110 protein-coding genes and 7 tRNA genes (1 of these 117 only partly in view) are annotated in these 115,343 nt (G+C 38.6%); 78 read left to right on the top strand and 39 right to left on the bottom strand.

Annotated elements, in window-relative coordinates; all coding sequences use genetic code 11:
* Nucleotides 1-38 precede the first annotated feature (38 nt).
* Nucleotides 39-800, bottom strand: coding sequence for an imidazole glycerol phosphate synthase subunit HisF (gene hisF / locus HUV91_RS14860; protein ID WP_320109291.1), 762 nt, complete (start codon nt 798-800; stop codon nt 39-41).
* Between the two features lie 110 nt (nt 801-910).
* Here hisF and HUV91_RS14855 point away from each other — a divergent pair, with 110 nt between their 5' ends.
* The 4 genes from HUV91_RS14855 (at nt 911) to HUV91_RS14840 (ending at nt 3,553) form a co-directional block, all read left to right on the top strand.
* Nucleotides 911-1,861, top strand: a complete 951-nt coding sequence (locus HUV91_RS14855) for a homoserine kinase (protein ID WP_174493904.1) — start codon at nt 911-913, stop codon at nt 1,859-1,861.
* A 254-nt stretch (nt 1,862-2,115) separates the two neighbouring features.
* Entirely contained in the window at nt 2,116-2,742 is a 627-nt protein-coding gene (locus tag HUV91_RS14850; RefSeq protein ID WP_174493903.1) for a DUF1294 domain-containing protein, read from the top strand.
* Nucleotides 2,743-2,775: 33 nt separating this feature from the next.
* The gene (locus HUV91_RS14845; protein WP_174493902.1) at nt 2,776-3,168 is read left to right on the top strand and encodes a DUF4870 family protein; all 393 of its coding nucleotides are present in this window, start codon (nt 2,776-2,778) and stop codon (nt 3,166-3,168) included.
* A gap of 67 nt (nt 3,169-3,235) precedes the next feature.
* Entirely contained in the window at nt 3,236-3,553 is a 318-nt protein-coding gene (locus HUV91_RS14840; protein WP_130072309.1) for an antibiotic biosynthesis monooxygenase family protein, read from the top strand.
* Here HUV91_RS14840 and HUV91_RS14835 read toward each other — a convergent pair whose 3' ends face one another.
* From HUV91_RS14835 to HUV91_RS14825, 3 genes are all read right to left on the bottom strand, one after another.
* Nucleotides 3,554-4,459, bottom strand: a complete 906-nt coding sequence (locus tag HUV91_RS14835; protein ID WP_130072308.1) for a DMT family transporter — start codon at nt 4,457-4,459, stop codon at nt 3,554-3,556. It lies immediately after the preceding gene.
* A gap of 311 nt (nt 4,460-4,770) precedes the next feature.
* A complete protein-coding gene (gene hisA, locus HUV91_RS14830) occupies nt 4,771-5,502 on the bottom strand; it encodes a 1-(5-phosphoribosyl)-5-[(5-phosphoribosylamino)methylideneamino]imidazole-4-carboxamide isomerase (protein ID WP_130072307.1) in 732 nt (243 codons plus the stop codon).
* Between the two features lie 68 nt (nt 5,503-5,570).
* Nucleotides 5,571-6,245, bottom strand: coding sequence for a 3'-5' exonuclease (locus HUV91_RS14825; protein WP_174493901.1), 675 nt, complete (start codon nt 6,243-6,245; stop codon nt 5,571-5,573).
* Nucleotides 6,246-6,333: 88 nt separating this feature from the next.
* Between HUV91_RS14825 and HUV91_RS14820 the strand changes: the two genes are divergently transcribed.
* Entirely contained in the window at nt 6,334-6,756 is a 423-nt protein-coding gene (locus HUV91_RS14820) for a transcriptional regulator (RefSeq protein ID WP_174493900.1), read from the top strand.
* Between the two features lie 202 nt (nt 6,757-6,958).
* Here the strand turns inward: HUV91_RS14820 and HUV91_RS14815 are convergent, their stop codons facing one another.
* The 3 genes from HUV91_RS14815 to hisB form a co-directional block, all read right to left on the bottom strand.
* Nucleotides 6,959-7,519, bottom strand: a complete 561-nt coding sequence (locus HUV91_RS14815) for a DUF805 domain-containing protein (RefSeq protein ID WP_174493899.1) — start codon at nt 7,517-7,519, stop codon at nt 6,959-6,961.
* Between the two features lie 182 nt (nt 7,520-7,701).
* Nucleotides 7,702-8,319 carry an imidazole glycerol phosphate synthase subunit HisH gene (gene hisH, locus HUV91_RS14810; protein WP_174493898.1) on the bottom strand — a complete coding sequence of 206 codons (618 nt, stop codon included), beginning with the start codon at nt 8,317-8,319 and terminating at the stop codon, nt 7,702-7,704.
* Nucleotides 8,319-8,912, bottom strand: coding sequence for an imidazoleglycerol-phosphate dehydratase HisB (hisB, locus tag HUV91_RS14805; RefSeq protein ID WP_130072302.1), 594 nt, complete (start codon nt 8,910-8,912; stop codon nt 8,319-8,321). The genes hisH and hisB overlap by 1 nt, the downstream gene beginning before the upstream one ends.
* Nucleotides 8,913-9,015: 103 nt before the next feature.
* Between hisB and HUV91_RS14800 the strand changes: the two genes are divergently transcribed.
* The 5 genes from HUV91_RS14800 (at nt 9,016) to HUV91_RS14780 (ending at nt 12,157) form a co-directional block, all read left to right on the top strand.
* Nucleotides 9,016-9,393: a GNAT family N-acetyltransferase gene (locus HUV91_RS14800; RefSeq protein ID WP_130072301.1), complete on the top strand. Its 378-nt coding sequence runs from the start codon at nt 9,016-9,018 to the stop codon at nt 9,391-9,393.
* 151 nt (nt 9,394-9,544) lie between these two features.
* A tRNA-Phe gene (locus HUV91_RS14795) sits at nt 9,545-9,620 on the top strand.
* A 136-nt stretch (nt 9,621-9,756) separates the two neighbouring features.
* A tRNA-Phe gene (locus tag HUV91_RS14790) sits at nt 9,757-9,832 on the top strand.
* Nucleotides 9,833-10,038: 206 nt separating this feature from the next.
* On the top strand, nt 10,039-10,800 hold the full coding sequence (locus HUV91_RS14785; protein WP_174493897.1) for a class I SAM-dependent methyltransferase: 762 nt from the start codon (nt 10,039-10,041) through the stop codon (nt 10,798-10,800).
* Between the two features lie 85 nt (nt 10,801-10,885).
* Entirely contained in the window at nt 10,886-12,157 is a 1,272-nt protein-coding gene (locus HUV91_RS14780) for an OmpP1/FadL family transporter (protein WP_174493896.1), read from the top strand.
* A 124-nt stretch (nt 12,158-12,281) separates the two neighbouring features.
* On the opposite strand, the gene HUV91_RS14775 is transcribed toward HUV91_RS14780, so the two are convergent.
* Complete coding sequence (locus HUV91_RS14775) at nt 12,282-12,701, bottom strand: GNAT family acetyltransferase (protein WP_174493895.1); 420 nt, start codon at nt 12,699-12,701, stop codon at nt 12,282-12,284.
* A 211-nt stretch (nt 12,702-12,912) separates the two neighbouring features.
* Here HUV91_RS14775 and HUV91_RS14770 point away from each other — a divergent pair, with 211 nt between their 5' ends.
* Nucleotides 12,913-14,559 carry a GMC family oxidoreductase gene (locus tag HUV91_RS14770; protein ID WP_174493894.1) on the top strand — a complete coding sequence of 549 codons (1,647 nt, stop codon included), beginning with the start codon at nt 12,913-12,915 and terminating at the stop codon, nt 14,557-14,559.
* Between the two features lie 137 nt (nt 14,560-14,696).
* On the opposite strand, the gene HUV91_RS14765 is transcribed toward HUV91_RS14770, so the two are convergent.
* The 3 genes from HUV91_RS14765 to ompR form a co-directional block, all read right to left on the bottom strand.
* Nucleotides 14,697-16,217, bottom strand: coding sequence for an acetyl-CoA hydrolase/transferase family protein (locus HUV91_RS14765; RefSeq protein WP_174493893.1), 1,521 nt, complete (start codon nt 16,215-16,217; stop codon nt 14,697-14,699).
* 205 nt (nt 16,218-16,422) lie between these two features.
* Nucleotides 16,423-17,883: an ATP-binding protein gene (locus tag HUV91_RS14760; RefSeq protein ID WP_130072296.1), complete on the bottom strand. Its 1,461-nt coding sequence runs from the start codon at nt 17,881-17,883 to the stop codon at nt 16,423-16,425.
* Nucleotides 17,884-18,260: 377 nt separating this feature from the next.
* Nucleotides 18,261-19,025 carry a two-component system response regulator OmpR gene (ompR, locus tag HUV91_RS14755; RefSeq protein ID WP_111858908.1) on the bottom strand — a complete coding sequence of 255 codons (765 nt, stop codon included), beginning with the start codon at nt 19,023-19,025 and terminating at the stop codon, nt 18,261-18,263.
* A 618-nt stretch (nt 19,026-19,643) separates the two neighbouring features.
* On the opposite strand from ompR, the gene HUV91_RS14750 reads away from it, so the two are divergent.
* Complete coding sequence (locus tag HUV91_RS14750) at nt 19,644-22,025, top strand: Tex family protein (RefSeq protein ID WP_174493892.1); 2,382 nt, start codon at nt 19,644-19,646, stop codon at nt 22,023-22,025.
* Between the two features lie 64 nt (nt 22,026-22,089).
* Here the strand turns inward: HUV91_RS14750 and HUV91_RS14745 are convergent, their stop codons facing one another.
* Entirely contained in the window at nt 22,090-22,977 is an 888-nt protein-coding gene (locus HUV91_RS14745; protein WP_174493891.1) for an SDR family NAD(P)-dependent oxidoreductase, read from the bottom strand.
* 249 nt (nt 22,978-23,226) lie between these two features.
* Nucleotides 23,227-24,504: an O-acetylhomoserine aminocarboxypropyltransferase/cysteine synthase family protein gene (locus HUV91_RS14740; protein ID WP_130072293.1), complete on the bottom strand. Its 1,278-nt coding sequence runs from the start codon at nt 24,502-24,504 to the stop codon at nt 23,227-23,229.
* Nucleotides 24,505-24,846: 342 nt separating this feature from the next.
* Between HUV91_RS14740 and ettA the strand changes: the two genes are divergently transcribed.
* Nucleotides 24,847-26,508: an energy-dependent translational throttle protein EttA gene (ettA, locus tag HUV91_RS14735; protein ID WP_130072292.1), complete on the top strand. Its 1,662-nt coding sequence runs from the start codon at nt 24,847-24,849 to the stop codon at nt 26,506-26,508.
* A gap of 90 nt (nt 26,509-26,598) precedes the next feature.
* Here the strand turns inward: ettA and HUV91_RS14730 are convergent, their stop codons facing one another.
* On the bottom strand, nt 26,599-27,009 hold the full coding sequence (locus tag HUV91_RS14730) for a tetratricopeptide repeat protein (RefSeq protein WP_165353027.1): 411 nt from the start codon (nt 27,007-27,009) through the stop codon (nt 26,599-26,601).
* Nucleotides 27,010-27,195: 186 nt separating this feature from the next.
* A complete protein-coding gene (locus tag HUV91_RS14725; protein ID WP_174493890.1) occupies nt 27,196-27,537 on the bottom strand; it encodes a tetratricopeptide repeat protein in 342 nt (113 codons plus the stop codon).
* 499 nt (nt 27,538-28,036) lie between these two features.
* Between HUV91_RS14725 and HUV91_RS14720 the strand changes: the two genes are divergently transcribed.
* The gene (locus HUV91_RS14720; protein WP_174493889.1) at nt 28,037-28,993 is read left to right on the top strand and encodes a cation diffusion facilitator family transporter; all 957 of its coding nucleotides are present in this window, start codon (nt 28,037-28,039) and stop codon (nt 28,991-28,993) included.
* Between the two features lie 32 nt (nt 28,994-29,025).
* On the opposite strand, the gene HUV91_RS14715 is transcribed toward HUV91_RS14720, so the two are convergent.
* The 4 genes from HUV91_RS14715 to HUV91_RS14700 all read right to left on the bottom strand — a co-directional run bounded on the left by HUV91_RS14715 (nt 29,026) and on the right by HUV91_RS14700 (nt 31,600).
* Entirely contained in the window at nt 29,026-29,370 is a 345-nt protein-coding gene (locus HUV91_RS14715; protein WP_174493888.1) for a hypothetical protein, read from the bottom strand.
* 108 nt (nt 29,371-29,478) lie between these two features.
* Nucleotides 29,479-29,554 (bottom strand) — tRNA-Glu (locus HUV91_RS14710).
* 91 nt (nt 29,555-29,645) lie between these two features.
* Nucleotides 29,646-31,154: a glutamate--tRNA ligase gene (gene gltX / locus HUV91_RS14705; RefSeq protein ID WP_174493887.1), complete on the bottom strand. Its 1,509-nt coding sequence runs from the start codon at nt 31,152-31,154 to the stop codon at nt 29,646-29,648.
* A 140-nt stretch (nt 31,155-31,294) separates the two neighbouring features.
* The gene (locus HUV91_RS14700) at nt 31,295-31,600 is read right to left on the bottom strand and encodes a DUF4179 domain-containing protein (protein ID WP_130072287.1); all 306 of its coding nucleotides are present in this window, start codon (nt 31,598-31,600) and stop codon (nt 31,295-31,297) included.
* Between the two features lie 372 nt (nt 31,601-31,972).
* Between HUV91_RS14700 and HUV91_RS14695 the strand changes: the two genes are divergently transcribed.
* From HUV91_RS14695 to HUV91_RS14630, 14 genes are all read left to right on the top strand, one after another.
* Nucleotides 31,973-32,968, top strand: coding sequence for a sulfate ABC transporter substrate-binding protein (locus HUV91_RS14695; RefSeq protein WP_174493886.1), 996 nt, complete (start codon nt 31,973-31,975; stop codon nt 32,966-32,968).
* Nucleotides 32,969-33,211: 243 nt separating this feature from the next.
* The gene (locus HUV91_RS14690) at nt 33,212-34,228 is read left to right on the top strand and encodes a sulfate ABC transporter substrate-binding protein (protein ID WP_130072286.1); all 1,017 of its coding nucleotides are present in this window, start codon (nt 33,212-33,214) and stop codon (nt 34,226-34,228) included.
* A gap of 325 nt (nt 34,229-34,553) precedes the next feature.
* Nucleotides 34,554-35,480 (top strand): 16S rRNA (cytosine(1402)-N(4))-methyltransferase RsmH, encoded by a 927-nt coding sequence (gene rsmH / locus HUV91_RS14685; RefSeq protein WP_130072285.1) that lies wholly within the window; start codon nt 34,554-34,556, stop codon nt 35,478-35,480.
* Complete coding sequence (gene ftsL, locus HUV91_RS14680) at nt 35,477-35,809, top strand: cell division protein FtsL (protein WP_130072284.1); 333 nt, start codon at nt 35,477-35,479, stop codon at nt 35,807-35,809. Before rsmH ends, ftsL begins: the two co-directional genes overlap by 4 nt.
* A 9-nt stretch (nt 35,810-35,818) precedes the next feature.
* Entirely contained in the window at nt 35,819-37,654 is a 1,836-nt protein-coding gene (ftsI, locus tag HUV91_RS14675; protein WP_130072283.1) for a penicillin-binding protein PBP3, read from the top strand.
* Between the two features lie 7 nt (nt 37,655-37,661).
* A complete protein-coding gene (locus HUV91_RS14670; protein WP_174493885.1) occupies nt 37,662-39,152 on the top strand; it encodes a UDP-N-acetylmuramoyl-L-alanyl-D-glutamate--2,6-diaminopimelate ligase in 1,491 nt (496 codons plus the stop codon).
* A gap of 8 nt (nt 39,153-39,160) precedes the next feature.
* Nucleotides 39,161-40,570, top strand: coding sequence for a UDP-N-acetylmuramoyl-tripeptide--D-alanyl-D-alanine ligase (locus HUV91_RS14665; protein WP_174493884.1), 1,410 nt, complete (start codon nt 39,161-39,163; stop codon nt 40,568-40,570).
* The gene (gene mraY, locus HUV91_RS14660) at nt 40,570-41,688 is read left to right on the top strand and encodes a phospho-N-acetylmuramoyl-pentapeptide-transferase (RefSeq protein WP_174493883.1); all 1,119 of its coding nucleotides are present in this window, start codon (nt 40,570-40,572) and stop codon (nt 41,686-41,688) included. The genes HUV91_RS14665 and mraY overlap by 1 nt, the downstream gene beginning before the upstream one ends.
* 95 nt (nt 41,689-41,783) lie before the next feature.
* The gene (locus tag HUV91_RS14655; protein WP_174494011.1) at nt 41,784-42,575 is read left to right on the top strand and encodes a putative RNA methyltransferase; all 792 of its coding nucleotides are present in this window, start codon (nt 41,784-41,786) and stop codon (nt 42,573-42,575) included.
* Nucleotides 42,576-42,839: 264 nt separating this feature from the next.
* Nucleotides 42,840-43,319: a YchJ family protein gene (locus tag HUV91_RS14650; protein WP_130072278.1), complete on the top strand. Its 480-nt coding sequence runs from the start codon at nt 42,840-42,842 to the stop codon at nt 43,317-43,319.
* Nucleotides 43,320-43,379: 60 nt separating this feature from the next.
* Nucleotides 43,380-44,024 (top strand): trimeric intracellular cation channel family protein, encoded by a 645-nt coding sequence (locus HUV91_RS14645; RefSeq protein ID WP_130072277.1) that lies wholly within the window; start codon nt 43,380-43,382, stop codon nt 44,022-44,024.
* 164 nt (nt 44,025-44,188) lie between these two features.
* Nucleotides 44,189-45,508, top strand: a complete 1,320-nt coding sequence (locus tag HUV91_RS14640) for an MFS transporter (protein WP_130072276.1) — start codon at nt 44,189-44,191, stop codon at nt 45,506-45,508.
* Between the two features lie 324 nt (nt 45,509-45,832).
* Nucleotides 45,833-48,052: a DNA topoisomerase IV subunit A gene (gene parC / locus HUV91_RS14635; RefSeq protein WP_130072274.1), complete on the top strand. Its 2,220-nt coding sequence runs from the start codon at nt 45,833-45,835 to the stop codon at nt 48,050-48,052.
* Between the two features lie 149 nt (nt 48,053-48,201).
* Nucleotides 48,202-49,875: an AMP-binding protein gene (locus HUV91_RS14630; RefSeq protein ID WP_130072273.1), complete on the top strand. Its 1,674-nt coding sequence runs from the start codon at nt 48,202-48,204 to the stop codon at nt 49,873-49,875.
* 47 nt (nt 49,876-49,922) lie between these two features.
* Here HUV91_RS14630 and HUV91_RS14625 read toward each other — a convergent pair whose 3' ends face one another.
* Complete coding sequence (locus tag HUV91_RS14625; protein WP_174493882.1) at nt 49,923-50,321, bottom strand: hypothetical protein; 399 nt, start codon at nt 50,319-50,321, stop codon at nt 49,923-49,925.
* 105 nt (nt 50,322-50,426) lie between these two features.
* Here HUV91_RS14625 and HUV91_RS14620 point away from each other — a divergent pair, with 105 nt between their 5' ends.
* Together HUV91_RS14620 and ppa are read left to right on the top strand one after the other, a co-directional pair.
* Nucleotides 50,427-50,825 (top strand): MAPEG family protein, encoded by a 399-nt coding sequence (locus HUV91_RS14620; RefSeq protein ID WP_130072271.1) that lies wholly within the window; start codon nt 50,427-50,429, stop codon nt 50,823-50,825.
* A gap of 123 nt (nt 50,826-50,948) precedes the next feature.
* Entirely contained in the window at nt 50,949-51,476 is a 528-nt protein-coding gene (gene ppa / locus HUV91_RS14615; protein ID WP_065993797.1) for an inorganic diphosphatase, read from the top strand.
* A 90-nt stretch (nt 51,477-51,566) separates the two neighbouring features.
* On the opposite strand, the gene ruvX is transcribed toward ppa, so the two are convergent.
* Nucleotides 51,567-52,010, bottom strand: coding sequence for a Holliday junction resolvase RuvX (gene ruvX, locus HUV91_RS14610; RefSeq protein WP_174493881.1), 444 nt, complete (start codon nt 52,008-52,010; stop codon nt 51,567-51,569).
* Nucleotides 52,003-52,557, bottom strand: coding sequence for a YqgE/AlgH family protein (locus tag HUV91_RS14605; protein ID WP_130072269.1), 555 nt, complete (start codon nt 52,555-52,557; stop codon nt 52,003-52,005). The genes ruvX and HUV91_RS14605 overlap by 8 nt, the downstream gene beginning before the upstream one ends.
* 388 nt (nt 52,558-52,945) lie before the next feature.
* Between HUV91_RS14605 and HUV91_RS14600 the strand changes: the two genes are divergently transcribed.
* The 4 genes from HUV91_RS14600 to HUV91_RS14585 are packed head-to-tail and all read left to right on the top strand — an operon-like array spanning nt 52,946 to nt 56,372.
* The gene (locus HUV91_RS14600) at nt 52,946-54,298 is read left to right on the top strand and encodes a COG3014 family protein (RefSeq protein WP_130072268.1); all 1,353 of its coding nucleotides are present in this window, start codon (nt 52,946-52,948) and stop codon (nt 54,296-54,298) included.
* A gap of 19 nt (nt 54,299-54,317) precedes the next feature.
* A complete protein-coding gene (locus tag HUV91_RS14595) occupies nt 54,318-54,722 on the top strand; it encodes a YcfL family protein (protein ID WP_174493880.1) in 405 nt (134 codons plus the stop codon).
* Nucleotides 54,723-54,736: 14 nt separating this feature from the next.
* Nucleotides 54,737-55,333, top strand: a complete 597-nt coding sequence (gene lpoB, locus HUV91_RS14590; RefSeq protein WP_130072266.1) for a penicillin-binding protein activator LpoB — start codon at nt 54,737-54,739, stop codon at nt 55,331-55,333.
* 52 nt (nt 55,334-55,385) lie between these two features.
* Nucleotides 55,386-56,372 (top strand): CsgG/HfaB family protein, encoded by a 987-nt coding sequence (locus HUV91_RS14585; RefSeq protein ID WP_174494010.1) that lies wholly within the window; start codon nt 55,386-55,388, stop codon nt 56,370-56,372.
* Between the two features lie 66 nt (nt 56,373-56,438).
* Here HUV91_RS14585 and recN read toward each other — a convergent pair whose 3' ends face one another.
* On the bottom strand, nt 56,439-58,100 hold the full coding sequence (gene recN, locus HUV91_RS14580; protein ID WP_174493879.1) for a DNA repair protein RecN: 1,662 nt from the start codon (nt 58,098-58,100) through the stop codon (nt 56,439-56,441).
* Nucleotides 58,101-58,372: 272 nt separating this feature from the next.
* Between recN and HUV91_RS14575 the strand changes: the two genes are divergently transcribed.
* The 3 genes from HUV91_RS14575 to HUV91_RS14565 all read left to right on the top strand — a co-directional run bounded on the left by HUV91_RS14575 (nt 58,373) and on the right by HUV91_RS14565 (nt 60,549).
* On the top strand, nt 58,373-58,696 hold the full coding sequence (locus HUV91_RS14575; protein ID WP_065993789.1) for a pyrimidine/purine nucleoside phosphorylase: 324 nt from the start codon (nt 58,373-58,375) through the stop codon (nt 58,694-58,696).
* 139 nt (nt 58,697-58,835) lie between these two features.
* Nucleotides 58,836-59,588 carry a 23S rRNA (guanosine(2251)-2'-O)-methyltransferase RlmB gene (gene rlmB, locus HUV91_RS14570; protein WP_174493878.1) on the top strand — a complete coding sequence of 251 codons (753 nt, stop codon included), beginning with the start codon at nt 58,836-58,838 and terminating at the stop codon, nt 59,586-59,588.
* A gap of 43 nt (nt 59,589-59,631) precedes the next feature.
* Nucleotides 59,632-60,549, top strand: coding sequence for a DMT family transporter (locus HUV91_RS14565; RefSeq protein WP_174493877.1), 918 nt, complete (start codon nt 59,632-59,634; stop codon nt 60,547-60,549).
* 67 nt (nt 60,550-60,616) lie between these two features.
* On the opposite strand, the gene coaE is transcribed toward HUV91_RS14565, so the two are convergent.
* The 4 genes from coaE to pilB are packed head-to-tail and all read right to left on the bottom strand — an operon-like array spanning nt 60,617 to nt 65,056.
* Nucleotides 60,617-61,213 (bottom strand): dephospho-CoA kinase, encoded by a 597-nt coding sequence (gene coaE, locus HUV91_RS14560; RefSeq protein WP_174493876.1) that lies wholly within the window; start codon nt 61,211-61,213, stop codon nt 60,617-60,619.
* Between the two features lie 11 nt (nt 61,214-61,224).
* The gene (locus tag HUV91_RS14555; protein ID WP_174493875.1) at nt 61,225-62,088 is read right to left on the bottom strand and encodes a prepilin peptidase; all 864 of its coding nucleotides are present in this window, start codon (nt 62,086-62,088) and stop codon (nt 61,225-61,227) included.
* Nucleotides 62,088-63,314, bottom strand: a complete 1,227-nt coding sequence (locus HUV91_RS14550; RefSeq protein WP_130072260.1) for a type II secretion system F family protein — start codon at nt 63,312-63,314, stop codon at nt 62,088-62,090. The genes HUV91_RS14555 and HUV91_RS14550 overlap by 1 nt, the downstream gene beginning before the upstream one ends.
* A gap of 26 nt (nt 63,315-63,340) precedes the next feature.
* Nucleotides 63,341-65,056, bottom strand: a complete 1,716-nt coding sequence (gene pilB, locus HUV91_RS14545; protein WP_174493874.1) for a type IV-A pilus assembly ATPase PilB — start codon at nt 65,054-65,056, stop codon at nt 63,341-63,343.
* Nucleotides 65,057-65,500: 444 nt separating this feature from the next.
* Between pilB and tpiA the strand changes: the two genes are divergently transcribed.
* The 18 genes from tpiA to HUV91_RS14455 all read left to right on the top strand — a co-directional run bounded on the left by tpiA (nt 65,501) and on the right by HUV91_RS14455 (nt 80,653).
* Nucleotides 65,501-66,295: a triose-phosphate isomerase gene (gene tpiA, locus HUV91_RS14540; protein WP_174493873.1), complete on the top strand. Its 795-nt coding sequence runs from the start codon at nt 65,501-65,503 to the stop codon at nt 66,293-66,295.
* 9 nt (nt 66,296-66,304) lie between these two features.
* Nucleotides 66,305-66,637, top strand: coding sequence for a preprotein translocase subunit SecG (secG, locus tag HUV91_RS14535; protein WP_130072257.1), 333 nt, complete (start codon nt 66,305-66,307; stop codon nt 66,635-66,637).
* A 62-nt stretch (nt 66,638-66,699) separates the two neighbouring features.
* A tRNA-Leu gene (locus tag HUV91_RS14530) sits at nt 66,700-66,784 on the top strand.
* 48 nt (nt 66,785-66,832) lie between these two features.
* Nucleotides 66,833-66,909: transfer RNA gene (locus tag HUV91_RS14525), tRNA-Met, on the top strand.
* A 72-nt stretch (nt 66,910-66,981) separates the two neighbouring features.
* A tRNA-Met gene (locus HUV91_RS14520) sits at nt 66,982-67,058 on the top strand.
* An 89-nt stretch (nt 67,059-67,147) separates the two neighbouring features.
* A tRNA-Met gene (locus HUV91_RS14515) sits at nt 67,148-67,224 on the top strand.
* Nucleotides 67,225-67,447: 223 nt separating this feature from the next.
* Nucleotides 67,448-67,972, top strand: a complete 525-nt coding sequence (gene rimP / locus HUV91_RS14510) for a ribosome maturation factor RimP (RefSeq protein ID WP_130072256.1) — start codon at nt 67,448-67,450, stop codon at nt 67,970-67,972.
* A 40-nt stretch (nt 67,973-68,012) separates the two neighbouring features.
* Nucleotides 68,013-69,497, top strand: a complete 1,485-nt coding sequence (gene nusA / locus HUV91_RS14505) for a transcription termination factor NusA (protein WP_130072255.1) — start codon at nt 68,013-68,015, stop codon at nt 69,495-69,497.
* A 10-nt stretch (nt 69,498-69,507) separates the two neighbouring features.
* On the top strand, nt 69,508-72,216 hold the full coding sequence (infB, locus tag HUV91_RS14500) for a translation initiation factor IF-2 (RefSeq protein WP_130072254.1): 2,709 nt from the start codon (nt 69,508-69,510) through the stop codon (nt 72,214-72,216).
* Nucleotides 72,216-72,620 (top strand): ribosome-binding factor A, encoded by a 405-nt coding sequence (locus HUV91_RS14495; protein WP_174493872.1) that lies wholly within the window; start codon nt 72,216-72,218, stop codon nt 72,618-72,620. Before infB ends, HUV91_RS14495 begins: the two co-directional genes overlap by 1 nt.
* 178 nt (nt 72,621-72,798) lie before the next feature.
* Complete coding sequence (locus HUV91_RS14490; protein WP_130072490.1) at nt 72,799-73,386, top strand: LemA family protein; 588 nt, start codon at nt 72,799-72,801, stop codon at nt 73,384-73,386.
* A gap of 66 nt (nt 73,387-73,452) precedes the next feature.
* Entirely contained in the window at nt 73,453-74,502 is a 1,050-nt protein-coding gene (locus HUV91_RS14485; protein ID WP_228721886.1) for a TPM domain-containing protein, read from the top strand.
* Complete coding sequence (locus tag HUV91_RS14480; RefSeq protein WP_174493870.1) at nt 74,496-75,056, top strand: TPM domain-containing protein; 561 nt, start codon at nt 74,496-74,498, stop codon at nt 75,054-75,056. The genes HUV91_RS14485 and HUV91_RS14480 overlap by 7 nt, the downstream gene beginning before the upstream one ends.
* 202 nt (nt 75,057-75,258) lie before the next feature.
* Nucleotides 75,259-75,696, top strand: a complete 438-nt coding sequence (locus HUV91_RS14475; RefSeq protein ID WP_174493869.1) for a pilin — start codon at nt 75,259-75,261, stop codon at nt 75,694-75,696.
* A gap of 67 nt (nt 75,697-75,763) precedes the next feature.
* A complete protein-coding gene (locus HUV91_RS14470) occupies nt 75,764-77,683 on the top strand; it encodes a tetratricopeptide repeat protein (RefSeq protein ID WP_174493868.1) in 1,920 nt (639 codons plus the stop codon).
* The gene (locus HUV91_RS14465; protein ID WP_174493867.1) at nt 77,673-78,524 is read left to right on the top strand and encodes a glycosyltransferase family 2 protein; all 852 of its coding nucleotides are present in this window, start codon (nt 77,673-77,675) and stop codon (nt 78,522-78,524) included. The genes HUV91_RS14470 and HUV91_RS14465 overlap by 11 nt, the downstream gene beginning before the upstream one ends.
* 46 nt (nt 78,525-78,570) lie before the next feature.
* Nucleotides 78,571-79,800: a lipopolysaccharide biosynthesis protein gene (locus HUV91_RS14460; protein ID WP_174493866.1), complete on the top strand. Its 1,230-nt coding sequence runs from the start codon at nt 78,571-78,573 to the stop codon at nt 79,798-79,800.
* Between the two features lie 7 nt (nt 79,801-79,807).
* Nucleotides 79,808-80,653, top strand: a complete 846-nt coding sequence (locus HUV91_RS14455; protein ID WP_174493865.1) for a hypothetical protein — start codon at nt 79,808-79,810, stop codon at nt 80,651-80,653.
* Here HUV91_RS14455 and HUV91_RS14450 read toward each other — a convergent pair.
* Genes HUV91_RS14450 through HUV91_RS14435 form a run of 4 tightly spaced genes read right to left on the bottom strand, consistent with a single transcriptional unit; the run spans nt 80,643 to nt 84,930 of the window.
* On the bottom strand, nt 80,643-81,680 hold the full coding sequence (locus HUV91_RS14450; protein ID WP_174493864.1) for a class I SAM-dependent methyltransferase: 1,038 nt from the start codon (nt 81,678-81,680) through the stop codon (nt 80,643-80,645). The two genes, HUV91_RS14455 and HUV91_RS14450, sit on opposite strands and share 11 nt — an antisense overlap.
* Nucleotides 81,677-82,783 (bottom strand): glycosyltransferase, encoded by a 1,107-nt coding sequence (locus HUV91_RS14445; protein WP_174493863.1) that lies wholly within the window; start codon nt 82,781-82,783, stop codon nt 81,677-81,679. Before HUV91_RS14445 ends, HUV91_RS14450 begins: the two co-directional genes overlap by 4 nt.
* A gap of 12 nt (nt 82,784-82,795) precedes the next feature.
* Nucleotides 82,796-83,806 (bottom strand): glycosyltransferase family 4 protein, encoded by a 1,011-nt coding sequence (locus HUV91_RS14440; RefSeq protein ID WP_174493862.1) that lies wholly within the window; start codon nt 83,804-83,806, stop codon nt 82,796-82,798.
* Nucleotides 83,803-84,930: a glycosyltransferase family 4 protein gene (locus tag HUV91_RS14435; protein ID WP_174493861.1), complete on the bottom strand. Its 1,128-nt coding sequence runs from the start codon at nt 84,928-84,930 to the stop codon at nt 83,803-83,805. Before HUV91_RS14435 ends, HUV91_RS14440 begins: the two co-directional genes overlap by 4 nt.
* 198 nt (nt 84,931-85,128) lie before the next feature.
* Between HUV91_RS14435 and HUV91_RS14430 the strand changes: the two genes are divergently transcribed.
* Nucleotides 85,129-85,584 carry a pilin gene (locus tag HUV91_RS14430; protein WP_174493860.1) on the top strand — a complete coding sequence of 152 codons (456 nt, stop codon included), beginning with the start codon at nt 85,129-85,131 and terminating at the stop codon, nt 85,582-85,584.
* A gap of 68 nt (nt 85,585-85,652) precedes the next feature.
* Nucleotides 85,653-87,293 (top strand): PglL family O-oligosaccharyltransferase, encoded by a 1,641-nt coding sequence (locus HUV91_RS14425; RefSeq protein ID WP_174493859.1) that lies wholly within the window; start codon nt 85,653-85,655, stop codon nt 87,291-87,293.
* Between the two features lie 51 nt (nt 87,294-87,344).
* On the opposite strand, the gene bfr is transcribed toward HUV91_RS14425, so the two are convergent.
* The 6 genes from bfr to gmk all read right to left on the bottom strand — a co-directional run bounded on the left by bfr (nt 87,345) and on the right by gmk (nt 92,220).
* Nucleotides 87,345-87,809 (bottom strand): heteropolymeric bacterioferritin subunit Bfr, encoded by a 465-nt coding sequence (gene bfr, locus HUV91_RS14420; protein WP_174493858.1) that lies wholly within the window; start codon nt 87,807-87,809, stop codon nt 87,345-87,347.
* Nucleotides 87,810-88,100: 291 nt separating this feature from the next.
* A complete protein-coding gene (locus tag HUV91_RS14415) occupies nt 88,101-88,295 on the bottom strand; it encodes a bacterioferritin-associated ferredoxin (RefSeq protein WP_130072231.1) in 195 nt (64 codons plus the stop codon).
* 172 nt (nt 88,296-88,467) lie between these two features.
* Nucleotides 88,468-88,851, bottom strand: coding sequence for a RidA family protein (locus tag HUV91_RS14410; protein WP_111859199.1), 384 nt, complete (start codon nt 88,849-88,851; stop codon nt 88,468-88,470).
* Between the two features lie 76 nt (nt 88,852-88,927).
* On the bottom strand, nt 88,928-91,030 hold the full coding sequence (locus HUV91_RS14405; protein WP_174493857.1) for a RelA/SpoT family protein: 2,103 nt from the start codon (nt 91,028-91,030) through the stop codon (nt 88,928-88,930).
* A gap of 200 nt (nt 91,031-91,230) precedes the next feature.
* Entirely contained in the window at nt 91,231-91,512 is a 282-nt protein-coding gene (gene rpoZ / locus HUV91_RS14400) for a DNA-directed RNA polymerase subunit omega (RefSeq protein ID WP_065993767.1), read from the bottom strand.
* Between the two features lie 84 nt (nt 91,513-91,596).
* Nucleotides 91,597-92,220 (bottom strand): guanylate kinase, encoded by a 624-nt coding sequence (gene gmk / locus HUV91_RS14395; protein WP_130072229.1) that lies wholly within the window; start codon nt 92,218-92,220, stop codon nt 91,597-91,599.
* Nucleotides 92,221-92,354: 134 nt separating this feature from the next.
* Here gmk and ispH point away from each other — a divergent pair, with 134 nt between their 5' ends.
* From ispH to rplS, 19 genes are all read left to right on the top strand, one after another.
* The gene (gene ispH, locus HUV91_RS14390) at nt 92,355-93,305 is read left to right on the top strand and encodes a 4-hydroxy-3-methylbut-2-enyl diphosphate reductase (protein WP_174493856.1); all 951 of its coding nucleotides are present in this window, start codon (nt 92,355-92,357) and stop codon (nt 93,303-93,305) included.
* A 136-nt stretch (nt 93,306-93,441) separates the two neighbouring features.
* A complete protein-coding gene (locus tag HUV91_RS14385; protein ID WP_174493855.1) occupies nt 93,442-93,879 on the top strand; it encodes a pilus assembly FimT family protein in 438 nt (145 codons plus the stop codon).
* Nucleotides 93,879-94,418, top strand: a complete 540-nt coding sequence (gene pilV / locus HUV91_RS14380; protein WP_174493854.1) for a type IV pilus modification protein PilV — start codon at nt 93,879-93,881, stop codon at nt 94,416-94,418. Before HUV91_RS14385 ends, pilV (HUV91_RS14380) begins: the two co-directional genes overlap by 1 nt.
* A 2-nt stretch (nt 94,419-94,420) precedes the next feature.
* Complete coding sequence (locus HUV91_RS14375; protein WP_174493853.1) at nt 94,421-95,383, top strand: PilW family protein; 963 nt, start codon at nt 94,421-94,423, stop codon at nt 95,381-95,383.
* Complete coding sequence (locus HUV91_RS14370) at nt 95,380-96,189, top strand: pilus assembly protein (RefSeq protein ID WP_174493852.1); 810 nt, start codon at nt 95,380-95,382, stop codon at nt 96,187-96,189. Before HUV91_RS14375 ends, HUV91_RS14370 begins: the two co-directional genes overlap by 4 nt.
* 53 nt (nt 96,190-96,242) lie before the next feature.
* Entirely contained in the window at nt 96,243-100,139 is a 3,897-nt protein-coding gene (locus HUV91_RS14365) for a pilus assembly protein (protein ID WP_174493851.1), read from the top strand.
* Between the two features lie 7 nt (nt 100,140-100,146).
* On the top strand, nt 100,147-100,581 hold the full coding sequence (locus HUV91_RS14360; protein WP_174493850.1) for a type IV pilin protein: 435 nt from the start codon (nt 100,147-100,149) through the stop codon (nt 100,579-100,581).
* Nucleotides 100,562-101,071, top strand: a complete 510-nt coding sequence (locus HUV91_RS14355; protein WP_286433491.1) for a type IV pilin protein — start codon at nt 100,562-100,564, stop codon at nt 101,069-101,071. The genes HUV91_RS14360 and HUV91_RS14355 overlap by 20 nt, the downstream gene beginning before the upstream one ends.
* Nucleotides 101,072-101,366: 295 nt before the next feature.
* Nucleotides 101,367-101,915, top strand: a complete 549-nt coding sequence (locus HUV91_RS14350; RefSeq protein ID WP_174493849.1) for a pilus assembly FimT family protein — start codon at nt 101,367-101,369, stop codon at nt 101,913-101,915.
* Entirely contained in the window at nt 101,915-102,436 is a 522-nt protein-coding gene (gene pilV / locus HUV91_RS14345; protein ID WP_174493848.1) for a type IV pilus modification protein PilV, read from the top strand. The genes HUV91_RS14350 and pilV (HUV91_RS14345) overlap by 1 nt, the downstream gene beginning before the upstream one ends.
* A gap of 1 nt (nt 102,437) precedes the next feature.
* Nucleotides 102,438-103,436: a PilW family protein gene (locus HUV91_RS14340; RefSeq protein WP_174493847.1), complete on the top strand. Its 999-nt coding sequence runs from the start codon at nt 102,438-102,440 to the stop codon at nt 103,434-103,436.
* 9 nt (nt 103,437-103,445) lie between these two features.
* Complete coding sequence (locus HUV91_RS14335; protein WP_174493846.1) at nt 103,446-104,198, top strand: PilX N-terminal domain-containing pilus assembly protein; 753 nt, start codon at nt 103,446-103,448, stop codon at nt 104,196-104,198.
* 14 nt (nt 104,199-104,212) lie between these two features.
* Nucleotides 104,213-108,295, top strand: a complete 4,083-nt coding sequence (locus HUV91_RS14330; protein WP_174493845.1) for a hypothetical protein — start codon at nt 104,213-104,215, stop codon at nt 108,293-108,295.
* A 1-nt stretch (nt 108,296) separates the two neighbouring features.
* Nucleotides 108,297-108,809: a type IV pilin protein gene (locus HUV91_RS14325; RefSeq protein ID WP_174493844.1), complete on the top strand. Its 513-nt coding sequence runs from the start codon at nt 108,297-108,299 to the stop codon at nt 108,807-108,809.
* Nucleotides 108,810-108,844: 35 nt separating this feature from the next.
* Entirely contained in the window at nt 108,845-109,234 is a 390-nt protein-coding gene (locus HUV91_RS14320) for a type IV pilin protein (protein ID WP_218946327.1), read from the top strand.
* 146 nt (nt 109,235-109,380) lie between these two features.
* Nucleotides 109,381-109,638 carry a 30S ribosomal protein S16 gene (gene rpsP, locus HUV91_RS14315; RefSeq protein WP_004826436.1) on the top strand — a complete coding sequence of 86 codons (258 nt, stop codon included), beginning with the start codon at nt 109,381-109,383 and terminating at the stop codon, nt 109,636-109,638.
* 28 nt (nt 109,639-109,666) lie between these two features.
* Entirely contained in the window at nt 109,667-110,215 is a 549-nt protein-coding gene (gene rimM, locus HUV91_RS14310; RefSeq protein WP_174493842.1) for a ribosome maturation factor RimM, read from the top strand.
* A gap of 41 nt (nt 110,216-110,256) precedes the next feature.
* Nucleotides 110,257-111,006: a tRNA (guanosine(37)-N1)-methyltransferase TrmD gene (trmD, locus tag HUV91_RS14305; protein ID WP_174493841.1), complete on the top strand. Its 750-nt coding sequence runs from the start codon at nt 110,257-110,259 to the stop codon at nt 111,004-111,006.
* Nucleotides 111,007-111,178: 172 nt separating this feature from the next.
* Nucleotides 111,179-111,550: a 50S ribosomal protein L19 gene (gene rplS, locus HUV91_RS14300; protein WP_174493840.1), complete on the top strand. Its 372-nt coding sequence runs from the start codon at nt 111,179-111,181 to the stop codon at nt 111,548-111,550.
* A gap of 70 nt (nt 111,551-111,620) precedes the next feature.
* Here rplS and HUV91_RS14295 read toward each other — a convergent pair whose 3' ends face one another.
* Together HUV91_RS14295 and HUV91_RS14290 are read right to left on the bottom strand one after the other, a co-directional pair.
* Nucleotides 111,621-112,580 carry a lipase family alpha/beta hydrolase gene (locus HUV91_RS14295; protein WP_174493839.1) on the bottom strand — a complete coding sequence of 320 codons (960 nt, stop codon included), beginning with the start codon at nt 112,578-112,580 and terminating at the stop codon, nt 111,621-111,623.
* Between the two features lie 53 nt (nt 112,581-112,633).
* Nucleotides 112,634-113,659: a lipase secretion chaperone gene (locus tag HUV91_RS14290; RefSeq protein ID WP_174493838.1), complete on the bottom strand. Its 1,026-nt coding sequence runs from the start codon at nt 113,657-113,659 to the stop codon at nt 112,634-112,636.
* A 138-nt stretch (nt 113,660-113,797) separates the two neighbouring features.
* Here HUV91_RS14290 and truB point away from each other — a divergent pair, with 138 nt between their 5' ends.
* A complete protein-coding gene (truB, locus tag HUV91_RS14285; RefSeq protein ID WP_174493837.1) occupies nt 113,798-114,703 on the top strand; it encodes a tRNA pseudouridine(55) synthase TruB in 906 nt (301 codons plus the stop codon).
* 25 nt (nt 114,704-114,728) lie between these two features.
* A protein-coding gene (locus HUV91_RS14280) for a sulfite exporter TauE/SafE family protein (RefSeq protein WP_174493836.1) crosses the window boundary here: on the top strand, nt 114,729-115,343 show its 5' portion. Its footprint extends 153 nt past the window's final position; only the first 615 of its 768 coding nucleotides appear in the window; it begins with the start codon at nt 114,729-114,731; its stop codon lies off the right edge, out of view.

Genomic DNA, 115,343 nt, shown 5'->3' with positions numbered 1-115,343 from the left:
TGAACACTCTTTTGTTTGATTCTGCGACAGGCTATAAATTAAAGGCGCATTTCAATACCTTGTTCTGCAAGATATTTTTTCGCTTCAGGAATGGTGTATTGACCAAAATGGAAAATAGATGCTGCTAAAACAGCATCTGCACCACCTTTTAAAATACCATCTGCTAAATGCTGTAAATTACCGACCCCACCTGATGCAATGGTTGGAATCGTGACACGGTCATTGATATTGCGCATGAGTTCGATGTCATAACCTGCTTTGGTACCATCGGCATCCATAGAGGTGACAAGTAATTCACCTGCACCAAAGTCAGCCATTTTTACAGCCCATTCAATGGCATCAATACCAGTTGGTTTACGACCACCATGCGTGAAAATTTCCCATTTATTTTCACCTGTTTTTTTCGCATCAATGGCAACGACAATGCATTGTGCACCAAAGCGTTGAGAGGCTTCTTGGACAAACTCAGGATTAAACACCGCTGCTGAGTTGATACTGACTTTGTCTGCGCCTGCATTTAACAATAAGCGAATATCTTCAACTTTACGTACACCGCCACCTACAGTTAAAGGTACAAATACGCTTTCTGCCATACGTTCAACAGTACGATAAGTCGTATCACGTCCATTAGACGTGGCAGTGATGTCAAGGAAGGTGATTTCATCTGCACCTTGTTCATTATAACGGCGGGCTACTTCAACAGGATCGCCTGCATCACGAATATCAAGGAATTGGACACCTTTTACCACACGCCCATTATCTACATCGAGGCAAGGAATAATACGTTTAGCAAGCATAATTTTTTCCAAAAATAACAGCCGATTATGAAACTGAAGGGTGTAGGTGCTACACCTAAAACCTGAGAGAGGGTATTCTATCAAAATTATGTAAGTTTTTTCGCAGGTTTTGTATGTCGGTTTATACCACTTTGAGTTTACAGGAAGTTCAAGCTTTCGCAGCACCTTATGGATTGGAGGTGATTGAGCTGAATCCGATTCAAGGCGGCATTCAAAATACCAACTATTTTATTGTCTGCGCAAATGGTTCACAGTTTGTTTTGACCTTGTTTGAAAATATGGATGCACAAGCCGCAGGTGAGTTAGTGCCTGTGCTTGAACATTTAGGGCAGCATGATTTACCTGTTCCTGTGCCGTTGAAACATTCAGGTCAGTCGATCCATCATTTAAAAGATAAACCCGCACAGATAGCCCCACGCATGCTGGGCAAACACCCGATGCCTGCCAGTTTGGCACAAGCTGAAGCCATCGCAATTGCCCAAGCAAAAATGCATGTGGCATTACAAAATTTTGCATTAACACGTAGCAGTGTACGTGACCATGATTATTGGTATCAGGTGGCACGCCAGATTCGCCCAAGCTTAGATATAGCAGACCAAACATTGCTGAATAATTTGTTGGGACTGTATGAAGCCTTAACAGCAATGTATCCAAATCGTCCGAAAGGTTTTATTCATTCAGATTTATTTCGTGACAATACCTTGTTTGATGGCGATCAACTCAACGGTATTTTAGATTTTTATGAATTAAATCATGATGAATTACTGTTTGATATTGCGATTACTTTAAATGATTTCTGTACTGAATATCCTGATGTTGCATTGAATGAAGACAAAGCCATTGCCTTTTTAAATGCATACGAAACAGTACGTCCTTTAACGGCAGATGAAAAAGCTTGTTTAGAATTGTATTTGGCAATGGCAGCAGGACGTTTTTGGATGATGCGTTTACAGGTGGCGCAGATGAATGAAGCTGAAGGACGTACAGGCGAGGATATTTTGCAGAAAAATCCTTTAGAAATGCGTAATATGCTGGTAGAAAGATTGAAGTTTGTAACTGCTTAATTGTCATGATTTTGAATTGTATTCTTTTGATGGATTAGATTTCTTGCGTAAGTCGATTTGTGATTAAGATTGAATGCACAGTCTTGAGGAATATCTTCCTCACCTCTCCTTTTTAAGGAGAGGGTTTATATGAAAAATCCCCCCATCTTCTTGTGCTACGCTCATCTCACAGGGAGAAGGGACTTTTCAATTCATGGTTATTTTTGACTTTTGCAAGAGAACTATTATTTTTTCTTAATATTTGGAAAATAGAAATGCGCGATCAAGGACGTTTAGTCGAATGGTTTGATGACAAAGGCTATGGTTTTATTCAACCCAATGATGAAGCCAAGGGGCGAGTCTTTCTACATATCAAAGACTTTGCACAAAAAGGACCACGACCAATTTTGGGCTGTGCTCTGGAATATAACGTTCAGGTCGATGCCAATGGACGCTATAAAGCAACACAAGTGGGCTATTTAAAAGCGTCACAAACCCAAAAGAGTGCTAAACCTAAAAATCAAAACTCAGCCAAATCAGTACAGAAAATACAACCGATGCAGGTTTTGTGTATTACCTATATTGTTATTTTGGCTGGATTGACGGTGATTGGTTGGTTCAGTGGCATGATTTTATTATTGATCAGTATCATCAATGCTATGACCTATTGGTTCTATGCGCAAGACAAAGAGGCAGCGCAACAGGGCAATCGCCGTGTACCTGAAAATACTTTGCATATTTTGTCATTTTTGGGTGGGTGGCCTGCGGCATGGTGGGCACAGCAACGTTTACGACATAAAACACAAAAACAACCGTTTAGAAAAATTTATTTCTGTACTATATTTTTGAATATTTTATTGATTTTATGGCTCATTTCACCTTTGAACGTATTTAAAATTTAAAGATGAGCAGTTGCCTTTATTGAGGATATAACAATGAATAGTTATACAGACACAAATAACAGCAAATCACTGACTTTGATCTTATATATTCTTTATATTATTGGAATTTTTTCAGCAGGCATTTTGGTGCTGATTGCTTTGATCATTAACTATGTCAAATTGGATTCTGTACGTGGCACGATATATGAAAGTCATTTTAAATGGCAAATTCGTACCTTTTGGGGGTATCTAATTTGGACAGTTTTGGCATTTGTACCTTTTATTTTTCTATTTTTTACCACCGATAATGTCAACGCTTTTGCGGGTGTGGCTTTAGGTGCATCTATTTTTTGTGGTGCGGTATTATTTTTCTCTTGGATTTGGATTGTATATCGGGCGATTCGTGGGATTGTCGCTTTGAATGATGATCGTGCTTTGCCTATTTAATGTATTTTAAAAATAAAAACAAGCCTGTCGCTTAGAAGTGACATGTTGAACAATAGTAGCACTCAACATGATTATAGAACACGTTCATTTACAGATTAAGCCTGAACAAAGTCAGGCTTTTGAAGCCGCATTTCAGCAAGCAAAGGCATTTATTTATCCGATGTCGGGCTTAAATGCGGTGCAATTGATTAAAAATATTCAGGATTCACACCGTTATATTTTATTGGTATTTTGGGACAAGCTTGAAGACCATACTGAGGGTTTTCGTCAATCTGCTGAATATCAACAATGGAAAGCATTATTGCACCCATTTTATGATCCGATGCCTCAAGTTGAGTATTATCAGCCGTGTATGTTGTTGGAGAAGAAAGAGCCATCACGATGATCAACGTGATTGATTGTTTTGTAATTTTGATTTCTCCAAAAACTTTGGTCGCCATTCACTGATGATCACACCCATCACGACCAATAACCCTCCCAATAAAGCCAAGGCAGATAAACGCTCACCTGCCATACGTCCAAACACGGCTGCCCATACAGGTTCACCTGCATAAATAATGGCAGCTTGTGAGGGGTCAACTCTGCGCTGTGCCCAATTCATGACCAATTGAATCCCTGCACTTGCACAGCCTAAAGCACAGAGTACTACCCATAATTGCCAATGAAATTGTGGCATGTGGTGTTCACCTAGTAAGGGGGCAATCATAAAACAGAGGAGCGAAGCAAAAATCAGTTGAAGTACAGTGACTCGATGTACATTTACCTGACCTGCAAAGTGGCTGATCAAAATAATTTCGAAAGCAATAGCAATCGAACCCAGCAGGGTAATGATTTGTCCAAAATGTAGATGAATCGCCCCAAAACCATTGCCTGTTAAAAATACTAAACCCAAAAATGCCAAAAGTACGCCAAGCCAAGTCATGACATGTGGCACATTCTTAAAAATGAACCACATTAAAATCGGGACTAAAGGGACATAGAGGGCAGTCAAAAAAGCGGATTCACTACTACTCATGGTTTTTAAACCAAGCGTTTGTAGTCCATAGCCTAAGGCAATCACTAAGCCGATACAAAAGCCTGCAAAGATTTCCTTACGGTTAAAACCTTTTAAATGTTTCCATGATAAAGCAATGACGGCAATGGCTGCGGCTGCAAAACGTAAGGCGACAAATAAAATCGGACTACTGAAATTTAAGCCGTATTGCACAGTGATAAAACTACCACCCCAAATGATGGTAATAAAGATTAAAGCCAGTTGGGGTGCTTTAGGGAAGCGGGTTGGGTTAAACATAGCATGGGGAAGAACTTAACAAGGCTGTAGTTTAACATGCTCTATTTCTTTGTCAGATCAGACCTATAGTAAGAAAATAAATAAAATTATTAAAAATCAGAGTGATATTTTACACATCATATCGTGTGTTAAAAAAATAAATTTGAAGTATAAATGGAAGCATTGGCTTGGATTTTTTCATTTGTTGATGTGTGCCCCATCTACGCATGATTGTATGGCTGAACTCAGTCAATGGGTGGATAGATAGTTTAATTGATAATAAAAAAGAGGTCATATTGACCTCTTTTCTACATGTATTTTATTTGGAATAATTACAGTGCTTGTTCATCTAATAACAATTGTGCTTCACGAAGGTTTAAAGTCCCTTCATAAATTGCACGACCTGTAATCGCACCTAAAATGCCCGGTTGACCTTTCAAGTTACGTACGTCATCAAGATTGGTCACGCCACCTGAAGCAATCACAGGAAGACCAGAATAGGTTGCAAGATGAACAGTTTGTTCAACGTTTACACCTTGCATCATGCCATCACGCGCAATGTCAGTGTAGACAATGCTAGAAACGCCTGCATCAGCAAAACGTTTAGCTAAATCAGTCGCTTTTACATCAGTAACATTTGCCCAACCATCTGTTGCAACCATGCCATTCATGGCATCGATCCCGACAATGATATGACCTGCAAATTTCTTGCATGCTTCTTCAACAAATTCAGGTTCTTTCACAGCTTTTGTACCAATGATGACAAAAGATACGCCTGCATCTAAATAATGCTCAATGGTTTCAAGTGAACGAATACCACCACCGATTTGAATTGGTAAATCAGGTTGTGCTTTAGCAATCGCTTCAACCACAGGTTTGTGAATAGGTGTACCTGCGAAAGCACCATTTAAATCAACCAAATGCAAACGGCGTGCGCCTTCATTTACCCAATGTTGTGCAGTTGCTACAGGATCGTCAGAAAATACAGTATCGTCTTCCATACGCCCTTGTTTTAAACGGACACATTTACCATCTTTCAGGTCAATTGCAGGGATGATCAGCATGCTTTCGCTCCTTGCCCAATCTCATCAAAATTTATTGAGGCTCATCTTAGCAAAAACTTGATCATTTTCTAAGTGATAGTTTTCGCTTTATTCGGGCGAATTCTTAATTTTAGTGAAGTATTGGGAATGCTTGTTGGTAATAAGCCTAAACGCAGCAATTCCTCAAAAATCAACACAGCTGCATAAGCATCGGCTGCAGCATATTCAATTTGTGGCGTGGTTAAGGTTTTTCGAGCCCAATTTGAGGTGCTGACCGATTTGCTTTTAGGAAAATTGACTTTAAATAACAATGCCATGGCATTTTTAATGCCCACAGGATTATTGAAACCAAAACTTTTAAAACATTTAGAGAGTTCAATGATGCTGTATAGCTCAATCCCTTTTTTTCGAAACAAATGTGCATCATTTTTGAGACCAAACCCCACTTTGATTTGATCTTTATTTTCAAAAACAGGTTTTAAAAAATTTAGAATTTCATCTGAAACTTGAAATAAATAGGCTTTTTCAAAGGTTGCTAACTGAATTAAATGTGGTCCTGTTTGTACATCATCTTTATGAAAGGTGGGCTTAGACTCACTGTCAAAACCCAAAATCGCTGCGATTTTAAGCTCCGCTTCGATGTTTTGGCATTGTTGAACTGTGTTGATCACCACAATATTTTCCAATGCAATATTTTGAAAACGAGGCAAACTTTGGATGTATTCTTTGCTTGGCAAAGCAGAAATAGGCAGTTCCACAGACATTCAGCACATTAAAAATTCATCGTATTGTTATAACAAACTTAGATAAAAGGTGGTAGCTTTGTGAGGTGAGTAATTGGGAGGATAGGTCATGGCTGAAAAAGAGGATGATCTTTTAATTGAAGGCGCAAAACGTTTAAAGCAGTTGATTCAGGACAAAAATATTAAAGCCACTGACATTGTGAATATTTTAGAAAGCTCTAAAGGCACGATGAGCAAATGGTTGCAACACTCAACACCTTCTAGTGCGCAAAGTTTAATTGAATTGGCGCGTTTGGTGGGTATGACTGAGCGTTGGAACAGTGAAATAAAACAACAAAACCAACAAGATCAGGCTGATTTGGTCAATAAAGCTTATGTTGCATCTGAAGTAGATTTAAGCCAAGCCACCATGGAGCAGCTGATGGGAGAAATCAAAGACCGTTATGCAGCTTTAAACTTAAAAGCGGAAATTAAAATTAGTGTAGAGCCTTTAGAAGGCGGCTTTGTGACGAAAAATGAGTCAAATCATTAAGCGCTGAAGGCTTTAAGTGATCATTGATTAAAGAAAAATAGAATCGGTATCACGTAGTATCTTTGAATGATGATAAAAAATTGGCAGACCTGTGTGATGTGCAATTTTTGAAATTCAGACCCAATGTTATAAGTATATCAATCAAGTCAAATGCATTGGCTTGATTGATATTCAAATGAAAAATATTGATGCTGACGCAGTATTATTCTGAATATTCAGATGTTTGTTCTAGTTGCATTTGTTCCATCTGCATACGCATCGCTTCTGCATTTTTGACATAACTCTGATAAGCAGGAATCGCAACAGCAACCGTTAAAATAAGGCTGAGTGGAATCATAATGATATAAATCCAGCCTAAAACTTTTTCCCAGCCACGCGTTAGGCGAGGCGCACCATAATTATTATTGCCTTCATCGCCTTTGGCACAGGAAATATAAATCCAAAAAAATATCCCGATCAAGGGTATTAATAACACCAATGACAGCCAACCTGTTTTATTGAGATCATGCAAACGACGTATCGCAAAAATATAAGTAAAATAAAGCAGAATGATATAAATCAAAATGATGGGTACAAAAAAGCCAAGTGATGGACTTGCGCCATAGGACATATTTGCCATCATATTCGGTACGATGAATGCAGCGAGAACACCGCAAAACATCAAAAAGAAGCCGAGTAGCATATTCCAAGCAAGATAGGATAAACGCCCAAAGCGTCCATTTGCGCTCAGACCCGAGTCGCTAGATTGAATATTATTGTTCATTTTTTACTCAATTGAGATGGTTAGAAAATGTATTTATTAAAATTTAAACGTATGTTTTGTTTTAAATTTGATTAAATGTTAAACAAAAAAGAAAATAAATCAAATTAAGATTTTAATTTTTAGATTAAATCATGACTCAAGCTGAGCCAAATGATATTGGCTCAGCTCAAATGGGCTCAACTTTAAATATCCCATTCCACAAAGTTTTTGAGCAATTGCAAACCTGCTGTATGACTTTTTTCAGGATGGAACTGGGTTGCGAACAAGTTTTCTTTATGGATAGCTGTACAGAACTCTAAGCCATAATCACAAGTCGCAGCCACTAAGTTTTGATCTTTGGGTTCTACATAATAACTGTGCACGAAATAGAAACGCGCATCCTGATCAATATCTTTCCACATTGGATGAGAAGGATCAGCTTGATGCACTTGGTTCCAACCCATATGTGGAACTTTTAAATTTTCAATTTCAGGAAAATGCTTTACAGAACCTGCAAAGATACCTAAAGCCTCAGTACCACCATTTTCTTCTGAAGATTGCATCAAAGCTTGCATACCGACACAAATCGCAAGCACAGGTTTGTTAAATACAGCATGACGTACGACTTCATCAATCCCTGCTTCACGCATGCCTTGCATACAGTCGCGCATTGCACCTACGCCTGGGAATACAATTTTATCTGCTTGAGCAATCAGCTTGGGATCATTGGTCACATCCACCGTTGCACCGACATGTTCAAGTGCTTTTGCTGCTGAGTGAAGATTTCCCATGCCATAGTCAAGGAGGGCAATACGGGTCATTACAATGTTCCTTTCGTAGAAGCGACTTTATCTTCAGCACGTGGGTCAATTTCACATGCCATACGCAGTGCACGCGCAAATGCTTTAAATACACTTTCAATTTGGTGATGGCTATTTTTGCCTTTTAAATTGTCAATATGTAGCGTCATCAGTGCGTGATTCACAAAGCCTTGGAAAAACTCAGAGAATAAATCGACATCGAATGTACCAATGCGCGCACGTGTAAATGGAATATCCATCCATAAACCCGGACGACCAGACAAGTCCACGACAACACGGCTTAAAGATTCATCTAGCGGTGCATAAAAATGACCATAACGTTTTAAGCCTTTTTTATCGCCGAGTGCTTGGGCAAACGCCTGTCCTAAAGTGATTCCGCAATCTTCCACAGTGTGGTGATCGTCGATTTCTAAGTCACCATCACAGTGAATATCAATGTCAAATAAACCATGACGCTTGATTTGATCAATCATATGGTCTAAAAATGGAACACCTGTATTGAGCGTGCCTTGACCTGTACCATCAAGATTCACTCGAACTCGAATTTTGGTTTCGTTGGTGTTTCTTACCACTTCACTGATACGTTGTGCCATAGACACGTTCCTCAAAAAACGTCAAAAATTAAAAGTTTGATGTAAAAGATGTTTCGCTGTGACGAAAGTGACAGCATATTAGATTGCTCAGGAGGGTTAATCAATGCCTATAACCGTACATGCTAAAACTTCACTTGAAAATGACGAAGTTCGTAATCAACTTGAGCGCCTCTACGACACTAGTCCAGAATTTGCCGATGGTAAAGATGCCATTGAACAACTTGAGCAAAACTTAGCTCAGTATACCCTACTTTACGTTGCAGAATTTAATACCAAAATTATTGGTGCAATTTGGTGTACGGGTCAAGGTGAAAGCAAAACCTTAGAAAATATTGTGGTACATCCAGCAAATCGTGGGCGTGGTGTTGCAGAACGCTTAGTGGAAGAAGCGTGCCGCCTTGAAGAAGAGAAGGGTGTGAAGAAATTTGAACCAGGCTGTGGTGCAATCCATCGGTGTTTGGCACACATCGATAAACTCTAATTTGTGTATTTTATGAAAAGCAGCTCTATTGGCTGCTTTTTTATTGTTTCTAAATACACATGGTCATATTGCTGTAAAAATAGACTATTGAATCAATTTTTTCATTCAAGACTTGACGGCAAAAGCATTAAACTGTTTAATACGCTCCATCGGCGTGATAGCTCAGTAGGTAGAGCAACGGATTGAAAATCCGTGTGTCCCCAGTTCGATCCTGGGTCTCGCCACCATATTTAAAAACCGTATTTACGATTTCAATCTCTGATCCCATCAGAGATTTTTTTTGAGCAAAATTTACTCGAATGAATAAAAAAGTAATGATTTATATTGACTAATTTATTCAGATACGGCTTAATACACCCCATCGGCGTGATAGCTCAGTCGGTAGAGCAACGGATTGAAAATCCGTGTGTCCCCAGTTCGATCCTGGGTCTCGCCACCATATTTAAAAAAGCTCTAAATATAAATTTAGAGCTTTTTTTTGTTTAAAATTTTTAGAAAAGTTTTGAACTGGTTTCATCATCACGATATCTTTTTATTTGAAGATGAACGCGACAATAAAGCTTTATCTTGTTAGACAATATAATTTGTATCTCACCAAATTATGCGTATATTAATAAAATGAGAAATATATCACATATTAAAAAAATGAAAGATCTATTTTCAAAAGACAGTCAACTTTATCAACAAGCTCGACCAAGTTACCCGCAAGAGGTATTGCAGGAAATATTACAATATGTACCTGTGAAAAATTTTGCTTGGGATGCAGGTGCGGGATCAGGACAATTTACCCAATTGCTTGCCCCTTATTTTGATCATATTGTGGCAACAGATATAAGTGCCAATCAATTACAATTCGCCCCTTATTTTGAAAATGTTAGTTATCAGGTACAAGCGTCAGAACAAACTTCTTTTGTAGATAAGAGCTTTGATTTAATTACTGTTGCACAGGCGATCCATTGGTTTGATTTTGAAAAATTTTATAAAGAAGTTTATCGCACGCTGAAGCCTACAGGGGTACTTGCGGTCATTGGTTATGGTATGATTTGTGTGCAGCAGGATAAGGTTCAGCAGCAGATTCAAACACTTTATTTCGAAAAATTAAAAGGTTATTGGGATACTGAGCGTCATTATATTGATGAGGAGTACAAAACGATTCCTTTTCCATTTGAAGAAATAGCGATCTGTGCATTTAACATTCAATATCAATGGTCGGCTGCACAATTGTTGAAATATTTATCGACATGGTCAGCAGTAAAACATTATTGTGAAAAAAATCAAGATCATCCATTGGTTGATTTGGCTGAAGTACTCAATGTTGAAAATGAAGATTTGGTTGTAGAGTTTCCTGTTTACTTGAGAATAGGGAAATTAAAAACATTAAAGAAAAAACGCTTTATGAAAAAATAGAATAAACATGTTAATTTATTTTTGATTACAAGATATACCTTCAACAATATACTAAGAAATATATTATTGTTAGATAAGATGAATCATGAAAGCTACATATCAACTATTACCGTTAGCTTTATTTGTATCTTTATTAAGTTCTACGGCGTATGCAACAACAGGTTATTTTATGCATGGCTATGGCGTAAAAGCACAAGGCAATGCTGGAACTTCAATTGCACAATTTCAGGATGCTTTGACCATTGCCAATAACCCTGCGGGTTTAAGTTGGATGGGTGATCGTGTCGATGTCGGGGCAACCATTTTTTCTCCTGACCGTTCTGCTCAAATCAGCGGCAATCAAATGCCTCAAGGTTATCCCAATGCCAATGGTAATTACGATGGCAATGGGCGCCAGTATTTTGTTTTACCTGAATTGGCTGTGAATCATCAAGTGAATGATCAGGTGGCTTTGGGTCTTGCGATTTATGGAAATGGCGGCATGAATACGGGCTATAAGCAAAATCCGTATGCGGCATTTGGCAATCAGGGCACTGCTGGTGTCGATTTGACCCAAGTCTTTATTTCACCTGCAGTTTCATGGAAATATGCAAAAAATCAATCGATTGGTGTAGCGACCAATATTCTATATCAGCGTTTTGAAGCTAGAGGTATAGGGGCTTTTGCCGGTTATTCTCAAGATGGTCAAAATTTAAGTAATCGTGGTAAAGATGATGCAACTGGCATTGGTGCACGCATTGGTTGGACGGGACAGTTTTTTGATGATCGTTTAACTTTAGGGGCAAGTTATTCATCTAAAATCAATGCAGATCGCTTTAAAAAATATCAGGGTTTATTTGCAGAACAAGGTGATTTTGATGTGCCTGAAAGTTATGGTATTGGTGCAGCCGTCAAAGTCACACCGAAGTTAACTGTAGCAGCGGATGTACAGCGAATTAATTATTCAGATGTCGACTCTGTTGGTCATTCATTTGATGTTGCACAGTTACAACAAGGTCATGTCTTTGGTTCGGACAACGGTCCTGGTTTTGGTTGGGATGATATCAATGTCTATAAAGTTGGTGTGAGCTATCAGGCACATCCTAAGCTGACTTTACGTGCAGGCTATAGCCATAATGATCAACCGATTCGGGACAGTGAAGTGTTTTTAAATGTGCTAGCTCCGGGTGTGGTGCGTGATCATCTGAGCGTAGGTGCGACGTATAATATTGATCCGCATCAGGAAATTAGTGTGGCATATACACATGCTTTGGAGGATGAAGTAAAAGGTCCGATTTCACCGGCATTTGGTGGGGGTGAAGCGAAGCTGCAAATGAGTCAGGATATACTTGGTGTGTCTTATGGATATAAGTTTTAGGGGTTGTGTTTAAGCTATTCATTATATTGAGCTTGAATCTCATCTAATTTGTAATGAAAGTTCCCTCTCCTTTTAAAAGGAGCGGGTTAGAGTGAGGATTTTTTTGAAATACCCTCTTTATTTTTCAATCCTGAATCAAACGTTTGCCTAAACAGACCACCTCAATTTCCTCATAGCCCAATTGTTCATAAAAACTTTGTACATCAATATTTTCTTTACGAATCAAAAGCTGAAGTTTTGGGCATCCGAGTGCGATTAAACGTTTTTCCAATTGTTGAATCAGTGCGGTTGCGACACCATTGCGCTGTGCCTGTGGGTGAACCGCTAAATAATTTACCCAACCACGATGCCCATCATAGCCACCCATGACGGTTGCAATGAGTTGCTCATCTTTGACAGCCAATAAAAACAAACCATCTTGCTGCGCTGTTTTACGAAAAATATCAATTTCAGGATTATTCCACGGACGGGTTAAATCGCAGAGCTCCCAAAGGGCGATGACATTTTCCAGATCATTTTCCTGAAACTGACGAATCATAAACATAAGGTGTACTGACCTCTTGTTTTTAAATGTTATTTGCTACAGATTAATCGAAAATTCAGGCAATGATAAGTGTGATTTTTATACAATTGAATCGAAAAATTATTGTTGCACATCATCATAATTGTTGAATTGTTCGGCTGAAATGATTCTTTAAACAGCAAATATGTGCATAATGAAAAAAAGCGTAAATTTAAAACAACAAGGATATCACGTGAATAAAATGGAATTTGATTACATCATCATTGGTGGGGGGAGCTCAGGCTGTGTCTTGGCTGGGCGTTTATCGGAAGACCCAAATGTCTCGGTCTGTTTACTTGAAGTTGGTGGCGGCGGTGATGGCTGGAAAATTGAAGTGCCCTGTGCAGCGGTGATCAGCATTCCCACAAAAATCAATAATTGGGCATTTGAAACAGTACCCCAAAAAGGACTGAATGGACGCAAGGGCTATCAGCCCCGTGGTAAGTGTTTAGGGGGTTCATCTGCGATTAATGCCATGGTGTATATCCGTGGCAATGCACAGGATTATGATCATTGGGCAGCCTTGGGTAATGAGGGATGGTCGTATCAGGATGTCTTGCCCTATTTTATAAAATCTGAGAATAATCAGCGTATTCACAATGCCTATCATGGCAATGATGGTCCATTATCTGTTACCGATTTACAAAGTGAAAATCCTTTACAAGCACGCTATTTGGCTGCGGCAAAAGAGCAAGGCTATAAAATTTTAGATGATTTTAATGGTGCAGAACAAGAGGGCTTAGGCGTTTATCAGGTCACGCATATTCATGGTGAGCGTTGTAGTTCGGCACGGGCGTATTTATTTCCGCATCGTGAACGTAAAAATTTAACAGTTGAAACTCATGCCCAGACCCAACGGATTTTGATTGAAAATGGTGTCGCTGTCGGTGTGGAATATAAACAAGCGGGACAAGTGAAGCAAATCTATGCACGCCGTGAAGTGTTACTGAGTGCAGGTGCGATGCAATCCCCACAGATTTTGATGTTGTCAGGGGTGGGTGATCAGCATGAGTTGATGGAACATGGCATTGAAGTGAAAAAGCATTTGCCGGGTGTGGGTAAAAATTTTCACGATCATCCTGACTTTATTTTTGGTTATAAAGTCGATGCAATCCCGGGTACTTTTGGTTTGTCCTTGAAAGGTTCTATAGATTTATGGGGGCAAATTCAGCGTTATCGTAAGGAACGCAAGGGGCTTATTAGTACTAATTTTGCTGAGTGTGGCGGTTTTTTAAAAAGTTCGCCTGAACAAACTTTACCGAATTTGCAGCTACATTTTGTCGTGGCACTTGTCGATAATCATGCGCGGACTATGCATATGGGACATGGGATTTCCTGCCATGTGTGTTTGTTAAATCCAAAAAGCCGCGGCACGATTAAAATCAGTGGGGCGAGTATTGATGATCCATTATTGATTGATCCTAATTTTTATGATGATGAGTCTGACTTAGAGGAAATGGTCAAAGGATTCAAGCTGACTCAAAAATTGATGCAGTCGAATGCTTTTAAAGACATCATTAAAAAAGATTTATTCACTGCGGATGTGCAAACGGATGAAGAGATTCGCCATATTCTCAGAGAGCGTTCAGATACGGTATATCATCCTGTCGGAAGTTGTAAGATGGGGGTAGGTGATATGGCGGTTGTCGATGCACGTCTGCGTGTTTATGGCATTCAAAACTTGCGAGTGGTCGATGCCTCGATTATGCCAACGGTGGTCAATGGCAATACCAATGCGCCTGCAATCATGATTGCTGAAAAAGCCGTCGCGATGATTCGTCAGGATCAGGCGAGTGTCGCGTTTATTGACAAGAAAGTACGGGTCGGTGAAGTTGCATGATTGAGATTGATCAATATTGAAAAGTCCTCTCTCCCTTTGGGAGAGAGTTAGAGAGAGGGGCATATCAATTATCTCCCATTTGTGCAATAAAAAACGCCCTCACGGGCGTTTCTTATTTCAACTCAAAATTCAACATCTTAAGCAGATTTTTTCTCTTGAGTTTGTGCAGTCAACATATGACCTGTTTCTTCAAAGTTAGAGTGCCAAGAAAGTGCTTCACGGAGAATGTGAGGAGTTTGACCACCTTTTTCACATGCACGATCAAAGTAATCATTCAATGCATCACGGTACATTGGGTGCGCACAGTTATCGATGATGGCACGAGCACGTTCACGAGGCGCTAAACCACGTAAGTCTGCAAGACCTTGTTCAGTCACAAGGATGTCAACGTCATGTTCTGCATGGTCAACGTGAGAAGCAAATGGGACAACAGAAGAAATGTCGCCACCTTTTGCAATCGATTTGGTTACGAAAATTGCAAGGTGCGCATTACGTGCGAAGTCACCTGAACCCCCGATCCCGTTCATCATTTTTGTACCACATACATGCGTCGAGTTTACGTTGCCGTAAATATCAAACTCAAGAGCAGTGTTGATCCCGATGATGCCTAAACGACGAACCAATTCAGGATGGTTTGAAATTTCCTGTGGACGTAATACCAGTTTGTCTTTGTATTGTTCAAGGTTATTAAATACTTTTTCGCCATATTTAGCAGAAAGCGTAATCGACGAACCTGAAGCAAATTTCATTTTGCCTGCATCGATTAATTCAAAAGTACAGTCTTGTAGTACTTCTGAATACATCACTAAGTCTTCGAAGTTAGATTCTTTAAGACCTGTTAATACTGCATTGGCAATCGAACCGATCCCTGCTTGTAATGGACCTAAGTCTTTTGGTAGACGACCTTCAGCCACTTCTTTTTCAAAGAAAGCAATCAAGTGGTTTGCAATGCCTTGAGTCTCGTCATCTGGTTGAGTCACAGTAGATGGAGAGTCATGCAAATCATTATTAAATACAATACCTACAATTTTTGAAGGGTCGATATTGATTGCAGGTGTACCAATGCGTTCATCTACGTGAGTCAATGGAATTGGCTGACGTGTTGGGCGATAGGTTGGAATATAAATATCGTGTAAGCCTTCGAAAGCAGGGCTTAAATTGGTGTTGATTTCAACAATCACTTTTTCAGCAAAAATAGCAAAGCTAGCAGAGTTACCCACAGATGTTGTTGGGATGATGCCGCCATCTTCAGTGATTGCAACAGCTTCAATCACAGCCACATCAGGTTTTTTCAACTGAAGATTACGCATTTGCTCAACAGTTTCAGACAAGTGTTGATCGATGAACATCACTTCGCCTTTGTTGATGGCTTTACGTAGTGTGTTATCGACTTGGAAAGGTAAACGACGTGCTAAAACGCCAGCTTCCGTCAATTTTTTGTCAAGATCGTTACCCAGACTTGCGCCTGTGATTAAGGTGATTTTTAACGGATTTTTTTCCGCTTGTGCTACGAGTGCTAAAGGTACAGCTTTCGCTTCACCTGCACGGGTAAAACCACTCATCCCAACAGTCATGCCATCTTGGATAAAGGTGGCTGCTTGTTCTGCGCTCATCACTTTATTGTGCAGTGATGCTAAACGAATACGATCTAAAGACATGGTTTACGCTCAATTCTTGTTCAAAACTAGACGGATTGTACCGCCCTAAAAGTAAATTGTGCATGCCTCTAATGCTAAGGTCTAATTTTTTCACTAAATGTGGGTATAAAATTTAATGATGGTTTTTAAGTTGTTATTTCGCAAGGAAATAATAGTCGCTGTTCGGAAAACAAACAAAGCTAAGTGTTTGTTTATTGAGCAATAGTTAAAAACGATCACTCAATGTTTGCTTAATCTTTTGAATTGGATTATTTACGATATTTTCTTCTGGCTCTGGTGATGAAATAGGTAAGGAAATAATTGCTTGTAGACCACCTTCAGAACGATTGTGAATCTGTAATTCACCTTGGTGAATGTCAACAATTCGTTTCACGATTGCTAAACCTAAGCCACTGCCTTGAACAGTTCTTGCGGCATTGCCACGTACAAAAGGTTGCATGAGATCTGCAATTTGGTCTTCAGGAATCCCTTCACCATGATCAGACACACTGATTTTAATTTTCTCATCTTCTACATATGCTGCAAGTTCAATCGGTTCAGCACCGTAGCGTTTTGAGTTATTAATCAAGTTACCAATCAGACGTTTTAAAGATAAGGATCGAGCTGAAATTTTCGGAATTTCTTGAGGGGTGAAGCGAATATCGAGAGGTTTAAACTGAATACTTAGCTCTTGCAACAGGCTATTAATATCAGTTTCTTGTAATTCTTCATCAGAACCATCTCGCATATAGGAAATAAATTGGTTCAAAATCGCATCCATATCCTCAACATCATAAATTAAGCCCTCTTTTAAAAAGTCTTCATCAGGCATCATTTCAGCACTGAGACGGATACGGGTCAGTGGAGTGCGTAAGTCATGAGAAATCCCTGCGAGCATGATTTGGCGATCACGTTCAGTTTGCTCTAAAGTGTAAATCATATGGTTAAATGCTTGATTTACCTCACGAATTTCTTGTGGTCCATGATTGGTTTCGAGATAGGGCGCTTTTCCTGTTTTACTATAATTATTTGCCGCATTTTGCAACCGGCGTAATGGGCGATTGAGCTGTCTCACCAAGGTTAAAATAATGGCTGCAGCAATCAATGGAACGCCCAATAACCAACCCAAAATCAGCTCAGGACTATAGTTGGCATACGTTTTTAGGGGTTCACGAACCCAGTTGCCATTCATTTCAGGGGTTTGCACCCAAATCCGTGGGCTAGGCTTAAATTGGAAGTAAACGGTTACATCTTTGAGGCCAAGTTCTTGAGCGAGTTGATGCTCAATGCGATTGGTAAAGAAATCTGCAATGATTTTATCTTTTACATTCGGATATTCATTTGGGTCTGTAATGTATTCGACACCTACACGTTGTTTGAGCCATTCATCAATATCAAGTTGAACCTCATCATGATAAATTTGCAAGCGTGGATTATTTACCATTTCTAATTCAACGGCTAAAAAGCGTGCATGTTGTTGAATTTCAGGTAAATATAAGGTTTTCCAAAAGAACCATAAAGACATAAATAAACTGAAAAATACCACAAATAAAACCAAAACCGTGGTACGCATGGCTGCAGAACGCGGCTTGATTTTGTCAAGAAAGCGTTCCCAAGGCGTACGTTTCTTTTCTTGATAAGCAGAAAATTCAGAAAAAGCTTGTGGATCGATTGGGTCTAATTTCACAGAGGCATTCCCATGCTGTGCAATATTTTGATTGATTTCAGTGTAATGTACGTGGCGTTTAGGTCAAGCTCAAAAATGTTCGCTTATGCGCGTTTAAGCCGTTGCTGATCGCCAATAGCAAGATTGAAATGATCTAAACCTCAACTTAAAATAATAGCAATCAGATTGGTCAAAATTAACTTATTAAATAAAATCAAAGTGCTTAAGCTAAATAAAAGTCATGGGCTAATGGGAAAAAGTTGATCAAATGCAAAACTATCATGATTGTTATAGGTGGAAATGGATCAATCTAAAAGCAAAAAATGCTGATGATATTCAAGCTAGAGAAGATGATCAGCACTTTTTTAAACAGATTCATAGCAATGAATTAGAGTGACTTATTCAGCACCATCTGGAACGAAGACATAACCCACACCCCAAACCGTCTGAATATAACGTGCACGAGCAGGATTTTCTTCAATCAAGCGGCGTAAACGTGAGACTTGCACATCAATAGAACGCTCCATTGCCCCCCATTCACGACCACGGGCAAGATTCATCAATTTATCGCGAGTCAAAGGTTCACGTGGATGTTGGACCAATGCCTTAAGCACGGCAAATTCACCCGTAGTTAATGTCACCACTTGACCTTCACGGGTTAGGGTACGTGTAGATAAATCTAATGACCATGGACCAAATGACACAACTTCTACGTTTTGACTTGGTGCACCAGGTACTTCACGCACTTGACGGCGCAGTACTGCACGGATACGTGCCAATAATTCATTTGGATTAAATGGTTTTGGTAAATAGTCATCCGCGCCCGCTTCTAAGCCAGCAATACGGTCAGAATCGCTGCCACGTGCTGTGAGCATAATGATCGGGGTGTCGATATTAGACTGACGTAAACGACGACAAATGCTTAAACCGTCTTCTACAGGCAGCATAAAATCGAGCACAATCAGTGAAAATAATTCACGTTGTAATAAACGATCCATTTGGGTGGCATCGTGGGCAGTTTTAACCACAAAGCCTTTATCTTCCAAAAAGCGCTGCAAAAGGGTACGCAAACGTACATCATCATCGACCACTAAAATGCGTTCGACTCGGTCAGTTTCGTTTTGTACGACATCAGTATTTTCAGCAGGTACAACCAAACTCATGATGCACTCCCTTAATGTTATCAATTATAAATATTGGTATATCTCAGTATAATGCCTAAGTTCTTGTTAAGACTATGTATCAATTTGCTCAAAATTACAATTTTAAGCCCGATTTGAAACCAAATAACAACATCTATCAATCATTGTGAGCTTCATTTGTTTATACGTAAAAAAGTGCTTGATATGCAAATAAAATTTTCGTGAATGTAAATGGTTTGGCTAAATTTTATAAAATGTTGGCAAGACTCAAGAAAACCTCATTTTTTACATTTGCTTGAACATTTTTGAGTATTTATCAAAAAACAACGTTTTGTAAAAAGGCGTTATGGAGATACGGCATGATTTGTCATTTTAAAAATCAAAAATCATCTAGGAATATACGTTGAGACTTGATAAACAAAGCTTTAACACAGCTTAGAACTTGGCTTCTTTTAAAGTAGATGGGGATAAAACATCATTTTTTCAAGCCTTATTTTGCTTAAATAGGGCGTGAAAACTGACTAAATCTATACTTTTATCATTTTTTTCATTGGAAAATTGCAAAACAATTGTGGATTTTATGGTCTTGGTCTTTATAATCACTAACTTTTAGTCCTTATCCTTGTGGAATTAAATACGATGACTGACGTAGTTCAGCAGTTGGCAAGTGAGCTTGCCGTACGTCCAAACCAAGTAGAAGCTGCCATTCAACTGATTGATGAAGGTGCCAGTGTTCCATTTATCGCACGTTACCGTAAAGAAGTGACGCAAGGCTTAGACGACGCGCAGTTACGCCAACTCGATACACGCTTAACATATTTACGTGATTTGTATGAGCGCCGTGAAAAAGTGATCGAATCACTGAAAGAACAAGACAAACTTTCTGATGACTTACTTGCACGTGTGAACGCTGCGGAAACAAAAAATGCATTAGAAGAAATTTATGCGCCTTATCGTCCAAAACGTACCAGTAAGTCGTTTAAAGCGAAAGAAGCAGGTTTAGGTCCGATTGCTGAGAAAATTCTCAGTGAAAATGTTGACCCTACAGAAGCATTAGCAGGCTTTAGCCATGAAGACTATGCAGATCTTGACAGCCAGCTGGATGCAATTCAACACATCATTATTGACGATTGGGCACAAAATATTGCGTTAACGACTGAGTTAAAAGCAACATTTGCCAAAACAGCAGTCCTTAAAAGTCTAGTCGCAAGTGATGAGAAAAAAGAAGTCGGTAAAAAATTCCGTGATTACTTCGATTTCTCTGAAAATTTAAATAAAGTCCCTTCACATCGTTTATTGGCAATGTTACGTGGTCGTCAAGAAAATGTCTTGGGCTTAAAAGTTGATGGGCAAGATGATGCACCATTGGCACGTATTGAAACTGAATATGATCTTGAAACGGTACAACCACAGACTCGACAGGATTTCTTAAAACAAACTGCAAAATTATTCTGGCTCGGTAAAGTACGTCCGACGATTGAACATTCATTATTGACAGAAAAACGTCTTGCTGCTGAAGCAGAAGCGATGAATGTATTTGCTGAAAACTTACGTCATTTGTTACTTTCTGCACCTGCGGGTTCGCGTTGTACTTTGGGTGTAGACCCTGGCATTCGCACAGGTGTAAAACTTGCAGTTGTGAATGAGTCTGGTGACGTCGTTGCACACAGTGTCATTTATCCATTTGCACCAAAAGAAGATAAAGAAGGTTCAATCACTGAACTTGCACGTCTATGCCGTGAATTCAATGTTGACCTGATTGCCATTGGTAATGGTACTGCAAGCCGTGAAACAGAAGCGGTGATCGCAGAGATGATGACTGCAAATTCTGACTTGAAATTGACTCGTGTAACTGTATCTGAAGCAGGTGCATCGGTGTATTCAGCTTCTGAATTGGCATCGAATGAGTTGCCTGATTTAGATGTGTCGATTCGTGGTGCAGTTTCAATTGCACGTCGTTTGCAAGACCCGTTAGCAGAGCTTGTGAAAATTGATCCAAAATCAATTGGTGTGGGTCAGTACCAACACGATGTTAACCAAACAGGTTTGGCAAAAACCCTTGAAGCGGTTGTTGAAGACTGTGTGAACTCTGTGGGTGTTGATGTCAATACGGCATCTGCTGCGATCTTGGGTTATATCGCGGGTTTAAACAAAGCGATTGCACAGCAAATTGTCGATTTCCGTAAAGAAAATGGTCGTTTTGACAACCGTCAAGCCTTGAAAAATGTACCTCGTTTGGGTGAGCGTACCTTTGAACAAGCTGCAGGTTTCTTGCGGATTCAGGACGGCTCAGAGCCGCTAGACGCTTCGGCTGTACACCCTGAATCATATGGTTTGGTGAACAGAATTGTGGAAGCGAAAGCAACCACAGTGAAAGATATTATTGGTAATACCGAAATCATTCGCCAAGTTAAAGCAGAAGATTTTGCAGATGACAAATTTGGTTTACCAACCATTCAAGACGTCTTGAGCGAACTTGAAAAACCAGGTCGTGATCCACGTCCTGAATTCCGTACAGCAAAATTCCGTGATGATATTACTGAAGTGGGTCAGCTTGCAGAAGGTATGCAACTTGAAGGTGTCATTACCAATGTCACTAACTTTGGTGCATTCGTGGATGTGGGTGTGCATCAAGATGGCTTAGTGCATATCTCTGAATTGGCAAATGAATTTGTATCTGATCCACATAAAGTGGTTCGTCCAGGTCAAATCGTACAAGTGCGTGTATTGACTGTAGATGCTGAGCGTAATCGTGTGAATTTGTCAATGCGTCCTGAGGGTTCAGAAGCACCTGCAAAAGCACCACGTCAAAAACGTGAGTTCAATAATGCCCATGGCGAACAACGTGGTGAGCGCAAACCTCAAGGCAAACGCCCACAAGGTGATCGTCCGCATCATCGTCATGACCATAAAGACAAACCACGTCAAGACAAGAAACCGCAAGCTGCGAAACCACAAGAAAATAAAATCGGTGGTTTAGGTGCGTTGTTATTACAAGCAGGGATTAAAGGTTCAAAATAAGTTTGAATCTTGTGAAATAAAAAAACCGCCAAAAGGCGGTTTTTTTATGGCTTAGTAATCAAGATTACCAATGCTCACCAGGGAATAAACGTGCATACGCTTTTTGGATGAGATTTAATTTTTCCTTCTTCCCAACAGAAGCACTTGAGCTTGGGAATAAATTAAAACCAATCGACATCAGTTTGTTATTAATCTCAGGTGCAATCGAGTAAGTAATTGATGCCAGACGTCCAAGATGAGTTGCCACTTTTTTCGGACGCTTCACGATTGCATAAGCAATCAAATCTGCGGCTTGTTCAGGCGAAAGGGTCGGCACATATTTATAAATTTTGGTCGGTGCAATCATTGGTGTACGCACAAGTGGCATGTAGACCGAGGTAATCGCAATCTTATGTGAATGCACTTCGGCAGATAGACAGCGGCTAAACGCATCCAATGCTGCTTTTGATGCAACATATGCTGAGAAGCGAGTGGCATTTGCCAATACGCCAATCGAACTGATATTGATAATCTGACCATTTTTACGATGCATCATTTGCGGTAAAATATTGAGCACTAAACGTACTGCACCAAAATAATTTAACTGCATAGTGCGTTCAAAGTCGTGAAAACGATCAATGGACTCATGTACTGCACGGCGAATCGAACGCCCTGCATTGTTGATCAAAATATCAATATGATCGACAGATGAGATAATCTGTTTGGATACGACATCAATGGCATCCATATCATTCAAATCACATGGGAAAATATCTGCTTTTCCGCCCTTGGCTTGAATGTCTGCTTGCACTTTTTTTAGTGTTTCTTCGGTGCGTGAGACCAAAAGAACATGTGCACCTGCATCTGCAAGTTTATGTGCAACGGTTAAACCAATACCACTCGATGCGCCTGTGATTAAAACGACTTTATCCTGTACTTTTTGTTGGAAAAGTTGTTCTAGTTTTTTGTTCATATTTATTTTCCCTGTAAATAAAATATGCCATGAAACAGAGGTGTGTGAATCATCATGAAAAACGAGACTCTATAAGCGGCAAGTTTAACGGAAAATAATGAAAACGCTATAAATAAATATATGAATATAAAGTAATTTTTAGAGTAAAAGCTCTATTTTTTGAATTTTCATAATAGAATGATCAACATACATGGATTGCGTCTAAAAAGCAAAAAAGACCTGAGTTCAGGTCTTTTAAGTGTTTAAAAATTATACTTTGTCGAGTGCTTGTGCTAAATCGGCAATTAAATCATCAATATGCTCAATACCCACAGATAAGCGGACCATATCAATGCTGACGCCCGCAGCTTTGAGTTCATCTTCATTGAGCTGGCGATGGGTTGTTGTTGCAGGGTGGCACGCCAAACTTTTCGCATCACCGATATTCACCAAGCGAGTGAAAAGTTGTAATGCATCAATGAAGCGAGTTCCACCTTCACGGCCATCTTGCACACCAAAAGATAAAATAGCAGAGGGTTTACCTTTGACATATTTTTGTGCCAAAGCATGTTGTGGATGGTCTTTTAAACCTGCGTAATTGACCCATTTCACTTTTGAATGTGCTTGTAAATATTCAGCCACTTTTTGTGCATTTTCAGTATGACGTTCCATACGCAAGTTTAATGTTTCTAAACCTTGAAGAATCAGGAAAACGCTTAGAGGACTGATCGCAGCACCGGTATTGCGTAATGGTACAACACGGGCACGTGCAATATACGCCGCCTCACCTAAAGCTTCTACGTAGTTCACACCGTGATAACTTGGATCAGGCGTATTGAGCACTTTAAAGCGTTCAGGATATTTACCCCACGGGAATTTACCGCTGTCCACAATCGCGCCACCGATAGAGTTACCATGACCACCAATATATTTGGTTAATGAGTGTACAACGATGTCTGCACCATGTTCAAAGGGTTTGAGTAGGGCAGGTGTCGCAACTGTGTTATCTACAATCACGGGTACGCCATATTCATGGGCAATTTTTGAAATCGCTTCAAGATCAATGATATTCCCAAGCGGGTTACCAATCGACTCTACAAAAACCAATTTAGTTTTGTCATCAATCAGATCATGCAAACTTTCAGGTTTTTGATAATCGAAGAAACGAACTTCGATGCCTTGCTTTGGAAGGGTGTGTGCAAATAGGTTATACGTTCCACCATAAAGCGTTGAAACAGAAACAATATTGTCACCCGCTTCAGCGATGGTTTGAATAGAATAAGTAATGGCGGACATACCCGAAGCCAATGCCAAAGCCCCAATTCCCCCTTCAAGTGCAGCAAGACGTTGCTCTAAAACGGCAGTGGTTGGGTTCATGATCCGTGTGTAGATATTGCCCTGAACTTTAAGGTCAAATAAATCTGCGCCATGTTGGGTGTCATCAAAAGCATAAGAAGTGGTTTGATAAATAGGTACAGCCACAGCTTTAGTGGTCGCTTCAGGTGTATAACCTGCATGAATCGCGAGCGTTTCATCCTTATACGTCATAGTTACGTCATCTTCGTGAGTTAAATATGAAATCAGTTTAGCATTTATTGATATGAAATAAAGCGCAAATATAATGAATATTTATCTAAAAATTTCATATAGATGATTGTTTTTCATTGAATACTGAAAAGCATTCATGCTGTTAGGCTTTGATTTAAAATTAAACAGAAAAATTGTTGTAACATTCTATACAAGATGGGTGACATACCTTATGTTTTAGGGACTTTCATCGTATAATGCAGCGATTATTTTTTTGCTCATTGAGCATGGAGTTAGCAATCATCCTGATTTTTTAGGAAAAATGCGAACTCCACCATTTGGTTTTCTATTGAGGAGTCCTACGTGGCCCAATACATTTACACGATGAACCGTGTGTCGAAGATGGTTCCGCCGAAACGCGAAATCTTAAAAGACATCTCTTTATCATTCTTTCCAGGCGCAAAAATTGGTGTGCTTGGTTTAAACGGTGCAGGTAAATCTACCTTGCTTCGTATTATGGCGGGCGTAGATAAAGATTTCTCAGGTGAAGCACGTGCACAGCCAGGTATTAAAATTGGTTATTTAGAGCAAGAACCACCATTAGACGAAACTAAAGACGTGCGTGGTAACGTTGAAGATGGTTTACGTGAACCATTGGATGCTTTGGCGCGTCTTGACGAAGTATTTGCTGAATATGCGGCTGAAGATGCTGACTTCGATGCGCTTGCAAAAGAGCAAGAGAAGTTGGAAGCGATTATCCATGCTTGGGATGCTCATAATATTGTCAACCAAATGGACCAAGCTGCTGCTGCGTTAAACCTTCCAGCTTGGGATGCAGACGTATCTAAGTTATCTGGTGGTGAGCGCCGTCGTGTTGCACTGTGCCGTTTGCTGTTGTCTAAACCAGACATGTTGCTTCTTGATGAACCGACGAACCATTTGGATGCATCATCTGTTGCATGGTTAGAACGTTTCTTGAAAGACTTCCCAGGTACGATCGTGGCGATTACGCATGACCGTTACTTCTTGGACAACGTGGCTGAGTGGATTCTTGAACTTGACCGTGGTATGGGTATTCCATACCAAGGGAACTATTCTTCTTGGTTAGAGCAGAAAAATGCACGTTTAGAGCAAGAGAATAAGCAAGAAGAATCTTTTGCTAAAGCATTGAAAAAAGAACTTGAATGGGTTCGTTCAAATGCCAAAGGTCAGCAAAAGAAAAACAAAGCGCGTATGGAGCGTTTTGAAGAGCTTAACTCACGTGAGTTCCAACAGCGTAATGAAACTTCTGAAATCTACATTCCACCTGGTCCACGCCTAGGTAACAAGGTTGTAGAAGTGGAAGGCATTAGCAAATCGTTTGGTGATCGTACTCTTTATAAAGATTTATCCTTTGTTGTTCCACCTGCTGCGATTGTGGGTATTGTGGGTGAAAACGGTGCGGGTAAAACTACACTATTCCGCATGATGACAGGTGAGCAACAACCTGACACAGGTACTGTAGTGCTAGGTGAGTCAGTTAAAGTGGCTTACGTGGGTCAGATTCGTGACACGCTTGATGACAACAAAACGGTTTGGGAAGAAGTTTCTGGCGGTTTAGACATCTTACGGATCGGTGAATATGAAATTGCATCACGTGCGTATATCGGTCGCTTTAACTTTAAAGGGCAAGATCAGCAAAAACGTGTAGGTCAATTGTCAGGTGGTGAGCGTAACCGTTTACAACTTGCAAAAATCCTGCAAATGGGTGCAAACGTGATTTTACTCGATGAACCGTCAAACGACTTGGACATCGAAACTTTACGTGCGCTTGAGGATGCAATTTTGGTATTCCCAGGTACAGTGATGGTGATCTCGCATGACCGTTGGTTCTTAGACCGTATTGCAACACACATCTTGTCATTCGAAGGTGAAACACCAGAATTCTTCACAGGTAACTATGCTGAATTTGAAGAATACCGTCGTAAACGTGATGGCGATGACCTTGTAACTAAGCGTCAAAAATATCGTAAAATTGGTGTATAAATCACCATGTTGAACATAAAAAACCAGCTTTAATGCTGGTTTTTTATTATGCTGTATTATTTAAAGTCCAAAGTATTGAATTGATCAATCTTAAGCATTTATTTTGATTAAGTAATAAAGCTTGCTAAGCTCATTTGATGCTTCAATATGTCCTTGATTTGCAGCTAAATTTAACCACATTTCTGCTTTTTCTAGATTGGGTTCTAACCCCAATTGACCATTGAGATACAGCATACCCAATTTGAACTGGGCGGTACTATAACCTTGTAATGCAGCATTTAAAAAATACCAAATCGCATTGCGTTGATGGCTATTCGGATTTTCCTCTGTCAGTGTATAGGGTAGCGATGAAAAGCTATTTACAGATAAATGTTCAAAATGTTGGGCACGTTGATAACTGCGCAGGGATTCAGAAAACAAATGGCGATGTAGCACAAGACTTGTTGAAAAGTAAGAGATAATAGATTTTTTTATATAACGCTGTAATTGATTAAAATCCATTTTATTGTGCTCGCAAGACAATAAGTTACTGATAAAGAAAAAGCAAAAAAACACCCTTTTGCTTTTTCTAGTAGGTTCTCACAAGTTTTCAAGAAACTTATGAGGTTACATGATTATCATTGTGTCGCTCTAAACTTAAAAAATTCTTAGTAAATGTTCAAAATAAATTGGTTTAGGTCAAGATAATTATGAAAATGCCAATTGATTATATGCTTTTTTCAGTTCTTCCTTTGCAAAAGGATGTCCTTGATGAGCAGCTTGTTCTAGCCACTTCTCTGCATGAATATAGCTACGATCTAAACCTAAATGTCCATTGAGATAGTTTAAGCCCATTTGATATTGTGCTTCTTGATCACCGCGTAAAGCAGCACGTAGATAGCCCCACATGATGTTGCGAGTGTCATGATTTTCTATTGAACAGATAGATGATGGTCGTCCATTGAGTAGAGCTTCATCGTTTATGTTGATCTCAGTCATTGAGTGCGATGAAGTGCTTCCTAAAAAGCGTTTAAAAATATGTACTAACATATAAACCTCCTTGCTAATCCATTAACAAAGTTTTGTCATTACTACCTTTGAATCTAAAGTAGATATCAATAATGTAGCGTTTTTTTTAATTTTTTCAAATAATAAATTGTAATTTGTCAATATATGAATGTATGAGTTTATATATAAAAGAACGAACGATCTGTAAATTCTTTGAAGAATCATTTATTTTTAAAATAAATTAAATTTTTATCTGTTGGTGTTGAGTGAATGTACAAAAATATGAGGGATGTTTTATTTAATTTATTTGTTTATATATTTTTAATTTATAAATACTTATGATTTATTTTGTGTGTTATTGAAATTTATTATAGAGTAAATTTTTGTAAAATTAATGATTTAGATATTTATGAGCGCGTTTTGAAAAATGTGAATAGAAACGTGAATAAGTGAATATGCTTTAAGCGTTTAAAGTACTGTTTTTTTCATATTGAGACGTTACAATCAAAAAATCGTTGCTTTTATAGGCTGAGGTAGTGGAATGAGTGATCATCATGGGCATGACCACAGTCATGCGGTTGTGACAGAGCAAAATGCAAAAAAACTCACGATTGCGCTTATTCTTACGACGCTATTTTTGGTTGTCGAAGTCATTGCAGGCTTTTTAACACAGAGTTTGGCATTGTTGTCAGATGCGGCCCATATGTTTACAGATGCTGCTGCCTTAGCGATCGCATTGGTTGCGATTCGAGTTGGAAAACTGCCTGCAGATGATAAGCGCACTTTTGGTTATCAGCGTTTTGAAATTTTAGCTGCATTGTTCAATGCTTCTATGTTGTTCATGGTAGCGATTTATATTCTCTATGAGGCATATCAACGTTTTAGTCAGCCGCCAGAAATTCAAAGTTTAGGAATGTTGATTGTTGCTGTGATTGGCTTGGTGATTAATCTCATTTCAATGAAGATTTTAATGTCGAGTGCCAAAGATAGCCTTAATGTAAAAGGGGCCTATTTGGAGGTATTGAGTGATGCGCTTGGTTCTATTGGTGTAATTATTGGGGCAGCGCTGATCTATTTTACTGGATGGGTATGGGTGGATACCTTGATCGCGGTATTGATCGGGTTTTGGGTTTTACCACGTGCTTGGACTTTACTCAAACAAAGTATCAATATTTTATTGGAAGGTGTGCCTGAAGAAATTGATATTGAGAAATTACGCCAAGACTTATTATCTCTGCAGGGGGTGGAGAGTATCCATCAATTGAAAGTATGGGCGATTAGCTCCAAAAATGTACATTTAACTGTGCATTTATTGGCTCCAACAGCGGATCGTAATGCATTATATCAACAAGCTTTAGAGCTGCTGAGTCATGAATACGGGATCACTGAAATGACGTTGCAAATTGAAGATAACGAATGTGTGGCGCTTACTCATGAGCATGCAAAACCAGATACACATCGTGATGATGAGGGATCTAAACACTCACATTCACATTAAATGAATATGAGTGTGGCTTGATCTCTTTTTAATTATTGAATATGCCATTCATGGTTGCATTCACGGCATTTCCAATGTTTATTGGCATTCATAAAAGATTGCATTGAAATTTTAAAGTCAGGTAGATCACGCCAAAAAAATACACCTGTAATGACACAGATCAGGAAAGCCACTACAGTTGCAATTTGTAAAGTTTGTCCAGCACCATCACCAAAGATCCACATTGCAATACTAATGATCACTAAAAGTAATAGCACAAATACGGCAGGAATGAGGATAACCAAGCTTTTGGGTACCACAGGGCGAACTGCTGCAGTATCACCGTTAGCAACAGGAAGAATTTTAGAACTTTGGCATTTTGGGCAACGGTATTGCATTGCGACTCCACATAATATTTTCTGATTTGATTTTAGCGGATTGTGATCAAAATAAAAAATTTTTGGCAATAAAAAAGCCACTGAATATGTCAGTGGCTTTTTCGAATTTGGCGTTCCTACGGGGATTCGAACCCCGGTTACCGCCGTGAAAGGGCGATGTCCTAGGCCTCTAGACGATAGGAACTTATGAGGTAACAGGATTAAGTTTTTCAACCATCTCGCTGTATGGGCGCTATATTAGGGGTATAACGCCCATGCGTCAACTAAAAAATTCATTAAGCTTCATCAACTGCATCATTTTTCGGCAATTTTAAGCTTTCATTGAGTTTTTCCCACGCTTTTGTTTCTTTTTTGCTCGGACCGCCGACAATTTCAAGCGCATGACGTAAACGGGCAAAGGTTAAATCTGGACCAATGGTGACCATAGACTGCATGACAGGGGTTGAAGAGGTTGAACCTGCAATGGCAATAAAGAAGGTTGGCATAAAGTCACGTAGTTTGATTTCCATCTGATTTGCCAAATCCATGAGGGTTTGGCTAACCGTGTCATTGTTCCATGTAAACATGTTCTCTAAACGCCAAATGGCAAATTGTAAGCTTTGACGAACTTGTTCTTCCGTCAATTTTTTGCTTTCAAATTGTTCTTTGGTAATGTTTGGGAATTGGTTGAAATAAAAACCTGCCCAATTAACTGCTTCAGACAATAAATTGATGCGTGGTTGAATAGCAGCAGCAATATCTTCTAAAGTTTGACGGTCAGATTTCCATGCCAATAATGTATCTAGCAGTTCAGAAGGGCTGAGACCTTTGATCCATTGACCATTTAACCAATTGAGTTTTTCCACATCAAAGATTGGTCCACCCAAAGATACACGTTGAATGTCAAAGTGTTCGATCATTTCAGCCAAAGTGAATTTTTCACGCTCATCAGGCATTGACCAACCCATACGACCTAAATAGTTCAATAGGGCTTCAGGTAGCACACCAATATTTTTATAGTAATTAATTGATGTTGGGTTTTTACGTTTAGATAATTTTGATTTATCAGGATTACGTAACAACGGCATATGGCAGAGTACAGGCATCTCCCAGCCAAAATATTGATACAATAATTGATGCTTAGGTGCAGAAGGAATCCATTCTTCACCACGAATGACATGCGTGATTTCCATCAAGTGGTCATCCACGACATTGGCTAAGTGGTAAGTTGGTAAACCATCTGTTTTTAGTAAAATTTGCATGTCGACTTGCGCCCATGGAATTTCAACTTCACCACGTAGCATATCGTTAAATTTACAAATGCCTTCGGTTGGCACTTTCATACGAATGACATGTGCTTCACCTGCTGCTAAACGGCGTTGTACTTCTTCTTCTGAAAGTAATAAACCACGTCCGTCATAACGCGGACTTTCACCACGTGCTTGCTGTTCTGCACGCATTTGATCAAGTTCTTCTGGGGTTGCAAAACAGTAGAAAGCATGACCCTTTTCAACTAAATCAAGTGCATATTGTTTATAGATGCCCATACGCTCAGATTGGCGATAGGGTGCATGTGGACCACCCACATCTGGACCTTCCGACCAATTTAAACCTAACCAACGCAATGAGTCTAAAATCATTTGTTCAGATTCAGGGGTAGAACGTAATTGGTCAGTGTCTTCGATGCGTAGAATAAATTCACCACCATGTTGTTTAGCAAAACACAGGTTAAATAACGCAATATAAGCTGTACCTACATGAGGAAAGCCTGTTGGAGACGGAGCAATACGGGTACGAACGGTCATAATCAACTATTATTCAGAATGTAAATTGGCACTATTATAACGAAAAAGCCCTATTGCTTAAGGGTTAATTCACCAATAAACGATAGGGCGTGTTCATTCTTGGGGGAATGAGGATTTAGAACAGTCTAAAGGAGTTAAAATTAAGAGTTATGCGGTTGAAAAATTGCTTGTACAAAACGAGAAAAACGTTGGTGCTGTTCTGCTAGAAAGTTTTGTGATGCAGGTGTTTTTAAAGACGTAAAAACTTTAATATCATCTTGATTTAAAAGTAGTTTACCTTCACGTTTTTGCTGACTTAAGGCTTTTTCAATCGGTGATTTTTTGTCTGTGATCACTTGAAATGCTGTTGTATTTTGGTTGTTTGCAATCGCAGCAGCTTGCGCTGCTTCTAGACCTAAACCTAAGGTTAAGCCAAGCACAAATAATTGAACAGTACGTGATTTCATTGTATTCCCCCACCAAGGATATTATTTTTGTCTAAGAAACTCATCTTATGACGGTATTTTAACCAAAAATAGTCACAATATGTACAATAGTGTCACATATTTTTACAAAATTGACTTTTTTTGACAGTGTGTGCCAAAAAATGCGTCTAATTGTAAGAGCGGCATATTATTAGCAAAGAAATGTGTAGTTATTGTGAAGAAGTATACATTTTCATTAAAATAATCAAAATACATATTTTGAGATAAGTATCTATATTTAAATGATATCTAAAATGTAGATATAAGCTTGATTAAAAATTATAAGCATTTGATTGTAAAATAAAAAAATAACAAATAATGTGTTTTTAATATAAGAAATAAGTGTGAATTGCAATGAAAAAAATGATATGGGTTAGTCTTTTGGGTTTATTAGGACTCAATAGCGCAACATATGCGGCAAGAGAGTTTTTAAATGTGTCTTATGATCCTACACGAGAGTTTTACCAAGAATACAATAAAAATTTTGGACAGTATTGGAAGTCGAAAACAGGGCAGGATATTGATTTTAAACAGTCGCATGGGGGATCCGGTAAACAAGCACGTTCTGTGATTGATGGCTTGCAAGCTGATGTAGTGACGCTGGCTTTGGCAAATGACATTGATGAAATTGTGAAAGCGGGTCTGATACAAAAAGATTGGCAAAAAGAATTTCCAAATAATTCGGCACCTTATACTTCAACAGTAGTTTTTTTGGTACGTAAAGGTAATCCTAAGAACATTAAAGATTGGAACGATTTAATCAAACCAGGTGTTGAAATCGTCACACCAAATCCGAAAACAGGGGGAGCACCACGTTGGATTTATCTCTCTGCGTGGGGGTATGCACTCAAACAACCTGGTGGGAATGATGCTAAGGCACGTGAGTTGGTTAAAAAGCTGTATAAAAACGTCAAAGTATTAGATTCAGGGGCGCGAGGTTCATTAACTACTTTTGCTGAACGTGGCATAGGGGATGTGCTGTTGTCTTGGGAAAATGAAGCAATCTTGGCAACTTCAGGTCCTGATAAAGACAAGTATCAAATTATTTATCCATCTATCTCAATTTTAGCTGAGCCTTCGGTGGCAATTGTTGATAAAAATGTGGATAAAGATGGTAATCGCAATTTAGCGAAAGGTTATTTAAATTATTTGTATTCTCCTCAAGGGCAGGAGTTGGCAGCTAAATATCATTTCCGCCCTCGTGATGCTAAAGCTGCTGCTAAATATGCTGCTAAATTTCCAAAAATTAAATTATTTACCATTAATGATGTATTTGGTGGTTGGGCAAAAGCACAGCAAACTCATTTTGTGAATGGGGCGATCTATGACCAAATTTCCGCTGAAAAATAAAACAGAATGATTTGCATCTCTGTAGCAAAAAGAGAATTTCATATTCTCTTTTTTGTATAAGCAATGCTAAAAAATCTATAAAATATAAATAAGTAGATTGTTTTCCTGTTTTTATAAGGAGAAACAAATAATTAACGATTTATTTTGATATGGTTTTGAGACCCACAAGAAAATTATTAAATTGCGGTTTATCTGCTTATTTCATATATTTAGCACAATTCAAGATTTTAGTGCTGAAATGTCATGAAAATTCAAGTGAAAACATGGCTACATGTTGCATTGCTTGCAGCAGGTGTAGCGGTGACTTCAAATGTAGCGCAAGCTGCTGATCGTCAATTTTTAAATGTTTCTTATGATGCAACGCGTGAGTTCTACGATGAATTTAATCAATCGTTTGGCACATATTGGAAGAATCGTACAGGGCATACCGTAAATTTTAAACAATCGCATGGTGGTTCGGGCAAGCAAGCACGTTCAGTTGTGGACGGTTTAAAAGGTGATGTGGTCACACTTGCTTTGGCGAATGATATTGAAGAAATTGTAAAATCAGGTCAGATTGATAAAGGTTGGCAGAAAGAATTTCCGTATAACTCTGCGCCTTATACTTCAACGATTGTTTTTATGGTGCGTAAAGGCAATCCAAAACATATTAAAGATTGGACAGACTTGACTAAACCAGGTGTACAGATCATTACCCCTAATCCAAAAACAGGTGGTTTACCCCGTTGGATCTATTTATCTGCATGGGGTTATGCACTGAAACAGCCAGGTGGTAATGATGCTAAGGCACGTGATTTTGTTTCAAAAATGTACCATAATGTCAAGGTAATGGACCCTGCGGCACGTGCATCTATGACGACTTTTGCTGAGCGTGGCATTGGGGATGTTTTACTGACTTGGGAAAATGAAGCCATGATCAGTAAAAAAACGTTGGGTAATAAGTTTGATATTGTTTATCCATCAATGTCGATTTTGACTGAGCCTTCTGTTGCGATTGTAGATAAGACCGTGGCGAAAAACGGGAATAAATGGTTAGCAACAGGCTATATTAACTATTTGTATTCTCCATTAGGTCAAGACATGGCAGCACGTCATTTCTATCGTCCACGGAATGAGAAAATTTTAGCGAAGTATGCAAAACAATTCCCTGCTTTAAAAACGTTCACGATTGATGAAGTCTTTGGTGGTTGGCCTAAAGCGCAACAAACCCACTTTGTAAATGGCGGTGTGTTTGATCAAATTTATAATGACAAACGTTAATTTTTTGTGTCCTAGTATCCGAAAGCCAATCAAATAAGATTGGCTTTTTTTATTGTGTAGCATGATGAGCAATAGAGCCTAAATGCTCTTTAAGGTTTAGACCTTATTATTTGTACCCGTAGATTGAAGATATGGCATGTGCATGACTGAGGTACTCATTTACATATAGTCATTTCTCAAAAGTCTGAAAACAACTCTACTTTTACTTAAATAAACGGTTTTCCCCATCGAAAGTAATATTTTCCTACAAAAAGACGTTTGGAGCTTTGCAAAAACAAGGTAATAATGTGCAGTTACATTTTCTGACTGAATTGAACCTAAACTTATGTCCCATATTTCTGTATTGCTACATGAAACTGTTGATGCGCTCCTTGCTGACCGAGATACAGGAATTTATATTGATGGGACTTTTGGACGTGGCGGTCATACCCGATTATTACTGTCTAAATTAGATGAAAAATCACAAGTTTTTGCCTTTGATAAAGATCCTCAAGCTTTGGCGGTGGGAGCTGAACTTGAGCAAGAAGATTCACGTTTTAAAATTATTCACGCCAGTTTTGCGGACTTACAACAAGAATTGAATCAGCGTGGTATTGAACAAGTTGATGGTGTGATGGCAGATTTAGGCGTGTCTTCACCTCAGCTAGATCAAGCAGAGCGTGGTTTTAGCTTTATGAAAGATGGCCCTTTAGATATGCGAATGGACAATTCGCAAGGTCAAACTGCGGCTGAATGGTTGGTTGAGGTGGATGAGGAACATTTGGCAAATGTGATTTTTCAGTATGGCGAAGAGCGTTATAGTCGCCGCATTGCCAAAGCTATTAAACAAGCAGGTTATATTGAAACCACAGCACAATTGGCGGAAATTGTAAAAGTTGCACATCCGAAATGGGAAAAAAATAAACATGCTGCAACCCGTACTTTTCAGGCGATTCGTATTGAAATTAATAAAGAATTAGATGATGTGCATACATTTTTGCCTCAAGCGGTAGAGGTCCTAAAAGCACATGGGCGTTTAGCTGTTATTAGTTTTCATTCTTTAGAAGATCGAATTATTAAACAATTCATACAAAAAGAATCGACCTTAGCAGAAGATAATGGTTGGGGATTACCACAAAAAGTCAGCGATACACGTCGTTTGAAAAAAATTGATCGTGTACGTGCAAGTGAAGCAGAAGTGAAAGAAAATCCACGTTCACGGAGTGCTTGGCTTCGTGTCGCAGAACGCTTAGAACCTAAAGGCGCAGAATGAAAGAAGAAATTATAGAAGAGCGGACAAATCGACAAGCAATAAAAAAAGTAGTGTATTACGCTTTTTTGTTAGTATTGGTACTAGGTAGTGCCTTTATGGTGGTGCTGCAAGTTTTTGCTTATCGTCATGATTTCCGCGAATTGAATAGCTATATGCGGGAAAGAGAAACCATTAATGCAGAGTGGGGACGTTTGTTGATTGAACAACAAACTTTTGGTGCAACTGCACAGATTGGTACACGTGCAGTGACGCAACTTCGTATGTATTCTCCACCCGCAGCGCAAACCGTTGTGATTTCATTACCGTCTGAAACTGAGCAAAAAAAATAGGCACGTTGTATGGCAGATCAGCAAAACAAAGCAACACGTCAACCACGAAAAAAACAGCAGCCTATTTCCGCTAAGTCTTCTGTTGCTGTGGATATGTGGCGTTATTATTTGATGTGGGGCGTAGTGCTCCTGTGTTTTATCATGTTGGTTGGGCGCGCTTTTTACGTGCAGGTGATTAATAAAGATTTTTTACAAAATAAAGCCAACGCTAATATTTTAAGAACAGAAAAACTCAAAGCGATGCGTGGTGTGATTAGTGATCGTCATGGTGTCCCTTTGGCCATCAGTACGCCAATCATGAAAGTGGTCATTGATCCACGTGAGTATTTTGAAACCAAAGCACAGTTTGACAAAGTTACTGAAGAGCTGAAAAAAACACCAGACAGTCGTAAATTAAAACGTCAATTACCTGATGAAAATTTAAATTTAGATGAACTTGCTGATGCAGTCGGTATTGATCGTGCGGATTTAAAGAGAAAATTAGCTGAGCGTCCACGTTCACGTTATTTAGTACTGAAAAAAGAAGTGCCACCGCCGCAAGCGGATTTGATTACACAGCGTAAATTTGCGGGTGTGTATTCGGAAAAAACCTATAAACGTTATTATCCACAACCGCAGCCCAATGCGCAGATTATTGGTTTGACCAACAGTGAGGGTACAGGCATTGAGGGCTTGGAAATGCAGCTCAACACGCGTTTGGCAGGTGAAGATGGCGAGCAAAGAATTTCCCGTGATAAACATGGTAATCGCATCACAATTCCTGAAGTAGTTAAAGAAGTCACGCCTGGTGAAAATATTACGCTCAGTATTGACTCACGTTTGCAATATATTATGTACCGTGAGTTGACGGCGGTAGGTGTGGCGAATAGTGCTCGCTCTGCATCTGCGATTGCAGTGGATGTAAAAACCGGTGAAATTTTAGCCATGGGGAGTTGGCCATCTTATAATCCAAATGATAAAAATGGTTTAAAAAACAAAGATGCCATGCGTAACCGTGGGGCGATTGACATGTTTGAACCTGGTTCAACCATGAAACCATTTACCGTTGCAGCAGGTTTGGAAAGTGGTAAATACACGCCAAATTCTATTGTAAATACCAGCCCTGGTTCAATGCGTTTGGGTTCACATACGATTCGTGATACGCATAACTATGGTGCATTGACAGTCACAGGTGTGATTATCAAATCTTCCAACGTGGGTTCTGCTAAAATTGCTTTATCTTTACCAAAAGAGGCTTTGCCAAGTTTCTTCCGTAAAGTCGGTTTTGGTGAGCGTTCTGCGGTGAAGTTCCCAGGCGAAAGTAGTGGTCTGGTTTTACCGCCAAATAAACTGAATTCTTCGCAAATCGGTACGATGGCCTATGGTTATGGTTTGAACGCGACGATTTTACAGTTAGCACAAGGCTATGCCATGTTAGCCAATCATGGAGTGGAATATCCACTTAGCCTATATAAACTGCAAGATCAGCCAAAAGGCAAACAGGTTTTAGAACCTAAAATTGCCGATGATGTGCTGTTGATGCTTGAGCAAGTGACCATGCCAGGTGGTACCGCTCGGCAAGCCAATATTCCCGGTTATCGTGTTGGGGGTAAAACAGGGACAGCACATAAACTGCGTCCTGACCATAAAGGGTATTCGAATACCGAGTATCGTGCGCTATTTGCGGGTGTTGCCCCGATTAGCGACCCACGCTTAGCGATTATTGTGGTCGTGGAAAATCCACGTGGGCAATATTATGGTGGTTTGGTTGCTGCCCCTGTTTTTGCAAAAATCATGCAAGAATCTTTACGTTTAATGAACGTACCCCTTGATAAACCTCTCGATTCTGTAAATCCATCCAAATAGGTGAATGATGACGATCCATTTTCAAGACATTTATCCCGTCGACAATCCCCCAACTTGGATGGTTACACCATTTCAAGGCTTTTGTTTAGATAGTCGAGCTGTAAGCGCAGGGCAAATTTTTATTGCCCTGAATAGCTTTTCACAACCTGAAAAAACCTTACAATTTGCTCAGTCTGCACTAGATAAAGGTGCTTTGGCAGTGATCAGTGAGAATGATCTTACACTTGAAAATAGTTGGACGTTTCCTGATGTGCGCCAGCATATGGGGCAATGGCAAAAACAATATTTAGTAGCGACTCAACCCGTAGGTGCTGCACGTGTATTGGCTGTAACAGGGACCAATGGTAAAACCACGATTTCTCGTTTGGTTGCTGAGCTGTTGATGCTCAAAGGCAAAAAATGCGCTGTGATGGGCACCACAGGGAACGGGATTTTACCGAATCTTGAAGCCTCTTCGCATACCACTTTAGATGCGTTGCAAATGCAAAATTCACTGCATCAATTTGCTGCAAACGGTGCGGAATTTGTGTCTTTAGAAGCGAGTTCCCATGGTTTAGAGCAAGGGCGTTTGAATGGTGTTGATATTGAAATCGCTGCTTATAGTAACTTAAGTCGTGATCATTTAGATTATCACGGTACGCTTGAAGCATATGCTGAAGCCAAGTCCCGTTTGTTTAAATTTCCAAGTTTAAAAGTGGCGATCATCAATGTGGATGATGCACATGCAGACGTGATGTTGGATGCAGCGAGTAGCAATCAATCACATCCGAAAGTGTTGACTTATTCCACCTCGAAAGCCGCAGATTATCAAGTCTTTGGGATTCAATACAGTTTGGAAGGCGCAAGTTTTCATTTAAAAACTGAAAAAGGTGAATTTACCGTTAATAGTCCTTTGCTTGGGCATTTTAATATTGAAAATTTGCTTGCGAGTCTGATTATGGCTGAACAGGCAGGTTATGACTTGGCAGATCTCATTGCATTGGTCCCTCAGTTAAAAGGTGCACCAGGACGTATGCAGGTGATTCGTGATGAAGATCGTTTGTTTGTCGTGGATTATGCACATACGCCTGATGCATTGACACAGGTGTTAAAGACACTGAAACGCCATGTTGAAAATCAGTTATGGGCTGTGTTTGGTTGTGGTGGTGATCGTGATCGTGGCAAACGTCCATTGATGACCAAGGCAGCTTTGGAACAAGCCAATCCGATTATCATTACATCAGACAATCCGCGTACTGAAGATCCTGAACAAATTTTTGCAGATATGAAACGTGATGTTGACTTCAGTCAGCATGATGTTTATGAAATCCATGATCGTCGTGAAGCGATTAAATATGCGGTAAAACATGCCCAATCAGGCGATATTGTTGTGATTGCAGGAAAAGGGCATGAAGACTATCAGGAAATTGATGGCGTCCGTCATTGGTTTGATGATGTCGTTGAGGTGCAGTCTGCAGTAGATATGCACCGTCATAAAACAAATTCTCCAGCTCAGTAGGAATAGAGATGCACACCTCGACCACCAGTACTGTGCCTTTAGAGCCATGGTCAGCAGCTGAGCTTGCTGAAGCGACTCAAGGTTATTGGTATTTAGACAAAGCACCACAAGGTGAAATAAAACGTATTTTGACAGATTCACGTCATGCTGAATCGGGTGATGCATTTCTTGCGCTTAAAGGTGAGCGTTTTGATGCACACAACTTTGTGGCACAAGTGGCAAAAAATGGTTGTCAGGTTGCCATTGTCAGTCAACCTGTTGATGCCGATATTTGTCAGCTTGTGGTTGCAGATACACGCTTAGCTTTGGGGCATTTAGGTGCATTCCGCCGTGCTCAATATCCACAGTTAAAAGTGATTGCGTTAACAGGTAGTAGTGGTAAAACCACTACCAAAGAAATGTTGGGCAGCATTCTTTCACGTCTAGCACCGACTCTGATTACCCGTGGTAATTTAAATAATGATCTAGGCGTACCGATGATGCTTTTAGAGCTTCGTGCTGAGCATCAGTATGCTGTGATGGAACTCGGTGCTAGCCATCAGGGTGAAATTGATTATACCTCGAAGCTTGTGCAACCGCATGTGGCAGGGATTTTAAATATCGGTACTGCACATTTGGGTGAGTTTGGTGGGCGTGATGGTATTTGCCGTGCCAAGTCTGAAATTTATGCGTATATCGATTCAGTAGGCACTTCGATTGTCCCTGCTCAGGATGATTTTAGCGATGCCATTCGCCAAGCTGTAAAAACTGAACAGGTGCTTAGCTTTGGTCAGGGCGGTGAAGTTTTTGCAACAGATGTGCAATTACAACCACAATCGGCAATCTTTACGCTCAATACGCCTCAGGGCACACGAACAGTGAATTTGCCTTTTGCGGGTGAGCATAATGTACACAATGCTGAAGCAGCAACTGCTTTTGCTTTAGCGATTGGCATCGCTTTAGATGATATTGTTATGGGTCTTGAGCAAGCGCAAGGGGCTAAAGGTCGTCTAAATTTTATTCAAAAAGACAATTACTTGTTTATTGATGACACCTATAATGCCAACCCAACTTCGATGCGTGCTGCGGCTGAGGTCTTAGCACAGCAAGAAGGCATCAAAGTGATGGTGATTGGGGATATTGGCGAGCTGGGTAATACTGCTGCACAACAGCATTATATGTTGGGGCGTGATCTTGTTTCGGTTAAAGGAATTAACTTTGTGGTTGCAGTGGGTGAGTTTTCACCTGCAATCCAAGAGGGGGCAAGAAGCACGCAATATGGTAAAAAATTGCAGGCGTTTTTAACACAAGCGCAAGCATTACCCCTTTTAATGAGTTTAATTGAAACGCATCAACCACAGTCCATGAGTTTCCTGTTTAAAGGTTCTCGTTATACCCATATGGAAACGTTGATGGCTGATTTGATGGAGAAAGTTTAATGCTGTTTTGGTTGTTTCAGCATCTAGCGGGTTATGAAAACTCATTTCAAGTAGTACGCTACTTGTCGCTACGTGCTTTGCTCAGTGTCTTAACGGCACTCGCAATCGGTTGGGCTTTAGGTCCTGTCATGATTCGTAAATTGCAAGCCTTAAAATATGGTCAAGCAGTCAGTTCTTTTGCACCAGAAAATCATGCGAAGAAAATGGGTACACCGACCATGGGCGGGATTTTAATCCTTCTGTCTATTGGGATTAGTACTTTACTTTGGGCAGATTTATCCAATCCTTATGTTTGGATTGTGTTGGCAGTCATGGTGATTTTTGGTGCCGTGGGTTGGGCCGATGACTGGATTAAAGTACGTTATAAAGACAATGCTGGTCTACCTGCAAAGAAAAAGTTTTTCTGGACTTCTGTAGGTTCATTAGGTGCAGGTATTGCGTTGTATATCATTTCAACGCAACAGGAAAATCCTGTACATGCAGCGAATATGTTGGATCTACTGATTCCATTTTTTAAAAACCTCAGTATTCCTTTGTCTGCAATTCCTTTTGGTATTGGCTTCATTATTTTCACTTATTTAGTGATTAATGGTGGATCAAATGCAGTCAACCTAACCGATGGTTTAGATGGTTTAGCGATCATGCCGATTGTACTGGTTGCGGCAGGTTTGGGTGTGTTTGCTTACTTGGCAGGTGATATTCGTTTTGCCAATTATTTACATATTCCTTATGTAAAATATACCTCAGAACTTGTGATTATCTGTGCGGCAATGATTGGTGCAGGTTTGGCTTTCCTTTGGTATAACGCGCATCCTGCACAGGTGTTTATGGGTGATGTTGGCGCATTATCACTCGGTGCGATGCTGGGTACAATTGCAGTTATGGTTCGCCAAGAAATCGTATTTGCCATCATGGGCGGTGTATTTGTCGTAGAAGCAATTTCGGTATTCCTACAAATCGGCTCATTGCGTATGCGGAATAAACGTGTGTTTTTAATGGCACCTTTGCATCACCATTATGAGAAAAAAGGCTGGCGTGAAACCCAAGTCGTGATCCGTTTCTGGATTATTACAATTATGCTGGTAGTTTTAGGTCTAATGACTTTAAAATTGCGTTAAGCAAAAGTTGTTGAAGAGAGTCGGCATCTGCCGACTTTTTTTATGGCTTTAAAATGAGTTTGGAGAAGGTTTTGAAACAAATCAGGAATGTGTTGATGTGCCCCGTGTGCCGTGAAGCACTCAGCTTAACTGAACGCACATGGCGCTGTATAAATAATCATAGCTATGATGTTGCTAAGCAAGGTTATGTCAATTTGCATGTGGTTCAGCATAAACACAGCAAAAATCCGGGCGATACACCTGAGTCTGTTCAAGCCCGTCGTGCATTTTTAAGTGCTGGCTTTTATGCACCGCTACAACAAGCTGTAGTGAATAAGATTCGTGCTTTACGTATTGAAAACTTACTTGATATTGGTTGTGGTGAAGGCTATTACACGGATGCGATGCAGCAAGAAGTCATGCAATGTGTAGGGGTGGATATTGCCAAAAATGCAGTTCAAGTTGCAGCTAAACTCAATAAAGAAGTGGATTGGGTTGTGGGTACTGGCGCAACTTTGCCTGTAATGGATCATTCAATCGACCTATGTACTAGTTTATTTAGCCCGATTCCACAAGAAGAAATTTTGCGGGTATTAAAACCTGAAGGCTATTTAATGGTGGTGACGCCCGCACCTAATCATCTCTATGCGATGCGTGAAGCTTTATTTGATGAGGTCAATGCCCATGATCCACATAAGTTTGTGGAACAGTTACAAGCACATTTCACTTTGGTGGAGCAATCGATTGTAGAATCTACATTTGAGTTAGATCAGACACAATTAAAAAATTTAATTGCAATGACCCCATATGCCTATAAAGCCAAGCCTGAAAAACGCCAAGCGCTTGAGCAGCTTGAAAAGATCAGTCTGACTGCGAGTTTTCAGGTGTATTTATTTCAGAAAAATTGATGTGATGTTTAAGTTTAAAATGTCTTAACAGCATTGGCTTGGAAATGACAATCATTAGGTACTTAACTCGTCACTATTGATCAAATATTTGATGGATGCTTAAGTACCTTAAAAATAATAAAAAGATATCTACGTAAATACATTTCTAATGGTTGCTGTTATTTCCTCCAAGTAGGGCGTAATAATTTATATGAAGATTTTGATAAATCATCTTAAAGGGCATTAGGTTTTGATAAAATCATCGAAAATTATTTTGGATTTTGTATGCCCAACCTTCCTTGTCCCTGTGGTTCACCTCTATATAGTGAATGCTGTCAGCCTTTACATCTAGGACAGAAAAAAGCCGAAAGTGCAGAACAACTGATGCGTTCACGCTATAGTGCATTTGCAACGCAAGAGATAGATTACATCGTTAAAACCACTGCACTAGGGCAACAACAAGCTTTAGATGTTAACGCCATTGCAGAGTGGAGCAAAGCCAATCTTTGGTTAAAACTAGACGTGGTCCAAGCCAAAGAAAAACTGGGTAAAAACCATGCCCAAGTTGAGTTTAAAGCACACTATGCAGATGCCAATGATCAAGCCCAAAAGGTACAAATTCATCATGAAGTTTCGCATTTTGTAAAACATGAAGGGACTTGGTATTTTCTTGATCCAACTACAGATCAGCAGATCACCATGAAACAGCCATGTATTTGTGGTTCAGCTAAAAAATTTAAGCAATGTTGTGCTGAATTTTTATAACTTTTCATGCAATTTATTCTAGAATAGCGCGCATCGATAACCCTCAGTGGAAGAAGGGCAATGTTGCTGTTAGTCATCTACATTATTGCAATCACGGCTGAAGCTATGACAGGTGCACTGTCGGCAGGTCGACGTAGTATGGACTGGTTTGGTGTGGTGCTGATCGCCTGCGTAACCGCTTTGGGTGGTGGTTCAGTGCGAGATGTATTATTAGGGCACTATCCATTGACATGGGTCAAGCATCCTGAATATTTGGTGCTCACCTGTTGTGCAGCCTTTGTCACGATTTTGATTGCCAAATGGATGAAACATTTGCATTCCATTTTCCTGTTGCTGGATGCATTGGGATTGATTGGCTTTACCATTATTGGTTGTCAGATTGCTTTAGATATGGGACATGGCTTTGTGGTATCTGCGGTTGCAGGCGTGTTGACAGGAGTCTCGGGTGGTATTTTGCGTGATATTCTGTGTAATGACGTACCGTTAGTGTTCCGCCGTGAACTGTATGCCTCGATTTCTTTTGTTGCGGTGATCTTCTATTGGTTCTGTATGGATGTTGGCTTGTCATTGGAAGTGACTGTGATTTCGACTTTGATCTTTGGCTTTTCACTGCGTTGTATTGCGATTTACTTTGGTTTGGAAATGCCAAAATTTATCTATAAAGATGATGATGAACAATCTGCGTCTTCTAAAGATGAAACTTGATTAAACTGTTTAAAAGTTTTAATTTTTAAATCGATTCAAATTCGGTGCTGACTTTGCAACAGATCAGCATCTTGATTGATAATAATGACGACAATTATAAATCCTGTTGTGAAAGCAGTACCTCCCACTTTCACCGATACAGATCATTCATGTAGAGCACTCTTATGGATTTAGTTTCACGCGTACAACGCTTACCGATTGGAAAATTTCACTATACCTTGTTATGGGTGATCGGACTCGGTTGGATGTTCGATGCCATGGATACAGGATTAATCTCGTTTATCCTGACTAAAATGGCAGAAGAGTGGCAAATGACACCGTCTGAAAAAGGCTGGGTGGTGTCGATTGGTTTTGTCGGTATGGCGATTGGGGCTGTATTTTCAGGTGGCTTAGCAGATCGGATTGGTCGTCGTACTGTATTTGCCATTACTTTAGTGACCTATAGCATTGCCACAGCATTATGTGCGGTTGCGCCAAACCTGACATGGTTATTGGTGTTTCGCTTTATTGTTGGACTTGGCTTGGGTGGGCAGTTGCCTGTGGCTGTGACTTTGGTCAGTGAATACATTCCTGCACAGGTGCGTGGTCGTTTTATTGTTTTACTCGAAAGTTTTTGGGGCTTAGGTTGGCTCGTTGCCGCACTGATTTCCTATTTTGTCATTCCTGATTATGGTTGGCACATTGCCTTTTTAATCGGTGGTTTACCTGCAATTTATGTATTTATGATTCTGAAAAAAGTCCCTGAATCTGTGCCGTATTTGATCAATCGTGGACGAATCGAAGAAGCACATGCCTTAGTACAAAAGCTTGAACGTCAATGTGGCGTTGAAGTGATTGAAATTATAGAAGTAAAACCTGTTGCAGAAAAACAAAACATTTCATTTTCACAGCTTTGGTCAAATCCTTTTGCGAAACGCACGTTGATGTTGTGGTTGATTTGGTTCGGTATTGTATTTTCCTACTACGGCATTTTTACATGGCTACCGAGTTTATTGGTTAAACAAGGCTATAGCATCGTCCAGTCATTTGAATATGTGTTGGGTATGATCTTGGCACAACTGCCGGGTTATGTAGCGGCTGCTTGGTTGGTGGAAAAGTTAGGACGTAAAGCAACATTAGCAGGCTTTATCGGCATGTGTGCCGTGTCGGCTTATTTCTTTGGGCAAGCCACTTCAGTCAGTATGATTATGCTGTGGGGTTGTTTGATGTCATTCTTTAATTTGGGGGCTTGGGGCGTTCTCTATACTTATACACCTGAACAGTACCCAACCAATATTCGTGCTTTTGGTTCAGGATGGGCATCTGCGATTGGGCGTATGGGTGGGATTGTTGCGCCTTTAGTCGTCACGCATATGATGGTCGCAACGAATGGTTTTAGCGCGGTCTTTATGATGTTTACAGCAGTGCTTTTAGGTGTGGCCGCGGTAATTTTGGTTTTGGGTGAAGAAACCAAAGGTAAGACTTTAGAAGAGATTGGTTTATAAGATGACTTAATGTGGAGAGATCAAATGGGGGATACACCTCCATTTGATCTTGCACAGTTAAAATAAAATGGTATGACTACATATTTACTTTTCTGAAATTCAAAGAAAAATGATTTTATGACAGAGAAAGTCATGAACAAAATAAAAATAATCAGTTGCCCATTGACCTAAAAATGGATAATTTTACAGCGCTAGATTTAGTGAAAGACGCAAATTGTCGCAGAGTTACAAGACTGCCCCTTGTGTCGTCTCAGTATGCGACTTAGCATAAGAACATAGAGATATAAATTTTTAGAACGCATTTATTTAGGATTAAAGGTTGTTATGACAAGCCTTGCGCATCATGCGACAGAAAACCGTTCCGTAGCAGAATTTACCGAACAAGCTTACCTCAACTATGCCATGTACGTGATTATGGATCGTGCATTGCCCCATATCAGTGATGGTTTAAAACCTGTACAGCGCCGTATTGTCTATGCGATGAGCGAGTTAGGCTTAAAGAATAGCGGCAAGCCGAAAAAGTCTGCACGTACTGTGGGTGATGTGTTGGGTAAATACCATCCGCATGGTGATTCAGCATGTTATGAAGCGATGGTGTTGATGGCGCAACCCTTCAGTTATCGTTACCCATTTATTGAAGGGCAAGGTAACTGGGGTTCACCTGACGATCCTAAATCCTTTGCAGCAATGCGTTATACCGAAGCAAAATTATCACAGTATAGTGAAGTGCTATTGTCTGAATTGGGGCAAGGCACCTGTGACTGGCAAGACAACTTTGATGGTTCGATGAAAGAACCTGTACATTTGCCTGCACGTGTACCGAATATTTTGTTAAATGGTACCACAGGCATTGCAGTCGGGATGGCGACAGATATTCCACCGCATAATTTACGAGAAGTGGTCAAAGGCACGATTGCCTTAATTCGTAATCCAAATATCAGCGATGAAAAAGTTGCCGAATACATTCCTGCACCAGACTTACCGACCAAAGCGGAAATTATTACGCCACCTGAAGAATTATTAAAATTACAAATTACAGGGCGTGGTAGCTATCGCACGCGTGCAATTTACACGATTGAAAAAAATGAAATTGTGATCACAGAGCTCCCTTATCAGGTCTCAGGTTCAAAAGTCATTACTCAGATTGCAGATCAAATGCAAGCGAAAAAATTGCCTTTGGTCAGTGACTTACGAGATGAGTCTGATCATCAAAATCCGACACGCATCGTGATTATTTTACGATCAAATCGGATCGATGCTGAAGCAGTGATGAGCCATTTATTTGCGACGACTGACTTAGAGTCGAGCTATCGTGTCAATATGAACATGATCGGCGCTGATGGTCGTCCGCAAGTGAAATCCATTCGTAAAATATTATTGGAATGGATCGAAATTCGTAAACAAACGGTCACACGCCGTCTGCAATATCATCTGAATAAAATTGAAAAGCGTTTACATATCCTCGGTGGTTTGATTATTGCTTATCTGAATATTGATGAAGTGATTCAAATTATTCGAGAAGAAGACCAACCGAAACCTGTGTTGATGTCACGCTTCAATATTGATGAAATTCAGGCAGAAGCCATTTTAGAACTTAAGTTACGCCATTTAGCAAAACTTGAAGAAATGGAAATGCGCCGTGAACAAGATGAGCTTGAAGCACGTGCTGCGGTGATTCGCGAACAATTAGAAAATCCTGAATCATTGAAAAATCTGATTATTTCCGAGCTGAAAGAAGACGCGAAAAAGTTTGGTGATGATCGCCGTTCCCCAATCGTGCAACGTGCTGAAGCACATGCGATTAAAGAACAAGATTTGATGCCGGCTGATCCTGTCACGGTGGTATTATCAGAGGCAGGTTGGATTCGTTCTGCCAAAGGTCATGAGATTGATGTCGAAAAATTGAATTTCCGTGCAGGCGATCAGTACCTCAGTTCAGCGCAAGGTAAGTCCAACCAAAAAGTCTATATTTTAGATGAAACAGGGCGTAGTTATGCACTTGCAATCAATAGCTTGCCGTCCGCACGTGGCTTGGGGGAACCGCTGAGCTCAAAACTTTCACCAGCTAATGGTGTGAGCTTTGTTCAGGTCTTGGTCGAGGAGGATGACAAAGAAATCCTTGCTGTTAGTTCTAAGGGCTACGGTTTTAAAACCCAAGCCAAACAATTGGATACCAATGCCAAAGCAGGTAAAGCTTTCTTAACGCTCTCTGATGATGCTAAAGCATTACCAATTAGAGTGATTGAAAATCATACGCATTTGGCTATACTCAGTTCAGCAGGCCGTTTACTGTGTATAGCGTTGTCAGAATTGCCAATTCTAAATAAAGGTAAAGGAAATAAGTTGATACAACTTGAAAGTGAAGATCAAATTTTAGATCTGCTTACTTTTAATTTAGATGATACAATTCAATTGCTTGCAGGTCAGAAGCAATTAAAACTAAAAGGCAATGATTTATTACAGTTCATTGGTAAACGCGCGTCTAAGGGGCAACTCTTAACACGTACTTATCAAAAAGCAAATAGACTGTTGATTCAAAGATAAAACTAGCATCCATTGCTCAAAATACGTTATATATGATCTGTATTTATGAAAATGGATGCCAACATTAAGCGCAACAAGCCAAACAAATATGCTTAATGTTGAGAAAAACAGCTGAAAACTAAGGATTACTGATTGGAGAATATGGCATTATGGAAAAGATTTGGTACGCAGAATATCAAAAAACAGGCATTCCTGAGACTGTAGAATTGCCACAGGAAAATACATCGCTTATTGATGTTTTTGAGCGTAATTTCCAAAAATTTGGTTCACGAGATGCCTTTATCTTTATGGATAAGACGCTATCTTTTAGTGAATTAGAACTCGCTAGCCGTAAGTTTGCCACATATCTTCAAAGTTTAGGCTTAGCAAAGGGCAGTCGTGTTGCAGTGATGATGCCAAATGTACTGCAATATCCTGTGGTTGCTTTAGGTGTATTCAGAGCAGGGTTGGTTTTGGTCAACGTCAACCCACTGTATACAGCACGTGAGCTTGAACATCAGCTCAATGATTCGGGTACAGAAGCACTTGTGATCATTGAAAACTTTGCTTCAGTCTATCAAAGCATTATTGGTAAAACACCCGTTAAACATGTGATTGTTGCTTCAGTGGGTGATATGTTAGGTACATTAAAAGGTACCTTGGTGAACTTTGTTTTACGTTCTGTACGTAAACAAATTCCTGCTTGGAACATTCCGGGTCATGTTAAATTCAATGCCGCAATGTCCAAAGTCAGTGCTAACAACTACAAACGCCCAACCATGACTTTGAGCGATACTGCGGTATTGCAATATACCGGTGGTACCACAGGCGTTTCAAAAGGTGCTGAACTGACACATCGCAACTTAGTGGCTAACTTGCTGCAATGTGATGGTATTTTCCAAAGTAAATTTGGTAAAGGCGATGGTGCCAAAGATGACCGTATTTTCTGTGCATTGCCGTTGTATCATATCTTTGCATTTATGGTGTGTGCACTGTATGGCATGTACAAAGGTCAAGCTAATATCTTGATTCCAAATCCACGTGACCTGCCCGCTGTGATGAAAGAGTTACGTAAGTATCAACCAGGTTTCTTTCCTGCGGTGAATACGCTCTTCAATGCGTTGGTTCATAATGAAGAATTCCGTCAGCTTGATTTTAGTAAACTAAAAATGGCAATGGGCGGTGGTATGGCAGTGCTACCTTCAACAGCTGAAGAATGGAAAAAAGTCACAGGTACGGTCATTATCGAAGGATATGGTTTATCTGAAACATCTCCAGTTGCAACAGCAAATCCACCTGCATCGGATGAATTTAGCGGTACGATTGGTATTCCTTTACCATTGACTGATGTTGCAATTTTAGATGACGACGGTAATCACTTGGCACAAGGTGAGCAAGGTGAGATCTCGATTCGTGGTCCACAAGTGATGAAAGGCTATTGGAACCGTCCTGATGAAACTGCAAAAGTCATGACTGCTGATGGCTATTTCCGTACAGGCGATATCGGGATCATGAATGAACGTGGTTTCTTTAAAATTGTAGATCGTAAAAAAGACATGATTTTGGTGTCTGGTTTTAATGTTTACCCATCTGAAATCGAAGAAGTGATTGCAAAACATCCGAAAGTTTTGGAAGTTGCTGCAATTGGGGTGGCAGATGAGAAATCAGGTGAAGTGCCAAAACTGTTTGTGGTGAAAAAAGATCCGTCTTTAACCACTGAAGAAGTTTTAGCCTATGCCAAAGAAAACTTAACGGGTTATAAACGCCCACGTTATGTTGAGTTTATGGATGAATTGCCAAAATCAAATGTCGGTAAGATTTTACGTAAAGATTTGCGTAAGTAATTCAAGCTATAAAAAAAGCGCCATATATTGGCGCTTTTTTTTATTTGTTAAGGTTGATTTTGTCCCTGACTTTTTAAATACCATTGGTCAATATAGGGACGACCGTAACCTAAAATAGCCGTAAAAGTGAGCATCGTACCGAGTTGGCGGCCAATCGCAGACGAAGGAAAGGCTGAATAACTGAAATAAATATCGACTAAGCAATATAAAGTAATGATGGCAAACCAAAGATAAAGGTTCATCTTCAGAATACCTACCCCGTAAAAAGCGACAAGCAGCATAACGAAGGTGCCGAGTGTGGATTGCCAGTTAAAATTGGCGCAAATTACGCAAAGTAAAAACGCAGCAATCGGCAGCACAATTTTTAAAACACGATCCACTTGTTGCAGTTGTTGACGCTGTTGTTCTAAGACATTCAACAGGTCTTGCTGATCAGAAGGCTGCATGATTTCTCCATTACACAATATTTGCAAAACGCTATACTTAGAGAAAATTATAACAACATTGACGTGTTATGATATTCAACTTGTAAATTTCATGAGAATAAATTCATGTCTGGGATAAATGGCATCATATATTTAATTCTAATCGCCTGTTTATTGCCTTATATTTTTACCATTATTGCTAAGGTGACAGGTGGTTTTAAAGGCAGTGATAATCAAAATCCACGTGAATTTTTAGCAAAAACAACAGGTTTGTCGGCACGTGCCAATGCTGTACAGCAAAATAGTTTTGAAAGCTTGCCTTTATTTATTGCGGCAATTTTGATGGCTGAATATATGGTGGTACCGCAAGGCTTTACCATGATGATGGGCAGTGCTTACATTGTGCTTAGAATCATTTATGGTATTTGCTATTTATTAAACTTATCGACTTTACGTTCGATTATTTGGTTTATGTCGATGGCATGTCCAATATTTTTACTCATTACAATTATTCGAATGATTTAAAAAAATATGTAATGTGTGGCATATTCAATTGCACCATGCAAATTGTATAATTGCACCAGTTCGCTAAATTAGCGTTATAATCAGCACGATTTTAAATTGGCTTTCACTGAAAAAGAGTATCTTATGAGCTATAGCAATATCCCTGCGGGTAAAGATGCACCAAATGACATCTATGTAATTATTGAAATTCCTGCAAATGCATCTCCAATCAAATATGAAGTAGATAAAGATTCTGATGCATTATTTGTAGACCGTTTCATGGGTACTGCAATGTTCTATCCAGCAAACTACGGTTATGTACCAAACACATTATCTGAAGATGGTGACCCATTAGACGTATTGGTTGTAACACCACACCCATTGGTTCATGGTTCTGTGATTCGTTGCCGTCCAGTCGGTAAATTGAACATGGAAGATGACGGTGGTATCGATGCGAAACTTGTTGCAGTTCCGCATGAAAAATTAACACCACTTTATAAAGATGTTCAAGAATATACAGATCTTCCACCATTGTTGATCAACCAAATTGAACATTTCTTCCAACACTACAAAGATTTAGAGCCTGGTAAATGGGTTAAATTGACAGGTTGGGAAGGTTCAGAAGTTGCTAAAGCTGAAGTATTGAAATCAATCGAAGCTGCTAAAAAATAATTTGAATTGATTTAAAATTCAAAGCAATTGGGTGATCAAATGATCACCCAATTTTTTATAGATCAGATTAAAAAATAATATGATTAAAAATTAAGGTGTAACACCTTGAGGATTTCGATACCAACTTTCAATAAATAATGCTGCGGCAACACTATCCGCGGCTAAGTTTTTAGCACGACCTTGTGCCTGATAATGATCCAACTCATCTCTTGCTTCACGTGTCGTTAGGCGCTCATCCACCATCAAAGTTTCAATGTTGGTTTGATGACGTAAACGGCGTGCAAATTTACGGGCACGTGCTGATAATTCCGACTCGGAATCATCCATATTTAAAGGCAAGCCGACCAAAAACAAATTGGGTTGATGTTGCTTTACGATTTTGAGTAATGCTTCCCAATTGGGAATTCCATCTTTCATGGGAAATAAATTGAGTGGGCTTGCACTTTCAATCAGTGATGAGCCAACCGCCATCCCCATTTTTTGCGTACCAAAGTCAAAAGCTAAAATAAGTTGTGGTTGGGATAAATCAGGCATGTCCAATCTCAGAGGCTAACCAAGTACGATCAATGCCTATTTTACGATATGCAGCGTCCCAGCGCTCGTCATAAGGTAAATTAAATACTAAATCCATGTCTGAATCACAGACTAACCAATCACCACGGGCGATTTCATTTTCCAATTGATTCTTTTCCCAGCTGGCATATCCTAATGCGATTTGATAACGTCCGACACCTTCATTGTGTGCAATCGCATCTAAAATATCTTTACTGGTGGTAATACAAATGTTTTCACCTACCGCAATCGAAGAATGCCAAGTCGGTTGACCTGTATGAAGCACAAAGCCTGCTTCGGGGCGTAAAGGGCCACCTTGTAAAACCTCATGTGGGTGAACATGGTCTGCTGCAATTTCTAAATCTGTCAATAACTCTTTAATTTGTAAGCCTGTAGGACGATTGATAATAATGCCTTGCGCACCATCGTCATCATGTCGTGCAATATAAATCACTGTATGCGAAAAAAAATCATCCGCCAAATCTGGTGGCGCAATTAAACAACGATGTTTTAAATATTGTTTAGTCACCGAAAGGCTGCTCCTTATTCTTAAAAAACGTATAAAATTATGTAAATCATTTTGAAATACCATAACTTATTTATGCTGTCTTGTGGCATGATCTTGGAAAATAAATATTTAATATGCTAAAAAATTGCAGAAAAAAGTTGAAATTAAAATGTATTGATTAATAAATGGTCGATTGGAATTTTTTAAACAGCATTAAAATAATCCTTCGACTATATATATTCTTAATAAAAAGTCAATAATTCTGTTAATTTAGAACAATTACTCTAGCTTTATTTAGCTTTTTTTAATGAATGAAATGTGAATAATTTAATGAATAAATGTTGGATTATTGAATAAAATCATATAAATTTGTATTATTCATGTATCGAAAATTATAATTTTAAACTTTATGAAACGTTTTAATAACAAATTATTACTCATTTTATTGGCAGTTTCTTTTAATTCTCAAGCGGGGGTTTTTGGAAGTTATGATGATGAGGGGATGGCATTCAGAAGTAGTTTAAATGCCACCATGCCGACTGCATTTGCAGCAACAATCGATAAGAAAATGGATTCTAAGGACGCAATTTTGTATCACTTAGAAAAAGCACGCATTTTACAGGTCAACCAACAATACCAAGAAAGTAGTCAATTATATAAAAAAGCATTTGAATTATTGGACAAACAAAATAATCGAGCAACAGTCAGTGCTTCTCGTTTAGGTTTTAAAGCACTTTCAATGTTGAGTAATGACTCCATTGTTCCTTATGAGGTTCCACCTTATGAGCAGGTGTTAGCGCATATTTCTCAAGCTAAAAATTATATTTATCTCAAAGATGCTGAAGCAGCAGGTGTTGAGATGCGAATCGCACAACGTATTCAACGTGAAATTGAAATTAAGCATGAAAAAGAGTTAGAGAAAAAATCGGAAAAAGAAAAAGCCAAACAAGAAAATGCGCAAGCTGTGAATAATTTAGATGAAGCATTTTCAGGTTTAGACACAATTGCAGGACGTATTAAAAACACTTATCAAAATGCCTATGCCTTTTATATGGCAGCCAATTTATGGGAAGCATTAGGTGAGTATAACGATGCTTTGGTTGACTATAAAAAAGCCTATGAATTACAAGCGGACAGTAATATTGCCAAAGATGTACAGCGTTTAGATCGTATGACTGCGAAAAGTAAAGACACGGTACCTGTTGTTGTTTTTATCGAGCAAGGCATTGTGCCGAAAAAAATTGAGAATAAATTAGCGATTCCTGTGCCAAATGGTCTTGTAAATATTGCTTTTGCGACGTATGAGCCAAGTACATATACCGCACCACAGAGCCTAAGAGTACGTTTAGGTGACCGTGAAACACAGCAAAGCTTTATATTAAATGATATTGGTGCATTAGCGGTTAAAGAATTAAAAGAACGCACGACAAGTACAGTCTCTAGTCAAATTGTACGTGCAACCACTAAATTTGTGGCACAGCAGCAGTTAGGACAGCATCTGGGTGCTTTGGGGCAACTTGCAGGTAACTTGATGAACGTTGCCACAGAGCGCGCTGACTTGAGAGCATGGTCAACTTTGCCAAGCAATACACAAATTGCACGCTTTGAAGTAAAGCCTGGTAGCCATAATCTACATATTTCAGGCAATGGAGCGATGAGTGACACGATAAAAGTTGATGCGAGTCCAAACCAAACTATTTTTGTCTATGTCAATGATGTCAATAATAAAATTTCAACGAGCGTTAGTGCGATTAATCATTAATCTAAAAATTGAGAAATGTATGAAAATAGCTTCAAAACTAATTTTTGCGGGTGTGCTTGTGGCAAGTCTTGCTGCGTGTACTGCACCTAATTCACTGTCTACGCAAACTGCGGCTGATGGGACTTATAGCGTAAAAACGATCAGTAATAATCCTGTGTTAAGTACGAAGGTTGGTGTGGATCGCATCAATATGACCTACGTGGGTGACCTGAAAAAAGTATCGCTAGCAATTAAAGACCGTTGGTTTGTCAGTCGCTCTTTTGAGTACAAAATTGTTTGGGTTGACGCACAAGGCATGGAAATCAATCCAGAAGGTGCGCGTTGGAAACCTATTCAGTTGACAGGTCGTGAAGTGAAAACGGTGCAATCTGTTGCGCCAAACCCATCGGCAGTTGATGTTGTTGTTTATTTGAAGAATGATTAATTAGGGTAAAATTCATGAAAATTAAATTTGTTGTTGCATCACTTTTTGCTGCGTCAGTTTTGACCGGTTGTGCAAGTACCAATGTCAGTTATGGCGATGCACAAGCTGTTGAGTCATTAACCAAGGATTTTGGTTCTACTGATTTACAAATGATTGCGGACAAAATGGTTGACGATATGTTGACATTTCCAGTGGTGGTTCAGTTAACCCAAAACCGCCGTCCTGTGATGTTTGTTGATCGTATCCGTAACAAGACGCAAGAACATATTGATACTGAATCAATTACTGACACCATTCAAAATAAACTGATTAACTCAGGTAAATTCCGTTTTGTGGATATGACGGCAGCGAATGCCATGGCTGAGCAATTAAACTACCAAAAAAATAGTGGTTTAGTGAATCAAGCGACATCTGTAAAAGCAGGTGGTCATATTGGTGCTGAGTATATGCTTAATGGTAATTTATCAAGCATTGTGAAAAACTCAGGCAATAAGAGCGATGTATATTATAAATTCACATTAAAACTTCAAAATATTCAAACAGGTATTGTTGAGTGGACCAGCGAAAAAGAAATTCGTAAGTCAGCTAAACGCTCTACTTTTGGTTTGTAATTGATAAAGTTGCAATTGCTATTCAACGCAGTTGCACGAGATCATAATCATGATGAAAAAAATTATTCTTTCAGCATTGCTTACAGCGGGTCTTTGCTCATCGGCATTTGCTGCATTAAAAGAAGTGGTTAAAGAAGCATCGGGTAGCGGTGAAACACAGCATCAGGCAATTTCTGAAGCATTACTTGTTGCTGTACAGTCTGTAAATGGTGCAACGGTTTCACCACGTGCAGATCTTGAAGAAACAGTGAATATGTCCATGAGTGGTAATAATTGGAGTTATTCAGGTAAAGTTTCACCTGTATTTAGTGTGAACAGTGTTGGCTCAGGTTCAGTAACCAAGTTCCAAGTGTTGAGTGTTACGGGTTCAAAAAATAACTATCGTGCACGTGTGCGTGCGCATGTTGTTCAATATGAATCAACTGTGCAAGATCAACATTTAAGACGCATTGCCGTTTTACCCTTTCAGTTTTATGAAAAAAATAATCGCTCAGCACAATCTGACTCAGCAGGTGAGTTTAGCGAAGAATTGGCAGATGCATTGGGTAATTCTTTAGCACAATCGGGGCAATTAAGTTTGTTGGATCGTCATTATATTGATGAAATGCAATATGAAAATGCATTTTTACAATGGGATGGTGCACCACATGAGATGGCGCGTATTGGGCAAAAAGTAGGTGCAGATTATTTATTGGTTGGGCGGATCAATGATTTGTCTGCAGCAAGTTCACATCAAATGTATGGCTTAAATCAAGGTGCAGAACAAGTGCGTTTAACTTGGCGTGTGATTGAAGCAAATACCAGTAAAGTGGTGGCATCAGGTACATTTAACCGTACGTTACCGAAAAATTCTGTGCAAAATCTGTTAAATAATAATTTAGATAACAGTAGTGCAGAAACCTTGGCTCAAAATTTAAGTCAGGAAATTTTAGTGGGCTTAAAGTTGCAGCCAAATGGCAATTATGGTTCACAAGGTTCAAGTTTTACCCCCACCTATGACATGACACCGGGTTCAAGTGAACAGCCGATTAAGTGGTAATTTTTGATACTTCACAATAAAAAACCAGTGCATCATTCACTGGTTTTTTTCTAGCATGCATTTGGCTCAAGCATGTTGAAACTTGAGTTGGCGTAACTGTTTGGCATGCTGCAAAGTCGTTTCGCTAATTTCTACACCACCTGTCATACGTGCTAATTCGAAAATGCGTTGTTCTTCCTCAAGTTCAATGATGGTACTGCTTGCAGGGTCTGTCTGTAATTTTTTCACCAATAAATGTTGATCAGATTGCGCGGCAACTTGCGCTTGATGTGTAATACATAAGATTTGTACATGTTGTGCCAAATTCGCCAATAAACGCCCGACAATTTCTGCAGTACCGCCACTGATTCCTACATCAATTTCATCAAAAACCAAAACTTCAGATTCAGTTTTTTCAGCATTCATAACCTGCATAATTAAAGCAATACGTGATAACTCACCGCCAGAGGCCACACGAGCCAAGGGTTGTGCAGGAATGCCTTTATTGGCAGTAAATAGCAGTTGAATAAAGCTTAGACCCTCGCCAGAAACCTGCTCCAATGGGTCAAATCGAAACTCAAAATGTGCTTCAGGCAGAGCCAGTTGCTTGACTTGTTCAGTGAGTTGTTTGGCAAGCGGAATAGCAGCCTCTCTACGAATTTGATCTAAATATTGAGCTTTATTTAAAAAATCTTGATGTGCAAGTTCAACTTGTTCAGCTAAAGTTTCAGGGTCTTCAAGCTGATGTAATTGTTCAAGCTCAGCTTGCCAAGTTTCATATTGCTGTTTGAGTTCATCGGGTTGGGTACGATATTTTCGTGATAAACGGTGGAAAATCTCTAATTGTGAGTTAAGTTGCTCCATTCGTTCAGGATCAAAACTTTGTCGGTCAATAAACTGACGTAAGTTTGCTGTTGCATCTTCTAATTCACTTTGTGCATTGAGCAGTGAGTTATAAATTTCTGAAAGTTGCTCACTGCGTCCTGAATGAGATTCGATACGGCGTAAAATTGAAGATAATTCTTGTGTGATATTTTGTTCAGATTCATCTAGTGCATTTAGACTATAACTACAGTCTTGCATGATGTGTTCGTGATGGCTTAAGCGGTCAAACTCTTGTTCAATCTCTTTATAATCAGTCGTGATGACATCTTCAAGTTCTTCGAGTTGTAACTCTAAGGTTTCTATACGTTGTAGACGTGTGGCTTGAGCATCTAAAGCTGCCTGATGAAGTTTAATATTTTTTTGCCATACATTATAGGCATCACGCACAGCTTGAGCAGGTGTATGAAAGTCACTATAACGGTCTAGCCAATGTTTAGGGTAGGGGGGCTCTAACAGTTGTTGCTGGCTGTGTTGGCTATAGAGTTGTACCAATAAACGCCCGATTTCTTTGAGTTCTGACAGGCTACTTGGGCGACCATTGATCCATGCTTTGCTACGACCTGTAGCAAAAATGACTCGTCTTAAATGAATTTCACCAGACTCATCATCTAACTCATGGGTTTTTAACCATAAATCTTCTGGGCTATTGTTTTGATAACTAAAAACTGCCGTAATATCGGCTTTTTCTGCACCGTAACGCACGTAATTGGTATCTGTACGTTCACCTAAACATGCTGATAATGCATCTAAAAGAAGCGACTTTCCTGCACCTGTTTCACCTGTTAAAACATTAAAACCTTGTTCAATATCAATCGCAAGGTTATCTGCTAAAGCAAAATTAAGTAGATTTAAATGTGTCAGCATACACGCATCCAAGCTGCGAAAAGTTCAGTTCTAAGATAGTCAAGTTTTGTTGTAGTCACAAGTCAGAATAGATTCTAATGGTGAAGAATTTTGGATATTTTAGCGTAAATTAAAGCAAAAAATACCGATTCTTGGAGATAAATTTACATTTAATAAAATGCAGATTTTGTCTGGAATTATTTTCCTTAAAACAAGAGATTGATTAGTTTGGGGAGTGCAATTAAACTAGGCTGAACGACATAATATCAATGCGCATTATCTGGAGAATACGCATGCCTACTCAGTTTGATCATGTATCAGTGATAAAAAAATCAAACGTTTATTTTGGTGGTCTATGCATTAGCCACACAGTACAGTTTGAAGACGGAACGAAAAAAACGCTTGGGGTGATTTTACCAACAGAAGAAGCATTGACGTTTGAAACACATGTACCTGAACGTATGGAAATCATTTCTGGTGAATGTCGTGTCAAAATTGCAGACAATGCGGAAAGTGAATTATTCCGTGCTGGACAGTCATTTTACGTACCAGGCAACAGTCGTTTCAAAATTGAAACTGATGATGTACTTGACTATGTCTGTCATTTAGAAGGTTAAGCAAAGTTGATTCAATCGAAGATAAGCAGGGTATTTTCAGCTTAAATCGGTTAAACTAAGCACATTATGAAATCCTGTAAAGTTGGCTTTGCAGGATTTTTCTTTTCTCTCCCCCGATTTTAGTTATTAGAGGTCGTTCATGGCGAAGCCCGAGTATTATTATGGCGTGCATTCAGTTGAGTCATTATTGGAGTTGGAACCAGAACGCGTTTTAACACTTTTTACTTTAAAAGGGCGTGATGACCAACGCTTACAACATATTTTAAAAATGGCTGAGCCGTTTGGTATTAGTATTCAAAAAGCCAGTCGAGATAGCTTAGAGAAGTTAGCAGGGCAGCCTTTTCATCAAGGTGTTGTTGCAGCGGTACGTCCGCATCCTGTATTAAATGAAAAAGACTTGGAGCAATTGCTGAGTACTGAACAGCAGCCTTTATTATTGGCTTTAGATCATATTACCGATCCGCATAATTTAGGCGCATGTATTCGAACAGCAGCGGCAATGGGTGTTTCAGCAGTGATCGTGCCACGTGACCGTTCAGCAAGTTTGACGCCAACAGCACGTAAAGTCGCGGCAGGTGGTGCTGAAAAAGTTAAATTCATTCAAGTGACCAATTTGGCGCGCACTTTAGGACAAATCAAACAAGACTTTAATGTGCGTGTTGTAGGGACGATGTTGGATGAAAAAGCATTACCTATTCAACAATTTGATTTTACAGGCACAGCGATTTGTGTGGTGATGGGGGCTGAAGATACAGGCTTACGTCCAATCACGCAGGCACAATGTGACCAAACTGTATTTATTCCAATGGCTGGAAATCTACAAAGTTTGAATGTCAGTGTGGCTACAGGTATGGCACTCTACGAAGCGTGTCGTCAACGTCTGATTGACTAAGCGATATCCATCCCATTTTTATTGTTGAAATTTGAGAAAGATCATGATGACCTCCCGCACGCAAGGCTATGTTTTTGTAGCAATCACGATGTGTATTTGGGGAGGTTTTACGATTACATCAAGGCTTAATGCATTATGGCATATTAGTCCTTGGGATATTACCGCATTACGCTTTAGTTTGGCATTTTGCATTTTGATGCCGATTCTCATTTATAAAAAAGATACGGCTTTTTTATGGAAAAAAGAGCCTTTTATTCTGGCAATGTTAGGTGGGGTTACATACTGCCTGACATCCTATAGCGCTTTTCATTATGTCCCTGCTGCACATGCAGCAATTTTTTTAAATGGTTGTTTGCCGTTGTGTACTGCGCTTGCAGCTTATTTCTTATTTAAACAGCCGTTTGATCGCCATACATGGTTCAGCCTAACGATTATGCTGAGTGCAATTGCAGGCATGAGTTATCTCATGTACCAAGAAACAGGTGTTGCTTTTAGTTTCGGTGATGGCTTATTTTTTCTGAGCGCAATTTGGTGGGGCATATTTACCGTGCTGTTAAAGCAGTGGAAATTGTCAGCTTGGCATAGTATGGCAGGCGTTGCGATTTGGTCTGCATTGATCTATGTGCCGATTTATTTACTCTTTTTACCGAAGCATTTAGATCAAGCGACAGTATCTCATTTGGCAATGCAAACTATTTTTCATGGTGTTTTTGTGGTGATTGTCGCGACATTAACTTATGTTGAAGCCATTAAACGACTCGGTGCTTTCCAAACGGGGAGTATTGTGACTTTAGCACCTTTTATTGCGGCAATTATTGCTGTGCCACTGTTAGGTGAGCCATTAAGTTTAGCAATTGTATGTGGTTTGCTGGGGATGGGGATAGGAGCCTTGCAGCCGTGGCGTTGGTTTGGACGCAAAGACAGTTTGCAAGCACGATTGGATCAACAAAAAAATAAATAATATAAGCTGATGAGCGCGTGTATTCATTGCAAGGTGAATACACTTTATTTGCTTTTCAGTGTGAAAATTATTCAGCCATGTTTAGATATTTTTGGTGTAAAGGGGCTAAATGTGCGTATAAGTGATCAAGATGCCCATCATTAACCACAATATCATTGGCAAGTTTTTGTTTTTCGGCTCTTGGCATTTGTGCCGCAATAATATTTTTAATCTGTTCTATATTCTGCCCATCACGTTGTGAGGCACGGAAGATTTGTAATTCTTCTGATGCATCAATTAAAAGGGTGTGTTGTGTGAGTTGATGCTGATTGGTTTCAAATAATAAGGGTGAAACCAAAATGACATAGGGGCTCGTTGCAGCTTGGAGTTGTTGAATAATCGACAGGCGAATTGCAGGATGCGTAATCTTTTCTAGTGTGTGGCGAGCTGAAGGGTCTTTGAAAATATGCTCTCTTAGTGCACGACGATCAAGTTCACCATTGTCTAAAAGAACCCATTCTCCAAAACTTTGAGCAATTTGCGTTAAGGCAGGTTGCCCTTTTGCCACAATTTCACGTGCGACAATATCAGCATCCACAACTTGGATTCCTTGGGTTTCAAACCATTGTGTTGCTGCGGTCTTCCCACTGCCAATACCACCTGTTAAACCCAAGATAAACTTCATATTTCGACCTTTTAATTTTGTCCTAAATAGACTTTCATAATTTGTTCGCCCCATAAAAAGGCAATCCAACCCGCAATTGCAATATAAGGACCAAAAGCGAAAGGCTGATTTTCTTTACGAACTTTAAGTAAAATAATACCAATAATCGCCCCCACCAAAGAGGAGAGTAGTACAATTAATGGAAGCATGAGAGGTCCCATCCATGCACCTAGAGCAGCGAGTAATTTAAAATCGCCATAGCCCATGCCTTCTTTGCCTGTGATGAGTTTAAACGCATAATAGACCACCCATAAGCATAAAAAACCGATGATATAGCCCCAAATCGCAGAAGTGGCAGAGGTATAAATAGCAAAACTATTAATACCTAAACCTAGTGCAGCTAAAGGCAAAGTGAAGCGGTCTGGTAGCAGTTGTGTATCGAAATCGATAAACGTGAGTGCAATAAGTGTCCATGTTAGGATGAGACCAAATAGCATCGCAAGCGTTGGTCCATAAACAGCAACCACTAAAAGAGAGCAACAGGCAGTTAAGACTTCAATAAATGGATAGCGAATGCTAATTGGGTTTTTACATGTCCCACATTGACCACGTAAAACTAACCAGCTGATCACAGGAATGTTTTGATACCAATGAATCGGCGATTTACATTTTGGACAAGTTGAAGCAGGTGTGCTTAGTGTCAGTTTACTTTGATCAATAATGGCTTGTTCTGGATGCAGCAAGAGTTGGCATTCTTGTTGCCATTCTTGCTCCATCATTTTGGGTGTGCGATAAATCACAACATTTAAAAAACTACCAATACATAACCCAAGTAGACCAACGAATAGATATAGCGCACTGGGTGTGATGATGAAATAGTTGAGAATATCAGCCATTAGACTACAGAACCCATTTGGAAGATTGGAAGGTACATGGCAATCACGAGACCACCAACAAGCACCCCGAGTACAGCCATGATTAATGGCTCCATCATTGAGGTTAAGCCATCTACCGCATTATCGACTTCGTTTTCGAAGTGTGTTGCAACTTTATCAAGCATGGCATCTAACGAACCTGATTCTTCCCCAATAGCAACCATTTGAATGGCCATTGAAGGGAATAAATTGGTGAGGCGCATTGCAAATTGTAATTGTTGACCTGTTGCCACGTCATCACGAATTTTCATTACGGCTTCTTCATAGACAACATTATTGGTTGCGCCTGCTGTAGATTCGAGCGCATCAATTAATGGCACACCTGCCGCGAAGGTCGTGGCAAGCGTACGACTATAACGCGCAATAATCGCTTTATAGACCAAGTCGCCAAAAATAGGGGCTTTGAGTGCAGCTTTATCAAGGAAATCACGAAATTTTTTACTCCGCTTTTTGGTTTCAAGAAATGCAGTAATCACGACCCCAATACCAATAATCAAGATAAACCAATAACTTTGCATCCATTTTGACATGTTGACCACCATCTGAGTGAAAGCAGGAAGATCAGCGCCAAAAGATGAGAAAAGATCTTGGAAAACGGGAACAACTTTAACCATCAAAATAATGGTAACCACGATTGCGACGACAATAACTGCAATAGGATATTTCATGGCTTTTTTAATTTTTTGTTTTAAAAGCTCACTTTTTTCTTTATAAATCGCGACACGGTCTAACATAGTTTCAAGTGCACCCGATTGTTCACCTGACTCAACCAGTGAGCAAAACAAGCGGTCGAAATATTGTGGATATTTCTTTAATGCCCCAGCAAAAGTATTCCCCCCTTCAACTTCACCTTTAATCCCTAACACGACTTCACGCATTGCGGGATTATCTAGACCTTCGGCAACAATTTCAAAGCTTTGTACTAAAGGTACCCCCGCTTTCATCATGGTCGCAAGTTGTCGAGTAAAAATCGTGATATCTAAAGTGGTGACTTTCTTTTTCATTAAACCCTCGAGAATATTTTTCTTCTTTTCTCGAATGGTTTTAATATTAATGCCTTGTTTTCTTAGTGTGACTTTGGCTAAAGCCATATTACGCGCAGGCAGTTCCCCTTTAATCTTAACCCCTTTACGATCTACCCCGTCATAAATGAATGTCGGCATCATTTGTGCTTTCTTGACAGCCATAATTGTATTCCTTTTTAGTATTCTGTTTATTCGCTGGTGACGCGATTAATTTCTTGTAGTGATGTTAAACCATTCATGACTTTAATCAGTCCTGAGCGTCGTAAATTATTAAACCCCAGTTTGGCAGATGCTTCAGCAATTTCTAAGGCATTACCATCTTCCATAATAATTTTTGAAATCTCAGGTGTCACTTTCATCACTTCATATACCCCAACACGCCCTTTATAGCCTTCACGACATTCTGGGCAACCCACAGGTTGAAACACTTGGAAATCAGGGTGTGCTAAATCCTCTTCAGTAAAGCCCATTTCTAAGAGGCTATGTTTAGGAATTTCAACAGGTGCTTTACAATGTGTACATAAGCGGCGTGCCAAACGTTGTGCAATGACGAGATTGACAGAGGTTGCAATATTAAAAGAAGGAACGCCCATATTTCTTAAACGTGTTAAGGTTTCAGGCGCACTATTGGTATGTAGTGTAGACATGACCATATGACCTGTTTGAGCTGCTTTAATCGCAATTTCAGCAGTTTCAAGGTCTCGAATCTCCCCGACCATAATGATATCAGGGTCTTGACGTAAGAAAGATTTCAAGGCGACAGAAAACGTCAGTCCGACTTTCGGATTAACATTCACCTGATTAATCCCTTCTAAGTTAATCTCTACAGGGTCTTCGGCTGTGGAGATATTCGAACTTTCAGTATTTAAAATATTTAAACCTGTATAGAGTGATACCGTTTTACCAGAGCCCGTCGGTCCTGTGATTAAGAGCATACCTTGAGGTTTATCTAAAGCTTCCATGAATAAAGCTTTTTGATCTTCCTCATAACCTAAGGCATCAATACCCAGCATTGCACTGGATGGATCTAAAATACGCAGTACGAGTTTTTCACCAAATAGCGTCGGGAGAGAGTTGACACGAAAGTCGATGGCTTTGGTTTTGGATAATTTAAGTTTAATACGACCATCTTGTGGAATACGCTTTTCAGAAATATCCATTTGTGACATCACTTTTAAGCGTGATGCGAGTCGTGTGGCAAGTTGCAGTGGGGGATTGGTAATACTTCTAAGCACACCATCTACACGATAACGCACACGATAGGATTTTTCATAAGGTTCAAAATGTAAATCTGATGCACCCATACGAATAGCATCAATAAGTAACTTATTAATATACTTTACAATCGGAGCTTCATCTTCGCTTTCATTATCGTCGTGATCATCTGCAGGATTTACATCATCAGTTGAGATGATATCAACATCAATATCATCACCACCAAAATCAAAACTGGTGTCTTCAGTAAAGTATTTTTCTAAGCATTTGACGAGTTTGTGATGTTCAACGATGACGACTTCAATATTCAAGCGACTATTAAAACGTGCAGCATCCAAAGCCTCAATATTGGTTGGATCGCTCATGGCGATATAAAGCACATTTCCACGTTGAACCAAAGGCAGCATCAGATGTTTATGTAATAAACCACTTTCAATAACATCTTTAGGGAATTGCTCGGGATCAAAGCTATCAAGGTCAAACAAAGGCTCGGCGAACTCAAGCGCAATGGTTTCAGCAATTTGCAAAGGTTTTAAATTTGCATATTCAATCAGATAAGCTACGATGTTGAGCTTACTTTTTTTAGCATTGTCTAGCGCAGATTGCATTTGTTGCGCAGCAATAACACCGTCATCGACTAAGCGACGAATAAACCCCGAAAACTTCGGAGTGCCTTGTTGTGACACCATCCCCAATACACCTTTAATTTATTTTATAATTCAAATACTGAGTACTTACAAACAGATTGATATCTGAAGACTTCTTATTATGGATCTTTTTATAGATATCTCAATAGTTTTATCGAGCAACTAAAATACATGCAACACAAGGTATCCCCATACTTTGTGTTTCATTTGTTAAAATGAATTTAAAAGCTGCAACTCGGTATTCAGTATTTTGAAGAATAATTATATTAACCAAAGATTTTGATAAGCTAAAGCACTAGACTGGATTTTTTCACTTTAAAATACAAATAAACCACTATTCTCAGGGTTAAGCGTGGTTTTGTTACAAAAAAATGCGCAGACAAAATCGTGCTTTTAAATTTTTGCAACAAGCGAATAAAGAAAAAAGCAGAAATCCTTAAAAATACGTGTAGAATGTGCACATTTTTCGATAATAGGGTTATGTGTATGTCGGGTTCGACGATTATTCCTTGGGTTGTCGGCAATTGGAAAATGAACCCAATGCAAGCGAATTCGCAGCAACTCATTCAAGATTTAAAGCAACAATTACAGCAAGAACCTATTTCTGAACAGCAATGTCATATAGGTGTAGCACCGACTACACTGACATTACTCTTTGTTCAGCAACAATTTGCAGATGCACCGAATAAAATTATCAGTGTGGCACAAGATCTTTCATCTATGGCAGGTACAGGCGCTTATACAGGTGAAGTAAGTGCAGACTTATTAAAAGATAGTGGTATTGAATTTGTTTTAATTGGACACTCAGAGCGCCGAGAAATTTTTGGTGACACTGTTTCTGTTGTGCAAGAAAAAGTTAAAAATGCTTTAAATGCGAATATGAAGATCATCTACTGTGTTGGTGAAAGTCTCAAACAACGTGAAGAAGGTCAAGCAGAACAAGTTGTTTTACAGCAAATTTGTGATATCGCTGCACTTGTAAAAGCTGAACAATGGAGCAATATTATTGTAGCCTATGAACCCATTTGGGCGATTGGGACAGGTAAAACAGCTTCTCCTGAAGATGCACAAGCGATGCATGCAAAAATTCGAGAAGGTTTATCGCAAATTACGCCTCTTGGTGCAGAGATTGCCATTTTGTATGGTGGTAGTGTCAAACCAGAAAATGCTGTTGAATTGGCTGCATGTGCAGATATTAATGGTGCACTTGTGGGTGGTGCCTCTTTGAATGCTGAGTCTTTTTATCAAATTGCTCAAGCTTTCGCAAAATCAAAAAAATAGGAGTTCAGCATGCATAGTTTTGTGCTGGTAGTACATATCATTTTAGCCGTATTGATGATTGTATTGATTCTTGTACAACACGGTAAGGGTGCTGATGCAGGCGCTTCTTTTGGCGGTGGTGGTGCGGCAACAGTGTTTGGTGCCTCGGGTTCAGCAAACTTTTTAACCCGTTTGACAGCGATTTTGACAGCTTTGTTTTTTGTGACCAGTCTTAGTCTAGCAGTATTTGCAAAAAAACAAACTTCAGATGCTTATGGCTTAAAAACAGTGCAGACAACAACACAACCAGCACCTGCTACACAGTCAAATACGGGTGAAACTTCGCCAACTGCACCAAAATAAATGCAAATTTTGCAATTAAACCTTTCAATTTGTGACGCAAGCTACTAGAATGCGTCACAGCTGCGGTGGTGGTGGAATTGGTAGACACGCTACCTTGAGGTGGTAGTGCTTTCGGGCGTGGGGGTTCAAGTCCCCCCTTCCGCACCAACTTATAATCCAGAAATTTAAGTTGGTGTATGCAGCAAAATCTGTTGATGCGGGATGGAGCAGTCTGGTAGCTCGTCGGGCTCATAACCCGAAGGTCGTTGGTTCAAATCCAGCTCCCGCTACCAATCAACTTTATTTTAGATGCAAACTAAAATAAACAATTTAGTTTTAAATTGAGATAATATTTGCAATGTTGATGCGGGATGGAGCAGTCTGGTAGCTCGTCGGGCTCATAACCCGAAGGTCGTTGGTTCAAATCCAGCTCCCGCTACCAATCTTAATCAAGCTGCAACTTGGTTAAGGCGAAAAATAAATCTACGCTTGAAGTTGTTTTATTTTTTGTATATAATTTTGCAGCATTGATGCGGGATGGAGCAGTCTGGTAGCTCGTCGGGCTCATAACCCGAAGGTCGTTGGTTCAAATCCAGCTCCCGCTACCAAGTTTCTAAAAAGGGCTCACAGATAGGTGGGTCTTTTTGCATAATGGGCTAAGGTTTATTATGTGATAATAGGGGCGAATTTCGCCCTTTTTTATTGGCTATCGTGTAGTGTCGATGTGAGCCGTATAGGCAAAGTTAAAGTGTCATGTTTCACTACTACTATAGTGTGTATGGGTCTGTGGTGGTCATTTCGACCATGAATCGCACAAAATGACGAGAGTAAATGAAGCTATCAAATAAAACTCAAGCACTTCAAGATTTAATTGCTCCTGCGGTGCAAGCTTGTGATGTGGAATTGTGGGGAATTGAATTTTTACCTCAAGGTAAACGTTCATTACTCCGTATCTATATTGACAAAGAAGTTGATAAAAATGCTGAACCTGTCATCAATGAAGATGGTGAGGTTGAGTTGGGTCAAGGTATTGGCGTACAAGATTGTGTACGTGTGACTCAGCAAGTGGGTGCAATGCTGGATGTACATGACCCAATTTCGGGTGAATATGCATTGGAAGTATCATCTCCAGGTTGGGATCGTCCTTTTTTTGAACTGAAACAAATGTCTCAATATGTTGGTCAACAAGTTGCATTACGTTTAATCGCAGCTGTAGAAAACCGTCGTAAATTCCAAGCAAAGCTTGTATCTGTTGATCTTGAAAATGAAATGATTCAAGTTGAAGTTGAAAAACAACAAATCTTGGAAATTGACAGTAACAATATCGACAAAGCCAATTTAATCTATCAAGACTAAATTAATTTTAACGAATAAGAATTTGAATAGTAGGTGACTTATGGGCCGTGAAATTCTTACCGTTGCAGAGACGGTTAGTAATGAAAAAGGTGTTAGTCGTGAAGCGATCTTTGAAGCACTTGAGCAAGCACTTGTAGCTGCAACAAAGAAAAAATTCTACGAAGGCACAAATTCTGAAGAAGCACGTTTACGTGTAGAAATTGATCGTAAAACAGGTGAATACAGTACTTTCCGTCAATGGGAAGTTGTAGCTGATGAAGATCATGAAATGCCAGCATGCCAAGATGCAATTTCTGATGTTGATCCTGCAAAATGGTCAATTGGTGATATTCGTGAGCTCGAAGTACCTTCTATCGAGTTTGGTCGTATCGCTGCACAAATTGCAAAACAAGTGATTGTGCAAAAAATCCGTGAAGCGGAACGTGCATTAATTGCAGATGCATACGAGTCAAAAGTGGGTGAATTGATCTACGGTGAAGTGAAAAAACAAACCAAAGATGGCTTCATTATTGACTTAGGTGATAATGCAGAAGCATATTTAGCACGTGAAGAAATGATCCATAAAGAAATTCTTCGTCCTAAACAACGTGTAAATGCCATTTTATACAGCGTGAATAAAGAAGGTCGTGGTGCACAATTATTATTGTCACGTGCAAAACCTGAAATGTTAATGGCATTGATGAAAAAAGAAATTCCTGAAATTTCTGAAGAAATCATTGAAATTAAAGCTGCTGCACGTCAACCCGGTGTTCGTGCTAAAATTGCAGTGAAAACTAACGATCATCGTATTGATCCAGTAGGTGCTTGTATTGGTATGCGTGGTACACGTATTCAAGCCGTACAACAAGAACTCAATGGTGAGCGTATTGATGTCGTGGTTTGGTCTGATGATCCAGCACAATATATTGCAAGCGCATTAGAACCTGCGGATGTATCAGGTATTGTGATTGACGAAGAAGAACGTACAGCAGATATTATTTTTGCAACCAGTGATCAGCTTGCACGTGCAATTGGTTCACAAGGTCAAAATGTTCGTTTGGCTTCAGAACTCACAGGTTATAAGCTAAATATGATGCTTGAAGATGAGTATCGTGCTCGTCAACAAAATGAAGCTCAACAATATTTAGACATGTTTGTGACACGTCTTGATATTGAAGAAGATCTTGCAATTGCGTTAGTGGAAATGGGCTTTACTTCGCTTGAAGAAATTGCTTATGTTCCTGCTGAAACATTTGATGAGATTGAACTTGATGCTGAGCTTGTGGAAATGTTGCAAAGTCGTGCGAAAGAAGCGGCTTTGGCAGATGCATTGAAACAGCAAGAAAATATTCAAGAGCCAAGTCAAGAACTTCTAGAAATGGAAGGAGTGACTTCTGAAATTGCTTATGCTTTGGCGGCTCGTGGGGTTATTACAGTCGATGATTTGGCTGATCAGGCAACTGACGATATCGCAGATATTGAAGGTTTGGATGCTGAGAAAGCGGGTCAACTCATTATGAAAGCGCGTGAATCATGGTTTAACTAGGAGGTAATACATGACGGATAAGTCAATTAAAGAGTTAGCGGTCAGTGTAGGACTTCCTGTTGAAAAGCTCCTTGATCAGGTGCGTGAAGCTGGATTGCCACAAAAGAAAGCTGAAGACAAGATTACAACAGAACAGCAAAGTGCCCTTGTCGACCATTTGAAAAAATCACATGGTCAGGATGCGGGTAACGCAGGAAAAATCACGTTGAAACGTAAAACGACTAGTACTGCTAAAGTAGCAAGTACATCGGGTAAGGCGAAAACGATTAATGTAGAAGTACGTAAAAAGCATACTTTTACTAAGCCAGATCCAGAACAAATCAAAGCTGAGGCACTAGCAAAAGCGCAAGCGGAAGCAAAAGTTGCAGCGACACAAAAATCTAAGGTTGATGCACCTGTAAAAGAGCAAGAGAAATCTGAAAGCTCTGCAAAAGCGAATTTGGAAAAAATGCGTGCTGCTGCAAAACAGCAAACAGCTGCAAAAGAAACACCAAAAGCGGCGGTGGTGGTTAAGCGTAAATCTACGAATAAGCCAATTACCAAAGCAACCGTGAAAACGATTGAAACACCTGAACAGAAAAAAGCACGTGAAGCTGAGGCTGCAAAACTTAAAGCAGCTGAAGAAAATGCACGTCGTAAGGCAGCAGAAGAGGCGCAACAACGTACGCTAGAACAAATGCGTAAAATGGCGTCTAAATATTCAAATGAAGATACCACAGCAACGATTCGTGTTGTTGATGACTCTCCATTAGCAGCAGGTTTAGTGGGTCAAGCCTACGAAGACTCGTTTGCGAAAGAAGACCGTGAAATTAAACGTGGTACCAACACGAATAATCCACGTGGTCAAAAGAAAGGTGGTCGTCGTGGTCAAGAAGAGCAATCTTTCAGCCATAATCCACATAAACGTGGCTTAAAAACAAGCCAAGCCAATAAACATGGTTTTGAAAAACCTGTTAAAAAGCAAGTTTATGATGTTGAAATTGGTGAAACGATCGTTGTTGCTGACTTGGCTGCGAAAATGGCAGTTAAAGTCCGTGAAGTGATTAAATCACTCATGAAAATGGGTGAGTTGGTTACGCAAAACCAAGCGATTGACCAAGAAATTGCTGCACTTGTTGTAGAAGAAATGGGTCATAACCCCGTATTGATTTCTGATACACAAGCGGAAGATAACTTACTTGAAGCGGCAGAAGAAGCACGTGGTGCGCAAACAACACGTCCTCCTGTCGTGACAATCATGGGTCACGTTGACCATGGTAAAACATCGTTACTTGACCGCATTCGTCGTGCTAAAGTTGCACAGGGTGAAGCAGGTGGTATTACTCAGCATATTGGTGCTTATCACGTTAAAACAGAGAAAGGCATTATTACTTTCTTAGATACACCGGGACACGCTGCATTTACTGCAATGCGTTCACGTGGTGCGAAAGCGACAGATATCGTTGTACTTGTTGTTGCAGCAGATGATGGTGTGATGCCACAAACTGCGGAAGCAATTGATCATGCACGTGCAGCAGGTACGCCAATTATTGTTGCTATCAACAAGATGGATAAAGAATCTGCAGATCCAGACCGCGTATTAAACGAATTAACCACCAAAGAAATCGTGCCTGAACAATGGGGCGGTGATGTACCTGTTGCAATGGTTTCAGCACACTCTGGTCAAGGTATTGATGAACTTCTTGACCTCATTTCAATTCAAGCTGAATTGTTAGAATTGAAAGCATCTGAAGAAGGTGCGGCGCAAGGTGTTGTAATCGAAGCACGTGTTGATAAAGGTCGTGGTGCAGTAACTTCGATTCTTGTACAAAATGGTACATTGAATGTAGGTGACTTAGTACTTGCGGGTGCATCTTATGGTCGTGTTCGTGCGATGACTGATGAAAATGGTCAACGTATTAAATCTGCGGGTCCTTCAATTCCAGTTGAAATCTTGGGTCTTCCTGAGGCACCAATGGCGGGTGATGAAGTTCTTGTGGTTGACGATGAGAAGAAAGCACGTGAAGTTGCTGAAGCTCGTTTGGATCGTGAACGTCAAAAACGTCTTGAACGTCAATCTGCAATGCGTCTTGAAAACCTTATGGCTTCAATGGGCAAAAAAGATGTGCCGATTGTGAATGTCGTATTGAAAACCGACGTACGTGGTACATTAGAAGCATTGATTGTTGCGCTTTCTGAATTGTCTACAGACGAAGTAAAAGTCCGTGTAATCAGTTCAGGTGTCGGTGCGATCACTGAATCTGACGTAATTCTTGCTGAATCTTCAGAAGCGGTTTTACTGGGCTTTAACGTTCGTGCGGATAACACTGCACGTCAAAAAGCAGATGCTGATGACATCGACATTCGTTACTACAGCGTAATCTATCAATTGATCGATGACGTGAAGGCAGCGATGAGTGGTAAACTTGCACCAGAACATCGTGAAACGATTCTGGGTGTGGCTGAAGTACGTGAAGTCTTCCATTCAAGTAAATTCGGTGCAGCTGCAGGTTGTATGGTACTTGAAGGTGTATTACACCGTAATAAACCGATTCGTGTCCTTCGTGATGACGTGGTTGTATTCCAAGGTGAACTTGAATCTTTACGTCGTTATAAAGACGTGGTTGAAGAAGTTCGTGCAGGTATGGAATGTGGTCTTGCAGTCAAAGGCTACAAAGACATCAAACCACAAGACAAGATCGAAGTGTATGATGTTCAACTCATTAAACGGAGTCTTTAATGGCGGGGAGTCAGCGTCTTAAGCGTATGGCAGATACAGTTCAGAGAGAACTCTCTGAACTCATTCGTCAAGAGCTGAAAGATCCACGCTTAGGTGGTCTTGTGACAATCTCAGCGGTGAAAGTCAGCCCAGACTTAGGGTATGCAGAAGTTTACGTGACTGTAATGGGGCGTGAATTAGGTGATGAACAAAGTGAAGCGGCAAATAAAGAAACTTTAGAAGTATTAAATAAAGCTTCTGGTTTCTTGCGCCATGAGTTAGGTCATCGCATTAAAACACGAATTACACCTCGTTTGCGTTTTCACTATGACAAAACCAATGCATACGGTAACTATATGTTTGGTCTGATCGCAGAAGCTGTGAAGGATTTACCTCCTTCAGAAGAAAAGAAAGATGATGAATAAAACATCTTAATCAGAGCCACCTTCGGGTGGCTTTTTGATTTTCAAGCAATTTAAAATATAAAAATGAATAAATAAAATAAATGTTCTGATATACCAAAAATGAACATAAATCGATTTTAAAAGCAGCTAATATGCTTTTAACTGAACAATTACAAATAAATACTTGAGGGTACACATGATGAATCCAATGAAAAAGGCTGCATTAGCATTAACATTAGCAAGTACATTAGCATTCTCAGGCTGTGGCTATAACACTTTGCAAGCAAAAGATGAATCTGTCACTGCTGCTTGGTCAGAAGTGGAAAACCAATATCAACGCCGTGCTGACTTAGTGCCAAACCTTGTAAATGTCGTTAAAGGTTATGCTAAACATGAAGAGCAAGTGCTAACAGAAGTGACACAAGCACGTGCCAACGTTGCAGGCTTAAAAGTGGATAAAGAAGTTTTAAATGATCCAGAACTCTTTAAAAAATATCAAGAAGCACAATCGCAAATGACAGGTGCATTATCACGCTTACTTGCTGTGACTGAAAACTATCCCGACCTCAAAGCCAATGAGCAATTCCGTGATTTACAAGTACAGCTTGAAGGGACGGAAAACCGAATCAGTACCGCACGTACACGCTATGTAGAAACGGTGCAAGATTACAACACCTATGTACGTCAGTTCCCACAGGCAATGACTGCAAAAGTGATTGGTATGAAAACAAAACCTAACTTTAGTGCAGAAGCAGGCGCTGCCAAAGCTCCAACTGTAAATTTCTAAATGCATCAAAATTGAAAATACAGTGAGAAAACTATGATTGAAATGTGCAAATATATTCATCGTAAAATGAAAGCAGTTTTTATACTGTTGGTCTGCACGTTGCTATTTGCCTTTCAATCGTTAACGTGGGCGGAGGTGGCGACCGCAACGGACAGCGTTGAAGATGCTGTGGTGATGGGGAAAGTGATTCAAAATCAAAATTCCACATCATCTAATACACCTCAGCCAAATCAACAACCAACAACGAATACACAACAAAATACTGCACCGACTGTTGCCAATGATATGGCAGCAGGGCAAGGCACGCGTCAATTACCTACACTCAATCAACCTGTTATTGACCAAGCGAATATTCTTTCTGCGAGTGAAAAGCAAAATTTAGAAGCGCAAATTCGTAATCTGCACAATCAAGGTAAAGCACAAATTGGCGTGATTATTGTACCGACTACGGGCAATGAAGGTATTTTTGATTTTGCGATGCGTGTGGCGGAGCAGTGGAAATTGGGTTCTGCCAAACAGGACAATGGCTTATTGATTGCAGTTGCCGTGAATGACCGCAAAATTCATATTGCTACAGGTTATGGTTTAGAAGGTGTATTGCCTGACATTATAGTAAGCCGAATTATCCGAAATCAAATCACACCTTATTTTAAACAAGGGCAATATGGGCAGGGTATTCAAGCAGGTGTGACGGAAATTGAAAGAGTTTTAAATTTAGATCCAGAAATTGCAAAGCAAGCTGCGGATGAGTTAAAAGCACGTCAAGATCAAGCCATTCAAGAACAAGAAGCCAAAGATCGCACCATGACCACAGCGATGATTATTTTAATTATTGGTATTTTTGCTTCCTTTATTATTGGTAATCGTTTGAGTGCCTCAGTTGCAGGGGTAACTGCATTTGCTGCAGGTTTGATTTATGGGTCAGGGATTTTGATGAGCCTTGTATTAGGTTTTGGGATTTTCTTTTTACTCATCACTTCTTTAGCACAGCTTATTTTCCAAATGTTCCTGTCCGGTGGTGGGCGAGGTGGAAGTGGCGGCGGCTTTGGTGGCGGTGGAGGATATAGCGGCGGCGGTGGCGGCTTTGGTGGGGGAGGTGCTTCAGGCTCATGGTAAGTAAAACAGATACAACACAAATCGTCACAGAACCCAAACTACAGCAGCATGTAGCACCGAGTTTTGCACGTTGGCTTAAGCATTTTTTTTATATGCCTGCATCGAAGCGATATTTCTCTAAAACTGATCAAATGGCGATTGCAGAGGCGGTTAAACAAGCAGAGCAAGGACATGTCGGTGAGATTCAAGTGGTGATCGAAGGGCATATTCCAAGTCATCAAGCTTACCACCAAGATACACGTTTACGTGCACAGCAACTTTTTGCTGAACTTGGGGTATGGGACACTGAAAAGAACAGTGGGATATTACTGTACTTGAACTTGTGTGAACAAAAAGTAGAAATTGTGGTCGATCGTGGTATTAAAAATGCGACTGAGCAACAGGTTTGGCAAACCATATGTGACCAAATGATCATGGAATTAAAAGCAAAACGCCATAGAAGTGCAGTGGTAGAGGGTGTTATAAGTATAGGTAATATATTGAATCTATATTATGAAAAAACAGATTTACAAGATGATAACGAGCTTTCGAATCATCCCATTATTTTAAACTAATGATGGCTCAGATTAAGTGACACAAAGTGTCACTTTTTTACATAAAGACACTTAAAAAGAACAGAAGTAAAAATTGTTGTTGTAAAAAAAGCCAAACTCGATAAGAATAGCAAAGTGTTAAATGGTTGGCGTTTTATCACTTTGGGGTTAGAGCGCAAACTACAATTGATTTTATAAAAAATTAAAATATTGGAGAAATGTTATGAACGCTCAAAAAGGTTTTACCTTAATCGAGTTAATGATCGTTGTTGCGATTATCGGTATTCTTGCTGCAATTGCGATTCCTGCTTATCAGAACTATACGAAGCGTTCACACGTTTCTGAAGGTTTAAGTTTAGCTGGTGGTGCAAAAGCATCAGTATCAGAATTTTTTTCATCAAATAATAGAATGCCAAACTCTAATGCGAGTGCAGGATTAGGTGCGGCTAGCTCTATTAAGGGTAATGCTGTAAACTCTGTTGGGGTTGGTACAACAGATGGTGCTGCTGCTGCTGGTCAAATTTTAATTACTTATGGTGATAAAGTAACTACTGGTGGTGCAACTTTAATTCTTAGCCCTAGTACAACTGCTGGTGGAATTCAATGGAAATGTAGACGTGGAACAATTGCACAAGAATTAGTTCCATCAAACTGCCGTTAATTAGTTTTGATTTAGAAGCGCTCATCTTGGATGGGCGTTTTTTTATTCTATTAAGTAAGAGTAAGGCATGTATAAAAAATATTATTTAGGTTTTATATTGTTTGTCATTTTAATACTTTGTTTATCTATTTATTGGGTGGGGTTAAAAGGTGATTTTTTATTTGATGATTATCCTAATTTGGAGGATTTAGGTACTTATGGTATTATAGATAGTTGGGATAAAGCAAAAAATTTTATAAGTAATGGCTTCTCTGGACCAACAGGTCGACCTATCTCACTCGCAAGCTTTTTAATAGATGCAAATACGTGGCCAGCGGATCCTTTTTCATTTAAATATACTAATTTAATGATCCACTTATTAAATGGGTTATTATTATGTTGGGCAATTGTACTTTTATTAAGAAGTTATAATTATAAAGAAGAAAAAGCAATTTGGATTGCTTTGTTAGCAACAAGTATTTGGTTACTACATCCATATTTTGTTTCGACAACGTTATATATTGTACAGCGTATGGCGCAACTGGCGACTCTTTTTAGTTTAGTTGGAATTATTGGGTATTTAAAAGCTAGGCAAGAGTTAGTTACGTCACCACATAAAAGTTACCTGTTTATGTTAGCTTCTATTGGGATTTGTACAATTTTAGCGACGTATAGTAAAGAAAATGGTGCATTATTACCATTACTAATCTTAATCATTGAATTTTGCAACCCTTGTAAAGATAATAAACCAAATTGGAAATTTAGAGCTTTGTGTTTGTGGTTACCATCAATCGCATTTGCTTTACTTCTAATTCACTATATGAATTTTTCAGAAAATCCTTGGCCAAATCGTAATTTTAATATGATTGAGCGTTTGTATAGTGAAGCGCGTATTGTTTCTGAATATCTTTTTAATTTGTATGTGCCTCAAATAGAATTAAGAGGTCTTTATCAAGATGGGTACAACATCTCGAAAAGTTTACTTGACCCTATAACTACAATTTCTAGTATCATTTTTTTAATATTATTATTTATTGTTGCACTTATTCTAAGAAAGAAGTTTCCGTTATTCTCATTGGCAGTGCTTTTTTTCTTTGCAGCACACTTAATGGAATCAACAGTTATTGGTTTGGAACTTTATTTTGAGCACCGCAACTATTTAGCTGCATTATTTTTATTTTTACCATTTTCTTCAGGTTTATATGGATTAAAAGAAAAGATTGATCCAAAATTTGTCTATTTGATTATCATAATTATGCTTTCAATTCTTTCGTTTTTTACATATGAAAGAGCGAAGTTATGGGGGAATACAGATAAATTACAAGATTATTGGGCACGGAACACGCCAAATTCTCCTCGTGCACAAAATGCAATTGCAGCTTCATTACTAGATAGGGGATATATCAATGAGTCAAATCAGTTCTTAGAGCAAGCTATTATTAGGTTGCCTGATAGTGCTTTATTAAATATGAGATTGTTGCTACAAAAAGTTTACTATAATTTAGCGACAGAAAAAGACTTTAAAGAAACATCTCAAAAAATGTTACAACAGCCTTTCGATGCTCAGGCAATACAAGCTTTAAGAACACTTGTTGAGTATATTGTTGAATATGATAAAGCAAAGGAATATGGTGATTTATCTATTGAGTTTATTAAGCTACTTGAAACTCAAAGTGTTTATAAAAATATTCCATTATTTCAACGTCTTACACCATATTTGAAAGCAAAATTATATTTGGCTGAAAATAATAATGACTCGGCATTAAAACTATATATATTGGCAGCTGATCGTTATAATGATGTTGAAGCTGGATTGATGATGGTAGCAGAAATAGGTAGTGCAAAAGATTATCAAAAAGCACTAATTTTATTGAATCATGTAACTGAGATTTATCATAGCCAAGACAAATCTAAGTTAAGAAGGTCTTCTAGAGAATATGACTATGAAATTAAAAGACTTCATGAAATTCTTACCAATAAATTAAAGGGTAATCAAATTGAAAATTAGTGTAGTTTTACCTGCAAAAAATGAAGCAGGTGCCATTGGGGAAACAATTAGCAAAATTCATGCACTGAATATTCCTACAGAAATTATAGTTGTAAATGATGGTTCAACAGATACAACAAAAGAAGTGTCAGAGCAAGCTTGTGCAAAAGTCATTTCTCATCCTTATTCAAAAGGAAATGGTGCAGCCATTAAAACAGGTGCACGGAATGCAAGTGGTGATGTGATTATCTTTATGGATGCTGATGGACAACATGATCCTCAAGACATTCCCAGACTTTTAGCTAAAATTGAGCAAGGTTATGACCTTGTTGTTGGTGCTAGACAAAAGGGTTCTCAAGCGAGTGTAGGAAGAGGTATAGCAAATGGCTTATATAATAATCTTGCAAGCTATATGACAGAGCATAAAGTTGAAGATTTAACATCTGGTTTTCGCGCTGTCCGTGCTGAGAAGTTTAGAGAGTTTCTGTATTTATTGCCGAATGGATTTTCTTATCCGACGACAAGTACAATGGCTTTTTTTAGAGCGGGTTATTCTGTGACTTATGTACCCATTCACGCAGCAAAACGTATAGGTAAAAGTCATATTCAACCACTAAAAGATGGAATGCGTTTTTTTATTATTATTTTTAAAATAGCAACTTTATTTTCCCCTCTGAAAATGTTTATTCCAATCGCTTTTTTATTATTTATGATGGCAACAGGTTGGTATGGATATACTTTATGGGAAATGGGGCGATTTACAAATATGAGTGCTCTACTTTATACAGGGAGTATCATGATTTTTCTAATGGGATTAATTTCTGAACAAATTACAGCATTAATGTATAAAGATCAGTCCTGATATTTTATTGAAGAATATTTTTTGCTTTTTTAAATGGTATCAATGTATGGGGCCAATTACTAAATCTACTTTACGAACAAGCTTCGTTTTAGGGATAAGACTCCTCGTACAAGCAGGAACTTTATTGCTCGTTGCTCGATTACTTGGCGCCAGCGATTACGGATTATTTGCTGGAATTGCAGCTCTAGCAGTTTTGATAGGTACATTTTCTACATTTGGTACCCACTTAGTGTTATTAGGGGAAGTGTCGAAAAGCCCAGCACTTTGTACTCAAATTCTAAGCTATGCTATCCCCACAACTTTAATTTTTTCTAGTATTTTATTTTTGCTTTATATTGGCATTTGTTCATTTCTTTTTTACAATCTTAGCCCTTCGCTTATTGTTATTATTTGTATTGGTCTAACAGAAATTATTTTATTACCACTATTCTTATTATCAACTATTGAAGAACTAGCATTAGGGAAAACGGCTAAGTCACAATTATTAGTTATTTTTCCATTAGCTTTACGGACATGTGCAGTTGGTCTTGTCTTTTTAGTAAATAGCTCTGAACCACTTATATTATTTTCTTGGTTGTATCTTGTAACTGCTTTAATTGCTTTATTTTGTAGAAAGTTTTTTAAGCCTAATGCTTGGCTTAGACCGAAGGATTGGCGTTTAGCCAATAAACAAGAGTTAAAAAATAGTGCGGGTTATGCTGCTTTAGCAATCACAGCCGCAGGACCCAGTGAAATGGATAAAATGCTTGCGGTTAAGCTTTTACCTTTAGGCATGAGTGGAGTATATGTTGCAGCAGCTAGAGTTATGGGGGCTGTCGCTTTGCCGATTATGGCATTGTTACTTGCAGCATTGCCAAAACTCTTTAGAACACATAATGCTCCAGCCAATTCATTCTCGCAATTAAATGTTTGGATTCTTATTACTGTACTTATTTATGGTGTGGTGATTAGTGGTTTTTTGTGGTGGATTGCACCTTGGATTGAACTTGTATTTGGTTCTCACTACCATGGAATGACAGATTTATTGCGTTATTTATGTTATGTAATACCATTTTTATTACTTCGAATCAGCTTAGCTAATATTTTAATGAGCATGGATAAACCATGGTTAAGAGCTTTAATAGAAGCTCTAGGTATGGTGATTCTAGTTTTATCTGCAGTTATATTTTCTTCTTATTTTAGTGTATTAGGTATTATATTTGCTCTAGCAGTGTCAGAAGCTACTATGGCAATTTTAAGTTTAATAATTGTATGTTATAAAAAAATTGGAGATTGATTAGAAAATGGGTATTGATGTCCATGCATTACAACTTTTGCAGTATAACAAGCAAAAGAACTCTAACTTAGGTAAAACCTTGACTTTAGGACGACAAGCAGTCTTAGTGGGTCCAAAATTAGCGAAAAAATGGGTGGGCACAGATGAGGGAGCATGGTGTGAGGAGTTGTTAAAAAATCACTTTAATGCAACCAAGGTCGATTCAATAGATAACTCAGACTATGAAGATGCAAGTATTATCTATGATTATAATAACCCGATACCTTATAGCTTAAAAGAGAAATATGATACGGTCATAGATTTTGGTTGTAGTGAACATATTTTTAATGTCGCACAAGCATTTCAAAATACTATTGATGTTTGTAAGCTGGATGGAACTATCTTACATATTTTACCAGCTGATGGCTTTTGTGGGCATGGATTTTATCAATATAGTGCAGAATTTTTTTTCTCTCTTTATAACGAAGAAAATGGCTTTGAAGAGACAGAAATATTTATTTCTGATTTGTATGATCCGCAAAAATGGTACGCTGTGACGAAACCTAGTCAGGGTGAGCGTATCAATATTAGAACGCAAAATGAGACTTATATTATTGTAAGAACAAAGAAAATAGTTCATAAGAGTATCTTTATACAGCAATCAGACTATACTTTTTTGTGGAATGAAAATAAGAAAAAAAATGTTAAACCTTATAAGGTGGGTAAAATTACCAAAATAAAGGAGTTAATTAGCTTTTCTCCGCTAGTTGTAAAATTATTTATGCATTTAATTGCCTATATTACTAAAGAAAATCATGCAAAAAAATTAGATAAGCATCCAAACTGTAAGTTAGTTATACCACCTAAGATATAGGTGGTTTTTTATAACCAATTATTACTGTCTCCTCACCATATTTAGGAGTGATGCAATTCATACAGTCCATAATTAAGTACCATTTCAGAGTACGTAAAATAGAGGGTTGATTATCTTTGAGGGTTTTCGTCAGTTTTAAACTTTCTAGCCAATTAAATTTTGCATGTGGCCCACGGTTTAAAATTTCAATATTTTGAAAACCTGCTTCATCTAGCCAACGTAATAATTCAGATTGTGATGGAATACATAAATGATAAGGGGGATGTAGTCCAGCCCAACTTTTACCGAAGATTTGAGCACCATTTGATAAGGGATTAGGTGTTCCTATCCAAAGACATCCATCATGATTGAGCTTTTTAAAACATTCTTTAATAGTTTGCTGAGGGTCTACAACATGTTCTATTACCTGATTCATCGTTATGATATCAAAGGTTTTATCATCGTAGGATTCTAGTCCACCTAAGCGAACGTTTAAGCCTCTTTTTTTACATTGTTCGATAATGATAGGATCAAAATCACATCCATAAGAATCAAAACCCATTTGCTGTGCAATATGCAAAAATTCTCCTGCACCACACCCTAAATCGAGTAATTTGCCTCTATTTTTAAAATTAGATAGTGTTAAATTTCGACCAAAACGATCTAATTTATAACGTAAAGGCGGAATGAAACTAAATAATATATAACCTAGACTCAGTGAATTTTTATCAAACTTCAGACCTAAGCGTTTAGTTAGGTATCCTCTTACTAATTTCCAAAATAATGATTCACTAGCAAACACCTTCTCCATTTGAGTTGGCTTATGTGTCAAATAATCTTGATAAAGAGCGGCAAGACTATTTTCTGAAGGTCTTGGATTCACAAAAAAGGATTTACAAAAAGGGCAATTGTATATGTTCCATATGTCTGGTATAAGCCCTTCATCATCATTTCTTGAGTATATAGGCTCATAATCAACAGCATGTTTACAAGCAGGGCAATGTTCTAAAAGTGTAAGATCACCACGAGACCAAGTTAAATTTGTCATTTAATATCACCCTTTAGATTTTTGAGAATGTTTTCCCACTGATCTATAGCCACTTCTTTCGTAAATGGTTGAGCACGTTGAATAAGCCAATTAGGTGCAATATGAATTTTTTTATTTAGATTTTTAGTAATTGCATTCGCTAGAGCTTGTATATTTTCATTTTCTACTAATGTTCCCCAACGACCATTTTCTAAAATTTCTGCAGCACCATAAGGGCAGTCTGTTGAAACAATATTACATTGGCAGCAAATCGCTTCAATTAAAACAGTAGGTAAACCTTCAAAGCGGGAAGATAAAACAAATAAGTCGGCTTGTCTCAAAATATTAAAGGGTTGGTTGGTGCTTCCTTTTAGGGTGATAGATGTATTTAGATCTAAAACGTCAATAAGGCGTTGTAAATTTTCCTTTTCTTCCCCATCCCCCCAAATTTCTAAATGCCAAGGTTGAGGGACTTTCTGCATGGCTTGAATCAGAATGTCAAAACCTTTTTGTCGAGTTAATCGACCTAAAGCAATAATTTTTGGTGAATTATTAACGAAATTTGTTGTTGTGCTCTTAGGGACTAAATGTTTATTTTCTAGGACTGGATTGTAGATTGTAACTACTTTATCTTCAGAGCATTGAAACTTATTGAGAATATCTTGTCTTACACCATTGGAGACAGCGATGATTTTATCAGTGTTTTTATAAACTATAGCTGCAAAAAAATTATCTAACCTAAAACGTAGACGGCCCATAACATTTGGTTTAACAGTAATAATGTCATGAGGCCCGTGTACACTATGTACCCAGCAAACTTCTTGATTAGAATGTTTAATCGCTAAGTATGTTAAAAAGCCAACATCAGCCAAGGCACTTACAATATGTGTTGGTTGCCATTGGCGAATTAAGTTGCTGAGTTTGGGTACAAATTGATGTAAGCCCTTTGCTGCGATTTCATAAACTGGGCACAAAGCTTCTGCTTCGGGTAAAAACTCACCATAAGCTTTTCTTAAAGCGAACGCGCAATCATGACCTCTATTTCTTAACTCCTTGACTAAATTTAGCGTAACCCGTTCAATACCGCCAGTAATCATGCGTGGAAGAACAAATAATATGCGCATTATACCTTGATCTCAAATTGTAGATAAATTTTTGTAAAGCTTAATATAAGTATTTAACATGCTTTTTTCGGAAAAATTATGATTTACTTGTTCTCTTGCTATAGCAGATAACAATTTTAATTCACAAGTATTTTCATAAATTTTGTTTATGGTGCTTACAGCTTCGTTAATGTTTTTTACTAAATAGCCATTAACTTGATGATCTATGATTTCTTCAACAGCAGTCCCTTTTAGTGCAATAACTGGTAATCCACATGATAAGGCTTCAAGAACAACTAAAGGTAGTCCCTCACTTCTAGACGGGAACAAAAAAGCATCTGCTTTTTGCATTTCTTTAACTACTTCAGTTTGTGTTAAATATCCTAAATCATGCATATTATTTGGCATTGTTTCTTTGTCTTTTTCAGCAGCTACACCACCAGTATAGTATAATTCAAACTTTTCACCCAGCTCACGCATAATAGGAGACAATAAATCTACCCCCTTACGACTCATCCAACTACCAACATATAAAAGTCGAAAAGGTTCATTTTTTTGTCGTACCCTATTACCTGGGCAAAACAAATTAGTATCAATGCCATTGTAAATAACTTGTGTAGGAACATTACATAAAGTTTGTTTGGCCATATTTGCAACGAATTGACTTACAGAGGTTACTTGTTGCGCCCTCTGCATAACACGACGTTCATTTGGAGCTATCCAATACTGATGATAGAGTGCTCTTAATATCCCTTTATAAGGGCGTAAATTTGGGTCATGTATGGAATGATGTAGCGTTGCAAGTATAAGTAAGTTTTTAGGTAAAAAACGACTATGCAGCCAAGTATTGACATGTATTATATTAGCCCATTCTGGTGTCTTAGGAATAGGCACAGTCCATGGCAAATATTCTGCTCGTAGTGGCAACCAAGTAATTTCCGCTCGAATATCTTGCTGATTGAGCCCATCTACTAATCGTTGTGTAAAAATGTCAGTGCCAGTACCAGTTCGAACTGTTGGAAACCATATCCCTAATTTTTTCATAATTGAGCCTTAATTTTCTGACCAAATGTACCCCACCTAAATCTTTTGGCAAAGTTCTGACATTGCTCAATATTTTTAGTCTGTTTTAATGCCATTATCGTTTGCTTAGTCAACGCTTCGTAGTTGTTTTTTTCAACCAACCAGCCCGATTCATTTTGCTTAACTGCATCCACAATCCCCCCAGTTGCAAAAGCAACGGTAGGCGTACCATGTGCAGCCGCTTCTATTGCCACCATACCAAAACCTTCTGGGTCATCTGGAATATGTTTCACTGGGAAAATATGTAAATCAGCTAAATAATAAAAGCTCGATAACACTTCATTATCACTAATATTACCTGTAAAGATAATATTATTCTCAATATTATGTTTCTTTACAGTAGATAAAATAAGCTCTTTGGATTGTAGATTTTTATTTAAAGACTGATTTGGTGTATCCCCAATAATGAGAAGTACAGTATTCGGTATTGCTTTTACAATTTCAGAAAAACTTAAATCAATGAACTCATTTAGGCCTTTGCGTTCTGTTAATCTACCCACAGAAATCAGTATTTTTTTATCCTGTAACTCATATTGATTTTTTAATTGTTGAATGAGTTGTTCATCTCTAGATTTTGGAGGAAAACTAACACCAGGGTGGATGATTGCTAATTTATTTTTTTGAACTGCTTTTGTAATGCAAATATCAAATGTAGGTGTACTGTTTGCAATAATTTTATTGGCCATTCGAATTGCGGGTACCCATATAAAATTATAAATAGGATGATTTGTTGCAATATCCAGTCCATGAATATAGACAATGCTCTTTTTTCTGAATATTTTTGCCCAAAAAACGGCAATTGGAGCAGTTAATCCACTTCCTGCGAAAAGTACATCAGGTTTTTGAGTTAAGCAAATAAAAAAAGTTTTTAAAAAAGCTAAAATAAGAAAAATAGGTAAAGGATTCAGTCTTACACCATAAAAATTACATTTTGAAGGAGCAATTTCTTTTCCTTTATTATGGCTAAGTAGTATTACATCATGATTATGGCTAAGCTCATCTGCTATATGCCAATTCAAGCGTTCCATCCCGCCAATAAGGGGGGGAAGGTTGCGAGTAATAATTAAAATTTTGTTCTTTGGCATAATGGTTGAGATTTATAAATCAGTCTTATAGTGTAATTGATTTGTAAATTATAAAGGGAAACTAATGCAATAAAACATGGATTAATGACATTAAAAGGCATAATACGTCATTTTTTATTGTAATAATTTAATTATTTTATTTATTCGTAATTGTTCACTAATATTTAAGGATCGCGTAGTGTTCTTAGAGAATAAAAAATGAGAGTTGCTAAAGGGTTTACACTCATTGAGCTTATGGTCGTAGTTGCTATTGTTGGAATTTTAGCAGCTTTAGCCATTCCAGCATACCAAAACTATACGACTCGTGCACAAGTATCTGAAGCCTTGGATATGGCTTCTACGTATAAGGGTGAATTAATCGCTATTTATGGAGAAAGTGGTGCTTGTCCGACCCTCATTAGTGATTTGGGTACAGATTCATCAGGTTATATTCATTCTAAATATGTTGAATCTATTGCTTTAAATACAACTCATAGTGGTGCTATATGCGCTTTTGAATTTAATTTTTCAAATTCTGGTATAAATACAGGAGTAGCAGGTAAACAACTTATCTTTGCAATGATGAATTATGCAGGGAATGGTGCCGCCAAATGGGAATGTGCTTCAAATAATATAAAACAGATGTATTTGCCATCAATTTGTAAAGGTATTTAATTATAGGGTTATAGAGGTAACTTAAGCTGAGTGTATAATTCACTCAGTTTTTTTTTGCGCATTTTTCAATGAAAGCAATTTTACCTATACTCTCCGCACTATTTTTAGCACTGGCATATCTTTTGCCTTTTCATAAACTGCCATGGACAACTTTTGGTAGTGAAGTTTTGACTTTTTTATCAGGCATCACATTATTGTGTATGTTTCTGAAAAAAGATCTAAAAATTCCAAAGCCACAGCTTTTGGCACTTCCGATTTTATGCATCCCGATGTTGCAGTATGGCTTTGGGCACATTCTGTATTTTAGTAATGCTTTGCTATGTACAGCATATCTATTGATGTTTTGGCTGATGGTTGTTGTTGGTTATAACTTATCACTAGACAAGTTTCATCGAGAAAAAACATTTACAGCGTTGAGTATTGTGATTTTAATTGTAGCGCTACTTTCAAGTGTAATCGCAATTTGTCAGTGGTTAGGTATTAATTCATATTTTGCGCCATTGATGAATTTCCTTAAAGGAAACCGTCCTTATGCCAACTTTGCCCAGCCCAACAACTTAGCGACTTTTTTAACGATGGGGGTTTTCGCCTGTTTATATTTTTATGAAAAGCGCTTGATTTCAAATATCGTTTTGATTCCATCTGCGTTGATTTTAGTCTTCACGATTGCATTAACACAGTCTCGTACCTCTTGGGTGGTGTGTTTATTTGTTCTTATTTATTTAGCAATTAAACAATTTAATGAGCCGAAACGTTTCAGTTTTACAAAATTATTGCTTTGGGTAGGCATCTTTGTTGCTGCAATTGGTTTATTGCCTTATTTCAATGCTTTAATCAGTACTGTTTCGCAGCAAACAGTTGTGGAGACTGCAACTGCTGTAGAGCGTGCATCTTCAGGTTATTTACGACTCGATATGTGGTCACAAGCGTGGGTAGCAATTCAGCAACAACCTTGGTTGGGTTATGGTTGGAATCAAACAGGCATGGCACAGATTGCTGCATTTGATCTTTATCCGTCACATGAATGGTATAAGACAGCGCATAACGTCATTTTAGACTTGTTGATTTGGAATGGCATTCCCTTAGGTGCTGTGATTATTTTATATGTTGTCGGTTGGTTGTATTGGCTCAATAAAGGCATTAAAGAGCCGATTTCTCTAACAGCAACACTCATGGTTTGTGCGATTTTAATCCATGCTTTGTTAGAATATCCGATTCATTATGCTTATTTCTTATTACCAATGGGCTTTTTGTTGGGCATTATTCAAGCACAATATCCATATTTACCAAGTAAAAATTTAAAACCTGCCGTTACGCTGAGTTTAGTATTAATCGGTCTTTCCTTATGTGCTGTAGTGTATCGGGATTATCTGTTATATCGTCAGCAGAGCGTATTTATCAATCTTAAAAAGCCCCTGACAGCTGCACAGCAAACCGTGATGGATCAACCGATTTGGTTGTTATCACAGTTTGAGGAGCGGGTCTGGTGGATTGGTTTAGATCCATTCACTAAAATGTCGGATGTACAATTGCAGCATTTAGATCGTATGGTGGCAAATCTGGCTTCTAAATATGACCTATTAAAATATGCACAAATCCTTGCATTTAATGGTAAAAAAGCTGAAGCAGAACATCAACTTTGGATTTTGAACCAATTGCATCGAGATAAGCACAGTTATCAGGATTTATTGCCAAAAGCTGAAAAATAGTCATAAAAAAACCCTTTGTATATACAAAGGGTTTTTAATTTCAGGTCATACTTAGAGTTGGCTTTGAATATAATTTTCGATACCCACATTGTCGCTGAGATCAATTTGGGTGGTCAGCCAATCCCAATATTCTTCTTCTTTCTCTAGAATTTCTTGGACTAAATCGCGTGTTACATAGTCAAGATGTTCTTCAGCAAGCCCGACAGTTTTTTGTAGTGCTTCAATATTTTCTTTGACTTTACGAATGTCGCAATTCAGTACTTCTAGTGTATGTTGCCCGATGTATAATTTACCCAAATGTTGCAAATTAGGTAAACCTTCCAAAAATAAAATGCGTTCAATGACTTTGTCTGCATGTTTCATTTGGCGAATAGATTCTTTATATTCTGCTGAACCTAATTGCTCAATGCCCCAATCATTAAACATACGTGAATGTAAAAAGTATTGGTTAATTGCGGTTAAATGGTGATAAAGCACTTGATTCAGTTGATTGATAACGTCACGATTGCCTTTCATGGTGAATGCTCCATTTTAAATCTGTGCCTCAAAATATTTTTAAGGCAATCCATTGTTTTATAGTAATCAAAATTGCACACAGTTTCGAGCTCTTTATAGAACAGCAAATGAAAATCGCAATCAAAATCATGGAAGATGAAGATTTCACTCAGGCTTAAGGGTCATAAAAATGATTGGGTTTGTATTTAAAATAAGATCAAAAAGAATTAAAAAGAAACCCGCTTTGAGTCGAAGCGGGGGAGGAAGATGATCATGATGGATTATTATGGTTATTTAAATAGCAAAAAGTAGTTAAGCAGCGACAGAAATTCGTGCAGCAATTAGGGCTAATTCTTCATTAATAATACTTTTTGCTTCAGGTGCACAACGCCCACAGCATGTCCCTAAGTCCAATAATTCACGAACTTCACGATAGCTTTCAGCACCATTTGCCATGGCATCTTTAATATCTTGATCGGTAATACCACGACATAAGCAAACGTACATGAGAATCAACCACAGGTTTAAATGCGATAATTGATATTATTGATAATTATTATCGTTTGTCAATGAAATTCATTTAAATATCGATATTTTGTTCATTGAGTTTTTGGATAAAAAAATACCACTTGATCGGTGGTATTTTAATTGGGATTTAAATTTTTGATATTTCTATAAATTATTTTTCAATAATCACAATGCCGTCCATCTCAACCAAAGCATTTTTAGGCAGGCTTGCAACACCGAGTGCAGCACGTGCTGGATAAGGTTGTGCAAAATATTCACCCATAATTTGATTGACCAATTGGAAATGAGACAAATCAGTTAAGAAAATATTGAGTTTTGCGATGTCAGCAAGAGAACCGCCCGCAGCTTCACAAACGGCTTTTAAGTTATCAAATACACGGCGAATTTGTGCTTCAATACCTTCTACGAGTTCCATGCTGTATGGATCTAAACCAATTTGACCTGAGAGATAAAGTGTGTTGCCAACAAGAATGGCTTGAGAGTAAGTACCGATCGCAGCAGGGGCATTTTCAGTATGAATCACTTGGCGGGACATCAATTTCTCCTATTTTTCAATTCAATCCATCATATCGGATGAATGATATTCTCGAAAGGTATATCGGTTTATCTGATTAACACGCTTTAGAAACTTGTGGGCTTGCGAGCGGCATGGCTAAACGTGTGACCCGTGGGAAGCCAAACAACATTCGAATTTCACGAATAATTTGTGCAATTTGTTTGCGGTCTTTAACAACAATATTGACAAAAGTTTTTTCATCTCGACTTTGTACAGATTCAACGCCAGTTTTGAGTTTTCGACATAAATAAATCAATTCTGAAATTTGTTCGTCATTTAAAATTAAATCTATACTTAAATAAGCGCTAAAGTTGATGTCATCTTCGGTTTCAGAGTTCCAGTGCAATGGCATGATATTTTCAGGATGTAAATGTTGCTCGTGCAATAGGTTGTGACAACGTGAACGATGCACAATCAAACCACGGCGTGAAATATGCCCTTGAATTGGGTCGCCGAGTACAGGATTGCAGCAATGTGCGTATTTAACATCGACACCTTCCGTGCCTTGAATGAGGCGCTCAGACGCGGCGTTATCTTCTTGATCTTGGGCAAAGAGATGGTTGGCCACCAGTTGTGGTAGTAAGTCGCCCACTGCGATTTGCTCATATAGGGCTTCTTTACTACTGACATGTCGCCATTGTAATAAATCGATCCAATCAGACTCAGCGAGATCTTTAACAGAAAGATTAAATAGTTTTAATGCGCGATTTAGTGCTTGCTGACCGACAAGACGTTGTTCTTCAATATCTTGATCTTTTAAAATATGTTGAATTGCACGGCGTGCTTTTTGTGTATTGATAAAACTAAGCCAATCTGGATTAGGTGTTGCTAATACATCGGTGATGACTTCAATGACTTGACCGCTTTGTAGTGGTGTAGAAAGTGGTTTAATCTCACCATTAATTTTTGCACCTACGGCATGGTTGCCTAAAAATAAACTGGCAGAATAGGCGAAGTCGACTGCTGTTGCACCTTGTGGTAGTTCATGCAGTTGACCATGTGGCGTGTACACCCAAATTTTTTCTTGGTGTAAATAATCTAATAAGTCGTTAAACGTTGTTTTGGCACAATCCCCATCCACCAAAATATTTAAATTTTTCATGGAGGCTTGGATGGCTGAACGACACGCTTGCGGTGCATTTTCTCCTAACACAACGCCGAAACGAGCAGCTTTACGCATGAGCTCCGTTTGAATGGTCAGTGATAAGGTGGTTTTTTCACCTTTTAAGCGTAGCATTAAGGACTGATTTCCACCTGGGAGTGGATAACGAATATGATCTTCGTAATGTAATACTTGGAAATTTTCACGTAATGCTTCAACCAAGCGGTCACAATCGGCAATACTTTGTAAAATAATTTCAAAGGCATGACTATGTGTTAGTTCTTGTAAATCAATTTCATTTTTAACAAAGTGACGAAGTAATTCAATATTATTATTTTTCTTTTTGATACGACCTTGAATGCTATAGGTATGCAATAAGTCTGCTAGATTTTGTTCCCATGTGGTTTGATATTTACAGCGTTCAGGCTTAGTTGTAAGGAGTGATGCTTGCACATCATTATACATGTCAAGATCAAGATTTTGATAGCATAAATGTTCTAAGTTATCCGCCATCTCATTCATACCAACAAGACGTGCCATGGGTACAAATACATCAAAAGTTTCTTGAGCAATACGTGCACGTTTATCTGGGCGTAATGAACCTAACGTCGTCATATTATGATAACGGTCTGCTAATTTAATAATAATGACACGTGGGTCTTGTAAGGTGGCTTGCAATATTTTTCGGAAAGAAGCTGCTTTATTGTATTCTTTATCACTTGAATGGCTGAGTTTGGTCACACCATCTACGAGTTCAGCAACAACACGACCGAATTTTTCTGCAATATCCTCTTTGCTAAAATCTGTATCTTCAATGACGTCATGTAAGAGTGCTGCCATTAATGTTTCTGCATCCATGCGCATGTGTGCCAAAATACAACTGACCGCAATCGGATGAAGAATATAGGGTTCACCACTTTTGCGAGTCACACCATCATGTGCGATGTCTGCATAATCGCATGCCGTAAGCACTTGCTCGACTTCGCTTGGTTTTAAATAAGCGTCGATAATAATATTGAGCTGTTGCTTGGCTTGGCTGACCACTTGGCCTGGCATAGAACACCTATTTCCGTATTACAAAATCAAGGGATATTTCGTCAATGCTTTAATGAAAAGCATATTGAATGAGTTGTCAATTTTAAAAAATAAAAACCTTTATTTTTTTTAACAAATATTTTGAATTTTGTCGATTACTTATCTAAATAAATTGCAATAAAAAAGCCTAGTAAATACTAGGCTTTTTTAGAAAGCTCAACTTATTGGAAAGAAAAGCCTTCTAAGTTTAAGTTATTCACTGAAAGTGCAAGGTCAAGACTTGAGGTTTGATAGTCTTGATCACGTTGTTTCAAAATGTCTTTGGTTACATGTCCTGCTGCAATTTCACGTAAAGCAACAACAGTCGGTTTGTCATTGTCCCACTCTAAAGTTGGTTCAATGCCTTGACGTGCCAATTGACGCGCGCGTTTGCTTGCCACTAGTACAAGCTCAAAGCGGTTGTCTACATGGTCTAAACAATCTTCAACGGTTACGCGTGCCATAAGAGTTCTCGTATGAATGTAAATTTTTAAATAGACTGTTAAGTATAAAATGCTTTAACTTTATACTCAAGTTTAATCACACACTCATTTAGGTTCAGGTGTAATTAATTTCTCAATTAAAGCTTGATGACGATTTGCTTGTTGACTGAGTTTAAGGCGATTGGCATTGATCACAGATTCAAGGTCATGCAGTGCTTTATTAAAGTCATCATTGATAATAATATAATCAAAATTGACATATTGTTGCATATCTTCTACGGCGCAGCTTAAGCGATGCTCAATCACTTCTACCGAGTCTGTGCCACGATTTGACAAGCGTTGACGTAAATCAAACTGCGTAGGAGGCAGAATAAAAATTTGTTTTGATTCAGGAAAAAGTTTACGAACTTGCTCAGCACCTTGCCAATCAATTTCAAGTAAAACATCATGTCCTTTGGTGAGTTGTTCTCGTACAGTCGCTTGAGACGTACCATAATAATTACCAAAAACTTCAGCATATTCGATGAAACCGCCTTGATTGACCTGCTCAAGAAAAATTTCTTTACTGGTGAAATGGTAATGAACGCCTTCGAGTTCACCCACACGTTGACCACGTGTAGTATGAGAAACAGAAACGTGCAAATTACTTACACGCTCAAGCAGGGCTTTCACGAGAGATGTTTTGCCTGTTCCTGATGCAGCAGAAACGACAAACAATAGACCCGACATGATATTTTTCCTGATATGATAAAATATCTTCTCTATTTTAGAGTAGAGTGCGCACAAACAAAATAGCTTTTGAATATTGTTTGTCATTTTCTGAATAAATTTTATTGAAACTTTGAGTGAGCCTTGAGGGTGTTATGAAAATTGTATTGGCCAATCCACGTGGTTTTTGTGCAGGTGTAGACCGTGCAATTGCGATCGTCAATCGTGCACTTGAATGTTTTAACCCGCCGATTTATGTCCGTCATGAAGTGGTACATAACAAATTTGTCGTGGATGATTTGCGTCAGCGAGGCGCAATCTTTGTTGATGAGCTTGATGAAGTCCCTGATAATAATATTGTTATTTTTAGTGCACATGGCGTATCTAAGGCTGTACAACAAGAAGCTGAGCGCCGTGGCTTAAAAGTCTTTGATGCAACTTGTCCCTTAGTTACCAAGGTTCATATTGAAGTGACCAAGTACGCACGTGAAGGTACGGAAGCGATTCTGATTGGTCATGAAGGACATCCTGAGGTTGAAGGGACAATGGGACAATATGACACTAAAAAAGGTGGACATATTTATCTGGTTGAAGATGAAGACGACGTTGAGTCTCTACAGGTACAAAATCCGAATAAAGTTGCATTTGTTACTCAAACGACTTTATCCATTGACGATACAGCAAAAGTAATTGATGCATTGCGTGGAAAATTCCCCAATATTCAAGGGCCACGCAAAGACGACATTTGTTATGCCACACAAAATCGTCAAGATGCTGTTCGAGATTTGGCACAGCAATGTGATGTTGTACTTGTGGTGGGTTCACCAAACTCATCCAACTCTAACCGTTTACGTGAGTTGGCACAACGTATGGGGAAACATGCGTATTTAGTTGACAATGCAGATGAGTTAAAAAAAGAATGGTTTGCTGGCATTGAGAAAATTGGTGTGACGGCAGGCGCATCGGCACCAGAAATTTTAATTAAGCAGGTTATTCAACGTTTACAGGACTGGGGCGCAGAAGCACCACAAGAATTAGATGGGCGTGAAGAAAATATTACGTTTAGTTTACCTAAAGAATTAAGAATTCAAGTTACACAGGCTTAGAATTTAACTCACCTTTATTGCCGATAATTGTTAAACAGTTATCGGTTTTTTTGTGCCATTTGTCTACTATGTATTGGTTTTGTATAAATTGTTAATAAAATATAGATAATAATAAAGTTTTGTCGGTGAAGGAAGAATGCAAAAAAACAGGGGATTCACCTTAATAGAGCTTATGGTTACGCTTGCTGTTTTAGCGATTATTGCTGCACTGGCTATGCCATCTTTTGTGAATACAATTAAGCAACGACAATTAGATACAGCCTTTAGAGAGCTTTCACTTGCAATAACTGATGCAAGAAGTCAGGCAGTGAATATACGACAAGATGTTGAGTTAAAACTCAATTCTAATGATGCTAATACAGCTACTTTACTGAATTGGAATTCTAATATAAGCGAAGTTTCTTTAGAAAGTGGGAGTGTAACGAATATTGTTTTTGAGCCAACTGGAGGTGTAAAAAACTTTAATCAGACCACGATGTCTTTTTCTATTTGTCATGCAGATTTAGGTATTTCTAGGCGTTTACAGCTTACTCGTATGGGCTCTATTACTACGTTGGCTGAGGGGACATGTTGATGAATTTACAAATACAAAAAGGTGTTGGATTAATAGAAGTAATAGTTGCTTTGGTTATTTTGGTTATTGCAGTTCTGGGTTTTGTTGCTTTACAAGTCAGAGCTATTGAAGCTTCTCAAGATTCTGTTTTTAAAACACAAGCTGTGCATTTAATGCAGTCACTCTCTGAAAGTATTCGTGTAAATAATACAGCTAAAGCAAATTATGTGACTGATGTAAATACTTATCTTTTGGCATCTTCAAAACCAACAGCGACAGTAAATTGCAATACTACGGTTTGTACTCCTGCACAACTTTCAACTTTTGAGTCCTATGCCATAGCACGACAAGCGGCTATACAGGGGTTGAGTTTAGGTATAGCAACTTGTCCAGGAATTGCTACAAATACACCTGTTGCAGATAGACGTTTATGTATTTTTAGTGTTTGGAAAGATACGACACTGACTGGAACTGCAGCAAATTTAAATGTGACTAGCTGTATGAGTAATACAGGTGTTTATGTTGCTTCTTCAAACTGCTTGATGATGGAGAGCTATTAAAAATGATAATTAAAAAACAAAAAGGTTTCACATTAGTTGAGTTGATGGTTGCTATTGCACTAGGCTTATTAATTGTAGCTGCTGGCTTAGCTATTTTTTTAAACAGTTTGAAAAATTCTCGTTTACAAGAAAGTGTAGCACAAGTTCAGGATGGGGGAATTTTTGGTCTCGAATATATAGCAAATCATGTGAGGTTGGCGAATTATGGTAATGTCGAAAATCGAAACTTAAATGATCAAACTGTAAAAGGGGGAGTTGTTTTTACAACAGGTTTGCCCACACAAACCAATATTAATTTGGCTATAGGTAATGCAAATGCGACAACTGCTTTTGCAAATACAATTGTCACGAGATCTAGTGGTTTAAGTAATGTAAGTCTTGCGAGTGATCAATTAACAATACAATTTGTTGCACCAACAGATATGCAAAATTGCGTAGGTGAGAATGTTCGCAAAGGCGATAGAGTTGTACAGAGATACTTCTTACGTCAAGAGAATAATAAAACGGATCATGATACAAATATTACAAGCTTAGGTTTAGCCTGTGTAGCAAATACTCCATTAGATATTCCAAATGCAAACCCGACGTTTTTGACAGGGTTTGGGACGACTAACATAGGTGAAATTATTATTCCTAATGTAGATTATTTTGGTTTTCTCTTGGGTGCACGTACAGGTAATAATTATCGTTATTATACAGTAGATGAATATATAGCAGCAGCCGCAGCAGCAAGAAATGCACAACCTGCTCAGGAAGTACCTTCGATTGAAATGATTAAAATGGCAGTGCTAATTCGATCACAAAATGAAGTGAGAACAGCACCCATTACGCTATCGACATATGAAATTTTCGGAAGAGCCGTCACTTTAAATACACCAACTACAAAAGGTGTAACGAATAAATTTGTACGCAATGTATATGTCACTACAATAGCTTTGCGTAATGCTTTGGGAGATAAAATATGAGAACTACCCAATCATTAGCACAACAAAAAGGTATGACACTGATTACAATTATGATTATTTTACTTTTAGTCACAGGAATCGGTGCATTGGCAGTAAAATATTCTATAACAAGTTTACGAATTGCAAGCAATAGTCAAGTACGTCAGCTACTTACTCAGTCATCAGATTTACCTTTATATATTATTCGTAATAAGTCACCTGTGGTATTGCGACGTTTGGATAATGTAGTGGGTTTAGCGATTAATAATAGTTTGCCCGATCGAGAATATATATTTTGTTATCGTCCACAATCACAGAAAAATTTTGCCCCTATTAATAATGTTGCGCAAATCTCACCCTATAGTACGACGGGAACAGCCATTACAAGTGATGTTATGCGTTTAATTTCTGGTACAAATAGTAGTTTTTGTGATCTGAATGCCGATTTTGGGAGCGCAAGAACAGGTGTTGTGACTCAAGTTGCAATTTCATTGATTACAGAGAGTGCCGGTGAGACAGAGAAAGGTGAATATTTACCCGAAGGAACTAATGCAAGTGGAGCAGCTCATTTAGGTGCACAAATTACAGGTAGTCAACGTGTAAGGATTACTACAACTTCGATGTTACCTGCATATTCAACTGCTTCTATAAGCACAGTCCAAAGTGAGTGTTTAAGTACATCTAAACCAAGATTAAATGATAATACTGAACATCCATCATTACGAACTTTAAAAGATTGTATATCTGATTATGGAATTCCGGTGGTATCGCAAACGCAAGAATTTGTATTGGCAAATACGCTCATCGAAGTTTCTAAACCTGAATAAAGCATATTTTAATTAAATAGATTTTCTCACTAGCCGGAAGGTGGAGAATGGAAATGAAAAAAACATATCTAAGTTACCTATTAAAAGTAATGATGAGTAGTAGCATCTTAGTTACAGTACCATCTTTACTGCAAGCATCAGATTTACAAATTTATGCAGGTCCTGGTACAGCAGGTCAAAAAACATTAATTATGATGCTAGACCGCTCGGGTAGTATGGGGATGGTGGCTGATGATCTTGGTAATAATGCAATTGTTGCAGATTATGGTGATATTTTTACCTTCAATACCTGTAGCGCTGTAGGAGGTACGGGAAAAACTAAATTTAGTACTAGAACAGAAACAGATCGTATTTTTCCTGATATCTCATATACGCAGGTTTACTGTGAACAGCCTAATAACCCAAGAAAATATTATGATCGACTATCTCGATTAAAAGACGGTATGTTTGCATTATTAAATAGTGCAGATCCAAAATTGGAAAAAGCCTATATCGGCTTGGGTTATTACTCTGCGGAAGATAGTGTATCCGGAGTTATTAAAGTACCAGCAAAACCTTTAGGTGCTATTAACTCAGATCATCGTAAGGATCTAAAAAAAGCAATTGCTGCGTTGTCTGCAGGATGGTCAACGCCAACTTCACATGCTTATGCTGAAGCAGCAGCTTATTTATTGGGTACAACAACAACAAATCCTATATATAATTTTGTAAATAAACCTTTAATTGAAGCTTGGTATTCAGCATCAAATAATTCTTATGTTGCTTATAGGCTATGTGATAGAGCAGATGGTGAAACATGCCTCAGTAGTTGGGGGTCATATGTGTATCAAGCAGTACCTTCGGGATATACTTATTTAAGACAATATGGTGATGCTACTTGGAACAAAAGGCTTTATCAAAAGAGCGTAGGGACGAATGATAGTATTAGTTCTTCTAGCGATTCTGGTTTTGCAAAGTCTATAAGTACGAGTAAGAATACTGGAGGGACTGCGTATAATAGTCCTTTGCCAGAAACAGCAGCAACTTGTGATGGTCAGGGGGTATATATTTTATCCGATGGGCAGCCAAATAATACAACTGATCCTCGTTCAAATGCAATCATGGCAAAAGCATTAAATCAAAGCTCTTTTTCATGTGATGTCTCTAATAGTTTAACAAATAGTCATTCGGGTAGTGGTTGGAAGTGTATGGGGGCTTTTGCAAGAAGCCTATATGCAGAAACTAACCCTAAGCAGCGCCCAATTCAGACAGCTTTCGTTGGTTTCGGTAAAGAGTTTGAAGGAGCGATGTCTGCGAGTTTGTCAGTAGACACACGTAATGCATGTCAGCTTGGTTCAGCTAAAGAGGGTGATGATTGTTCATTCTATAATAAGGATAAAACCGAAAAACCAAATACAATATTTCGGAATAGTATGACTGGTTTTGGTAATGGTGGATTTTTCCAAGCAAAAGATGCTGTAGATGTTACAAATAGTGTATTGGCTGCTTTAAATAATTTAGATACAGGAACAATTGAGCCATTAACGACAGGTGCTTGGTCTGTACCTATTGATGATTTAAATCCAACGGGAGTTACATCGTATGGTTATGTTCGAGCATTTCAGCCAAGACCAGGTAGCACAGATGTATTGTGGGCTGGGAATTTAAAAAAATATGATATTGTGAATGGTGCTTTAGCTGAAGGTACATCCACCACCTCTTCATTAGTATTAGATAATAAAGGTAAGTTTAATACAGGGATTAATGATCTTTGGGGAAATGTAGGTGCTGATGAAGGAGGAAGTGTCTATAAAGGTGGTGCTTATAAAAACATCCCAATGCCGATTGTTAGTGCACCAACTCAAGTACGTAATCTTTATACCAATTTTAAATTAGATACGAATGATAATTTAACTTCCCAATTATCTAAAGGGGCTAATTTATTGCGTTTACCAGAAGTGGCAAACTCTACTTTAGCAACGACAATAACAAATCTAAATGAAAATGCAGTAACCTCAAAATTTACTAATTTATTAAAACGTAAAATACTTAACTATTTAGGTTTTAAAATTGATTTAAATGATACTGCTTTACCAACAGATTTAACCACTGTGCCTTTGCAAGAACAAGGAAAAGAATGGAATAGCTTAGGAGGGATTTCTCATTCACTACCCGTGCAAGTCACTTATGCAGGGGTGTTAAATAGTGATGGTGAATTACAGTCTGCACGTAGTCAATCAATCTTATTTGGAACAATGGAGGGGGGGCTACATTTAGTAGATGCAGATACTGGAGCGGAACAATTTGCATTTATTCCATCGGATATTTTATCTGACCCTGTGCAATCTTTGGCTTTGAAAAAGGATGAAACATCTACAGTCGGTGTTGCAGCAGGCACAGATGCGGCTTGGGTCGCTGATCCAACATATAAATATGAGCAGGTGGGTTCAGGGGATACCGCTGTAACAAAGATTGTTGCTGAGAAAATGTATGTGTATGGCGGTTTACGTATGGGTGGTAGTAGTTACTACGGCCTAGATATTACGACAAAAACTTCACCGAAGTTTTTATTTAGAATTAGTGCTGATCAATCGGCATATAGTCGTATGGGGCAATCTTGGTCGAAACCGGTACTAGGGAATATTCGAATTAATGGTGTGATTAAGCGAGTTATGTTTATTAGTGGTGGTTATGACACATGTTATGAAGATCCACGATTTAAACTTGGTACAGATTACACAGCAGATGCATCAAAAAGTCCGACTTTCCAAGCACAATGTTCAAACAGAACAGAGGCAAAAGGTAATGCAGTTTATGTTGTTGATGCTGAAACAGGAGACCGCTTATTCTGGGTGAGTAATACGAATGCGGATAAAAATAATGCAGATATGAAACATAGTATTGTAAGTGATATCTCTACATTAGATACAGATGCTGATGGCTTAGTAGATCATTTATATTTTGGAGATCTTGGAGGGCAAGTTTTCCGTGTTGATTTAAATAATAAAAATAAAACATCAAATAATGAAAGTTTTGGTGTACGTGTTGTTAAAGTTGCAAATTTAGCGACAAATGCAGCAGGTACAAATATTACGAATGGCAATAATCCACGTTTTTATGAAGCACCTACATTAACCATGCATCGTGAGCAAGGGAAAAGGTTTGTATTAATGACGGCTGCATCTGGTGATCGTAGTTCACCATTAGATGTTGCACCTTTAGGGCGTGCACGTCCATCATCAGTACCTGCGGCATTAACGGGTCAATTGGCAAATAATATTTATGCCATTATGGATACGGATGCTCTGAAAAAAGATTTAAATACAAATTATGCAATTGATTATGCATTAGCGATTAAAGATTTGACTTTAGCAAGTCTTATACAAAATCCTCAAGTTGTTGTTCGAAATAGTAATTTTTCTACATTAAAGAATCAACTCATTCCTTATGTGGCTACGGTAACGACAGCAACTCGTTATGGTTGGTATCGTTCTTTATCGAGTAATTCGCAAGGCACAGAAAGAGCAAATAATAGTTATCGACAATTAGGTGGGATTAAAGCTTTTGAACCATTAATTGCGATAGCTAACACTTTGGTCGCGACAGTTTATGATCCAGAAAGCGAAATTATTAATCCAAATCCAGATCCATGTCAGGTTCGAGTTATTGGAGAAACTTACCGTCAATATTATTGTTTGCCATTTGGTGTCTGTATAACAGGAACTGGTACGAATGTAACACTTAACAATACTGTAGAAAATAAAACAGGTTATCGTCCAGGACGAGACTCAGATAAGGTCTCTGGCGAGACTGTTAGCCCACCTGTCGGGCAGGGGATTTTAGGAAGTACATTTGCACCAAAAGATTCAGATGGAAATTGTGGTGGTTTACAGTTGGCAGATAATCTTCAAGGTACGGGCGAATGGAAATGTATCGCCCAAACAAAACCAATGAATTGGTATGCTAAATAGGTGAAAAATGAATTTAAAAAATGGTTTTACACTTATTGAGTTGATGATTGTGGTCGTTATGATTGCAGTACTTGCTGCAATTGCTTACCCAAGTTATCAGCAATACATACTCAGAAGCAATGCTTCATTGGCTGAGGCGGAAATGCAACGCATAGCCCAGGATTTGGAACGTTATAAATCTAGAAATTTTAGCTACAGATTGTATACCCCTATTTCAATAAATGTTGGAGATCCACTTAAATATACAATTACTGTTCAAGCAACAGCGACCACCAATTTAGCCACAGATGGTTCTGCATGGGTAATGAAAGCTGTTCCACAAGATGTGAAAAATTTCACATATTTATTTAATAATCATGGGCTTAGGTGTAAAAATAAGGTGGCGTCTAAAGTAACATTTACAGATTGTGGGGCAATAGCAGATGGAAGTGAAGATTGGTAAGCAAATTGGTTTTACATTATTGGAGCTGATGATTATAGTCGCTGTAGTCGCTATTTTAGCTGCGATAGCGATTCCTAATTATTCAGAATATGTTAAAAGAGGGAATAGGGTAGATGTGCAAACCCATATTATGAATGTTGCACAAAATTTGGAAACTTATCGGTTGGTGAATCATAGTTTCTTTGGGGCTAATTTAACTCAATTGGGTGGCGCCACATATCCTCTTAATAATCCATATTATCAATTAACTTTAACAGATATGTCTGGTGTTGCTTTTACTAATGCACAGGCGAATCTACAATCATGGTTATTGGTTGCAAGACCAATAACCACAGGAAGACAAAAAGGTACAGGAGCTATTTCTTTAAATTCAGCAGGTGTAAAATGTTGGTATAAAAATAACGATAATGCCAATGTCACAGCAACAATTGATAATAAAGGTAATCCTGTTCCAGCTACAACTTGTAGTAATCAATGGGAAGATAGATAAATAAAGTAATCTTCTATAAATAAAAAACCTTCTAATTTAGAAGGTTTTTTTATTTGATCAGTCGTGTTTTTAATCTCTTAAGTTAGACCAGTTAGTCAAAAATAATAATAATGTGATAAGTATTGTTTAATTGAATTTTTATGTGATTTTTTTATCTTTATTTTAATTAAACTTGTTTTAAATCATTTGCTTATACCGATTATCTATTAAAACATCCTTTTATCTTTATATTATTTTTTTGATAAAATAAAGTATTAGTATCGTATGTGTATAAATTTGTAATTTGGACAATGTCATGCGATTTATCAGGGGATTTACGCTTATTGAGTTGATGGTCACTATTGCGGTATTTGCTGTGATTGCAATGATAGCTGCACCAAGTTTTGGTAGTTTAGTTGCGAAAAAACAGTTAGATACATTAACACAAGACTTTGCTTTAGTTTTAGGAGAGGCACGAGGTCAAGCAATATCACTACGCAAAAATATAACAATCAAATTGGACTGTCCTAAAAATGCTAAACAAGAATTGGAATGTCCATCAAATACCGCAACAAGCTTTACTTGGATCTCAAAAAATCCAGATATAAAGCTTACAAGTGATCCAATTGATGTCATTTTTTCTGGATTAGGGAGTGCGAAACAACGTACCAAAACGATACCGAATCCAAATTATGATAAAAACGCTACAACAGATATGGATGTAGATCCACCTATAAATCCAAAAACAATAGAAGAAGTTGTGCCTTTAACTTTTACTTTATGTCACTCCAAAATAGGTGAAAGCCGAACAATTCTCATTGCTCAAAATGGAACTGTTGAAGGTTTGAATAAGGGGACATGCTAATGGATCGTCATAATCAAAAAGGTGTTGGCTTAGTAGAAGTTCTTGTTGCTTTGGTCATTCTTGCATTAGGTGTTTTAGGTTTTGCGGCATTACAACTTCGAGCTTTAGATGCAGCTCAAGAAGCGACTGAACAAACAGTTGCCATGAGTACTGCACGAGATCTTGCAGAGCGTATGCGCATAAATCGTGGGGCTTTGGGTCATTATAAAACGGCAATTAATAGTAAATCTACCGTAAATAATTGTATGGGTACAACAAAAATTACCTCTCCAAAAGCCTTGGCTTTACCAAAATGTAATGAAGAAAATTTTGCCAAACAAGATGCAGGTGAGGTTTTAGCAAAGGCAACCAATAATGGGCAAATGGTCGTTATTCATGATTGTGTGGCTAGTGAATTGAACTGTATTTATGTGGCTTGGGGAAAAACTGTAATTTCAGCCAACGATCTTAGCGAGTGTATAGATACAACGACGGGCGCATATATTGTGAACTCAAAATGTCTTGTTATGGAGGCTTTTTAAAATGAAATCTATAACAAATCAACTCGGTTTTACGTTGCTTGAGTTAATGATTGCATTGGTATTAGGGCTTTTAGTAAGCGCAATTGCGCTACAGTTATTTTTAACCAGTCAAAAAAGTGCCACAGTACAACAAGGCATGATCAATTTACAGAACTCCGCATTGTTTGGTTTAGGTGGAATGATTGATTCAGTTCGATTGGCAAATCTAAACTCATCGCAACCTTATGTCGATGATAAGGTTTTATATGGCGGAATTGTTTTAGCTGCCAATAATATTTCGAATAATTTGGATAATTTTACTATTGCTGATGGTTTGTTAACTCGTGGTTCTATAGGAGAGTCAAACCTAGAGGGGCAAAGTAGTGATCAACTGGTTATTCAATATCGTGTCAGTACGCCCAATCAATTTGACTGCGAAGGTCGAGAGTTGACAGCAAATGATTATGTCGTAGAACGTTATTTTGTTAAGAAAGATACTGATCGCAATGATCCAAATGATCCTCTTGCATTGGCATGTAAAGCTGCTCGTTATACAGAAACAACAGCGAAAACCAATACATCACTTCCTGCACTTATTGAAAGTGATGAAAGTCAAGCAAAAATTATTATTCCTAGAGTAGATCACTTCAGTGTGCGTTTAGGCATTGCTTATGATGGTGCTAATACAAGTTGTTCGAGTATTACAAAAACAGAACAAGTCGATGGTAATACGGTGACAACCAATATCGAGCCAGATTCAAAACTTGATTGTTTTAGCTATATGAATATTGAAGATTATCGAAATTTGACTGGGCAAAAACCACAGATCGTTTCAGTTCAAATAGGCTTGCTTGTTCGCTCAACAGATTCTACGGGAACAAATAAATTTTTTGATAAAAATCAACCCTATGAAGTTTTAAATGTAAATGCCACGTTAACCGAAAATGAGCTTAATGCATTGTATTTACGCAGCGTAGTTACTCAAACGATTGCGCTTAGAAATGGTTTTGGCGTTGAGTGAGGACAGAATATGAATAAGCTGAATTTCAAAAGTTCTCAACAGGGCTCAGTACTCATCGTTGTACTTGTGATGTTGGTTTTGTTGACTTTAGTAAGCACATGGGCGATTCGAGGCAGTATTACGTCTTTAAAAATTTCAACTAATGCACAAGCTCAAGCGTTGTTAAAACAGACCAGTGATTCAGTATTTTTTACTCTAGAAAATAAGACGGATGATGAACTGGTATTTACCAATATGCGTATTGGTGACGGCATGTTGAATTATACCTTACGTCCTGAAAATAAAGGGAAAGAGTTAGTGTTTTGTGTCCGAGGTACAACAGCGGACAACTTTGCTGGAAGCCGTTTAGCAAGTGTAGTTTATTGGAATGGTTCTACGATTAAAAACACGGATATGGGTAAAAATGGATTTTGCCAATTAGATCGTCTAACAGACTTTTTGAGTGGTCGTAATGCAGTGTTAACGCAAGTGACGGTCAGAGCCTCAGAAAATAATCGAGATTGGGAACATATGCTAGAAGGTGATGATAAAGAGAGTTCGAAAAGTACGGGTATTCAAAAAGTAGTGATTACTGCGACATCGATTTTGCCAAACTTAAGTGCTAGCTCTAAATCCGATATCAATAATTGTTTAAAAAATTATACCAGTTTTGTTGATAGTGTTATTAAAAATCAAACCGTAACTGACTGTTTATCTTTAAATCATGTTCCATATAGTACTCAAGAGATGGAATATACAATGAAAGCCGTACGTACATCGTAATAGGGGAATGAATCATGAAAAAGAATGAAATGAAAAAATCTGACCTGCATGTACTTGAACAAAATGTGCAAATTAAAAAAAGTTTAAATCAATTTAAGGTTGGCACAATTGCTGCTGCAATTACATCTATAATTTGTGCAAGTATTCCTAGTTTTGCCGCTGATTTAGAAATCTATAAAATTCCTGAAGATAGTACAGGGACTGCAACTTTACTCCTAATGTTGGATACGTCTGGAAGTATGAGATGGAATATGGGGAATACAAATACAGCCAGTGCTGGTAATAGTCGTTTGGATATTTTGAAAAAAGGCTTAAGAGATGTATTGCAAGGAACTTCCACCATTCCAAGAGTAGATGACAAAATTGTGATTGGGCTTTCAGATTTTAGTGGGGATACTGGACGAATTTTAGTAGCAGCGAAAGCTTTGGGAACTAAAACTGGTAATGAAATATTAGAAACTACTTATCGAAAACCACTTTGGACAAGATATACAAACAGAGTGAAAAGAGTAGATACGGTTTATTATAATAAATGCACCTCTTGGGATTCTAAAAATTACAATTGTTTAACCTGGGCAGGGGATACGACTTCGTCGGCGGGCTATACTGATAGTATTCCACTTAAATATACTTCTAATAGTGATTGTACTTATGGAAATAGGGGAGACTGTCGATTTGTTTATGAAGAGATTCGGAAATATAGAGATGAAACTCATCGAGATACGTTACTCACTGCTATTAATAATTTAAGAGCTGATGGTGGTACACCTACACCTTACGCATATGCTGAAGCAGCTGCTTATTTAATGGGGCAGAGTCCTGTTCTTAATAGAGTGCTTCCATTGTTAGCAATGGACAATAGGAATCAAGGATGGAGGTGTGATACATGGGATGCTGCAGGGATGTGTACAAATTGGGGAGGATATGGGTATATAACGCCACCTAATGATTTTGTAAAAACTGAATCATGTGCGGCAAGAAATGGTGCTCGAGCGACTTGTTATTATTATAATTACAGTGCAAATGGATCATATAGTGGTTTAGCTCAAGGACAGTCTAGTAGTGATACATATACAGGAACTGGAGATAATCAAAAATATATTGCCCCTAGCTCAATTACAGCCCAACTAGGTACATCAGAAGCAGCCAAAAATAAAAAGGAATGTAGTGGGCAAGGTATTTATTTTCTTACAGATGGACAGCCTGAGCCAGGTGGTACTGCGCCAGGAAGCGATGGTAAAAGCGGAACAGCTTATGAGTTGATGAGTACATCTTTAGCGAATAAAGGTAATTTATTTAGTTGTGCCAATAGCCAGCTGGGAAATCGTTCAGGATATAAAAACTCAAGAAATGCTTGGTCATGTATTGGTAATTATGCACAGGCTTTACTGGATTCAGAAAAAAATCCTTTAGGTTTAAAAATAAAAACTGCTGTGGTTGGCTTTAGTTCAAGTTTTAGTTCAAATATTGATCCAGATGTACAAGATGCAAAAGACTGGGGGACAATTGGTGGTGGTCAATGGTATGTAGGGACTGATTCACAAAGCGTCGTAGACAGTATCAATAATTTTATTAATGAAATCAGTAAAGATATTCCATCTATGAGTACAGGGTCGTCAACTGTACCCATGGATGCATTAAATCCAGAAATCATCCAAAAATATGCCTATTTCCCTCAGTTCGAGCCTAAAGTTGATCCTGCTGATACACGACAATTGTGGTTTGGTAACTTAAAAAAATATTATGTAGTGAATGGTGGTGTTTATGCAGACGAAAATGGAACTGCTAGCCAAACAGTGGTTTTAAAAAGTAAATTGCAGGATTTAACGGATCTTTGGGCAAAATCAGGGGTGACTTATCCTGAAAATGCTCCTGTATTTTCAAAAGATGGAGCACTGAGCCAATTACCTTTAGGTTTAGTCACAAAAACCAATGACAAAGGTGAGTCCATTACAACGGCGGGTCGAAAACTCTTAACGAATTATGATTATGATGGCTCTAAAAGTGAAGATGAAAGAATTAGTCAAAATTTTGATTTAAATCAAATCGATTATACTTATACAACTGATAATAAAACGAAGACTGATAATGCATCTCGTGTCAGAGGATTGATGACTTTATTGGGCTATAATATCAGCACAGAAACAGCAACTGAGGGTTTGGATCTTACTCGTGCAACTACAAGTGTTAGACAAATGGGGAGTGTTTATCACTCATTGCCAGTACTTTTAACTCAAGAAGGTAAAGCGGTTGCTACTCGGAATAAAACCACAAAAAAAGTAGAAATTAGTTCAATTGGGCGTAAAGACTACGTTATGTTTGGAACAACTCAAGGCTTATTGAGTGTTGTCGATGCAACAACAGGCATTGAAAAATTTAGTTTTGTTCCTAAAGAAATGATTGAAAAACAAGCCGAAACTTTCCGTGAAAATGCAGGTAATCTTGCAGGTGGTAAAGATGCATTGTATTACGGTATTGATGGCGAGTGGGTTGCACATACAGTTTATGTGACTAAATCAGATGGTACGCTCACAGTGAATGGTGCAGTGCGTGATGTTGTTGGTTCTAAAGATGAAGTAGAAAATCTCAGTGGTAAACAATGGGTATATGGTGGCTTACGCATGGGTGGGCGTAGCTATTATTCATTAGATTTAACGAAAATTGATCATCCTGCGTTGAAATTTCATATTGATCCTACAACGGGAAAAGTGTATTCAAAAGCCAATTCAAGTGGAAAAGAATATAAAGCTATTGAAAATATGGCACAAAGTTGGTCAAAGCCAAAGCTAGACTATGTGAACTGGAAAGGTCAACGCAAATTGGTGATGTTCGTTGGTGGTGGTTATGACGCAGGTGGAGACCATGGGGATGGCTTGTTCGCCAATGGTATTCGTACTGGTTATGCAGGTTATGAGCACTATAATTATAAACAAGAGAATAAAAAAGGCTCAGGCGTATATATGTTTGATGCCGACAATGGTGATTTGCTTTGGTATGCAGACTCTTCTGCTTCATCAAGTGATACAGGTGTAGAACATGCATCAAATGCAAATTTAAAATACAGTGTTGCAAGTGATGTTAAAACAGTAGACCGTAATAATGATGGCGTAGTAGATCATCTCTATTTTGGTGATTTAGCAGGTCAAGCGTTCCGAGTGGACTTTAAAAATGATGGAAATAAAGACAGTTTTGATTCTCAAGTAACTCAAATTCTAAATTTACAAACTCAAGATAGTGCAACACAGCTATATAATGGTACTGCACCACGATTCTATATGGCACCTGTATTTACTGCACACCATAGTGCAGGGAAGAAAGAAGGTGCCAATATCATTGTGGTAAGCTTTGTCTCAGGAAATAAGAGTTCTCCACTTTTGGCTACAGACGACTCTCCAACATCCACAGGTAAAAAAGATCCTTTAGGTTTGCAGTATGACGCGGTTTATGCAATTTATGATTATGATATTCATCCTGATGGAACTTTCTATCCGCAGACACATATAAGTACAAGAACTTTGGCTGCGGAAAACAGTACAACGGCATCAACAAGTCAATTAAAATATATCAGTAATGAACATGTTGCCCGTAGTGATAGTGCAGCAACGCTGGTATTAGGTGCTGAGGCAAATGCTCAATCAGGTTGGGGTGGATGGTACTATCCATTTAAGAAAAAGTTTAGCGCAACATTGACCAATAGAGAAGAAGCAGGTGCGAGTATTATTAAAGGATTAACCCCATTAGTTGCTATGGAGGGAAGTCTGTATGTCACTCAATATGATGCTTCAAATAATGGTACATCTTCAAGTTGTGGTGCAGGCGTAAAAGGTCATAGTTTTACGCAGCGTCTTTGTCTGCCTACAGGTGTATGTCCGCAAAATGCTAACTATGTTTACAATTTAGGTGCGGGGATTGTTCATTTAAATGTGGGGCCATATGGAGAAGATGGGAAAAAAACAATTGTAGTCCCAGATCCTGCTGATATTGGTGTTGGTTGTGTTGGTTCTGACTGCCAGTCAGGTTCGAAGTTTATTACTGCTGGCGGGGCAATTCGATTTATTCCAAATCGTTGGTATGAACGTTATGCCAAGGCAGAATAATATGAAAAATGATTCTGTTGGAAAAACTTCTCAAACTAGATTCAATCAAGGTTTTACCTTGATTGAACTCATGGTTGTCGTTGTCATTATTGCTATTTTGGCAGCCATTGCGATCCCAAGTTATCAGCATTTTGTAAGGCGAGCCAATGTTGCTCAAGCGCAACAAGAAATGCAGAAAATTGCAGAGCAATTAGAGCGTTATAAGGCTCGGAATTTTAGTTTTAAAGGGTTTAATGCCAATTATCTGTACCCAAGTAACTCTGTATTTGATGTGTCATCACAAACTTTAAATTTAAACTCAAAATATACGATTACTTTGGTCGATAGTATGACTGGAAATCCACTGTTGACAGACTCGTCTTCAAGTGGGCAAGGCTGGTCAATTAAAGCCATAAGCCAAGATCCTGCGAATTACTCATTATTATTAACCAGTGCAGGTGTACATTGTAAAAATATCACACAGGAAAATATGGACTATGACTCGTGTGGTGATGCAGGTTTTGAGGAGTGGTAAGGGTGAGAAAAACAGGATTTACTTTAATTGAACTCATGATCGTCGTTGCTGTTATTGCTATTTTGGCTGCAATTGCTTATCCCTCTTATATTCATTATAAAGTGAAAGTGAATAGAACCGATGCCCAAGCTGAAATGATGGCTATAGCACATATGCTCAGTCAATATAAAATAACAAATGGTCATTATACCAATGCAACGATAAGTCAAATGTATGGCGGAAATTTAATACCAAATCATGGTGAAGCATTATATGAGTTAGATTTACAAACAACAGCTGCGACATGGATTTTAACAGCGCAACCCATAAGCGGAACATTGATGCAAAATAATGGCGATATTGTTTTAACCAGTGATGGAGAAAAATGTTGGACGAAAGGCACCTCTTGTACTCCATCAAGTAGCACAGACTGGGATGGCAAATAGGAGGTTAAATTCAAAACTGTGGATAAACAGAAATTGATCTTTATTTCGCAGTAAATTTAACGTAAAATACCGCCCTCTATGAAAGGGGTTTGAAATGTTTCGATGGTCGAAACATGGATAATCCGTAAAAACTATAAGGTTCTATCATGGTTGTTATTCGTCTTGCACGCGGTGGTGCTAAAAAACGTCCATTCTATCAAATCATTGTGACTGATAGCCGTAATGCACGTGATGGTCGTTTCATCGAACGTATTGGTTTCTTTAACCCTACAGCTCAAGGTAAAGCAGAAAAACTTCGTTTAGACGCTGACCGTTTTGCACATTGGGTTTCACAAGGTGCGCAACCTTCTGAACGTGTTGCTTCTTTAGCTGCTCAAGCTAAGAAAGCTGCAGCTGCTGCATAATTTTTGAAAATTAAGTAGTAGATTGCCCATGACACCAACACAGAATGTGCCCGAAGATCGTATTCAGATTGGACAGCTACGTTCAGCATATGGATTAAATGGGTGGCTTTGGGTCTATTCCAATACAGAACCCATGAGCAATATTTTTGACTATCTGCCTTGGTACATTGAAACCAAAGCAGGTTGGCAAATGGTTGATGTAAAACGTTGGAAACCACATGGCAAAGGCTTAGTTGTTTCGCTCAAAGGTGTAATTGATCGTACCGCAGCGGATAATTTAGTTGGCGCAAATGTTTGGATTTCTAAATCGCAACTGCCTCAAGCGGGCGTGGACGAGTATTATTGGTCAGATTTGAAAGGCTTAACCGTGTTAGGTCTAGACGATGAAGAACAAGAAGTGAATCTCGGTCAAATCCATGAACTGTTTGAAACAGGCGCCAATGATGTGATGGTTGTTCGTGCAACACCAAATAGCATTGATGGTGAAGAGCGCATGATTCCATGGCATAAAGATGTAGTACAACGTGTTGATCTTGAAGCTGGTCGTATCTACGTAAATTGGGGCGTAGATTATTAATCCGAAAGGATAAACGCAGTAGGAAAATAGAGGAGTCTGCGATGTTTTTTGCAGTCATTACGCTGTTTCCTGAAATGTTTGAAGCGATTACAGCCTACGGGATTAGCGGACGTGCAGAAAAACGTGATTTGATCCAAGTTCATTGTATCAATCCACGTGAATTTGCTGAGGGCAACTACAAGCGAGTGGATGAGCGTCCATTTGGTGGTGGTCCTGGTATGGTGATGATGGCTGAGCCGTTGGCAAAAGCAATCCATCGTGCCAAAAAACTTGCAATACAAGCGGGTGCAGTGAACGTTCCTGTGGTGTATATGTCACCACAAGGAAAAACCTTGAATGAAAATGCAGTACAAAAATTTGTCAATTATGACGGATTGATTGTGTTGTGTGGACGTTATGAAGGGGTTGATGAGCGTTTGATCCAAACTTATGTTGATCAGGAATGGTCGATTGGTGATTACGTTTTATCGGGTGGTGAACTCCCTGCGATGGTTTTATTGGACAGTATTATTCGGAGACTTCCGGGTGCCATGTCCGATGAGCAATCCCATGTGCAAGATTCATTTGTGGATGGTCTTTTAGACTGCCCACAATATACCAAGCCAGATCATTTTGAAGGTTTGGATGTGCCTACAGTACTTAAATCTGGGCATCATGCAAATATTGAAAAATGGCGGTTTTTGCAGCGTTATCAACGAACACTTGAACGTCGACCTGAATTGGTTGAAAAAGTGGAATTGACCAAGCAGCAAAAAAAATGGCTAAAAGATTCGCAAGAACAAAAGAATTAGTTCATTTGTTTAAGCAGATTTGCTCTAAGCATTTTGTTTAGAGTCATTAATAGGCTCTTTATGCATTGAAGCGGTCAAGCATGAAGGGAAAGCTAAACGGGTCTATGCGCCTTAGCCTCTAGCCCCTGTGGAATTCAGACCTCTTCTGACCCACACATATTGGAGATACCCCATGAGCGGTAAGCATCCTTTAGTACAAGCTGTAGAAAATGCTCAGCTTAAACAAGACATCCCTGCTTTTGCACCTGGTGACACAGTTGTTGTTCAAGTAAAAGTAAAAGAGGGTGATCGTGAACGTCTTCAAGCATTTGAAGGTGTTGTAATCGCTAAGAAAAACCGTGGTTTGAACTCTGCGTTCACAGTACGTAAAATTTCTAGCGGTGTTGGTGTTGAGCGTGTTTTCCAAACTCATTCACCAATCGTTGCTGGTATCGAAGTGAAACGTCGTGGTGACGTTCGTCGTGCTAAACTTTACTACCTACGTGAATTGTCTGGTAAAGCTGCACGTATTCGTGAAAAATTGCCAGCTCGTAAAGCGAAATAATACGTTTTACGTGACTAAAGAATGCGCCTTGTGGCGCATTTTTTTATGGATGTATTTTGCTTATGGCATTTTATAAGCCTTGTAATTTCAAACGGTTTGCATGTTGGCGAAAGATATCTACAGGGTCTGGTGCAAATAATCCTTTAAGTCCAAGTACTTGGTTAACTTCATCAAAATGATTCCATTGGTAATTATCTCGGATCGTTTTGCCAAGTTTACTGCTACATACACTAACTAAACCATCATTGGCTTGACCATTGAATGCGATTGGACCCATAGCTGTTAATAATGTGTCAGGATCAAGTGGATTCGTGGCGTTAGAGATTCCTGTCCATGAATAAAAAGCAATACCATTGGCTTTTTGAGGACCATCGGCACATTTCGTGCTAGGTAAACCTAGTGGAAATTTATGGTTAAATGCTTGAACACCTGGTTGAGACATGCTGTAAATAGAGGCTTTAAAATCTGAGGGTAGATTGGATTGCTGTGCAAAGTTAATAACAGGTGTCATGAGTGCATCCATCACGATAGCCAGCACACCATTGAGTACAGGTGTATTTTGTACTAAGTCTGCTACAGGTGAGCCATCGTTTGTACCCGCGACAGAGCTTACAGAGGCAACAAGGTCAGGGCGTACACCAGCAATATAACGAGCCGTAGGACCACCATGACTATGTCCAATTAGGTTCACTTTAGACTGTCCTGTGATTGCGAGCACTTCTTCTACTTGGGTGAGAAGTTGTTCTCCACGTACTTCGGTTGACTCTAAAGGAGAAACTTGAGCAGCATAAGCAGTTGCATTATGGCGAGCCAGATCAGGTAAAATTTGATACCAATAATCTAGACCAAAGACAGCATTGCCTAATCGATTGAAACCAAACATGCCATGTACAAAAACAAGCGGATATTTGGTTTGCGCATAATTGTCTATCGTATAGAGCGTATTGGCTTTTTGAAGCCCAGCAGTTGCATTGACTTGATTGATACACAATGAAGTCAATAACCCGACGAATAATGTTTTTAATTTCATTGGATTGTCCTTTTAAACCTTATTTTTGTTTTTAACGCAAGATGAATTATTTTTTACTGAGTAAAGGGTAACTTACCTCCTTGATCGTGAACGGTTTCAAATGTTTGAAGGCGTAATTTTTCTTGGGGATTTTGAAAATATTGATTTTTTAATTGAATTATTGCATGACTTTGAGTCTCGTAAGGCATTGAACTTTTGATAATCTGATCGCGTTCTGTGAGGTAACTATTGACTTTATTTTGCCAATTATTGCGTTGAATATCTAAATTTTCTAGCCGTTGTGTTGCTTCAATTCCCACTAGATTAACTCGCATTTGGTGTAGTTCTGCATCAGAGCCATGGTGTGCTTTTATTTCAGCAGTAAGTTGGTGTAGGTCTGCAAGTTGATTTAGTTGTTTTAAATTTTCTTGCCAATCTGTTGGCAGTTGCTGAAAGAGCTGATTGATTTGAGAGGCTTTTTCTATAGCTGAAAGCTGTTGATTTTCCATGATCGCCATGCGTTGTAGGGTGTATTGATCATAGAGGTCTTGTTGACCAAACAAGCCGATCATTTCTTGGTTTGAGAAAATATTTTTTCTTAAGTGCTGGATGTTTTGTTGGATCTCTCGATAATAATTAACGCTGTCTTTGGATGTTTTCGCGGACTGAAGTTGTCCAAGTTGCTCTCTATATCGCAGATATCGTGTCCAAAGTTCATTGAGTTGAGCACGTAAAGGGTTTTGATAAGTGACTTCGGTAAATTTAAAAAAATCACTTTTGATGGTGTTTAGATTTTTTTCACCTAATTGTGTTAAAAAGTATTCAAAGCAATTTTTTGTTTGTTCATTGACGATGAGCTGATGTGCGGTATCAGTGCGAATCTGACAGTTGATTTGGGTATCTTGTTGGCTTGGACTTGAAAATGACGCTATATCTTTATTTGAATTCACTATGTGAGATGGTACTTGTCCCATATTAGAGGCAGAAAAGTGATGAAATGCTGTAGTATCTATTGGCTGATTTTGAGGTTTGAGCCAAAAAATAATGAGGACGCTGCATACTGCACACATCCCTAATATACTTTTGTGTACGCGCTTCATTTTAAATCCTTTTCATCAATATTATTTTTATGGTTGAAAAATAATCTAATATGGGATTTGAATTTGTACAATGCAAATTTATAAAAATAGATAAATGGATTTGTTAGAATAGTGACACATTATTTTGATCCCCTTGTTATGTCTGTCAAATCACCCAAAATCCAGCGTCGTCCCATTAGTGGCGTTTTTTTATTAAATAAACCACTTGGTATTAGCTCAAATGCTGCTTTACAACGTGTACGATGGTTATTTCGTGCAGAAAAGGGAGGGCATACGGGTGCATTAGACCCACTTGCTTCTGGACTATTGCCCATTTGTTTAGGTGAGGCAACTAAATTTTCTCATTTTTTACTCGACTCAACTAAACGTTATCAGACCACTATTCATTTAGGTCATAGTACAACTACAGGTGATGTCGAAGGTGAAGTCTTACTTGAACAAGCCGTACCTGAACTGACTCAAGCGCAAATTCAGAAGGTACTGACACAGTTTACAGGTGATCTCCTCCAAGTTCCTCCGATGTATTCAGCATTGAAAAAAGAGGGTCGTCCTTTATATGAGTTGGCACGTAAGGGGATTGAGATTGAGCGTGAAGCACGTCCTATTGTTATTGAAAATATTCAATTATTATCTTTTACGGCAGATTCCATCACTTTAGATGTCACGTGTTCAAAGGGAACGTACATTCGTGTTTTAGGTGAAGATATTGCGAAAGCATTGGGTACATATGGGCATTTAACTTATTTACATCGAATTCAAACAGGGCAGTTTGAACTGAATGCTGAATGGACTATTGAATATTTAGAAAGTTTAACTGAGCAAGAACGTGAAGCTTTGTTGCTGCCTGTGTATGCACCGATTGACCACTTTCCAAAAGTGCAAGTGCCTGAAGGGCGTGCAGAATATTTTTGTCGAGGTATGGAAAGTAATATTGATCATGTTGCGGCAGCGCACGCAGTGGTATTTGATGGGGAAAAATGTTTAGGCTTGGCAGAAATTACTGAGAAAAAACGTTTGGTGCCCAAACGTGTCTTGAACTTGTAAGCCACCCGATGTAAAAGGAACGTCCATGGAACTCGAACTGATTCTGAGTTTAGTATTTTTTGCCTTTTGTGCAGGTGCGATTGATGCAGCAGTCGGCGGTGGAGGCTTGATTCAAATTCCTGCTTTGATGGGTGCGTTGCCACATTCATCGACAGCAACGATCTTTGGTACCAATAAACTGGCTTCTATTTGCGGTACAGCATCTGCGGCATTTTCTTATTTACGTCAGGTTAAAATTCAGTGGAAATTATTAGCTGTGATTGCGATCACGGCTTTTATCAGTGCCTTTGGTGGTGCGGCTTGTGTATCCATGATTCCACAAGACATTTTACGCCCATTTGTTCTGTTTATGCTGATTGTAATCGCCATTTATACTTTGGTTAAAAAGCAATTTGGGCAGGTGCATATCCAGCAAGAGATCACACGGAAAGTTTTGATTCTTGCAGGCATAGGTGGTTTGTTAATTGGTTTTTATGATGGTATTTTTGGTCCAGGTACGGGTAGTTTTTTTATTTTCTACTTTATTCGTTATTTAAAAGTCGATTTTTTACATGCCTCAGCATTGTCGAAAATCGGGAACTTTATGACCAATTTTGCAGCTTTAAGTTTTTTTATTCCGACAGGACATGTCCTGTTTCAG

Source organism: Acinetobacter sp. Marseille-Q1623 (assembly GCF_902809895.1).
Classification (GTDB): Bacteria; Pseudomonadota; Gammaproteobacteria; order Pseudomonadales; family Moraxellaceae; genus Acinetobacter; species Acinetobacter piscicola_A.
This window is presented reverse-complemented; position numbering and strand designations above follow the sequence as displayed.

Bases quoted from the DNA above. Each gene is read 5' to 3' on its own strand.
- HUV91_RS14290 (WP_174493838.1), bottom strand. From the start codon at position 113,659: ATGAAGCGCGTACACAAAAGTATATTAGGGATGTGTGCAGTATGCAGC.
- ftsL (WP_130072284.1), top strand. From the start codon at position 35,477: ATGAAAGAAGAAATTATAGAAGAGCGGACAAATCGACAAGCAATAAAA.
- HUV91_RS14825 (WP_174493901.1), bottom strand. From the start codon at position 6,245: ATGTCTGTGGAACTGCCTATTTCTGCTTTGCCAAGCAAAGAATACATC.
- mraY (WP_174493883.1), top strand. From the start codon at position 40,570: ATGCTGTTTTGGTTGTTTCAGCATCTAGCGGGTTATGAAAACTCATTT.
- HUV91_RS14765 (WP_174493893.1), bottom strand. From the start codon at position 16,217: ATGTCTTTAGATCGTATTCGTTTAGCATCACTGCACAATAAAGTGATG.
- rimP (WP_130072256.1), top strand. From the start codon at position 67,448: ATGAAGCTATCAAATAAAACTCAAGCACTTCAAGATTTAATTGCTCCT.
- HUV91_RS14630 (WP_130072273.1), top strand. From the start codon at position 48,202: ATGGAAAAGATTTGGTACGCAGAATATCAAAAAACAGGCATTCCTGAG.
- ompR (WP_111858908.1), bottom strand. From the start codon at position 19,025: ATGAGTTTGGTTGTACCTGCTGAAAATACTGATGTCGTACAAAACGAA.
- rlmB (WP_174493878.1), top strand. From the start codon at position 58,836: ATGGCGAAGCCCGAGTATTATTATGGCGTGCATTCAGTTGAGTCATTA.
- HUV91_RS14665 (WP_174493884.1), top strand. From the start codon at position 39,161: ATGCACACCTCGACCACCAGTACTGTGCCTTTAGAGCCATGGTCAGCA.
- HUV91_RS14720 (WP_174493889.1), top strand. From the start codon at position 28,037: ATGAGTGATCATCATGGGCATGACCACAGTCATGCGGTTGTGACAGAG.
- HUV91_RS14425 (WP_174493859.1), top strand. From the start codon at position 85,653: ATGAAAGCAATTTTACCTATACTCTCCGCACTATTTTTAGCACTGGCA.
- HUV91_RS14750 (WP_174493892.1), top strand. From the start codon at position 19,644: ATGACTGACGTAGTTCAGCAGTTGGCAAGTGAGCTTGCCGTACGTCCA.
- ispH (WP_174493856.1), top strand. From the start codon at position 92,355: ATGAAAATTGTATTGGCCAATCCACGTGGTTTTTGTGCAGGTGTAGAC.
- HUV91_RS14785 (WP_174493897.1), top strand. From the start codon at position 10,039: ATGAAAGATCTATTTTCAAAAGACAGTCAACTTTATCAACAAGCTCGA.
- tpiA (WP_174493873.1), top strand. From the start codon at position 65,501: ATGTCGGGTTCGACGATTATTCCTTGGGTTGTCGGCAATTGGAAAATG.
- HUV91_RS14650 (WP_130072278.1), top strand. From the start codon at position 42,840: ATGCCCAACCTTCCTTGTCCCTGTGGTTCACCTCTATATAGTGAATGC.
- HUV91_RS14690 (WP_130072286.1), top strand. From the start codon at position 33,212: ATGAAAATTCAAGTGAAAACATGGCTACATGTTGCATTGCTTGCAGCA.
- ftsI (WP_130072283.1), top strand. From the start codon at position 35,819: ATGGCAGATCAGCAAAACAAAGCAACACGTCAACCACGAAAAAAACAG.
- HUV91_RS14375 (WP_174493853.1), top strand. From the start codon at position 94,421: ATGATAATTAAAAAACAAAAAGGTTTCACATTAGTTGAGTTGATGGTT.
- HUV91_RS14490 (WP_130072490.1), top strand. From the start codon at position 72,799: ATGAATCCAATGAAAAAGGCTGCATTAGCATTAACATTAGCAAGTACA.
- HUV91_RS14325 (WP_174493844.1), top strand. From the start codon at position 108,297: ATGAAAAATGATTCTGTTGGAAAAACTTCTCAAACTAGATTCAATCAA.
- pilV (WP_174493854.1), top strand. From the start codon at position 93,879: ATGAATTTACAAATACAAAAAGGTGTTGGATTAATAGAAGTAATAGTT.
- infB (WP_130072254.1), top strand. From the start codon at position 69,508: ATGACGGATAAGTCAATTAAAGAGTTAGCGGTCAGTGTAGGACTTCCT.
- HUV91_RS14440 (WP_174493862.1), bottom strand. From the start codon at position 83,806: ATGAAAAAATTAGGGATATGGTTTCCAACAGTTCGAACTGGTACTGGC.
- HUV91_RS14355 (WP_286433491.1), top strand. From the start codon at position 100,562: ATGGAAGTGAAGATTGGTAAGCAAATTGGTTTTACATTATTGGAGCTG.
- HUV91_RS14435 (WP_174493861.1), bottom strand. From the start codon at position 84,930: ATGCCAAAGAACAAAATTTTAATTATTACTCGCAACCTTCCCCCCCTT.
- trmD (WP_174493841.1), top strand. From the start codon at position 110,257: ATGTTTTTTGCAGTCATTACGCTGTTTCCTGAAATGTTTGAAGCGATT.
- HUV91_RS14655 (WP_174494011.1), top strand. From the start codon at position 41,784: ATGTGCCCCGTGTGCCGTGAAGCACTCAGCTTAACTGAACGCACATGG.
- HUV91_RS14775 (WP_174493895.1), bottom strand. From the start codon at position 12,701: ATGTTTATGATTCGTCAGTTTCAGGAAAATGATCTGGAAAATGTCATC.
- HUV91_RS14845 (WP_174493902.1), top strand. From the start codon at position 2,776: ATGAATAGTTATACAGACACAAATAACAGCAAATCACTGACTTTGATC.
- HUV91_RS14730 (WP_165353027.1), bottom strand. From the start codon at position 27,009: ATGGATTTTAATCAATTACAGCGTTATATAAAAAAATCTATTATCTCT.
- HUV91_RS14295 (WP_174493839.1), bottom strand. From the start codon at position 112,580: ATGAAATTAAAAACATTATTCGTCGGGTTATTGACTTCATTGTGTATC.
- HUV91_RS14700 (WP_130072287.1), bottom strand. From the start codon at position 31,600: ATGAAATCACGTACTGTTCAATTATTTGTGCTTGGCTTAACCTTAGGT.
- recN (WP_174493879.1), bottom strand. From the start codon at position 58,100: ATGCTGACACATTTAAATCTACTTAATTTTGCTTTAGCAGATAACCTT.
- HUV91_RS14575 (WP_065993789.1), top strand. From the start codon at position 58,373: ATGCCTACTCAGTTTGATCATGTATCAGTGATAAAAAAATCAAACGTT.
- rimM (WP_174493842.1), top strand. From the start codon at position 109,667: ATGACACCAACACAGAATGTGCCCGAAGATCGTATTCAGATTGGACAG.
- HUV91_RS14470 (WP_174493868.1), top strand. From the start codon at position 75,764: ATGTATAAAAAATATTATTTAGGTTTTATATTGTTTGTCATTTTAATA.
- HUV91_RS14600 (WP_130072268.1), top strand. From the start codon at position 52,946: ATGAAACGTTTTAATAACAAATTATTACTCATTTTATTGGCAGTTTCT.
- HUV91_RS14330 (WP_174493845.1), top strand. From the start codon at position 104,213: ATGAAAAAGAATGAAATGAAAAAATCTGACCTGCATGTACTTGAACAA.
- bfr (WP_174493858.1), bottom strand. From the start codon at position 87,809: ATGAAAGGCAATCGTGACGTTATCAATCAACTGAATCAAGTGCTTTAT.
- HUV91_RS14410 (WP_111859199.1), bottom strand. From the start codon at position 88,851: ATGTCCCGCCAAGTGATTCATACTGAAAATGCCCCTGCTGCGATCGGT.
- HUV91_RS14585 (WP_174494010.1), top strand. From the start codon at position 55,386: ATGAAAAAAATTATTCTTTCAGCATTGCTTACAGCGGGTCTTTGCTCA.
- rpsP (WP_004826436.1), top strand. From the start codon at position 109,381: ATGGTTGTTATTCGTCTTGCACGCGGTGGTGCTAAAAAACGTCCATTC.
- HUV91_RS14800 (WP_130072301.1), top strand. From the start codon at position 9,016: ATGCCTATAACCGTACATGCTAAAACTTCACTTGAAAATGACGAAGTT.
- HUV91_RS14340 (WP_174493847.1), top strand. From the start codon at position 102,438: ATGAAATCTATAACAAATCAACTCGGTTTTACGTTGCTTGAGTTAATG.
- gltX (WP_174493887.1), bottom strand. From the start codon at position 31,154: ATGACCGTTCGTACCCGTATTGCTCCGTCTCCAACAGGCTTTCCTCAT.
- HUV91_RS14415 (WP_130072231.1), bottom strand. From the start codon at position 88,295: ATGTACGTTTGCTTATGTCGTGGTATTACCGATCAAGATATTAAAGAT.
- HUV91_RS14625 (WP_174493882.1), bottom strand. From the start codon at position 50,321: ATGCAGCCTTCTGATCAGCAAGACCTGTTGAATGTCTTAGAACAACAG.
- HUV91_RS14745 (WP_174493891.1), bottom strand. From the start codon at position 22,977: ATGAACAAAAAACTAGAACAACTTTTCCAACAAAAAGTACAGGATAAA.
- HUV91_RS14475 (WP_174493869.1), top strand. From the start codon at position 75,259: ATGAACGCTCAAAAAGGTTTTACCTTAATCGAGTTAATGATCGTTGTT.
- HUV91_RS14715 (WP_174493888.1), bottom strand. From the start codon at position 29,370: ATGCAATACCGTTGCCCAAAATGCCAAAGTTCTAAAATTCTTCCTGTT.
- gmk (WP_130072229.1), bottom strand. From the start codon at position 92,220: ATGTCGGGTCTATTGTTTGTCGTTTCTGCTGCATCAGGAACAGGCAAA.
- HUV91_RS14565 (WP_174493877.1), top strand. From the start codon at position 59,632: ATGATGACCTCCCGCACGCAAGGCTATGTTTTTGTAGCAATCACGATG.
- HUV91_RS14370 (WP_174493852.1), top strand. From the start codon at position 95,380: ATGAGAACTACCCAATCATTAGCACAACAAAAAGGTATGACACTGATT.
- nusA (WP_130072255.1), top strand. From the start codon at position 68,013: ATGGGCCGTGAAATTCTTACCGTTGCAGAGACGGTTAGTAATGAAAAA.
- HUV91_RS14360 (WP_174493850.1), top strand. From the start codon at position 100,147: ATGAATTTAAAAAATGGTTTTACACTTATTGAGTTGATGATTGTGGTC.
- HUV91_RS14835 (WP_130072308.1), bottom strand. From the start codon at position 4,459: ATGTTTAACCCAACCCGCTTCCCTAAAGCACCCCAACTGGCTTTAATC.
- ppa (WP_065993797.1), top strand. From the start codon at position 50,949: ATGAGCTATAGCAATATCCCTGCGGGTAAAGATGCACCAAATGACATC.
- coaE (WP_174493876.1), bottom strand. From the start codon at position 61,213: ATGAAGTTTATCTTGGGTTTAACAGGTGGTATTGGCAGTGGGAAGACC.
- HUV91_RS14725 (WP_174493890.1), bottom strand. From the start codon at position 27,537: ATGTTAGTACATATTTTTAAACGCTTTTTAGGAAGCACTTCATCGCAC.
- HUV91_RS14405 (WP_174493857.1), bottom strand. From the start codon at position 91,030: ATGCCAGGCCAAGTGGTCAGCCAAGCCAAGCAACAGCTCAATATTATT.
- HUV91_RS14695 (WP_174493886.1), top strand. From the start codon at position 31,973: ATGAAAAAAATGATATGGGTTAGTCTTTTGGGTTTATTAGGACTCAAT.
- HUV91_RS14740 (WP_130072293.1), bottom strand. From the start codon at position 24,504: ATGACGTATAAGGATGAAACGCTCGCGATTCATGCAGGTTATACACCT.
- HUV91_RS14385 (WP_174493855.1), top strand. From the start codon at position 93,442: ATGCAAAAAAACAGGGGATTCACCTTAATAGAGCTTATGGTTACGCTT.
- pilV (WP_174493848.1), top strand. From the start codon at position 101,915: ATGGATCGTCATAATCAAAAAGGTGTTGGCTTAGTAGAAGTTCTTGTT.
- HUV91_RS14460 (WP_174493866.1), top strand. From the start codon at position 78,571: ATGGGGCCAATTACTAAATCTACTTTACGAACAAGCTTCGTTTTAGGG.
- HUV91_RS14455 (WP_174493865.1), top strand. From the start codon at position 79,808: ATGGGTATTGATGTCCATGCATTACAACTTTTGCAGTATAACAAGCAA.
- ruvX (WP_174493881.1), bottom strand. From the start codon at position 52,010: ATGCCTGATTTATCCCAACCACAACTTATTTTAGCTTTTGACTTTGGT.
- HUV91_RS14365 (WP_174493851.1), top strand. From the start codon at position 96,243: ATGAAAAAAACATATCTAAGTTACCTATTAAAAGTAATGATGAGTAGT.
- HUV91_RS14430 (WP_174493860.1), top strand. From the start codon at position 85,129: ATGAGAGTTGCTAAAGGGTTTACACTCATTGAGCTTATGGTCGTAGTT.
- lpoB (WP_130072266.1), top strand. From the start codon at position 54,737: ATGAAAATTAAATTTGTTGTTGCATCACTTTTTGCTGCGTCAGTTTTG.
- HUV91_RS14450 (WP_174493864.1), bottom strand. From the start codon at position 81,680: ATGACAAATTTAACTTGGTCTCGTGGTGATCTTACACTTTTAGAACAT.
- truB (WP_174493837.1), top strand. From the start codon at position 113,798: ATGTCTGTCAAATCACCCAAAATCCAGCGTCGTCCCATTAGTGGCGTT.
- HUV91_RS14595 (WP_174493880.1), top strand. From the start codon at position 54,318: ATGAAAATAGCTTCAAAACTAATTTTTGCGGGTGTGCTTGTGGCAAGT.
- HUV91_RS14495 (WP_174493872.1), top strand. From the start codon at position 72,216: ATGGCGGGGAGTCAGCGTCTTAAGCGTATGGCAGATACAGTTCAGAGA.
- HUV91_RS14480 (WP_174493870.1), top strand. From the start codon at position 74,496: ATGGTAAGTAAAACAGATACAACACAAATCGTCACAGAACCCAAACTA.
- HUV91_RS14855 (WP_174493904.1), top strand. From the start codon at position 911: ATGTCGGTTTATACCACTTTGAGTTTACAGGAAGTTCAAGCTTTCGCA.
- HUV91_RS14840 (WP_130072309.1), top strand. From the start codon at position 3,236: ATGATTATAGAACACGTTCATTTACAGATTAAGCCTGAACAAAGTCAG.
- rsmH (WP_130072285.1), top strand. From the start codon at position 34,554: ATGTCCCATATTTCTGTATTGCTACATGAAACTGTTGATGCGCTCCTT.
- HUV91_RS14670 (WP_174493885.1), top strand. From the start codon at position 37,662: ATGACGATCCATTTTCAAGACATTTATCCCGTCGACAATCCCCCAACT.
- hisB (WP_130072302.1), bottom strand. From the start codon at position 8,912: ATGGCACAACGTATCAGTGAAGTGGTAAGAAACACCAACGAAACCAAA.
- HUV91_RS14640 (WP_130072276.1), top strand. From the start codon at position 44,189: ATGGATTTAGTTTCACGCGTACAACGCTTACCGATTGGAAAATTTCAC.
- HUV91_RS14445 (WP_174493863.1), bottom strand. From the start codon at position 82,783: ATGCGCATATTATTTGTTCTTCCACGCATGATTACTGGCGGTATTGAA.
- HUV91_RS14550 (WP_130072260.1), bottom strand. From the start codon at position 63,314: ATGGCTGTCAAGAAAGCACAAATGATGCCGACATTCATTTATGACGGG.
- HUV91_RS14780 (WP_174493896.1), top strand. From the start codon at position 10,886: ATGAAAGCTACATATCAACTATTACCGTTAGCTTTATTTGTATCTTTA.
- hisA (WP_130072307.1), bottom strand. From the start codon at position 5,502: ATGCTGATCATCCCTGCAATTGACCTGAAAGATGGTAAATGTGTCCGT.
- parC (WP_130072274.1), top strand. From the start codon at position 45,833: ATGACAAGCCTTGCGCATCATGCGACAGAAAACCGTTCCGTAGCAGAA.
- HUV91_RS14820 (WP_174493900.1), top strand. From the start codon at position 6,334: ATGGCTGAAAAAGAGGATGATCTTTTAATTGAAGGCGCAAAACGTTTA.
- HUV91_RS14350 (WP_174493849.1), top strand. From the start codon at position 101,367: ATGCGATTTATCAGGGGATTTACGCTTATTGAGTTGATGGTCACTATT.
- HUV91_RS14645 (WP_130072277.1), top strand. From the start codon at position 43,380: ATGTTGCTGTTAGTCATCTACATTATTGCAATCACGGCTGAAGCTATG.
- HUV91_RS14320 (WP_218946327.1), top strand. From the start codon at position 108,845: ATGATCGTCGTTGCTGTTATTGCTATTTTGGCTGCAATTGCTTATCCC.
- HUV91_RS14815 (WP_174493899.1), bottom strand. From the start codon at position 7,519: ATGAACAATAATATTCAATCTAGCGACTCGGGTCTGAGCGCAAATGGA.
- secG (WP_130072257.1), top strand. From the start codon at position 66,305: ATGCATAGTTTTGTGCTGGTAGTACATATCATTTTAGCCGTATTGATG.
- HUV91_RS14555 (WP_174493875.1), bottom strand. From the start codon at position 62,088: ATGGCTGATATTCTCAACTATTTCATCATCACACCCAGTGCGCTATAT.
- rplS (WP_174493840.1), top strand. From the start codon at position 111,179: ATGAGCGGTAAGCATCCTTTAGTACAAGCTGTAGAAAATGCTCAGCTT.
- HUV91_RS14335 (WP_174493846.1), top strand. From the start codon at position 103,446: ATGAATAAGCTGAATTTCAAAAGTTCTCAACAGGGCTCAGTACTCATC.
- HUV91_RS14850 (WP_174493903.1), top strand. From the start codon at position 2,116: ATGCGCGATCAAGGACGTTTAGTCGAATGGTTTGATGACAAAGGCTAT.
- HUV91_RS14485 (WP_228721886.1), top strand. From the start codon at position 73,453: ATGAAAGCAGTTTTTATACTGTTGGTCTGCACGTTGCTATTTGCCTTT.
- pilB (WP_174493874.1), bottom strand. From the start codon at position 65,056: ATGGTGTCACAACAAGGCACTCCGAAGTTTTCGGGGTTTATTCGTCGC.
- hisH (WP_174493898.1), bottom strand. From the start codon at position 8,319: ATGACCCGTATTGCCCTCCTTGACTATGGCATGGGAAATCTTCACTCA.
- rpoZ (WP_065993767.1), bottom strand. From the start codon at position 91,512: ATGGCACGCGTAACCGTTGAAGATTGTTTAGACCATGTAGACAACCGC.
- HUV91_RS14620 (WP_130072271.1), top strand. From the start codon at position 50,427: ATGTCTGGGATAAATGGCATCATATATTTAATTCTAATCGCCTGTTTA.